The 115343-nt window shown below is 46.9% G+C and carries 114 protein-coding genes (1 of these 114 cut by a window edge); 89 read left to right on the top strand and 25 right to left on the bottom strand.

Annotated elements, in window-relative coordinates; all coding sequences use genetic code 11:
* Positions 1-40: 40 nt before the first annotated feature.
* Complete coding sequence (locus tag PO771_RS00640; protein ID WP_272561391.1) at positions 41-220, bottom strand: hypothetical protein; 180 nt, start codon at positions 218-220, stop codon at positions 41-43.
* A 226-nt stretch (positions 221-446) separates the two neighbouring features.
* On the opposite strand from PO771_RS00640, the gene PO771_RS00645 reads away from it, so the two are divergent.
* The 6 genes from PO771_RS00645 (at position 447) to PO771_RS00670 (ending at position 5126) form a co-directional block, all read left to right on the top strand.
* Positions 447-1241 carry an enoyl-CoA hydratase gene (locus PO771_RS00645; RefSeq protein WP_272561392.1) on the top strand — a complete coding sequence of 265 codons (795 nt, stop codon included), beginning with the start codon at positions 447-449 and terminating at the stop codon, positions 1239-1241.
* 160 nt (positions 1242-1401) lie between these two features.
* Positions 1402-2094 (top strand): 5-bromo-4-chloroindolyl phosphate hydrolysis family protein, encoded by a 693-nt coding sequence (locus tag PO771_RS00650; protein ID WP_272561393.1) that lies wholly within the window; start codon positions 1402-1404, stop codon positions 2092-2094.
* Positions 2091-3053: a toxic anion resistance protein gene (locus PO771_RS00655; RefSeq protein ID WP_272561394.1), complete on the top strand. Its 963-nt coding sequence runs from the start codon at positions 2091-2093 to the stop codon at positions 3051-3053. The genes PO771_RS00650 and PO771_RS00655 overlap by 4 nt, the downstream gene beginning before the upstream one ends.
* A gap of 12 nt (positions 3054-3065) precedes the next feature.
* The gene (locus PO771_RS00660) at positions 3066-3677 is read left to right on the top strand and encodes a DNA-3-methyladenine glycosylase (protein ID WP_272561395.1); all 612 of its coding nucleotides are present in this window, start codon (positions 3066-3068) and stop codon (positions 3675-3677) included.
* A gap of 138 nt (positions 3678-3815) precedes the next feature.
* Complete coding sequence (locus PO771_RS00665) at positions 3816-4730, top strand: ribonuclease Z (protein ID WP_272561396.1); 915 nt, start codon at positions 3816-3818, stop codon at positions 4728-4730.
* 78 nt (positions 4731-4808) lie between these two features.
* Positions 4809-5126, top strand: coding sequence for a cupin domain-containing protein (locus tag PO771_RS00670; protein WP_272561397.1), 318 nt, complete (start codon positions 4809-4811; stop codon positions 5124-5126).
* Positions 5127-5256: 130 nt separating this feature from the next.
* Here the strand turns inward: PO771_RS00670 and PO771_RS00675 are convergent, their stop codons facing one another.
* The 3 genes from PO771_RS00675 to PO771_RS00685 form a co-directional block, all read right to left on the bottom strand.
* Positions 5257-5787: a hypothetical protein gene (locus PO771_RS00675; RefSeq protein ID WP_272561398.1), complete on the bottom strand. Its 531-nt coding sequence runs from the start codon at positions 5785-5787 to the stop codon at positions 5257-5259.
* Positions 5788-6010: 223 nt separating this feature from the next.
* The gene (gene hcp, locus PO771_RS00680) at positions 6011-7309 is read right to left on the bottom strand and encodes a hydroxylamine reductase (RefSeq protein ID WP_272561399.1); all 1299 of its coding nucleotides are present in this window, start codon (positions 7307-7309) and stop codon (positions 6011-6013) included.
* A 130-nt stretch (positions 7310-7439) separates the two neighbouring features.
* A complete protein-coding gene (locus tag PO771_RS00685) occupies positions 7440-8006 on the bottom strand; it encodes a lysophospholipid acyltransferase family protein (RefSeq protein WP_272561400.1) in 567 nt (188 codons plus the stop codon).
* A gap of 110 nt (positions 8007-8116) precedes the next feature.
* Between PO771_RS00685 and PO771_RS00690 the strand changes: the two genes are divergently transcribed.
* On the top strand, positions 8117-8770 hold the full coding sequence (locus PO771_RS00690; RefSeq protein WP_272561401.1) for an HAD family hydrolase: 654 nt from the start codon (positions 8117-8119) through the stop codon (positions 8768-8770).
* Positions 8771-8805: 35 nt separating this feature from the next.
* Here PO771_RS00690 and PO771_RS00695 read toward each other — a convergent pair whose 3' ends face one another.
* The 3 genes from PO771_RS00695 to PO771_RS00705 all read right to left on the bottom strand — a co-directional run bounded on the left by PO771_RS00695 (position 8806) and on the right by PO771_RS00705 (position 10606).
* On the bottom strand, positions 8806-9645 hold the full coding sequence (locus tag PO771_RS00695; RefSeq protein WP_272561402.1) for a hypothetical protein: 840 nt from the start codon (positions 9643-9645) through the stop codon (positions 8806-8808).
* A gap of 85 nt (positions 9646-9730) precedes the next feature.
* Positions 9731-10210 (bottom strand): Cys-tRNA(Pro) deacylase, encoded by a 480-nt coding sequence (gene ybaK, locus PO771_RS00700; RefSeq protein ID WP_272561403.1) that lies wholly within the window; start codon positions 10208-10210, stop codon positions 9731-9733.
* Between the two features lie 54 nt (positions 10211-10264).
* The gene (locus PO771_RS00705) at positions 10265-10606 is read right to left on the bottom strand and encodes a hypothetical protein (RefSeq protein WP_272561404.1); all 342 of its coding nucleotides are present in this window, start codon (positions 10604-10606) and stop codon (positions 10265-10267) included.
* A 263-nt stretch (positions 10607-10869) separates the two neighbouring features.
* On the opposite strand from PO771_RS00705, the gene PO771_RS00710 reads away from it, so the two are divergent.
* The 3 genes from PO771_RS00710 to PO771_RS00720 all read left to right on the top strand — a co-directional run bounded on the left by PO771_RS00710 (position 10870) and on the right by PO771_RS00720 (position 16316).
* Positions 10870-12555, top strand: a complete 1686-nt coding sequence (locus tag PO771_RS00710; RefSeq protein ID WP_272561405.1) for a methyl-accepting chemotaxis protein — start codon at positions 10870-10872, stop codon at positions 12553-12555.
* A 131-nt stretch (positions 12556-12686) separates the two neighbouring features.
* Positions 12687-14096 (top strand): DUF8451 domain-containing protein, encoded by a 1410-nt coding sequence (locus PO771_RS00715; RefSeq protein WP_272561406.1) that lies wholly within the window; start codon positions 12687-12689, stop codon positions 14094-14096.
* A 177-nt stretch (positions 14097-14273) separates the two neighbouring features.
* Complete coding sequence (locus PO771_RS00720) at positions 14274-16316, top strand: bifunctional diguanylate cyclase/phosphodiesterase (protein WP_272561407.1); 2043 nt, start codon at positions 14274-14276, stop codon at positions 16314-16316.
* Positions 16317-16385: 69 nt separating this feature from the next.
* On the opposite strand, the gene PO771_RS00725 is transcribed toward PO771_RS00720, so the two are convergent.
* From PO771_RS00725 to PO771_RS00735, 3 genes are read right to left on the bottom strand one after another with little or no spacing between them, the layout of a single operon-like run.
* Complete coding sequence (locus tag PO771_RS00725; protein WP_272561408.1) at positions 16386-16991, bottom strand: CYTH domain-containing protein; 606 nt, start codon at positions 16989-16991, stop codon at positions 16386-16388.
* Positions 16988-17188 carry a hypothetical protein gene (locus tag PO771_RS00730; RefSeq protein ID WP_272561409.1) on the bottom strand — a complete coding sequence of 67 codons (201 nt, stop codon included), beginning with the start codon at positions 17186-17188 and terminating at the stop codon, positions 16988-16990. Before PO771_RS00730 ends, PO771_RS00725 begins: the two co-directional genes overlap by 4 nt.
* Positions 17151-17963 (bottom strand): ParA family protein, encoded by an 813-nt coding sequence (locus PO771_RS00735; protein WP_272561410.1) that lies wholly within the window; start codon positions 17961-17963, stop codon positions 17151-17153. The genes PO771_RS00730 and PO771_RS00735 overlap by 38 nt, the downstream gene beginning before the upstream one ends.
* 138 nt (positions 17964-18101) lie before the next feature.
* Between PO771_RS00735 and PO771_RS00740 the strand changes: the two genes are divergently transcribed.
* A complete protein-coding gene (locus tag PO771_RS00740; protein WP_272561411.1) occupies positions 18102-18713 on the top strand; it encodes a DUF3298 and DUF4163 domain-containing protein in 612 nt (203 codons plus the stop codon).
* 13 nt (positions 18714-18726) lie between these two features.
* Here PO771_RS00740 and PO771_RS00745 read toward each other — a convergent pair whose 3' ends face one another.
* The 3 genes from PO771_RS00745 to PO771_RS00755 are packed head-to-tail and all read right to left on the bottom strand — an operon-like array spanning position 18727 to position 20826.
* On the bottom strand, positions 18727-19008 hold the full coding sequence (locus PO771_RS00745; RefSeq protein ID WP_272561412.1) for a HesB/YadR/YfhF family protein: 282 nt from the start codon (positions 19006-19008) through the stop codon (positions 18727-18729).
* 12 nt (positions 19009-19020) lie between these two features.
* Positions 19021-19941 (bottom strand): DMT family transporter, encoded by a 921-nt coding sequence (locus PO771_RS00750; protein ID WP_272561413.1) that lies wholly within the window; start codon positions 19939-19941, stop codon positions 19021-19023.
* A 60-nt stretch (positions 19942-20001) separates the two neighbouring features.
* A complete protein-coding gene (locus PO771_RS00755) occupies positions 20002-20826 on the bottom strand; it encodes a polysaccharide deacetylase family protein (RefSeq protein WP_272561414.1) in 825 nt (274 codons plus the stop codon).
* Between the two features lie 211 nt (positions 20827-21037).
* Between PO771_RS00755 and PO771_RS00760 the strand changes: the two genes are divergently transcribed.
* From PO771_RS00760 to PO771_RS00775, 4 genes are all read left to right on the top strand, one after another.
* Complete coding sequence (locus tag PO771_RS00760; RefSeq protein ID WP_272561415.1) at positions 21038-21691, top strand: ABC transporter ATP-binding protein; 654 nt, start codon at positions 21038-21040, stop codon at positions 21689-21691.
* 27 nt (positions 21692-21718) lie between these two features.
* Complete coding sequence (locus tag PO771_RS00765) at positions 21719-23239, top strand: DUF6583 family protein (RefSeq protein ID WP_272561416.1); 1521 nt, start codon at positions 21719-21721, stop codon at positions 23237-23239.
* 97 nt (positions 23240-23336) lie between these two features.
* Entirely contained in the window at positions 23337-24566 is a 1230-nt protein-coding gene (locus PO771_RS00770) for an ABC transporter permease (RefSeq protein ID WP_272561417.1), read from the top strand.
* Positions 24559-25776, top strand: a complete 1218-nt coding sequence (locus tag PO771_RS00775; protein WP_272561418.1) for an ABC transporter permease — start codon at positions 24559-24561, stop codon at positions 25774-25776. The genes PO771_RS00770 and PO771_RS00775 overlap by 8 nt, the downstream gene beginning before the upstream one ends.
* A gap of 41 nt (positions 25777-25817) precedes the next feature.
* Here the strand turns inward: PO771_RS00775 and PO771_RS00780 are convergent, their stop codons facing one another.
* Genes PO771_RS00780 through PO771_RS00790 form a run of 3 tightly spaced genes read right to left on the bottom strand, consistent with a single transcriptional unit; the run spans position 25818 to position 29050 of the window.
* Positions 25818-26696 carry a carbon-nitrogen hydrolase family protein gene (locus PO771_RS00780; protein WP_272561419.1) on the bottom strand — a complete coding sequence of 293 codons (879 nt, stop codon included), beginning with the start codon at positions 26694-26696 and terminating at the stop codon, positions 25818-25820.
* A 35-nt stretch (positions 26697-26731) separates the two neighbouring features.
* Positions 26732-27346 carry a GNAT family N-acetyltransferase gene (locus PO771_RS00785; RefSeq protein WP_272561420.1) on the bottom strand — a complete coding sequence of 205 codons (615 nt, stop codon included), beginning with the start codon at positions 27344-27346 and terminating at the stop codon, positions 26732-26734.
* 18 nt (positions 27347-27364) lie between these two features.
* Positions 27365-29050 (bottom strand): methyl-accepting chemotaxis protein, encoded by a 1686-nt coding sequence (locus tag PO771_RS00790; protein ID WP_272561421.1) that lies wholly within the window; start codon positions 29048-29050, stop codon positions 27365-27367.
* Between the two features lie 252 nt (positions 29051-29302).
* Between PO771_RS00790 and PO771_RS00795 the strand changes: the two genes are divergently transcribed.
* Positions 29303-29683 (top strand): DUF423 domain-containing protein, encoded by a 381-nt coding sequence (locus PO771_RS00795; protein WP_272561422.1) that lies wholly within the window; start codon positions 29303-29305, stop codon positions 29681-29683.
* Between the two features lie 7 nt (positions 29684-29690).
* On the opposite strand, the gene PO771_RS00800 is transcribed toward PO771_RS00795, so the two are convergent.
* The gene (locus PO771_RS00800) at positions 29691-32684 is read right to left on the bottom strand and encodes a heparinase II/III domain-containing protein (RefSeq protein ID WP_272561423.1); all 2994 of its coding nucleotides are present in this window, start codon (positions 32682-32684) and stop codon (positions 29691-29693) included.
* Positions 32685-32852: 168 nt separating this feature from the next.
* On the opposite strand from PO771_RS00800, the gene PO771_RS00805 reads away from it, so the two are divergent.
* Entirely contained in the window at positions 32853-33104 is a 252-nt protein-coding gene (locus PO771_RS00805; protein WP_272561424.1) for a hypothetical protein, read from the top strand.
* Between the two features lie 188 nt (positions 33105-33292).
* On the opposite strand, the gene PO771_RS00810 is transcribed toward PO771_RS00805, so the two are convergent.
* Positions 33293-34126: a YihY/virulence factor BrkB family protein gene (locus tag PO771_RS00810; protein ID WP_272561425.1), complete on the bottom strand. Its 834-nt coding sequence runs from the start codon at positions 34124-34126 to the stop codon at positions 33293-33295.
* A gap of 86 nt (positions 34127-34212) precedes the next feature.
* Here PO771_RS00810 and PO771_RS00815 point away from each other — a divergent pair, with 86 nt between their 5' ends.
* On the top strand, positions 34213-35505 hold the full coding sequence (locus PO771_RS00815; protein WP_272561426.1) for a class I SAM-dependent rRNA methyltransferase: 1293 nt from the start codon (positions 34213-34215) through the stop codon (positions 35503-35505).
* A gap of 49 nt (positions 35506-35554) precedes the next feature.
* On the opposite strand, the gene PO771_RS00820 is transcribed toward PO771_RS00815, so the two are convergent.
* Complete coding sequence (locus PO771_RS00820) at positions 35555-36424, bottom strand: polysaccharide deacetylase family protein (protein ID WP_272561427.1); 870 nt, start codon at positions 36422-36424, stop codon at positions 35555-35557.
* 222 nt (positions 36425-36646) lie between these two features.
* On the opposite strand from PO771_RS00820, the gene PO771_RS00825 reads away from it, so the two are divergent.
* The 6 genes from PO771_RS00825 (at position 36647) to brnQ (ending at position 42514) form a co-directional block, all read left to right on the top strand.
* On the top strand, positions 36647-36931 hold the full coding sequence (locus PO771_RS00825; RefSeq protein ID WP_272561428.1) for a hypothetical protein: 285 nt from the start codon (positions 36647-36649) through the stop codon (positions 36929-36931).
* A gap of 162 nt (positions 36932-37093) precedes the next feature.
* On the top strand, positions 37094-37840 hold the full coding sequence (locus tag PO771_RS00830; protein WP_272561429.1) for an ABC transporter ATP-binding protein: 747 nt from the start codon (positions 37094-37096) through the stop codon (positions 37838-37840).
* Position 37841: 1 nt separating this feature from the next.
* A complete protein-coding gene (locus PO771_RS00835) occupies positions 37842-39056 on the top strand; it encodes an ABC transporter permease (protein WP_272561430.1) in 1215 nt (404 codons plus the stop codon).
* A gap of 153 nt (positions 39057-39209) precedes the next feature.
* Positions 39210-40079 (top strand): cation diffusion facilitator family transporter, encoded by an 870-nt coding sequence (locus PO771_RS00840; protein WP_272561431.1) that lies wholly within the window; start codon positions 39210-39212, stop codon positions 40077-40079.
* 53 nt (positions 40080-40132) lie between these two features.
* On the top strand, positions 40133-40855 hold the full coding sequence (locus PO771_RS00845) for a glycerophosphodiester phosphodiesterase (RefSeq protein WP_272561432.1): 723 nt from the start codon (positions 40133-40135) through the stop codon (positions 40853-40855).
* 321 nt (positions 40856-41176) lie between these two features.
* On the top strand, positions 41177-42514 hold the full coding sequence (gene brnQ / locus PO771_RS00850; RefSeq protein WP_272561433.1) for a branched-chain amino acid transport system II carrier protein: 1338 nt from the start codon (positions 41177-41179) through the stop codon (positions 42512-42514).
* A 69-nt stretch (positions 42515-42583) separates the two neighbouring features.
* Here the strand turns inward: brnQ and asnB are convergent, their stop codons facing one another.
* Positions 42584-44428 carry an asparagine synthase (glutamine-hydrolyzing) gene (asnB, locus tag PO771_RS00855; RefSeq protein ID WP_272561434.1) on the bottom strand — a complete coding sequence of 615 codons (1845 nt, stop codon included), beginning with the start codon at positions 44426-44428 and terminating at the stop codon, positions 42584-42586.
* A 168-nt stretch (positions 44429-44596) separates the two neighbouring features.
* Here asnB and PO771_RS00860 point away from each other — a divergent pair, with 168 nt between their 5' ends.
* Positions 44597-44932: a DUF3905 domain-containing protein gene (locus tag PO771_RS00860; RefSeq protein WP_272561435.1), complete on the top strand. Its 336-nt coding sequence runs from the start codon at positions 44597-44599 to the stop codon at positions 44930-44932.
* 122 nt (positions 44933-45054) lie between these two features.
* Positions 45055-45279 (top strand): YuzB family protein, encoded by a 225-nt coding sequence (locus tag PO771_RS00865; RefSeq protein ID WP_272561436.1) that lies wholly within the window; start codon positions 45055-45057, stop codon positions 45277-45279.
* 50 nt (positions 45280-45329) lie between these two features.
* Here the strand turns inward: PO771_RS00865 and PO771_RS00870 are convergent, their stop codons facing one another.
* Positions 45330-45746: a universal stress protein gene (locus PO771_RS00870; protein WP_272561437.1), complete on the bottom strand. Its 417-nt coding sequence runs from the start codon at positions 45744-45746 to the stop codon at positions 45330-45332.
* 181 nt (positions 45747-45927) lie between these two features.
* Between PO771_RS00870 and PO771_RS00875 the strand changes: the two genes are divergently transcribed.
* Genes PO771_RS00875 through PO771_RS00890 form a run of 4 tightly spaced genes read left to right on the top strand, consistent with a single transcriptional unit; the run spans position 45928 to position 49509 of the window.
* Positions 45928-46701: a sporulation protein gene (locus tag PO771_RS00875; RefSeq protein ID WP_272561438.1), complete on the top strand. Its 774-nt coding sequence runs from the start codon at positions 45928-45930 to the stop codon at positions 46699-46701.
* Between the two features lie 31 nt (positions 46702-46732).
* A complete protein-coding gene (locus PO771_RS00880; RefSeq protein WP_272561439.1) occupies positions 46733-47671 on the top strand; it encodes an RluA family pseudouridine synthase in 939 nt (312 codons plus the stop codon).
* A 16-nt stretch (positions 47672-47687) separates the two neighbouring features.
* On the top strand, positions 47688-48983 hold the full coding sequence (locus PO771_RS00885; protein WP_272561440.1) for an HD domain-containing protein: 1296 nt from the start codon (positions 47688-47690) through the stop codon (positions 48981-48983).
* 28 nt (positions 48984-49011) lie between these two features.
* Positions 49012-49509 carry a YwhD family protein gene (locus PO771_RS00890; protein ID WP_272561441.1) on the top strand — a complete coding sequence of 166 codons (498 nt, stop codon included), beginning with the start codon at positions 49012-49014 and terminating at the stop codon, positions 49507-49509.
* A 59-nt stretch (positions 49510-49568) separates the two neighbouring features.
* Here the strand turns inward: PO771_RS00890 and PO771_RS00895 are convergent, their stop codons facing one another.
* Together PO771_RS00895 and PO771_RS00900 are read right to left on the bottom strand one after the other, a co-directional pair.
* The gene (locus PO771_RS00895) at positions 49569-51593 is read right to left on the bottom strand and encodes a transglycosylase domain-containing protein (protein ID WP_272561442.1); all 2025 of its coding nucleotides are present in this window, start codon (positions 51591-51593) and stop codon (positions 49569-49571) included.
* 159 nt (positions 51594-51752) lie between these two features.
* Positions 51753-52076, bottom strand: a complete 324-nt coding sequence (locus tag PO771_RS00900) for a TM2 domain-containing protein (protein WP_272561443.1) — start codon at positions 52074-52076, stop codon at positions 51753-51755.
* A 221-nt stretch (positions 52077-52297) separates the two neighbouring features.
* Between PO771_RS00900 and speE the strand changes: the two genes are divergently transcribed.
* The 22 genes from speE (at position 52298) to PO771_RS01010 (ending at position 80033) form a co-directional block, all read left to right on the top strand.
* Positions 52298-53128 carry a polyamine aminopropyltransferase gene (gene speE / locus PO771_RS00905; protein ID WP_272561444.1) on the top strand — a complete coding sequence of 277 codons (831 nt, stop codon included), beginning with the start codon at positions 52298-52300 and terminating at the stop codon, positions 53126-53128.
* Between the two features lie 10 nt (positions 53129-53138).
* A complete protein-coding gene (speB, locus tag PO771_RS00910; protein ID WP_272563072.1) occupies positions 53139-54005 on the top strand; it encodes an agmatinase in 867 nt (288 codons plus the stop codon).
* A 127-nt stretch (positions 54006-54132) separates the two neighbouring features.
* On the top strand, positions 54133-54570 hold the full coding sequence (locus tag PO771_RS00915; protein ID WP_272561445.1) for a YwiB family protein: 438 nt from the start codon (positions 54133-54135) through the stop codon (positions 54568-54570).
* Positions 54571-54598: 28 nt separating this feature from the next.
* The gene (gene argS, locus PO771_RS00920) at positions 54599-56269 is read left to right on the top strand and encodes an arginine--tRNA ligase (RefSeq protein ID WP_272561446.1); all 1671 of its coding nucleotides are present in this window, start codon (positions 54599-54601) and stop codon (positions 56267-56269) included.
* Positions 56270-56434: 165 nt separating this feature from the next.
* Positions 56435-58408, top strand: a complete 1974-nt coding sequence (locus PO771_RS00925; protein ID WP_272561447.1) for a methyl-accepting chemotaxis protein — start codon at positions 56435-56437, stop codon at positions 58406-58408.
* A 240-nt stretch (positions 58409-58648) separates the two neighbouring features.
* A complete protein-coding gene (locus PO771_RS00930) occupies positions 58649-60775 on the top strand; it encodes a (Fe-S)-binding protein (RefSeq protein ID WP_272561448.1) in 2127 nt (708 codons plus the stop codon).
* A 161-nt stretch (positions 60776-60936) separates the two neighbouring features.
* Positions 60937-62121 carry an acetyl-CoA C-acetyltransferase gene (locus PO771_RS00935; protein WP_272561449.1) on the top strand — a complete coding sequence of 395 codons (1185 nt, stop codon included), beginning with the start codon at positions 60937-60939 and terminating at the stop codon, positions 62119-62121.
* Positions 62122-62168: 47 nt separating this feature from the next.
* Positions 62169-63020, top strand: coding sequence for a 3-hydroxybutyryl-CoA dehydrogenase (locus tag PO771_RS00940; protein WP_272561450.1), 852 nt, complete (start codon positions 62169-62171; stop codon positions 63018-63020).
* Between the two features lie 71 nt (positions 63021-63091).
* Entirely contained in the window at positions 63092-64234 is a 1143-nt protein-coding gene (locus PO771_RS00945) for an acyl-CoA dehydrogenase (protein ID WP_272561451.1), read from the top strand.
* Positions 64235-64259: 25 nt separating this feature from the next.
* Entirely contained in the window at positions 64260-65402 is a 1143-nt protein-coding gene (locus PO771_RS00950) for an acyl-CoA dehydrogenase (RefSeq protein ID WP_272561452.1), read from the top strand.
* Between the two features lie 12 nt (positions 65403-65414).
* Positions 65415-66359 (top strand): methylmalonyl Co-A mutase-associated GTPase MeaB, encoded by a 945-nt coding sequence (gene meaB / locus PO771_RS00955; protein WP_272561453.1) that lies wholly within the window; start codon positions 65415-65417, stop codon positions 66357-66359.
* Between the two features lie 139 nt (positions 66360-66498).
* Positions 66499-67125 (top strand): TetR/AcrR family transcriptional regulator, encoded by a 627-nt coding sequence (locus PO771_RS00960; RefSeq protein ID WP_272561454.1) that lies wholly within the window; start codon positions 66499-66501, stop codon positions 67123-67125.
* A gap of 96 nt (positions 67126-67221) precedes the next feature.
* Positions 67222-70476 carry a fused isobutyryl-CoA mutase/GTPase IcmF gene (gene icmF, locus PO771_RS00965; RefSeq protein ID WP_272561455.1) on the top strand — a complete coding sequence of 1085 codons (3255 nt, stop codon included), beginning with the start codon at positions 67222-67224 and terminating at the stop codon, positions 70474-70476.
* Positions 70477-71110: 634 nt separating this feature from the next.
* Positions 71111-71629, top strand: coding sequence for a DNA-directed RNA polymerase subunit delta (rpoE, locus tag PO771_RS00970; protein WP_272561456.1), 519 nt, complete (start codon positions 71111-71113; stop codon positions 71627-71629).
* Positions 71630-71819: 190 nt separating this feature from the next.
* Positions 71820-73421: a CTP synthase gene (locus PO771_RS00975; RefSeq protein WP_272561457.1), complete on the top strand. Its 1602-nt coding sequence runs from the start codon at positions 71820-71822 to the stop codon at positions 73419-73421.
* A 153-nt stretch (positions 73422-73574) separates the two neighbouring features.
* Complete coding sequence (locus PO771_RS00980) at positions 73575-73940, top strand: response regulator (RefSeq protein WP_272561458.1); 366 nt, start codon at positions 73575-73577, stop codon at positions 73938-73940.
* 66 nt (positions 73941-74006) lie between these two features.
* On the top strand, positions 74007-74870 hold the full coding sequence (gene fba / locus PO771_RS00985; protein WP_272561459.1) for a class II fructose-1,6-bisphosphate aldolase: 864 nt from the start codon (positions 74007-74009) through the stop codon (positions 74868-74870).
* A gap of 16 nt (positions 74871-74886) precedes the next feature.
* On the top strand, positions 74887-75534 hold the full coding sequence (fsa, locus tag PO771_RS00990; protein WP_272561460.1) for a fructose-6-phosphate aldolase: 648 nt from the start codon (positions 74887-74889) through the stop codon (positions 75532-75534).
* Positions 75535-75608: 74 nt separating this feature from the next.
* On the top strand, positions 75609-76877 hold the full coding sequence (locus PO771_RS00995; protein ID WP_272561461.1) for a UDP-N-acetylglucosamine 1-carboxyvinyltransferase: 1269 nt from the start codon (positions 75609-75611) through the stop codon (positions 76875-76877).
* Positions 76878-76897: 20 nt separating this feature from the next.
* Entirely contained in the window at positions 76898-77866 is a 969-nt protein-coding gene (gene glpX / locus PO771_RS01000; RefSeq protein WP_272561462.1) for a class II fructose-bisphosphatase, read from the top strand.
* Between the two features lie 33 nt (positions 77867-77899).
* Entirely contained in the window at positions 77900-79174 is a 1275-nt protein-coding gene (rho, locus tag PO771_RS01005) for a transcription termination factor Rho (protein WP_272561463.1), read from the top strand.
* A gap of 73 nt (positions 79175-79247) precedes the next feature.
* The gene (locus tag PO771_RS01010) at positions 79248-80033 is read left to right on the top strand and encodes an undecaprenyl-diphosphate phosphatase (protein ID WP_272561464.1); all 786 of its coding nucleotides are present in this window, start codon (positions 79248-79250) and stop codon (positions 80031-80033) included.
* 59 nt (positions 80034-80092) lie between these two features.
* Here PO771_RS01010 and PO771_RS01015 read toward each other — a convergent pair whose 3' ends face one another.
* A complete protein-coding gene (locus PO771_RS01015) occupies positions 80093-81457 on the bottom strand; it encodes a TrkH family potassium uptake protein (protein ID WP_272561465.1) in 1365 nt (454 codons plus the stop codon).
* A 165-nt stretch (positions 81458-81622) separates the two neighbouring features.
* On the opposite strand from PO771_RS01015, the gene PO771_RS01020 reads away from it, so the two are divergent.
* The 27 genes from PO771_RS01020 (at position 81623) to PO771_RS01150 (ending at position 106967) form a co-directional block, all read left to right on the top strand.
* Positions 81623-82915 (top strand): radical SAM family protein, encoded by a 1293-nt coding sequence (locus PO771_RS01020; RefSeq protein WP_272561466.1) that lies wholly within the window; start codon positions 81623-81625, stop codon positions 82913-82915.
* 96 nt (positions 82916-83011) lie between these two features.
* Positions 83012-83212 (top strand): 50S ribosomal protein L31, encoded by a 201-nt coding sequence (gene rpmE, locus PO771_RS01025; protein WP_272561467.1) that lies wholly within the window; start codon positions 83012-83014, stop codon positions 83210-83212.
* A 135-nt stretch (positions 83213-83347) separates the two neighbouring features.
* Positions 83348-84421, top strand: a complete 1074-nt coding sequence (gene prfA, locus PO771_RS01030) for a peptide chain release factor 1 (protein WP_272561468.1) — start codon at positions 83348-83350, stop codon at positions 84419-84421.
* 10 nt (positions 84422-84431) lie between these two features.
* A complete protein-coding gene (prmC, locus tag PO771_RS01035; protein ID WP_272563073.1) occupies positions 84432-85301 on the top strand; it encodes a peptide chain release factor N(5)-glutamine methyltransferase in 870 nt (289 codons plus the stop codon).
* A gap of 70 nt (positions 85302-85371) precedes the next feature.
* Positions 85372-85983 (top strand): stage II sporulation protein R, encoded by a 612-nt coding sequence (gene spoIIR / locus PO771_RS01040; protein WP_272561469.1) that lies wholly within the window; start codon positions 85372-85374, stop codon positions 85981-85983.
* Between the two features lie 222 nt (positions 85984-86205).
* Positions 86206-87252, top strand: a complete 1047-nt coding sequence (locus tag PO771_RS01045; RefSeq protein WP_272563074.1) for an L-threonylcarbamoyladenylate synthase — start codon at positions 86206-86208, stop codon at positions 87250-87252.
* A gap of 50 nt (positions 87253-87302) precedes the next feature.
* The gene (locus PO771_RS01050; RefSeq protein WP_422664970.1) at positions 87303-87884 is read left to right on the top strand and encodes a manganese efflux pump MntP; all 582 of its coding nucleotides are present in this window, start codon (positions 87303-87305) and stop codon (positions 87882-87884) included.
* Between the two features lie 12 nt (positions 87885-87896).
* Positions 87897-88640 carry a ZIP family metal transporter gene (locus PO771_RS01055; RefSeq protein ID WP_272561470.1) on the top strand — a complete coding sequence of 248 codons (744 nt, stop codon included), beginning with the start codon at positions 87897-87899 and terminating at the stop codon, positions 88638-88640.
* A gap of 71 nt (positions 88641-88711) precedes the next feature.
* Entirely contained in the window at positions 88712-89395 is a 684-nt protein-coding gene (locus tag PO771_RS01060; RefSeq protein WP_272561471.1) for a low molecular weight protein arginine phosphatase, read from the top strand.
* An 88-nt stretch (positions 89396-89483) separates the two neighbouring features.
* Complete coding sequence (locus tag PO771_RS01065) at positions 89484-90770, top strand: methyl-accepting chemotaxis protein (protein WP_272561472.1); 1287 nt, start codon at positions 89484-89486, stop codon at positions 90768-90770.
* A gap of 231 nt (positions 90771-91001) precedes the next feature.
* Entirely contained in the window at positions 91002-91445 is a 444-nt protein-coding gene (rpiB, locus tag PO771_RS01070) for a ribose 5-phosphate isomerase B (RefSeq protein ID WP_272561473.1), read from the top strand.
* A gap of 16 nt (positions 91446-91461) precedes the next feature.
* Positions 91462-92031 (top strand): TIGR01440 family protein, encoded by a 570-nt coding sequence (locus PO771_RS01075; RefSeq protein ID WP_272563076.1) that lies wholly within the window; start codon positions 91462-91464, stop codon positions 92029-92031.
* A 25-nt stretch (positions 92032-92056) separates the two neighbouring features.
* Positions 92057-93307: a serine hydroxymethyltransferase gene (locus PO771_RS01080; protein ID WP_272561474.1), complete on the top strand. Its 1251-nt coding sequence runs from the start codon at positions 92057-92059 to the stop codon at positions 93305-93307.
* A gap of 222 nt (positions 93308-93529) precedes the next feature.
* A complete protein-coding gene (gene upp / locus PO771_RS01085; RefSeq protein ID WP_272561475.1) occupies positions 93530-94159 on the top strand; it encodes a uracil phosphoribosyltransferase in 630 nt (209 codons plus the stop codon).
* Positions 94160-94199: 40 nt separating this feature from the next.
* On the top strand, positions 94200-95333 hold the full coding sequence (gene wecB, locus PO771_RS01090) for a non-hydrolyzing UDP-N-acetylglucosamine 2-epimerase (RefSeq protein WP_422664995.1): 1134 nt from the start codon (positions 94200-94202) through the stop codon (positions 95331-95333).
* 154 nt (positions 95334-95487) lie between these two features.
* A complete protein-coding gene (locus PO771_RS01095; RefSeq protein ID WP_272561477.1) occupies positions 95488-98280 on the top strand; it encodes a phosphodiester glycosidase family protein in 2793 nt (930 codons plus the stop codon).
* Between the two features lie 100 nt (positions 98281-98380).
* Entirely contained in the window at positions 98381-99568 is a 1188-nt protein-coding gene (locus tag PO771_RS01100) for an acetyl-CoA C-acetyltransferase (RefSeq protein WP_272561478.1), read from the top strand.
* Between the two features lie 232 nt (positions 99569-99800).
* A complete protein-coding gene (locus tag PO771_RS01105; RefSeq protein ID WP_272561479.1) occupies positions 99801-100019 on the top strand; it encodes an AtpZ/AtpI family protein in 219 nt (72 codons plus the stop codon).
* Position 100020: 1 nt separating this feature from the next.
* A complete protein-coding gene (locus PO771_RS01110) occupies positions 100021-100401 on the top strand; it encodes an ATP synthase subunit I (RefSeq protein ID WP_272561480.1) in 381 nt (126 codons plus the stop codon).
* Positions 100402-100431: 30 nt separating this feature from the next.
* On the top strand, positions 100432-101223 hold the full coding sequence (gene atpB, locus PO771_RS01115) for a F0F1 ATP synthase subunit A (RefSeq protein WP_272561481.1): 792 nt from the start codon (positions 100432-100434) through the stop codon (positions 101221-101223).
* A gap of 72 nt (positions 101224-101295) precedes the next feature.
* Positions 101296-101517, top strand: coding sequence for a F0F1 ATP synthase subunit C (gene atpE, locus PO771_RS01120; protein WP_272561482.1), 222 nt, complete (start codon positions 101296-101298; stop codon positions 101515-101517).
* A gap of 113 nt (positions 101518-101630) precedes the next feature.
* Positions 101631-102116 (top strand): F0F1 ATP synthase subunit B, encoded by a 486-nt coding sequence (gene atpF / locus PO771_RS01125; RefSeq protein WP_272561483.1) that lies wholly within the window; start codon positions 101631-101633, stop codon positions 102114-102116.
* The gene (locus tag PO771_RS01130) at positions 102113-102652 is read left to right on the top strand and encodes a F0F1 ATP synthase subunit delta (protein ID WP_272561484.1); all 540 of its coding nucleotides are present in this window, start codon (positions 102113-102115) and stop codon (positions 102650-102652) included. The genes atpF and PO771_RS01130 overlap by 4 nt, the downstream gene beginning before the upstream one ends.
* Before the next feature lie 21 nt (positions 102653-102673).
* The gene (gene atpA / locus PO771_RS01135) at positions 102674-104185 is read left to right on the top strand and encodes a F0F1 ATP synthase subunit alpha (RefSeq protein ID WP_272561485.1); all 1512 of its coding nucleotides are present in this window, start codon (positions 102674-102676) and stop codon (positions 104183-104185) included.
* A 53-nt stretch (positions 104186-104238) separates the two neighbouring features.
* A complete protein-coding gene (gene atpG, locus PO771_RS01140; protein WP_272561486.1) occupies positions 104239-105099 on the top strand; it encodes an ATP synthase F1 subunit gamma in 861 nt (286 codons plus the stop codon).
* Positions 105100-105127: 28 nt separating this feature from the next.
* Positions 105128-106528: a F0F1 ATP synthase subunit beta gene (gene atpD, locus PO771_RS01145; protein WP_272561487.1), complete on the top strand. Its 1401-nt coding sequence runs from the start codon at positions 105128-105130 to the stop codon at positions 106526-106528.
* A 34-nt stretch (positions 106529-106562) separates the two neighbouring features.
* The gene (locus tag PO771_RS01150) at positions 106563-106967 is read left to right on the top strand and encodes a F0F1 ATP synthase subunit epsilon (protein WP_272561488.1); all 405 of its coding nucleotides are present in this window, start codon (positions 106563-106565) and stop codon (positions 106965-106967) included.
* Positions 106968-107045: 78 nt separating this feature from the next.
* Here PO771_RS01150 and PO771_RS01155 read toward each other — a convergent pair whose 3' ends face one another.
* Positions 107046-107534 carry a low molecular weight protein-tyrosine-phosphatase gene (locus PO771_RS01155; protein ID WP_272561489.1) on the bottom strand — a complete coding sequence of 163 codons (489 nt, stop codon included), beginning with the start codon at positions 107532-107534 and terminating at the stop codon, positions 107046-107048.
* Positions 107535-107700: 166 nt separating this feature from the next.
* Between PO771_RS01155 and PO771_RS01160 the strand changes: the two genes are divergently transcribed.
* The 10 genes in view from PO771_RS01160 to PO771_RS01205 are tightly spaced (at most 38 nt apart) and all read left to right on the top strand, a layout consistent with a single transcriptional unit that may run on beyond the window.
* Positions 107701-108069 (top strand): NADH-quinone oxidoreductase subunit A, encoded by a 369-nt coding sequence (locus tag PO771_RS01160; RefSeq protein WP_272561490.1) that lies wholly within the window; start codon positions 107701-107703, stop codon positions 108067-108069.
* Entirely contained in the window at positions 108060-108578 is a 519-nt protein-coding gene (locus PO771_RS01165) for a NuoB/complex I 20 kDa subunit family protein (RefSeq protein WP_272561491.1), read from the top strand. The genes PO771_RS01160 and PO771_RS01165 overlap by 10 nt, the downstream gene beginning before the upstream one ends.
* Entirely contained in the window at positions 108575-109291 is a 717-nt protein-coding gene (locus tag PO771_RS01170) for an NADH-quinone oxidoreductase subunit C (RefSeq protein ID WP_272561492.1), read from the top strand. Before PO771_RS01165 ends, PO771_RS01170 begins: the two co-directional genes overlap by 4 nt.
* 38 nt (positions 109292-109329) lie before the next feature.
* The gene (locus tag PO771_RS01175; protein ID WP_422664996.1) at positions 109330-110412 is read left to right on the top strand and encodes an NADH-quinone oxidoreductase subunit D; all 1083 of its coding nucleotides are present in this window, start codon (positions 109330-109332) and stop codon (positions 110410-110412) included.
* A complete protein-coding gene (nuoH, locus tag PO771_RS01180; protein ID WP_272561494.1) occupies positions 110412-111413 on the top strand; it encodes an NADH-quinone oxidoreductase subunit NuoH in 1002 nt (333 codons plus the stop codon). Before PO771_RS01175 ends, nuoH begins: the two co-directional genes overlap by 1 nt.
* 13 nt (positions 111414-111426) lie before the next feature.
* Positions 111427-111843, top strand: a complete 417-nt coding sequence (gene nuoI, locus PO771_RS01185) for an NADH-quinone oxidoreductase subunit NuoI (protein ID WP_272561495.1) — start codon at positions 111427-111429, stop codon at positions 111841-111843.
* The gene (locus PO771_RS01190; protein WP_272561496.1) at positions 111844-112350 is read left to right on the top strand and encodes an NADH-quinone oxidoreductase subunit J; all 507 of its coding nucleotides are present in this window, start codon (positions 111844-111846) and stop codon (positions 112348-112350) included.
* Entirely contained in the window at positions 112347-112658 is a 312-nt protein-coding gene (nuoK, locus tag PO771_RS01195; RefSeq protein WP_272561497.1) for an NADH-quinone oxidoreductase subunit NuoK, read from the top strand. Before PO771_RS01190 ends, nuoK begins: the two co-directional genes overlap by 4 nt.
* Positions 112659-112683: 25 nt before the next feature.
* Positions 112684-114591, top strand: coding sequence for an NADH-quinone oxidoreductase subunit L (gene nuoL, locus PO771_RS01200; RefSeq protein WP_272561498.1), 1908 nt, complete (start codon positions 112684-112686; stop codon positions 114589-114591).
* Positions 114564-115343, top strand: partial view of a complex I subunit 4 family protein gene (locus PO771_RS01205; RefSeq protein ID WP_272561499.1) — the 5' portion only. Its footprint extends 753 nt past the window's final position; 780 of the gene's 1533 nt are visible here — the first part of the coding sequence; its start codon is at positions 114564-114566; the stop codon falls past the right edge of the window. Before nuoL ends, PO771_RS01205 begins: the two co-directional genes overlap by 28 nt.

Raw genomic sequence — 115343 nt, forward strand, 5'->3', positions numbered from 1 at the left:
AATAAAACTCGCAGAAGGATAATATTTCTGCGAGTTTTTCTTAATATATAGGTTCTGGCTGTCTATTCAAATCTTTTTTTCTAGAAATTCGTTCTGTGACTAGTGTATGCAATGATTCCTCAAGCTCTTCCCAACTCCAGCCAACTGCTTCAGCAAACATCTCTAATTGCCTTTTTTCACTGCTATTCATCGTAATTCTGACCCTTTTCTTATTGTTCATGTTTTGTCTCCTATATAAAGTAGTGCGTTTTTTACTTTACACAATCAGCAGGTAAAAGTAAATCCTCTTTTCACAGGGAAAAGAAGAGAAGGACGGTAAATGTGACCGTAAAAAATGATAACGCATACATTTTACGTCCCCCCATGATTAACCAGTATGTTACAATGAGGATAGTTTTCCGTATTATCTGAACAATTATGATGAATACATTGAAGGAGGAGATAGAATGGCTAATACAGAAACAGCTGACTACCAGCATGTTCTTTTTGAAACAGAAGGTTCGATTGCCTATGTAACGATGAATCGTCCGACGAAACGTAATGCACTGTCGCTTGAACATATGCAGGAACTAATTAATGTATTTGAAAACATAAGCCACGATCAAAAAATCGCCGCTGTTATTTTAAAAGGAAGCGGTCCTGCTTTTTGTGCCGGGCATGATTTGAGCGAGATGCCGAATCAAAGCCCTGTATTTTATCGCCATCTGTTTGAAGTATGTACTAAACTGATGGAAACCATTCAATCCATTCCCCAGCCTGTTATCGCCCAAGTACATGGCATTGCTACAGCCGCAGGATGTCAGCTAGTAGCAACGTGTGATCTTGCTGTGGCAGAAGAGAATGCGAAATTTGCTACACCAGGCGTGAAAATCGGGCTATTTTGCTCGACTCCAATGGTAGCACTAACAAGAGCGGTTGGACGAAAAAAGGCGATGGAAATGCTTCTGACAGGTGAAGCTCTGAACGCAGAAGAAGCATTGCTTGCCGGGCTGATCAACCACGCAGTACCTGCAGAAGACCTTGAAAATAAAACCAAAGCACTAGCGCAAAAAATTGCCGCAGCCAGCACATTTACTGTGGGAATTGGTAAACAGGCGTTCTATAAACAGATTGAGATGCCCCAGCCACTTGCATACTCGTACGCAAAAGAAGTCATGAGCTTGAATGCCACAGCCGCTGATGCGGAAGAAGGAATTTGTGCGTTTCTTGAGAAGCGCCCACCGAGTTGGAAGGGATGCTAATACAGGAAGAGGAGACAGGGATGCTTTCAACCCTGTCTCCTTTTTCATAAGATGGAGAATGAAATGAAACGGATGCAGGCGTTCATGCGTATGTTTGAGTAAGGAGAAGTAAAATGCTAGGATGTATCATACCGAGCTACCATATCATGGAGGGGAAAGCATGAAATCGTTACTGTCTGTTATGCGCACACTGGCAGGTCTTGTTATTGGTGGAATTAGTCTGCTTGTGCTGCTTCTTGTCTTCCGTGTCCCTTTGTTTTTACTAATACTGTTTACGGCAGGCTCACTCATTGTATGGGCTGCAGCCCGTCCCAGTTTCGGGCGTGTTTCTATTCCAGATGGGGTAGAAATCAGTCGTTCCGACCGCAAATATATCAAACAAAATCTGCGTGACGCACGCCGTAAGCTTAAGCAGATTCGCTACTTCCAGTTCCGTCTTCGTTCGTTTACGATGTGGCAGAAAATATCGCATCTGTATAAGCTGGCTCGTCAGATTATACAAGTTGTTGAACAGCAGCCGCATAAATTCCATCAGGCTCGTAGCTTTTTTTCAGCTTATTTGGACTCTACCTTGCATGTGCTTGATAAATACACGTTTCTGATGAGCCAGCCGATTCGGAATGCAGAGATGAAAGAGACGCTTCACAAGACTGAGCAAATGCTTAATGATATTACAGCTGCGCTGGAACAAGAGCTGCTGCAGGTGCTCTCGGATGATGTGATGAATCTCGATATTGAACTGGAAACCTTACGCAAGTCGATTGGCACAGCCAGAGGTAAGACGATGGACATGCCCTATACGCCTGTGTCTGAACAAGAAAAGGTGTACGAGCATGAGGAGTCAAAACGATGAGAGAAGAACGAGCAAGCAGCCGGTCTGGAGCGCTGAGGCCGGAACAGATAAGACAGGTGCAAGAGTTGGTCACGCGCATTCGGATGGAGAATCCACAAGCGTTGCTTCAGTTCGGAGTCAGTGTACAGGGACAGCTTGCCCGTCTGGCCGATCAGATGCTCGGGTATGTGCGGGAACGTAATACACCTGAACAGATTAGTGTCTTGCTGTATGATCTGGTCAGCCGCCTCGAAGAAGCGAATCCAGATGCTCTGTTGAACGGAGCGCGGGGTTTCTGGTCGCGTCTATTTGGAACTTCACCCAGGAAAGTACTGGAGAAGAAACTGGCTCATTACCAGTGCATCGGTAGTGAGGTGGAGCAGCTTGCCGATATTTTGGAACGGCTGCGGCATCAGATGCTTCGTGATCTGACAATGCTGGATATGATGTATCAAAAATACGAAGTGCAGTACAGCGAAATGGATGTATATATCGCCGCAGTTCGGCAGAAACGAATAGAAGTGGACAAGCAACTGCTTCCGATGCTGGAGCAACGACTTGCCTCCTCAGAAGATGTCATGGACGCACAGGCAGTCACAGATGCTCGTAGCTTCTCGGATCGTTTGGTAGCCAGGGAAAATGATCTTCTTGTAAGTCAGACGATTGCGTTACAGGCGCTTCCGCAAATCCGATTGATTCAGGAGAATCACCGTATTTTAATTGATAAAATTCAGTCGTCGATTTTGCTTGCGATTCCATTGTGGAAAAATCAAATGATGGCGCTTCTGACCTTGTGCCGCCAGCAGACGGCGCAGGAGGCGGCAGGAGAAGCACTGCAACGGGCTGCAGATGCATGTAAGCAGACAAGCGTGGGGTTAACTTCTATCGTGGAAGAAGCCTTGATGCTGGAGAAGGACGGGCGGGAAGCTCGTATCAGAGCAGAGAAGAAACTCGCGGCCGGAGAGGTACATTCATCATAAGGGGGCACATCTTTGAAGCTGGACCGTGATTTTTATAACCGTGATGCTGTAACCGTAGCCAGGGAACTGCTTGGCAAGCGGGTAGTCCATCAAGAGAGTGGCATATGTCGAGCCGGTATTATTGTGGAAACCGAAGCGTATATGGGCGTGGATGACAAAGGAGCGCATTCATACGGCGGCAGACGGACACCGCGCAATGAAGTGATGTACGGGCCACCGGGGTATTCGTATGTCTATATCATCTACGGCATGTATAACTGTCTGAATGCAGTAGTGAATGAAGCGGGGACACCGCAGGGTGTGCTCATTCGAGCACTCGAGCCGATGGAAGGAATTGACGCCATGGCAGAAGCGCGATTTGGGAGAACGGGTCCGCTTACACGCCGGGAGATGTACAATTTGACAAATGGTCCAGGGAAGCTGTGTGTAGCTCTTGGCTTGACACGGGCGCACAACGGCCTTGATTTGCTTGGAGATGAGCTGTTTATTACCGAGCCACTTGTTCCGCTTGCTCCGTTTGAAGTGAATACTGGACCGCGTATTAATATTGATTATGCAGAAGAAGCCGTTCATTATCCGTGGCGGTTCACGATTAAGGACAATCCGTATTTGTCGCGAAAATAGGCACAGTACAGGCCATTCAATTGGTGTGGGAGCCTTTGAGGTACGGGTAACAAAATAGGAAAAAATGCTGTCATCTGTGGTAAGCTAACCATACGTGACAGCATTTTTGATTTTATAAGACTAAGGAAGTGTTTACATATGTTTGATGTAGCTTTGCTCGGATGCGGAGGTACGATGCCGCTGCCGAATAGGTGGCTGACTGCACTGCTTGCATCGTATAACGGCAAAATGGTGCTCATTGACTGCGGAGAGGGCACACAGGTAACGATGAAGATGCTCGGCTGGGGGTTTAAAACGATTGAAGCAATCTGCTTCACGCATTACCATGCGGATCATGTAGCAGGGATCCCGGGTTTGTTGTTTGCGATTGCAAATGCGGGGCGGACAGAGCCGCTCACGCTGATTGGTCCATCGGGACTTGCTCCTGTCATTGCGGGTGTTACCGTAATCGCACCGCACCTTCCATACGAATTGAAGCTGGTTGAGCTTGCGGCAGAAGAAATGAACTCGGTTCATCGAATCGGGGATTTTATTGTGCGTACTGTGCCGGTGCAGCATACTGTGCCGTGTGTAAGCTACAGTCTAGAAGTGGAGCGAGGACGTAAGTTTGATGCCCGCAAAGCATCGGAACTTGATCTGCCGGTCGTCTACTGGGGACGCCTGCAGAAAGGTGAGGATGTAACGGTTGATGGACGCACTTATACGCCAGGCATGGTGCTCGGACCACCGCGCAAAGGGTTAAAAGTGTGTTATAGTACCGATACGCGTCCAGTGCCGCAGCTTTTGGAGTTTATTCAAGGTGCTGATCTGTTTATCGGGGAAGGTATGTATGGAGACGATGAGAGTCTTCCAAAGGCGGAGGAACACGGCCATATGCTGTTCTCGGAAGCCGCTACTCTGGCGCGGGATGGCGGCGTAAAAGAGCTATGGCTGACGCATTACAGTCCATCGTTACATAACCCTAAGGATTATCTTGAGCATGCAGTAGCGATCTTCCCACACACCCAGCTTGGCTATGACAGACTGACAACATCATTACGTTTTGCTCCGTAACTGTTGTGATAATCATCACTGAATGATTTCTGGTCTCCCGGTATGATAGGTGTAAGAGATCAGAAGGGGGATAGCATTATGAAAGTAGCTGTACTGAAACATATGCTGGAGGACAGAGCGGTAGGCCGTGCAAAAGTGCTTGAGTTTGATGGTGGAGTGGTGATGAATCTACAGCTGAAAGCAGGAGAGAAAGTCTCCCGCCATCGTACGCCAAGCGACGCTATCGTGCATGTTGTAGCAGGGCGTGTTCGATTCGGAGTGGGCGAGCAGGATGTAGAGCTTGTACCAGGAATGCTGCTGCATATGGACCCACAGGAAGAGCATGAGCTGGAAGCGCTGGAGGATGCGAGTATACTGGTGATGAAGATCGGCGCTAACACAGTGTGTGGATCGTAATTGCGCTGGCTTTTTATGATGGAAATTAGAGTGAAATGGACAAAGGTGTGAAGGTGCTGTGGCCCTCACACCTTTTGTATTTCAAACTAGTGATGTTATCTAGATGTTAAGAATAACGTTAAAAAATAACTTATAATACTAATTTTAAAAACCTGCTTTGTAGTTCTTCATCTTCATTAATCCAATCGTATTTAATCCATAAAGGTGCTCGGAAAATATCTTCAAGTTTAGATACCTTTTCTTCTAAATCATCTGCTGAAAGAACAGAGGATAGCTCATTTTCACTAATTTGTAATTGTAACTTCTCTATGAGCAACTTTATATTTCCCATTTTAGGCAAAGAGTCCATATAATCTTCAAACCCTGAAATATGGCAGGTTAGTATGGCTCCTTTTTCTACAAGGTAAAGTTCAAATAAATCATCATCAAAATAATGAACGGCAAGAATAGGTGAAGGAATATAACGAGATAATTCGATTGCTTCGTCCCTTACCTCTCCCCATGAATAATCATGAAGAACCGTTACCCAATTTTCTGTTAGATTCCCGATGTAGTATTCATTTCTTGTTTTTTCGCGCTGTGTATAATATTTAATTAAAGCATTTTTAACAATCTCCAAGTTAGTTTCTTGAATTTGGATGTTTGTAAATTTTGTTCCCAAGTAATCTCCTCCTTTTTAAGCTTAAAATTTAGATTCTCTATAATTTCCATCAATCCTTTTTACATAACCCAAGTCTCAGGCTCCCGAAGCGGACAGCACCTTCTTTCTCCCGCTCTCTACTTACACATTTTCGATGCTACAACAAAAAGCTGTCCCGTTGGCCATGTTCTGGCTTTTGGGACAGCTTCCATCTTGAAATTATTTCTGCTCGTTTTCTTCCTTCTTATTGCGTTGAGACAGTAAGCATTGCCTGCATATCTGCCTGTGCGTTTGTAATAAGCTTCAGGCCAAATGCTTCCTGAAGAACATTGAGCACGCCCGGTGTAACAAATTCCGGCGGTTTTGGACCGATGCGAATATCCTGAATGCCGAGACTAAACAGACCAAGTAGAATAGCTACCGCTTTTTGTTCAAACCAGGACAGGACGATGCTGACCGGCAGCTCGTTGACCGTACAGCCGAACGCATCTGCGAGGGCAAGTGCAATTTTGACTGTAGAACCGGAGTTGTTGCACTGACCCAGGTCGATATAACGCGGGATGTTAGTACCCGGTACTGTACCATAATCCACATCATTAAAACGGAACTTGCCACATGATGTCGTCAGGATCACAGTATCCTGCGGCAGTGAGGTTGCCAGCTCCCGGTAGTATTCGCCGCCTTTTCCTGGTGCATCGCAGCCTGCGATGACGAAGAAGCGCTGAATTTTACCTGCTTTTACAGCATCGATAATTTCTGGTGCGATGCCGATGACGGTCTCATGATGGAAGCCAGTTGTCAGCTTTTGCTCGGATTCGATGTTTGCTTCCGGCAGCTCAAGTGCACGCTGGATGAGCGCAGTGAAGTCATCATTTTCTACCTTCGTTACGCCTTCCAGTCCTGCGATGTCATAAGAGAAGAAGCGATCTGCATATGTGCCTTTGATTGGCATGACACAGTTCGTTGTAGCAAGAATCGCACCAGGGAATTCTTCAAACAGACGGCGCTGATCAAACCATGCCTTGCCGATGTTGCCTTTCAGGTGTGGATATTTCTTAAGTTCTGGATAGCCGTGTGCAGGCAACATCTCAGAGTGTGTATAAATGTTAATGCCTTTGCCTTCAGACTGCTTAAGCAGTTCTTCAAGTGCAAACAAATTATGTCCAGTAACGATAATGCATTTGCCTTCAATTTTGTTCTGGGATACTTGTACCGGCTGCGGGATACCGAAGCGGTCTGTGTGAGCACGGTCAAGTACATCCATAATACGAACCGCTGCCTGGCCGACTTTCATGGCCATGTTAATATGTTCTTGTGTATTAAAATTAGAGTTCGTTAGCGTCATGTACAACGCTTCCTGGGTTGTTTCTTCCACGAATGGATCGGTATAACCAAGCTGACGTGCGTGTGTCGCGTATGCTGCGATTCCTTTTAACCCAAAGATCATAATGTCTTGCAAACTAGCAATGTCCTCGTTTTTGCCGCATACCCCGATTACTTTACAGCCGCCGCTTGGCGTTTGTTCACATTGATAACAGAACATCCCTCATATCCCCCTTTACGAGTTCGCTTCTCTTCTAACGTGGAGAAGCACCGTATACGTATACTATAATTGAGGAGGAGGAATACGAATGTGACACATGTCACACGATGGGTCTGTTCACAAAATTGCCCTATTGTGCAGCTGCCAGTTTTTCGATCGCTTCTTTAATGCGAGCGGCTGCCTCTTCGTGTTTGATACCTTCTTCGAGTTGGACTGGTGGACCGAATACAACGCCTGCAGGTTGGAACCAGCCTTGCTTGGTGCCGTGGATGTATACGGGAACGACCGGGGCTTTACTTTTACTAACGATAAAGCCGATACCTTTCTTTGCTTCTTGCATTTCACCGCTCTGGGAGCGAGTGCCTTCGATGAAGATAGAGAACAGGTTGCCGTCTTGAATGAGCTTTAACGTATACTTAAGTGATTTGAGGTCAGCTTGTCCACGCTTTACCGGGAACGCCCCCATCTCAGTGATGAGCCAGGCGAAGAATCGTTTGCGGAACAGTTCCTCCTTGGCCATGATGTACATTTTACGCGGGGTATGCGTGCCGACTAATAATGAATCATAGTTGCTTGTGTGATTCATTGCTAGAATGCAGCCGCCTTCGTGCGGAATATTTTCAATTCCATCAATGCGTACACGGAAGCGGAGATGCAGCCAAAGTTTTACGCAATTGCGGACGATTGTATAAACCATATCTTTTAGCTCCTTACAGTGTTTTTTCTGATTATAGCATGAGATTTTAGTACCTGATACTAACTTGGAGAAATTCTTTCATGAATAATGGATGTGAAAGGAGTGGTACGATGATAGAAAAGCGATACGGTATTATATTTGACATGGATAATACACTGCTGCAGTCCCGCATTGATTTTGGTGGCATGAAGAAAGCTGTGTTTGAGGAGATGGTAGTAAGAGGTCTGTGTGCGGCTGATCTGGCCTGGAGGGATCATACCGCGTCTCAGTTAATCGAATTGGCTCGGGAATCGGGGAAGATGACGCAAGAGGCGGAGACGGTCATCTGGGGGGCGGTGGAGCGGTTTGAACGGGAAGGGATGCATGAGGCTATACTGGAGCCGCATGTTCCGGATATGCTAGCAGACCTGCATGAGCATGGCTATCTTACTGTACTAACGAACAATGCCCGCTCCGCTGCCGTAGAGGCGCTTACGCGGACCGGGATTGCCCATTACTTCGACTATATAGCCGGACGGGAACAGATGACAGCTCTTAAGCCTTCGCCATCCGGGATTTTATATGTGCAGAATCAGTATCCGCATGTGCCAGGAGAGCGATGGATATTCATCGGAGACTCATGGATTGATGGCAAAGCTGCACAGGATGGAGGCATTCGCTTTTTCGCATATCGGGGAGATGTAGAAGAGATGGAACGGCGTGGTGTCCGCCCTCATGTTCATATTCGTCATATGAAGGAGCTTGCTGGGCACGTACGGGATTAGTGACAGTATCAGAAATTCCTTACAGGAAGCTATTCTTACGATTCAAGTGTAAGCGTAAGACGGTTGATTAATTCGTCCTGGGTAAATGGAGTAGTACGCCCGGGTTGGATAATTTGCAGCATAAACGGACGGTGCGGATTTTTCATATGATAGTAGCCTGGAACACGCATCGTACGAGACAAGTTCCATATATTCGGATCGGACTGAAACTTACGGCTTAATGCTTGCTGAATGAGAGGGAATTGTTTTATATCTCCGTTGCGGATTGGCCAGTAGATGTGATAACCGTTGAGTGTTTCTACAATCATTGCATCTGCTAGGTCAGGCATATGCTGCTGTAAGAACTGCTGTTTGAGATGTTGAACATGGGACTCGGTACGAACCCCGGTAAGATAGAATAGGCCACCTGATTCCTTGTAGGATACATGTATGACCGGATCTTCTGTATCATGCTTCCAGGCTTCTGCGATTGCATCTGCTTCTTCGTGGGATAACGCTTGGGCAGTGCGTTTATTAAGATCAACATCAATAAAATGCGCTCGTATCCGCCGGATGTTCTCGTTTTTTGTGCCTCCGCCGTTAATGACCATATGTACGCCATATCCTTTTATGTTGCTTTGATACGGATTGATTAGGATATTCCTTGAGTTTGTGAAACGAACATGTAAAACGGATTTTTCAATATCTTTATACGGGCGGGATAGATTAATCGCTATTTTTTTAGAGAGAGGAGGAGATGGGACGTCATCAATTAGACGAAACCAGAGTGTTTCCCGTTCACTAATACATAGTGCCTGCAGAAAGGCATGGAGGTGTCGGGAGCGTTCCTGAATGAAAGGGGGAACAGGACGCTTCCGCTTATTCTGTGATGCCATACTGTTCTCCCCCTTCCTAGTAGTATTGCTGTATTGTATTCGATTCTCGCAATTCCGGTCATAGAATACGAGAAAAAGGGGCACTCTAGGCATCTTTGGAAATGGAGCCGCATGCAGCGCGGGTGAGGGAGACGAGATGCTGCGGATTCAGGAGAACCTGGCAGCCGCGTACTCCGGCACTAATCGAGATGGTATCAAACGAAAGTGCTGCTTCTTCTAGAAAAAACGGGTATTTTTTCTTTAATCCAAGTGGAGAGACACCGCCACGGATGTAACCGGTAAGAGGCTGAACATCCTTAAGGGGAACGACCTCTACTTTTTTATTGCTGCTAAGTGACGCCAATGCTTTTAGATCAAGCTCTTTATCACCGGGAATACAGGCAAGCAGAACACCGGTTTTATCTCCTCGTGCAACGAGAGTTTTATAAACTTGCGGCAGCGGGAAATTAATTTTAGCAGCCACTGTACTTGCTGAGAGGTCAGATTCATCCACTGTATAGGTACGCAACTCATACGGTATTTTATTTTGATCGAGCTGACGCACCGCATTTGTTTTTTGTGTCATGAGAAGCCTCCTAAAATAGATAAGTATGGCTTTATTGTAGCATCTCGTGAAGTATTATTTCGAAGCTGCTTCAAGAAATTTTTCGAGGAGTCCTCGTAGATAGGCACCATGTGTAGGGGATAGGTGTTCTAAACGATATAGATGGCTCCACAGAGAGTTATATGTAGAACGGTACTGTTGCGGTGGAATATTACCGAACACATGTTGGAGATGTACAAGACGAAAGCGAATATAGTTGCGATGCTCTAGACGATTCGGGAGATCACCCATATCGATTCGAATAATTTGTTCATTTGTTTCATGAAGTAGTGTCTCGATCATCTTTTGCTGGTTCTGGAAGTATTGTCCATCATACAGCAATCCGTTTTGAAGGGGCTTGTCCTTCAATAAATTCATAGTGTAAATCCTTTCTTTTCTCTCTTTATATGAAGTAGAACAATTTGTAATAGTATCCATGCTCAATGGATTATATCATTCTAAAAGAGCTGTAGCGATTATCATGCATGAATTGCACTATGCAAATATTACAATATGATTCATTGTAGAATATATATAGGTTTTTTAAATTGTAACGGTTTATCTTATATTATTATAATATTAAATGTGCTTCAAAGTTTGAAATATTACAGAAAGAAAAAAGTGGGGAGATGGTTTGAGGAATGAAAATTGGTCAAAAGTTACTAGGGGGAGTTGGGGCTGTCTTACTGCTTCTAGTTATATTGGTAGGAGTAAGTTATTATGAGTTCCGCAATGTAGATGCAACATATACAGAATTAATTAATAGAGAAGATCAGAAGATTATACTCATAACCGAAGCAAATTCACTTGTGAATGAACAATCCAAAGCAATTCGCGGGTATTTGCTGTTAGGGGATGAAACTGCTTTACAATCGTATGAAAAAGCCGATAGTCGATACCAGGAAGTTAGCAAAAGCTTAGAAGGATTATTGGTGACAGAGAAAGGGCGAAAGCTGCTCATTGAGATGAATAAACTGAGCGACGACTATGGTGTGATTGCACAACAGTTAATTGCCTATAAAAAACAAAACAAGGTTGCGGAATACCAGCAACTTGTGAAAACACAAGAGCGTGACGCTGCGCGTAAGTTTACAGAAAAAGCGCAGGAGTTAAAAAAGACGGTTGAGGATTATGTCCAAACGGTAAGTAATGAAGCAAGCGCAAGAGTACAGGCTGTTAAGCAGTTCCTGCTTATGGTTGCAGGGGCTTCCATTATTTTAGGAGCTGTGATCGCTTTTATCATGAATAAAATTATTTCTGGGCCGATTGTCGCTATTACAAGAGCGGCTAAAGAGATGGGGGCAGGAGACCTCACGATTGAAGATGTACAGGTTAAAAGCAAGGATGAGATTAGCGAGTTGGCCGCATCATTTAATCAGACGAAAAATCAATTGCGTGATTTGATTAAAAAGATACAATCCAATACGGAACAGGTCGCCGCTTCGTCAGAAGAGCTATTTGCCAGTTCCGAGCAGGCCGTACAAGCGACTACCCATGTCTCCTCTGCGGTTGACGAGGTTGCTAGTGGATCAGAGACACAAACACGTGGCATGGATGAAACAAAACGTGCTGTAGAGGAAAATGCGATCGCCATTCAACGAATTGCTGAATCTACTTCTGCCGTATCCGATTCGGCTATGGAAGTTCTCGCGGAATCCAAGCAAGGAAATGAAATTATTAAGCGTACCATTAAACAAATGGAAGAAATTCGAGCTTCTGTTATAGAATCAGCAGATGTGATTCGTACCCTCGGGGAAAACTCAAAAGAAATTGGCAACATTGTTGAAACGATTAATCAGATTGCAGAGCAAACTAACTTGTTGGCGCTTAATGCGGCCATAGAAGCCGCACGAGCTGGCGAACACGGCAAAGGATTTGCTGTTGTAGCAGATGAAGTTCGAAAGCTGGCTGAACAGTCGAGACAATCTACCGAGCAGATCGCCTCTTTGATCGAAGGAATTCAGCAAAATACGGCACATGCTGTACAGGCTATGGAGAAAGGTACGAAAGAGGTAGAGGCAGGCACGGCAGTAGCTAATGATGCAGGGGAAGCGTTTCAACATATTCTGTCGTCTGTTGAACAGGCTGTTAGCGAGATGCAGGAAGTATCAGCAGCAACAGAAGAAATATCAGCGAGTACCGAGCAGGTTACGGCTTCTGTAGAGCAGATGGCTAGTATTACTTCAGGTATCTCAGAAAGTATGCAGGGGGTAGCAGCTTCTTCGGAAGAACAATTAGCATCAGCCCAGGAAATCACGGCAGCGGCTGAAAGCCTAAGTAACCTGGCACAAGAATTACAGCACGAGGTAAGCCTGTTTAAAGTGTAAAGAGAGAGATAAAAGCCTGACATTCTCTTCCTAATAGGGAGGGGGGTCAGGCTTTTACTTTGCGCCGCAGAATCTTAAACGATGGTAGAATGGAAGGTAACGATATGAACAAGTAAAGAGGGAGATTATTCGTGTACAGAACTGGAGAAACGAATTACCCGGGCGAGCCGCCATTCGGGGTGCAGGACGGGTTAATACTTGAGCATTATGGCGTGAATGAGTTGCATTTTGATTCGGTTAAAAGCTATCGAAGTCGGTTTCTTTCCGCCAGGCCGGATCATCCGTGGAACGGTCTGGAGACGAAAGAATTTCTCTATAAAATCGGGGCGTGGGGCAAACTGCGTGATACCGGTAAAGAGGGGCTGACACTTGCAGGATTGTTAATGTTTAGTGAGGAGCGGATGATCACCGAGGTGCTCCCTCATTATTTTCTGGAATATCGCAGTGAAGACGGATCTGGCTTTGGAGAGGACAGATGGACAGATCGAGTGACTTCCCAGGATGGAACATGGTCAGGTAATTTATACGAATTTTATTTTCTGGTTATGCCGCGTCTGACCGCACACCTTCAGATTCCATTCCGGGTGGACAGTCTTGTGCGTCGGGATGAAACAGATGTACACATCGCATTACGAGAAGCTTTAGTAAATACATTAATTCATACGGATTACTACGGGGAACGTGGGGTTGTAGTCGAGCGTGAGACATCCGGTTTTGTGTTTGCAAATCCGGGTTCATTCCGAATTGCTCAAACGCAGGCATTTGCCGGTGGGATAAGTGATATACGAAATCCAAACTTGAGTAAAATGTTTTTACTGATTGGCCTTGGTGAGAGAGCAGGTTCTGGACTCGTCACCATTCGACAGACGTGGAACACAAATAAGTGGGTAATTCCCGAAATTTCGCACCAAGAAACCCCTGCTCGAACAATTTTGACATTACGAACAATTGTTGCAGAAACAGAAGAAAAAGCGGATGATTTCCGAACAATGCAGAACTCCGTAAATAACAATACTCCTAAAATAACAGAAAAACAAAACTCCTCAAATAAGGGGTGGGAGTCCTTAAATAAGGAGTTTATCTCCTATAATAATGGTGAAACCTCCTATAATAAGCCGCTGAACTCCTTGAATAGAGGTGTGAACACCTTAAATAACGATGAAAACTCCTTAAATAAATCCTCGAACTCCTATAATATCGAAGGTTCAGAGATGGTGACAGGAGAGGAGGAAGAATGGGAGGGTATAGATGCGCCGGAGATTGAGACGCATATAGTTGTTACCTGGGAGCAGATTTGGGAGATGGGACAATTAGCACGGAAGCGAAAGCGACTCAACCCTTCCATTATGGAAGATTTGCTGGTGGAATTGTGTACACAGAAGCCGCTTATGCTCAAAGAGCTTGCACAACTAACGGAACGGACTCCAGATGGCCTGCGAAATAACTATTTATCTAAGCTCGTTAAAGAGAACCGTCTTTATCTTCGCTACCCAGATCAGGTCAATCATCCACGCCAAGCATACATTGCTAGGAAAAAGTAAGAGAAAAGCAGCGTTCTAATGAACGGCTGCTTTTTTCTTGTTTTATCTTATTGGTTATCACTTTATTCATAGGGTAAAAATACATGGCTCTTAGTGCGGTAAAATTGTGGGGGGAATTACATAAAAAGGTCGTGTATAATGAAGCAATAAGAATTGCTAATTAAGGAGCGTGAATGAATGATGCGGACCATCATGGACAGTATCCCGGACTTTGTATGCTTCCGGGACAGAGAGGGAAGATGGCTAGCCGCTAACTCTTTTGCTTTACGCTTTTTTGGACTAGGAACGACGACTTATCAAGGAAAGACGGCAGAGGAGCTTACATCATTCGTTACGTGTAATCTAGATGTATTTATGAACTGTACACAATCAGATAAGGAAGTCTGGGCTACAGGTAAGATGATGCGTATTGAACAAGAACTGCGGCTTCCGAATGGACATCCCGTATTTTTGGATACGGTAAAAGTTCCGGTGTATAAAGAAGATGGACAGCCAAAAGAACTGATTGTAATCGGGCGGGATGTTACGATGCATAAACAGGCTGAGCGCCTGTTGAAAGAAAGCGAACAGCGCTATCGCTCGCTGGTTGAGTACAATGCGGATGCTGTTTTTACGCATGATCTTGCAGGTCGCTTCATGAGTATGAATAAAGCAACAGAAGGAATGACCGGCTATTTTGAGGAGGAACTCCTGTATCATACTCCGTTTCGGATGATTCTACCGGAAGACAGAGTTCGGGCGCAGGCACACTTTGAGCGAGCGAAAGAAGGAAAGGCGCAAAACTATGATGTTACGATTGTGCACAAGTCAGGACGGCATGTGCACGTTAATGTGGCAAATATCCCGATTATTGTGGATGAAGAAGTTGTAGGTGTATATGGCATTGCCAAAGATATTACGGAGCGGAGCATGGCAGAGAAGCGCGTTGCGTATATGGCATACCATGATGAACTAACCGGTTTGATTAACCGACGTTTCTATAAACAGAAGCTTCAGGAAGCACTTTGTGAAGCGGAAGTGAATGAAAGTCGGATGGCGATTTTGTTTATGGATATGGATCGTTTTAAAAATGTGAACGATTCGATGGGACATGCGTTTGGGGATGAACTGCTGCGCATGATTGCGGATCGTCTGCGTTTCTGCTTGGAGGAGCATCATGTGCTTGCGCGTCTTGGTGGGGATGAATTCACGTTATTGTGTCGCGATGTACAGGATGAGCAGGAAGTGAGTGAAATAGCCAATCGTATTGCTATGGTGTTGGATGACCCCTTTAAGTTAAATGGATTCGAGTTTCATATGACGGCAAGTATGGGCATCTCTATGTATCCGAGGGATGGTCAGGATAGTGAAACACTCATGCGTCATGCTGATATCGCCATGTATCATGCTAAAAGTCAAGGTGTGAGTTATCAGTATTATCGTCCCGGTATGAATAGAAAATCACATGACTCCTGGCTGCTTGAACGAGAATTGCGCAAAGGGTTGGAACGTGAGGAGTTCACCGTATATTATCAACCGCAGATGAACATTGCGACGGGTAAAATTATTGGCGCAGAAGCGTTGATTCGCTGGATTCATCCGGAGAAAGGATTCATTTCGCCAGGTGAATTTATTCCACTGGCAGAAGAGATTGGACTCATTGTTCCGCTGGGTAACTGGGTGCTCGACAAAGCATGCAAACAGAATAAGCTATGGCAGGAAGCGGGGCTACCGCCCATTAAGGTGGGAGTGAACCTGTCGTTTCGCCAGTTTGTGCAGCAGGACCTGGCTCGCACGGTAGCCGATACGTTACAAAGCACCGGATTGGATTCCTCTTACTTAGACTTGGAGATCACTGAATCGATGACGATGGAAGTGGAGCGGGCGATGGAAGTGCTTGCGCAGCTACGGTCACTTGGAGTCAGCATTAGCATGGATGACTTTGGTACGGGGTATAGTTCGCTTACGCATCTGACTAAATTTCCGATTGATAAGCTAAAAATTGATCAGTCATTTATCCGTAATATTACAGATGGGGCCAATGATGCAGCGATTGCCGCAACGATTGTGACGATGGCGAAAAATTTAAAGCTGAGAGCGATTGCGGAAGGTGTCGAAACAGATGACCAATTGCAGTTCCTGCAGCAATGCGGTTGCGATGAAATTCAAGGGTATTGGCTTAGTCCGCCAGTGCCAGCAGAGAAATTTGAGCAGATTCTGGCAAGTAATTCGTGTGTATAGCGAAAAGGAGCAATCTCATCTGAATGGGACTGCTCCTTTTTTAATGATGGTGCCTTACGTTAGAAATACTTATAGGAGGCGGGCAGCTGCCTCCTGAAAGCGTTTATACTTGCCTTCTTTATGTAGGGTGAACGTATACCCTTGTGTAAGCAGATGATCCATTACACGGCGGCAAGCTGCTTCATTTTCTACCCCTTCGATTTCCAGCTCATAGGACTCATTATTTCCTGGGAATAGTGTGCGGTCCAGTTCATATGTATACGGCGAATTAGGAAATGGAAGCAGGCACCGTTCATTTTCCAGTGCACCGCGCAGACTGATTTGTTCTGGGGAAACGATGGTATTTATCGCCTCCTGTCCTTCTGCTGGTAGGTGGCTAAGCAGCACAGTTGCACGCTGTTTTCCCTGCTCAAAAACAGCTTCTGGAATCGTCTGTTCGAGTTCGGTGCAGATCAGCGAGCTGCCGGATGCGTCTTGCAGGATTTTGGCGCATAAAATAAACTGCCCGTTTTCTTGTCGTACACGCAGCATGATTTTATTACGACCAAGGTAAAAATCAGGGGTATCAAAATAGTAATTTACTTGTTTAACTGGAGCGGGAGCATTCGGAAAATCTTCGAGCAATTTCTCGTATGTTGTCCGGTCAAGCAGCAGTTTTAATTCCTGTTCTTTCATGATGATTCCTCCTTATTGAGCATCTGGGTGTAGGTAGACCAAAACCGTAGATGCAGAGTGAATGGATGGAAGGTATACCACAGGCTTTCTTGCTGAGGTTGCTTGGATGCCTGGCGACCAGAAATATGAATGGTGCCAAGAATTCGGTCCATCGCCTGTTCAATGGTTTGTTTGCTGTTTTTTCTTCGTGCTGACACGCTGAATCAGCTCCTCGGTGAATGATTGGTAAGCGGTGAGCGCAGGGCTGTGTCGATCATATGTGAGCAAGGTCTCGTTCGCGTATTGTGATTTTTCTACGGATGCGCTTTTCGGGATGTAGGACGTAAATAACAGATCACCGAAGTAAGCGGCTAGCTTCTCACGCGATAAGCGGGACGTCTGGACGCGCATTTCCACTTTTGTGTTTAGAATGCCTGCGATTTCTAACGTTGGGTTATAACTTTCTCGGATTGTATTGTATTTGGCAATCAGGTTACTCATACCGGTCAGGGCATATTTAGAACTGTCACATGGAATGACTACATAATCAGAAGCTGCCAGTGCATTCATTGTCAGAAGGGACAGAGACGGCGGGCAGTCGATTAAAATATAGTCGTAAGACGAACGGAGTGGAGCAAGAATGGTCTGGAGTCGGAATTCCAGGTTTGTACCTTGCGCCGCCTGTTCTGCGAATTGATCGAGAGCAGGGGAGGCAGGAATAACATCGCAGCCAATCACGGGTGAAGGACAGAGAAGAGTCTCTACCTGCCCTAGCGATAATGGGGTTGATCCGCTCGAAGCGAGAAGCAGTTCCAGCAATAATGATGCATCTTCCTCTACTTCTATGCCCGCTGCATCCGAAGCGTTGGCCTGTGGGTCCAGATCAATCAGAAGTACGCGTTCTCCTCGCTGAACGAGGCAGGACGCGGTTGTGATAGCGGTTGTCGTTTTCGCGACGCCACCTTTATTGTTATATAAAGAAATAGTCGTCATACAATCATCCCCCTTCTGTAAAGTATAAGGAAAAAACCAGAAGTGTGAACCGAACGATTTGAATGGACTGCTCACTTTTTTCTGAACCCGGGAATACGCTACACCAGATGAATTCGCGGAATACAAGGAGGAAAGAGTATGAGCGAGAACAAAGATACGGTTCTGGTTGAAGCAAAAGAGCTCATTCAGCCCCGCCTAAAGCTGACATACCTAGATGTGAGTATCACGGGGAACAGGCGAGCGCAGAAGAGCATCAACCGTGACATTCACAACGCACTTACACAGATGCTGCGTACGGATCAATACCCAAACGCGAAAGAGAAGGAGTTCTGGGGCGGGCATGAAGTAAAAGTCAATGAGAATCAGGTGCTAAGTCTAGTGTTTGAACTATGTAACTATGCGACCGGAGCCACTCATGGCATGGTTACGTACAAATCTCGCACCTATGATACACGAGGCGGGCATGCGTATACCTTAGCCGAATTATTCCGTCGGGGAAGCGACTGGAAGAATCGCTTGAATAAAGAGATCAAGCGTCAGTTCAAGAAGCAGGACATCCCACAAACCTCTCCGTTTAAAACCGTAACAGAAGTGACGGATTACTTCGTCACTTCGCAAGATCTTGTCATTTATTTTCAATTGCATGAATATACGCCGTACGCGTATGGTATCCCAGAGTTTGCGATTTCGATTGCTTCTCTACAAGATATTGCTAATCCGACCGGTCCACTGGCACGACTTGGTGTATAAAACGTTCATCTGCTCAAGAGAATTCAATTTCGTCCCGAGAAGAATTGTAGGAAACCCGAAGATTTTGTTCGTTCAAGTACCAGACGTCTTCCTTCTCCATATAGAAGGTAATTTCATCTATCGTAGTAGAGATTCCGATTTCCTTTGGGGCTTCTTTGGCTACTCCAAGTGAGAAGCCGGTTTGGACAGTGCTGCATCCGCCGATACGGACGAAAAAGCGTACGAATTCTCCTTGTTGCACACTCATTTCTGAGCGGAACCAGTCGAGTGCAGTCGGTTCAATCGTGAAAGTCATGAAGCAGGCCTCCTAGTTGTTCATTTGTTTATATTGTACCATGGGACGTGGAAGCTTCGCTGAGATGTAGACGCCGACGATGACAAAAGCGCCGCCGAGAAGCTGGTACCAGGCAATATGTTCACCGAGAAACAGGATGGCGAACACAGACGCAAATACGGGAATTAGATTTAGAAAGACCCCCGCATGCGCCGCGCCAATGCGGGCAACGGCGGTGTTCCACGACAGGAAGGCCGCAATGGAAGCGAGAATCCCGACATATAAAATTGTGGCGAATGAAGAAACAGACCAGACTGCTGCTACCCCAGACCAGAATGTTTCGTATAAAAAGAATGGGAATAACAACATAATCCCAATTAAAATGGTCGCGGCAAACGTCGTGTTGCCCGGCAATTGCCCGGCCGTCTTTTTAACCAGAATCGAATAAATGCTCCAGCAGATGACGGCTGCGATAACAAGCAAATCCCCTTTGTTGAAGGAAAATGTAAGCAAGGCAGCAGCTGAGCCACGGGAGATGATGCAAACAACACCGACCAGGGAGAGCGCTGTTCCGAGTAGCTGATTTCGATTTAATTTTTCTCGCAGCACGAAGAAGGTAATTAAATAAATGATAATTGGTGTTGACGTATTCACGAGTGATGCGTTAATTGACGTTGTGTAGTGCAGCGCAATATACAGGAGCGTATTAAAGCCAGCAACACCTGTCAGGGATAGAAAAAACAGCATCGGCAAGCGCTGACGTAACACAGGCCAATCTGTGCGTAGATGTTTCCAGCAGAACGGCAGAAATACAAGCAGCGCTGTACACCAGCGCACAAATGACAATGTATAAGGCGGCAGTTGCCCGGCAACTGCCCGGCCGATAACGAAATTTCCACCCCATAGAAGTGTTGCAAGTACAAGCAGGACGTGTGGAGGTAGATTGCGTATCATAAGTTTTGTCACCACTTCCCCAATATTTCCTCTAATTATAGCGTATGTTTCCTGCAGTCGTTAGTAGGAAGGGATGATAAAATGATAGGGAAATGAATCATGGGTAAGTGGAGCGAATGTAAACCCCTGTTTACGAAGCCCTTCAATGATCTGGGGTAGTGCTTGTACCGTTGTTATTTTCGCCGGGCTGTCATGCATTAAAATGATTGCTTTTTGTTTGCCACGGGATCCGTTCAGAACGGCCTGTACAATGCGTTCGCGCTTCTGGCGATGCACAGAAGCGTCAGTGGAATCTACATTCCAGTCGAAATACTGATAGCCTTCGTTCAATTTTTGTTTTGTGAGCATCACCATTAGATCTTTTCCGCCATATTTCCAGCTGACATGGTTGTTAGACCCTCCAGGAAAGCGAATAATGTCTGGCTGGTAGCCAATGCTTGCTTGAATCAGCTTGTCCAATTGCACAAAATCGTTCTGAAATGCCTGTGGGGAAGAGTAAATATAGCGGTAGTTGTGCGAGTATGAATGCAGACCAATGGAATGCCCGCCCCGACGAATGAGCCGATAGAGTTCTCGTCCTGATGATGTATTTTTCCCGGTTACAAAAAAGGTGGCCCGTACATTGTAGGCAGCCAGAATACGAAGGATCGAGCGTGTGTTTGCAGAAGGCCCATCGTCGAATGTGAGATAGGCTATTTTCTGTATTTTAGCCTGGGAATGAGAAGAAGGAACGGAGTCGGTCTGCTTCTCATCCGGAGTAAACACGGCATAGAGCAATAGGATCAGTGCAACTATAGTTGCAGCGGTGACGATGACAGAACGAATAATGCTCACTCCGATCAGATAGTATTTTTTACATATGTATGCTCGTCTTTTCTCCTGCATGAACAGCTTTTTTACCGTAAAATAAAAGGGGGAGGACTCTATCTTTTTACACATAATTGTAAATTTCGGAAACTTTTTCTGGCATAAGAACGTAGAGGATTGTAGAATAAATCATCATTGCTTTTTTCTTTGTCTGTGATTATTTTGTGAAAGAACGGATGATTTATGAAAAAACATCGTCTATGGTAGAAACTGTGAAGGATGAGATCAATTGATTTCTATTGTGGGTGTAACCAAAACATATAAGAAAAGGCCCGTCTTGAACGGACTATCAGCTGAGATCGCAGCAGGAGAACTGTTTGGTTTGACCGGGGAAAATGGAGCGGGTAAGTCTACCTTGCTGTCTATTCTCGCCAGTGTGCTTCCGCCGGATGAAGGAGAGATATGGATTGGTGGGCAAAGTGTGCGCCAGCAGGGAAACGAAGTGAAGCGGCTTGTTGGTTATGTTCCACAGGAGATTGCTCTGTATCCTACACTTAGTGGGGAAGCGAATCTGATGTTCTGGGGTCGGATGTACGGCCTGCGTGGCCGTAAGCTTACAGAGCGTGTCGCGGAAGCATTAGCGACTGTTCAGATGGAGGATCGCTGTCATGACAAGATCTCTGCGTATTCCGGTGGCATGAAGCGTCGTATTAATCTGGCAGCTGCACTCTTGCATAATCCGCGTGTGTTAATTCTGGATGAACCGACGGCCGGTGTAGATACGGCTTCGCGCCATCATATTATGGATGTTCTGAAGGAGCGGAGCCGACAGGGAGTGACAATCGTTTACACGAGTCACCATATGGAAGAAATCATGGCCTGTGATCGAATCGGAGTCCTCAAGGACGGGATACTGGCCGTGTCCGGTACTGCCGGAAATTAAAGATACATAATTTGGAGGGGTACATTGATGGAGGCAAAAAAGAAAAAAGCACTTGGAATCGGAGTTGCCGCAGCCGTGCTCGTTGCAGGGGGATCGTACGTTGCGTACGCGAAGTTTGATATGTTTAAAAGTCCGCGCATGATGTATCTGGAAGCGGAAGCGCAAAATATGAGTGAGGTTTCGAAAAAAATCGATAAAGTGAGCAAGGAATATAATGAGGTGGTGGATGCCTCCGTAAAGGGTACTACTTCTCAGGATATTGAAATTTCCAATCTCATTCTTGATATGGCTGCGCCAGACCCACAAGTACAGAAAGTTCTCGATTTGGCCAAAGATAGCAAGATTGTGATTCATTCGGATGCAGACGGAGCCAATGACAAGGGAACGGGAAAAGTTGATTTATTCATCAATAAAAGCAATTTGATTGGTGCAGAATTTTTCTATGATAAAGAGAAGCTTGGATTCGGAGTTCCGGCAATCTACAATAAATACGGCTATTATAATTACAAAGATAAAGCGCTTGTCGAGCAAAAATTTGGGCAGGTGGGGCTCCCTGATCGTATGCCGAGCAACAAAGACTATCTGGACATCCTCCGTATTCCAAATGAAGAGTTGAAGCCGATTCTAGCTGATTACGCCAAGCTGTATGCAGAAAGCATTCAGGATAAGCAGGTAACAGTGAAGAAAGGTGCAACCTTTGAAGCGGATGGCGTGAAGAAGAGCGGCAAAGAGCTGACGGTAACTTTCACCGCAGATGAATACAAACAATTGATGAAAAAACTTGTCGATAAAGTTTCCAAAGATGAAAAGCTCCAGGATCTTTTGTATGTGCGCTACGATAAATTGGTAGAGTTGACGAAACAAAACGCACCGAACGAGAGCATTAAGAAGATGACGAAAGAAGAGTTTAAGCAAAAGTTTGCTGAATTCAAAAAAGAGACAGATCTTGACATTGATAAAGCAGATGTTGGCTCTGGTGTGAAGATGGTTGTGTTCGCAGATTCAGATGATCATATTTTGCGTCGCACCATTACGAAAGAAGGTAAATCCAAGGACGAAAATGTTGTGATTACGATAGATAACTATAAAAATAAAGAAGGACGTGAACATAGTTCCTTTGAATTCGCAGGCAAAGATGAACAAGGCGAAGATGTCAAGATGAATATTGTGAGCTTGACGAAAGAAGAGGGCGGTAAAACAGATCGGGATCTTACGTTCTCGGTAAAAGCAGAAGAGAATGGAAGACCAATCGATATGACACTTTCTGTTAAAGGTGCAACCACGAAAAATGATAAAGATAAGAGCAAAATAGGAGATATGAAAGTGGAGCTGGCGATGGATAAGAATGATCCAACAATGCCGAAAAAGCTTACATTTAACGTGAAATCTACCCAAAAGCTGAGTGGTGAAGTGAAAATCCCGGCATTGAGCGCAGGCAACAGCGTCAATCTGGCAACTGTAACCGATGCTGATCTCATGAAAATTCAGCAGGAAATTCAGCTAGGTGCCCAGCAGTTCATGATCAAAAATATGCAGCTGTTCCAATAGTTCGGCCTGCTACCGTAGAGGAAAATAGATCAATAAGGGACACAGGAAGGAGCCGATTGCTGGTTCCTTCCTTATTTTGTATACAGGCAGGTGTGCTGTGATCATTCGAGCGATCGCTATAAACGATGGGAAAATGTACGGCCGGGACTGGAAGGGGATGGCTTTCTTGCTTGGGTTCTCCCTGCTTTCGATTTGGCTGTTTACACAGGCGTTGTCTTCGCATTTGTTTGCCAGTCGGTTTAGTCAACCATTTGCGATTGCGCTTGTAGACGAGGATCAGACCTTTAATACACGGCTGATTAGCCGTCAGCTTGAAGAAACGGAATATTTGAAAGGGTTTATTACCATTCAGCATGTGACGAAGGCAGAAGCGATACGGAGCATTGAACGGAATGAAATTGCGGGGGCAGTTGTAATTCCGCAGGGCTTCACGGCTAGTTTGTATAGTGGGGATAACTGGCCGATTCAATTCATCGGCAATCCGGCTCAGCAGAAGCGCTCGGTGCAGATGAAGAACGAACTGACGAGTGCTGTACAGTACATTTCAGCCGGGCAAAGTGCCGTGAAAGCGGTCTGGTATGCAGCTCGGGATGGGGGAGCGTCACCTGAACAATTAGATCGATTGATGAAAGAAAGTGTTATGACATTTATGAGTCAGGCGCTAGCACGCGGTGAATTGTATCGGGAGCGGACGCTTACAAGCTTACCAGATGTGAAGTTGCCAGAATACTATACAGCGGCACTTGGTGTGTTGTTTGCCGGTTTTTTCGCAGTGCGTGGTAGTCGGGCGTTTACGGTAGAGAAAGAGTCTGGTGTGCTGCGCCGTCTTTATGCCGCTCCGGTCGCCTGGTGGCAGGTTGGGATCGGTAAATTCATTGCGCTATTTGGTGCGTTGTTTGTGCAGGTAGCTATTTTATTCGGCGCGGCTATTTTTTTGTTTGATGTCTACATTGGTTCGCAGTGGGGGGAGATAGTACTTCTGCTGCTGTCGGCTTCTTTTGTGCTCGGAGCATGGGGGATGTTGCTTGGCGTGATTGGACTGGTTTCGCGAGGAGCAGATGTGCTCGGATACGTGGGTACATTCTTGCTTGCTTTCCTTGGAGGGTGTATCTATCCATTGTTTTCCCTGCCGGAGGTGTTACAGGTACTTGGAGAGTGGACGTTTCAGCATGGGATGATGACGGGATTGCTCATTATCTTTTCAGGGCAGGACGGATTGGCGCTGATGCCTGTATGTGGACGTCTATTTCTTGTAGGCAGTATTCTGCTTGGTTTTGCAGCGCTAATGTTCTCGCGTGTGTGGAAAGGGAGGGGATACGATGCGTAACGTATGGGGACTTCGCCTTCGACTCTGGGCGCGAGATCGCATATTTGTAGCGCTTGTAGTACTGCTTCCTGTTCTGTTCGTGCTTGTTATGGGGGCAGCTGGTAGCTTCGAGGCGCAGCCTGTTATCGCAGTCGCGGTCGCAGATGAGGACCGGACTGACTATTCCAAGCTTGTGATCGATCGATTTTCGAAGAAGGAAGGCATTCGTGTTATTCAAGGCAGCGAGTCTGATGTGAAGATGCTGGCCGAGAATTATAAAGTCGAGGCGGCTTTTGTGATTCGAAAAGGATTTAAGGAAGCCATTCTCCATGAAGACACTCGAGAGCGAATTGATGTATTCAAAAATCCGGGTTCGCTTTCGTACGGGATTCTGGAAGAAATGCTTGGTAGTGAAGTCGCCCGTCTGTCTGCAAATGCAGGAGCGGCTAACATGGCGGTGCGTGTATATCGAGAGTATGGGTTATCTCCTGTGCCGGAATCCACCTTATGGGAGCGGGTACGAGCATATGCGGATGCTCAGTGGGAACCGAAACCACTTCTTACACTGGAAGAGAAGAAGTGGACAGCGGACGGATTGTCAAAAGCAGCGAATGTGGCCCCAATCTCTTCAACTCTGATGGCTGGCATCGGGGTGCTGCTCGTCTTGCTTATGTTACTGGTTCTGTTATCGAGTGCATGGTTAATTGAGGAGCGTGAGGCGGGCATCCTTCGCCGGGCCCGTTCTGTTCCCGGGATGCTCGGCAAGTTGTACATGGGCAGTGTGCTAGCGCAGCTTACGATTGCGATGACAGTTGTGTTGCTTTGTGTAGGAATTGCGTATGTTGGGTTCGGTACCTGGCTTCTGCCGCATCCCCTGCTGTACGGGCTGCTTGCTGTGTACATGGTGGCTGCTTCCGGGATTGGGATGGCCATAGCTGTCCATATGCGGACAGGTGGTCAGCTCGCAAGCATTGCGCCGCTGGCTGCGATGTTGACGGGGTTTATCGGAGGATGTTTTTGGGCGTTTCTCCCTGTGCCGGATGCACTTGCTGCGCTTTCCCTTTGCACGCCGCAGGGCTGGGTACTCTTAGGAACAAAGGAGCTGCTGGCTGGGGGAAATATGGGGGGAATGTTTGGAACAGCGGTAGGAGTTCTGCTGGCAGTAGGAGGGCTGCTTCATCTGTACAGTTTTTGGTACATTGATAGAAAAAAGTGTGGAGATGAAAGATGAGGGGGAGAAAATGCATTCACCTTTCTCCCTCTTGCAGCAGACTATACTCGTTTTACCGTCATGTTGTATTGATTGTATAGTTCAAGGCGGCGGTCGTTAAAAGGAGCGACCTGCCCGTGTGCCCGATTCGCTTCGAGTGCTGTACTGTCAAGGCGAGCCGACACTGTCATAACGTTGTTCGTTTCCCCGAGAGCGAGTATACCGTTCGCTGGAAATGGATGATCGCATGGACTAAAAATGCCTGCCTGAGAATAGCCCGCATCTATTTGTGGAACGTGCGGCAAATAGCCAACAAGTCCGCTCAGAACGACAAACACTTGATTCTCAATTGCCCGTGCCTGTGCACAGTATCGCACACGGTAGTAGCCTTCCGCCCCGTCTGTGTAAGACGGGCAGAGGATAATATCCGCCCCCATTCCAGCTACAATCCGGGATGCTTCCGGAAACTCGATGTCGTAGCACGTCAGGATCGCTACACGTCCAATCTCGGTATCCTGAACAGTAAACCGATCGCCCGGTGTTAGGTTCCACCGGTTGCGCTCTTCCGGTGTGCTGTGGACTTTGGTCTGACGAATGACATCGCCATTTGGCATAAATAAATAAGCCGCATTCAGGAAGGCATCATTTTCTTTTGTAATGTGTGTACCTCCGAGTATGGTGATCCCGGTCTGCTTACTGATCGTAGAAAACGTTGTCATGTATTCGTCTGTGAAGGAAGCCATATAGTCACACGCTTCGGCATGGTTCATGACCGATTCAAGAGCGAGAAGTGTGCCGGTCACGTATTCAGGAAATACGATGAGTCGGCTGCCGTCATCTATGGCTTGCTTCGTGTGCTGCATGACTTGATCCCAGAATTCTTCTTTGTTGGTAAGGGGACCGATTCCGAACTGAACTGCTGATACGGCTGAAACAGTCAACGTCATTCCTCCTGCAAGTTTATTCTCTATTTATTTTACTGGGGATTGCGCCACTCGACCAGTACAGCGTAGTCAAGTGATTCCCCGTCCTCTACATATTCAGGCAAAATCTGAAGTGGAGTAAGCCCCTGCTTGATCATAAATGAAAGTACCATATCATGAATTTGACCATTTGTCACTTGTATCACATATTCTTCTGGTGTCATCTGTGGGGCATGTTGATAATAGCCGGGGATACGGCATCCAGCTAAAAAGCGGGTAAGTCCTTTTTCTATGACAAGATTTTTGCGTGCTGTATAAAGAGCCTGTGCGATTCCTTGTCTACGAAATGAGGGGCGAACACACAAATCGATGCCGTATAGGCTATCTCCCATTGCGTTGTGGGTGTTTTTGATCATACCATTATCGGAGATCTGTGACCATGTATGCGGTGATCCGTCGTAACGGATGATGAGGGATGTAGCAGATCCAACCGGAAAACGATTTGCTTCGACAAGCATAGCTCCTTCAGGAAAGGTCTCAACATGAGCAGCTACTTGTTCCGGACTCCACCATAGCTCTTCAGGGAATGGAGGGGGAAAAGCTTCACGCTGAATATCGAGTAGAGCATCAAAGTCACGCTGTGTATACGGTCGAACGCTTACATGCATACAGATCTCCCCCTGTTTTTAAACGTTGAACCTCATAATTTCATTCTGTAGCTCTTGAGCCAGTTTACTTAAATCATCGGCAGCGGCTGTAACTTCTTCCATGGAAGCCAATTGTTCTTGAGAAGAGGCAGTAGTGCCCTGGGTCCCCATTGATATTTTTTCAGAAATCAGGCTTAGTTGCTCCATCGCTGCTGTCATTTGCTCGGTGCTTGCTGACACTTCTTCAGTGGCCGCTGATACATCCTGAACCTGCTCCGTAATTTGCTGAATCGAATGTAAAATTTGTTGAAAAGCCTGGCCTGCTTTATTAACAATAACGGCTCCAGCTTCAACTTCTTTTGCTCCTCTACCCATTACATCGATGGAGTGAGTTGTATTTTGTTGTATTTCTTTAATTAGCTCTCCAACTTGCTCCGAGGATTGTCTGGATTGTTCAGCCAATTTTCTTACTTCGTCAGCCACAACGGCAAATCCTTTTCCGTGTTCACCTGCCCGTGCCGCTTCGATCGCAGCATTTAAAGCCAATAGGTTGGTTTGACTTGCAATGTCACTAATTACTTCCATAATATGTCCGATTTTTATGGAGCTATCTTCTAAATCTTTCATAACGGTAGATGACTGTTGGACAGACGAACTAATGGTTTCCATTTGTTGTACCGTTTGGTTGATGATTTGATTCCCCTGTTTTGCTTGTTGCAGTACTTGTATGGATGACTCCGCCGCCGTAGAAGCGGACTCTGCAATACGCTGAAGGGCGATTGCCCCTTCTTCCATTGCTTTTTTATTTTCTTCTGTACTTTTCATTTGAATATCTGCACCTGTAGCGATTTCTTGCATAGTAGAAGCTATCTGATTAGCAGTTTGCGCTGCCTGTTCGGAACTGGCATATAGTTCTTCGGAAGAAGCAGCAATTTGCTTAGAGCTTTCGCTAACTTTGTGAATCAGATTGCGTAGATTCCCTTTCATCTGGTTGAATAATGTGGCCAAATCTCCGACTTCATCTTTATTTTTGACAACGACATCTGGTAGAGAGAGAGTTCCTTCCGCCATTTGCTTTGCAGTTTCCGCTATACGAACGATTGGCCTCGACAAAATACGACCGATCAAGTAAGCGATGACACTGCCAACTAAAAAGGCAAGGATCGAAATGAATATGACTACATTTTTAATATGAGCTACTTTCTCCTCGATTTGTGCAATGTTTTTGTTTAGAAGTTCGGTTTGAAAGATTTCTAGTTCATTTGTTTCCTGGATGAATACCTTTCCAATAGGGTTTCCTTTTTCTTTTATTAGACGTACAAACCCTTGCATATTGTTTTGTTTTTTTAAGGTGATGAGCTGTTCCGCGATACCCGCATATTCGGTATTCGTTTTATCAAGTTCTTGCAGGAAGCTTCTTACTTTTTCCTGATCGGTACTATTGCGTAATTCTAGTGATATTTCGGCAAACTTATTTCTGGCCTGTTCATAATCCTGAATCGAAGAATCATCTCCTGTAAGCAGGTATCCCCGAATGGATTTTAGCTGCTCGGTTGATAAATATCGTAGCTTTTCGACCATGATCATTCTTTTTACCCGAGTATCCAATAGGTTAGAGTATGTGGCATTTATAGCAGATAGCTGGTAAACGGCAATGCTTGCGACAATACCTAAAAGCACAAGAATAATGGAAAAGCCACTAAGCAACTTTTTATTAATACTCATCTCATAAACCTCCAGTAATGGTACTAAATACTTAAATACAATCATTGTTTTTAATATTTATATTACCTTGGTATGATTAATAAATCAATTTTTTACTGTAGGTATAGTAATAATCAGGTATGAAATTTCGTTATTATAGGGGATGATTAGACTATGGTATGATGGTTTATCAGATTGGTACTCAGTCTGGTGGGTCTGGTATAATAACGGCGTAAACACTAGCAAATGTATGATGGAAAGGAGAGAGATAAAATGGGACGATTGTTTATTATTCTTGGAAGCTTCAATATGTTCATGTCGGTAGCGCTTGGCGCATTCGGTGCACATGTTCTTCGTAGTCTTGTGACAGCGGACAGGCTTGCGACCTTTAATACAGGCGTACATTATCATATGATTCATGCGCTTGGGTTGATTGCGATTGGGATTTTTATTGGACAGATTGGTGTAAGTAAAATGCTGACATGGGCGGGCTGGCTGCTTCAATTCGGGATTCTCTGCTTCTCGTTCAGTCTGTATTTCCTTGTGATGCTGAATCTTCCATGGCTCGGTGCGATTACGCCGATTGGTGGTGTCGCATTTCTGATCGGCTGGATTCTGCTTGCGGTATCGGCTGCTAAGGCGAACAAAAGATAAGAGCAAGCTAGAGCCATTCCACCTGAAAGTTGGGTTCTATGTCGATGATGTCAAAGGTTTCACCGACGCTAAAGGGACTCGCAGCTTGAATTCGAATGGATTTAGGAGATGGAATAGCGAGAATGATACCCCGGCTCCCCCGGTTGCCGCGTATTGTTTTTCCTGTAAGAGAGGCAGCAAGCGGTAGCGGGTCTGTCGTATGAAGGGTATCGCTGCTATAGGACAGGACAGTACCTTTCGATAATATGAAATCATCGCGCAGAATCAGTACAGCATTGTCTGCCTCAGTTTGAACATGTTCAACCGGGTAGATAGATGCCTGCGTATCTGAAGAACGAGCGATTCGCACATAGCCTGAATTTCCGGAAACGGGGAGGGGTGGCGTGATGCGGATCGCTCGTTTGGTATAGTCAACGTCTATAATGGTGCTCGTTATACGCCGTATCCCTTCATAGCGGATTCCTTGGAATCGCATCTCATCTGCGTACATACAATCTGCACGCATGATTTTTCCCTGAAGGTTGGTGCGCACCATGGCACATCGGCCTATTACCTGCCACTCGCCGAAGCGGGTTTGGACTACCATCGTCTGCCGGATCGGACTGTACACCCAGAAGTCAATAGACCCACTCTCATGTGTTACAGACAGAGCTGTTACTTGTACGCCGCGGGCAGAGAGTCGATGAATTCGGGATAGTTCGGATGGTTGTTTGTTTTTTCGCGTACAGAAAACAGCGGCGTACTGCATGGTCGTACCTGTGCCGCGTACGATGAGCAAGGGATGCTTCTCACGTCCGTCGAGAGTCGGATAGGTTCCAGTCCAAATGCGTTCGTTCCCTGTTAGTAGCCCCTGCCATGTTAGCGTATAGCCTTCTTGGGATACCCAGTTCGCCTGCAGGATGTTGTCTGCGGGCTTTTCGCATGGTTGCAGATCATAAATAAATCCATACCCGTTATTTGGATCTGGTGTCCAGCCTTGAGCGCGTTCTTCCTTGCCTAGCGGATGGAATGTTTCCCCTGTCGTAAGACGTTCTCCGAAGCTTTGGCCAGGTGCATCATAATACAGACGCTTCGATGCATCTACACCGGCTAGCGTCCAAGTCGAATCTGCCGAACGTATCCGAGATACGGCTAGTGATAGTTCCGCTTTCTCATGAAAAGCGCGGAAGGTATAATCGCCTGTTACAGCCCCGCGAATGTAAAATAGATCGAGTACATAAGAAGAAGCACCAAGTGGTACGATGGCGACTGCTCGTTCATATGCCTCGATTCCATACAGGTTTGGAGCGCTTCCTTCGAACATTGTGATGCCGTCTTTTTCATATAGAAAAGAAAGTGTACCCCCGGCACACGGTTTATATAGTTGTCCGCGTTTCATTTTCTGGTCGCTGTTTACAACTACAGTATTATGGGCGATGGAGTGCGTAGTCCAGCCGTAGTGCCCGTTTGTACCATACGAACTGTAGCCGACATCTGCTGAGATTTCCTTACCGTATGCGTAATAAGATAAACCAAGCATATCATCGTGACTATGTGTGTAATTCGGGCCAACTCGCATTAGTATAGTAGTGCCATTGCCATCACGTCCGATAAGAATGCCTGCCTGCCCGGTGAAGATAGAGGAAGTAGGTAGGGTTAGTGCAGCTGCCTGATGTGGCTCTGGATGAGAGAGAAAGAGATCAAGGCCTTTTGTACCGAGTCTTTTTTCAACGAGTGCATATAGACTGTACAGGTGTTTGGCAGCTTGACTGCGTAGGGCATCATCTGGGGAGAAGGTATAGAAATGAAGGGCAGCTCGGTATATATCGGCCATTGTTTTCGGATCGGGTGCAGGATTGCTTGATCGATCTTGTCCCCAGTCGCCGTAACATGGCAGATGCCCCTGGCAAAGCAGGTCCAATGGATTTTCGACAGCGAATTGGAAAAAACGACGGCTTTCAAACGGATGCGAACCTACCTGAGCGGTATCAGCACGCATCGCAAGTAGTCCCATATCAAGCAGCACCGTACTAGTGAACATGGAATAACCGTATGATCCTTCAAAATACATGCCATCTCGCCCGAGTGCGTTAGCGAGAAATACATCTGTCGCCCGAATTCCCCATTTTAGATAATCTGGCTCCTCTAGTACCAACCCAACCGCCAGCATCGCGCGTACACCATCCGCTTCGTGATTGTGCAGTTCAGTCAGATTCCCCTCGGTCAGGTCATACTCGGGTCCACCGGGTTCTGTAAGCAAGTAGTCACGCAGCATTGCCTCAATGTTGTCTCGTACTGTGCCTGGCAGACCAAGCAGTGCCCGTGCCGGGGATGGTTCACCGAGTTCTGGCAGGTAATACAGCCAGTCATAATCGTGGGCAAGCAGCACTTTAACCCGATACACGATACTCGTAAGCAGATGTAGACGTCCCATTTCTTTGGTGCTGCCGAATGGTGTGAAATCACGCGGTCCGATTGTGCCGGGATAAATAGCGGCGAACGCATCGAGAATAACGATTGCTTGTCGTGCGTACCGTTGGTTGTTCGTCAGGATATACAGCCAGACAAGCTTAGTAACCATGCCTTCATGATCTCGGACCCCGCCGAGTAGCTGTCCTGCTATGTAGAAGTTCCACATTCCAATCAGGTAGTACTCAATCCCATCCCGTTTGATCCCAGCGCCTTCGTCTGTATATGTTGCATCGGGTAGCACGGTTTTACAGGAAGGGCAGGTGACTGTCTTAATGGGAAAACGGGAAAACATTGCTCGCTGTGCATCTTCAGAGAACGGAAACGGTTTGCGGCAATGGGGACAGCCCGTAATGCCGTATGCAAAAGTTTGCCCATGCATAGACAGAACGCAGGCATATACGTCTTCCTCAGACCAGTCGATCAGAAATTGCTGGCACTCGGCTTCTAATTGCTTGAAGGTTTGTTTGGCCCATGGGTGAGTAGCTATGTTTTTTCGTGCGGTTGCGAGTTGCTTTGCGTCTACATAAAACCCTCGTTTTGGTTTAAGCATACGATCCCTTCTTTCTTGATGATGGAAGGTTACCGATGGATACGACAGTCTATATCGTACGATATGTTAATTCTCATATGAATATTTTTTGATTGTTACGAAAAAGGAGGATATAGGATTTTTTTGTCGAAATAGGTCTATAAGCCAAAATTCAGGGAGGCGAGGTAAATGGGTTACTTACACAAAGCCAACTGGAGTGCGATACAAAGTCACCGGAACGCAATCTTTATGGTTAATGTCGAAGGTCCGAGTGAATATAAACATGTGACGACTGTTGATAAAAATGATCTTTTGTCCATGAAGTACTATATAACATACGGGTCATGCACAATCGTGCATGAAATTGTTGATAAGGCGATTGATGAGAATGACAATTTGATTTTGTTTGTGAAAGACAATGTTATTGAATGTCTCCGATAAGCTGCTCATTTGAGCGGCTTTTTTCTTTAGTTACATCCTGTATTTGGGAAAATATAGAGAAGAACACGTAAGAGCGATCAGCAGATGCAGTAACAAGCTAAAGGGTAAGAAAAACGGCCTTTCTCGATATTCAGTTGGGAAAAGGCCGTTTATTATGGTCACTTGGGGTTCGATCTCGTAGTCAGATCTTACGACAAATACTTCTGAATCATCGCGTTAATTTGCCCACCAAGAATCAAGATCATCGCAGATAAATAAAACCAGATCATCAGAATAATAACGCCCCCAAGACTGCCGTATGTAATCGTGTAGCTGTTGAAGCTGTTCACATAGAACGAGAAGCCGTACGAGACAACGAGCCAGCCAACTGCCGCAAATACAGCACCGATACAGCCAATGCGCCAGTGTACCTTACAATTTGGGGCAAAGTAATAGATGAATGCAAACAACCCGATCAAGAACACGAAGCTGAACACCCAGCGGATAACTGTCCAGAATTGCAGAACATTTTCTGGAACAATGATATACGATGTAACAAATGTCTCGATTGTCTTGCCAAACACCGGCAAAAGAAGTGTCACAATAATAGCAAGTACCATGCCGATGGTAAATAAAATCGCCATCATTCGTGACATAACATACGAACGCTCCTCTTTTACGTCATACGCCCGATTCAGTGCACTAATAATCGCATGAATCGCACTAGATGAGGTCCATAGCGTTCCAAGGAGACTAAAGACGAGCAGCCAGCCGCGTCGTACGTTTAATATGCTGTGGATATTGCTTTCCAGCAGTTCCGTTACTTTTTGTGGGGCAACCGCATGCAGGAAGTAGAGGGTATGCTCGGCTGAGATAGGCAAGTACCCGATCAAGGTGAAGGCAAAAATGAAAAACGGAAAAATCGACAACATGAAATAGTACGCCAGCTGCGCCGACATACCGGATACATCATTTTCAATAAAGCGTCCCACCAGTTCTTTTCCGTATTGATATAGGCGGCTTTTGGATAGAAATGAAATCATAAGCCCTCTCCATTGACATTTTTGGGTGTTATCGTTATCGTACCAGTATCTTTTATTTTATATGAAAAGTGTCGGAGGACAATAACATGGCAAAAGTATTTCTTGTACGCAATCGCCGCAAGCGATTGGAACAGGGTCATCCCTGGGTATACCAAAGTGAAGTAGAGCGAATCGAAGGCGAATATGAGCCGGGTGACATGGTCGATGTGGTGAATCATCAGGGTCATTTTCTCGCTAAAGGATATATCAATCCACAATCACAAATGATCGTGCGTATTTTATCATACCGCCCGGATGAAGAGATTAATCAAGAGTGGGTGACAGCGCGTGTACGCCAGGCCTGGACATTCCGTCAGCGTTTCTTACCAGGAATACGCTCTTGCCGCGTGCTGTATGGCGAAGCGGATTTCCTGCCGGGTGTAGTGGTAGATAAATATGAGGACGTACTTGTTGTTCAGATTTTATCACTCGGCATGGAAGTGCGCAAAGATTGGCTGCTTCAGGCGCTGCTTGACGTATTTAGCCCGAGAGCTGTCTACTTGCGTAATGATGTGCATGTGCGTGGGCTGGAAGGGCTTGAGCAGGACAAAGGCTTCTGGTATGGCGAATCCGAGACTGAGATCGAAATTGAAGAAAATGGCTTAAAGCTTGTTGTTGATATTGAGAATGGGCAGAAAACAGGCTATTTCTTCGATCAGCGTGAAAACCGTTCAGCAATTGCCCCCATTATGATAGGCTGGGGCGCGGAACATGGCATCAGCTTGCAGCCGGTGGAAGAAGAAGGCGAAACGGTGATGAAGCCGGTGGACAAGCGCGGCAAAGTCATCAAAAATCCGTTCTGGGACGGCGCAGAAGTACTCGACTGCTTCACACATACAGGCTCCTTTACGTTGAATGCCTGCAAACATGGGGCAAAAAAGGTCACAACGCTTGATATTTCGGATCACGCGATTGAGACAGCGAAGCAAAATGTACAGCGGAACGGGTTCTTACACCGTGTGAACTTTGTTGTGGCGAATGCATTCGATTATTTACGGGAAGCGGTAAAAGAAAACAAGCAGTGGGATGTGGTCATCCTTGACCCGCCAGCATTCGCGAAGTCGCGCGGTGCGGTCAAAGGCGCGGTACGTGGCTATAAGGACATTAATCTGAACGGCCTAAAACTTGTGCGTGAGGGCGGCTATCTGGTGACAGCAAGCTGTTCATACCATATGAGCCCGGAACAGTTCCAGGAAACGATTCAGGAAGCAGCGGTTGACGCGAAAAAAATGCTGCGTCTGATTCACTGGAGCGGAGCGGGACTTGATCATCCTAAACTCACGGGAATTGATGAGGGCGACTACTTGAAGTTTGCCATTTATGAAGTAACGTCTCGCTAATATAAGTTAAACAAAAGGAGAGCTTCCGGAAAACCGGGCTCTCCTTTTATTATTTTTGCGCTTGGCTCACTTGCTTCTCATCATATGCTTTCATTTTCTTCAATAGAACTTGTTCCGTAATTTCCGGTGATCCGGCATTGACCCGCTTAATCAGCTCCTGCCCGCGTTCTGCGATCCCCTCTTCCGTGGTAAAAAACAGGGTAACACCAGCTTCTTTTCCAGCTTGTATGGTGAGCGGACTATATGCGCCATACGGGAAGGCTAACAAATTTGGCTGCTTGCCAAGCATAGCCTGAAGTTCCATATCTGCTACCATCAAGTCGGTCCGGATGCGTGTATGCGCTTCTGCCTTTGTCTCATTAAGAAGTGGGCCGAGTAATACCGGTTTTTTCGTACCTTTCTCATCTACGACATCTTTATAGTGTTGATTATACGTATGGGAATAAAATGACATTCCTTGTGTCTGCAATTCTTTTATTTGTTTCCATGACATGTGCGGCAGAGCACCTGGTGGTGAATTCTCGATGTAGCTAACTACAAGGAAGTTCGTAGCTGTATACCCGTATTTATTAAGAATGGGGCAGGCTTTTGTGTAGAAGCTTTCGTATCCGTCATCAAACGTAAGGAGTACGGCGTTTGGTGGGACATCCTGTTCATTTTTCATGTAGCTGATAAAATGCGGCATGGAAATGATGGTATAACCAGCATCCCGCAATGCTTTCATATGAGAGTGAAACCGGATAGGTGTAATGGCTGCGCTAGTTTGAGGATATGCCTCAAGGTGATGATACGTAAGAACAAGCACCTTATCTTTGTAATGAAAGGGAATGGTATATGCGAATGCTGGCTTTATGAGCAGCAGACAGATCATAAAACCCGCAGCAAAAATTAAATGTCTTCTTCCTTTTAACCCCATCATCGTTCCTCCGTTTTTATACGCTTGATCTTTTTATCTTATCAATTTGTACTACAAAAATTGTATTTTTACAACAAAAAAACCATGTGTCTTCGATGTTCCTGCACGATTCTACAAAAATACATATTTTAGTTGCGTGAATTGTCGGACAATTAATGTTTTATTTAGGTTTATACCGTTTTATAATGAGCTTACGAAACCAAATGGAACGAGGAGGAATAAACGATGATACCAATGGAAGATAAGGATATGAATGTGTTTACCTACTATGAGGAAGGTATCACACAGTATATTTGGCTGCAGGATGTAACGGAAGGTCGGGCACGAACCGTCGAGGAAGAAGCTGCTCATTCTTCGCTGGCTGAACTAGTTGAGATGCTGCAGGAAGGAAGTAATAGGCTATGGCCGAATGGATCATTTATCGCTGCTGTAGTGGAAGGGGCGGTTCGGGATGCAGCGGGCTGGTTGATAGACGGGTCACAGGATATTGGGTATTTAGATACAGGTTGAGCTGACAAAAGCAGGCGCCGCTTTTCTCAATTCAACGTAAATGGCTAGCCCCATCCTGAACGCTCCCTCCTTCGACACATATATGAAATTTACTCCCCCACATTGCATGGTTCATGCCCCGATTTGGTATAATGGAAGAAAAACGAACGGAGTTATTCTTACATGAATCCCATTCTGTATGTAGAAAACATGACAGGCGGATACCGAAAAAACCGCCCCATTATTCATGACGTGTCATTCTCTGTATATCCAGAAGAAATGGTCGGACTCATCGGGCTCAATGGAGCTGGAAAGAGTACGACCATTAAGCATATTCTAGGGCTGTTAACTCCGACAGCAGGTACTGTACGCATAAATGGCACAGCGCTTACGGATGACCCAAAGAAATATCGCTCAGCTTATTCATACGTACCGGAGAACCCGCTTGTATATGATGATCTGACGCTGCGAGAGCACCTGGAGTTTACTGCGATGGCGTATGGCATCGATCGAGATACATTCACGGCACGTAGTGAAATGCTAGTAGATGAGTTCCGAATGAAGGATCGTCTTGATACATTTCCGCGCCATATGTCAAAAGGGATGCGTCAGAAGATGATGATTATGAATGCGTTTCTGGTACAGCCATCATTGTATATGATTGATGAGCCGTTCCTTGGACTTGACCCGCTTGGCATTCGTTCTCTATTAGAGCTGATGGTACGGATGAAAAAAACAGGCGCCGGGATTTTGATGAGTTCCCATATTTTGTCGACGGTAGAGAGGTATTGTGATAAATTCGTGGTGCTCCATCAGGGGCGAGTATGCGCATCAGGTACGCTTGCGGACTTGCGTCGGCAGACCGGCCTGATGAACGGTTCGCTGGACGATATTTTCTATGAGCTAACGAAAGAAGAGGACAAAGCTTGATATGGAGATAAAAGCGTTATGGAACAAGCGCATGGGTGCATTTTTGACGGAAGCGCTCGGTTATTTGCGCTACGTGGGCAATAGTGGGGCGATTGGATTTCTTGTGCTTGTCGTCCTAACGGGTGCATACTATTATTCGCGCTTGTTGAAGTATTTGCCGGATACATATCCAGTTGAATGGGGAATCGGGCTTGTGATGGTGTATTTGCTTACGAGAGGACAGGTCCGAACGTTTATCAAAGAAGCGGATCTTGTGTTTTTGCTGCCGCTTGAATCAGACATGAAACCATATTTCCGGTCCGCTGTGTTGTACAGCTTCATCTTTCAGGCAGCTGGGATTGCTGGGATGCTGCTCGTACTGTGGCCGTTGTATCGGCACCGGATGGGGGAAGCAGCACTTTCATTCGGGAGTGTGCTGCTTGTCTTGCTTGTGCTGCGTCTGCTGAATACGGCGGCACGCTGGCAGGAGGAGAGACTGTCGGAATCGAGAGAAGTGATGTGGTATGGACTTGGTCGAACCTGTGTGAATGCAGCGATTGTCCTTGTAGTATTTGTGCGGGGGTTCGTCTTGCTGAGTCTGCTAGGAGCAGTTGTTTTTATTGCAGTGGCGGCCTGGTATTATCGTCATACTCTAGTATCCCGTACCGTGAATTGGGAGCGGCTGCTGCAGACTGAGCAGGCACTTGCATCCCGCTTTTATTCATGGATGAATCAGTTTGTCGATGTGCCATATGAATTTAGTAAAGTCCGGCGCAGGAATTGGGCCGCATCACTCGTTGGGCGGCTTTCGTTTACATCGCACAATGCATATATATATTTGTATGCGAAAACGTTCGTGCGTTCTGAACTGTTCGCCATGGTGCTGCGGCTGACGATTATTGGCTGTGTGATTATTATGGTAATCGACGGTTCGTTGGCGAAGTGGATTACGTATGTACTGGTGCTTGGCGTGACGGCCGTACAGCTATCATCGCTGCGTCGCTATCATCGCTATATGTTTTGGGCGCATATTTATCCCCTTTCACTCGATGGAAGAAGAGAAGCGGTGGAACGGGTAGTTGGGATCGTTCTGCTCATTCAATCGCTGTTTCTGGATATAGCCCTGTTTCTCCCTTTTTCGGCAGGATGGCATCTACTTGCAGGTCCTGTGGCGGGACTGGTGATTACATATGGATATAGTCGAGTTGTGCTCGGACGTCGTTTGCAGTCTTTATAAGTGTCGTGTCAAAGAAGACTATTCTGTATGGTAACAGAATGGTCTTTTTCCTCTGGGCAACTCTGTTGCAATAGGCGCAAAAGGTTTCTCTAGACCCACATGCTTACGGTTTGGTAGCATACTTATACATCAATTTGGAACGGGGTATGCGGCATGGAAGAGCAGTACAATAATCTAAAACAGGGGGAGCGAGGGGCCTGGCTTAGTATTATTGTGTATATTGTGTTATCAGCAGGTAAACTAGCGGTTGGCTACTGGACGAGTTCAGAGGCGCTGCTGGCCGATGGTTTAAATAATACGACAGATATTATGGCGTCCATTGCGGTACTGGTCGGACTTAGACTCTCGCAAAAGCCACCTGATCTGGATCATCCGTACGGGCACTGGCGAGCAGAAACGGTTGCGTCTATGATCGCTTCCTTTATCATGATGACAGTAGGGCTACAGGTACTGTATAAGGCAATCAGATCGCTTGCTAATTTCCAGGAAATTCAGGCGCCAGATATGACCGCGATGTGGGTGGCTCTTGTGTCTGCCGGGGTCATGTATGGCGTGTACCACTACAATCGCCGGCTCGGAGAGCGAATTCAGAGCCAGGCTGTTACAGCGGCAGCCCAGGATAACCTGTCTGACGCGTGGGTTAGCATTGGAGCAGCAGTTGGGATTGCGGGTGCGCAGTTTGGTCTGCCGTGGCTTGATCCGGTGGCGGCCTTTATTGTAGGATTGATGATCTGCCGAACGGCGTGGGGAATTTTTAGCGTGGCGTCACTTAGCCTGACTGATGGCTTTGATGAGGCAGAGCTGGACCGTCTTCGACAGACGATTGAAGAGATGCCGGAAGTGAAGGCACTGACGGATATTAAGGCCCGTGCCCATGGCAATCGTGTACTTGTGGATGTAGTGATCCAGGTCAACCCGCAGCTAACGGTTCTAGAGAGTCATCGGATTACGGAGGACATCGAGGAAAAAATGCACCGAGAGCATAACATTCTCAATGTACATGTTCATGTAGAACCGCTTTGACATAGAAATAGTAGTGTCTAGTTACGATGGTAAGAAAGAAGGGAGCGAGGGAAATGAACGTTTGTATGGCACATCGTGGCTGGTCGGGACGTGCACCGGAAAATACACGCAGTGCAATCCGGCTGGCTTTGGCAGAACCTCGTATTCACTCGATAGAATTTGATGTTCAACTGACGAAGGATGGCGTTCCGGTTGTGATTCATGATTTTGTCCTTGGTCGTACCGCAAACGGGAGCGGTCCGGTGGGCTCTTATACGTATGCGGAACTGCGGAAGTTGGATGCAGGCAGTTGGTTTGGTGCGGAATTCAAAGGCGAGCACATCCCTGCACTGGAAGAAATATTGCAAGAATCGCAGGGAAGAGGGCGGCTGAATATCGAATTGAAAACGGTTGGAAATCTATATCCTGGACTTGAAGAGAAGGTAGTAAAGCTTATTCATCAGTATGGCATGCAGCACGATGTGTATGTGACTTCTTTTGATCATGATGTGATTAAACGAGTACATGCGCTTGATTCGTCCATGAAAACCGGACTTATTTTTGAAGGGAAACCAGCGTTGGTGCGTGAACAGCTCTCGAAAGTCGGTGCATCTGTGCTTTCGATGTCGTACATGCATATGACGAAGGAATTTGTAGTTGAAATGATTGAATCTGGAATTCCGGTGGTCGCTTGGACTGTCGATGACCCGGAGGCTATTCAGCGCCTGATGGGATTTCATCCAGATATCCAGATTTGTACGAATTACCCAGACCGCATGATCGGCTTGATACGCTAATCAGCCGGATATGAATATTCTTATGTTTGTGTATCATGTTTATTTGTAATGTAAATATGATGAAAAAAAGGTGCCCCAAAGTAGGGAGGGCATCTTTTTTTATTGTATAAAATTCCTTTTATGTGGGATTTTAAAGGAGGTAAGCGATTTATTTTCCTGCACTAAAATATTTTGAATAATTGTACTTTATTTAATGGTAAATTTTTTTATTGATAAAAAATAAAATATTTACTATAGTATCTTTCTGTGTTTCCCCATCGTTAGGTAGCATCTATCGAATGCTAATGACTGATAATTCAATTTATACCGGAGGAATTTGTAGTGAAATCAGAAAGGTTACCTTTTTCAACCACTTTAATTGTCGGTTTAACTCTCTTTGCGCTATTTTTTGGAGCAGGAAATCTGATTTTTCCAGCGTCGCTTGGCCAGGTAGCGGGCACAAACTTTTGGCCTGCTGTTTCTGGTTTTTTAATAACAGGAGTAGGATTGCCTTTACTTGGGGTTGTTGCAATGGGGGTTTCCGGGAAAACAGACTTGCTTTCTGTCTCCAGTCGGGTTCATCCGTGGTTTGGTCTTGTTTTTACACTAGCGCTTTATTTAGCGATTGGTCCGCTATTTGCTTTGCCACGAACTGGAAGTGTATCGTATGAAATTGGCGTTACCCCATTTCTTTCAGCAAACGCCGGACATCTTCCGTTATTCATTTTTACGGTGGTATTCTTTTCGATTAGCTGCTTTTTCTCGCTAAACCCTAACCGAATTGTAGACATCGTTGGACGATTTTTGACTCCTTTAAAATTAGGCTTTATCTTGATTTTAGTGTTGGCTGGCTTGATTCATCCAATGGGACCCATACAGCCACCTGCAGATGAGTATGTATCGATCCCGTTTTTCAAGGGATTTCAAGAAGGCTATTTAACAATGGATACATTGGCTTCGTTTGTCTTTGGTATGTTGGTGATTAATTCCATTAAACAAAAAGGAGCAACGACCGCAAAATCTATTGCGGTTGCTTGTCTGAAATCTTCTGTGGTCGCGGCTCTTTTATTAATTTTTATTTACGGGTCTCTTACCTTTTTGGGAGCATCGAGTGTCTCTGTGTTAGGAAGATTGGATAATGGGGGACTAGTATTAGCACAAGCTGCAACTTATTACTTCCAATCATTAGGTGGCATATTACTTGGCCTGATGATTACGGTTGCGTGTTTGACTACGAGCATCGGCTTGACTAGTTCTTGTGCCTCTTTCTTCCATACGCTGCTGCCTGGAATTCCATATAAAGCACTCGCTGTTTTATTAAGCGTGTTTAGTGCTACGATGGCCAATATTGGGCTGACACAATTGATTTCTATTTCTGTTCCGATACTGACGGCGATTTATCCGATGGCAATCACGCTTATTTTTTTGATATTTCTACATCCTTTGTTTAAAGGGCGTTCAGAAGTTTATCAAGGTGCCATGCTTTGCACGGGATTGGTAAGTATTTTTGATGGATTAAAAGTAGCACATATCAACGTATCGGCCATTGATTCTCTCTTCAGCCATATGCTGCCGTTATATAGTCTGGGGCTGGGCTGGTTGTTACCAGGAATTGTTGGGGGGATTGTAGGCTTTGTCATTAGCTTGGTTAATGCATCAAAGCCGATACCGTCTCGATAAGTACACACGACAAACCCGCTGACCATGGTTGTGGATCAGCGGGTTTTTTGTATGCAGACAGATGCATAGTTATTTCACGGTTACGTTATAGTTGCGCATCCATGCATCAATCTGAATGAGATACGCAAAAAACTGCGGGACATTCATGAGCTGTCCGAACCATGGCATATGAACTTTCGTGAGATCTTGTTTAGCAAATTCACGAATTGTTGCCGCATTCACGAACGGGGTGAGTGGAGATGTTGTATCATCGAGAATCGCTAGCACGCGGTCACGTACAGTGGTCAGATAGGATGGGTTGTGTGTTTTTGGATAGGGGCTTTTGAGGCGGTAGAGAACATCATCGGGTAGAATACCTTTCAGTGCCTTTCGTAAAATGCCTTTTTCCCGCTCACCGTCTGTCTTCATCGCCCACGGTACATTCCACATGTATTCCACCAGACGATGGTCGCAGAACGGTACACGCACTTCGAGTCCGACGGCCATGCTCATGCGGTCCTTGCGATCAAGCAGTGTCGGCATCCAGCGTGTCAGGTTAAGATAGAACATTTCACGGATGCGTTTATCTAGCCCTTCCTCTCCGGCTAGGCGCGGCACTTCGTCGAGAGCTTCCTGATAGCGCATTTTTACATAGGCTTCCGGGTTGACCTCGGCAAGCAGGTCGTTAGAGAAGAAGCGGGTTTTGTCCGCGATATTGCGTGCCCACGGGAACACGGTGGCATTTAGTGCTTCTGTGCGGTGGAACCACGGGTAGCCACCGAATACTTCATCCGCACACTCGCCGGACAGTGCGACAGTCGCATGCTTTTTGATCTCCCGACAGAATAAATACAGGGAGCCGTCGATATCGGTCATGCCTGGGAGATCGCGGGCGTGCAGGGCGACATCGAGTGAATCGATTAAGTCCGGTGTGTCGAAATAAATGTTGTGGTGTATGGATTCGATGAATTCAGACACGCGCTTTGCCCATGGTGCGTCTGCATTCGGCTGGAATTCGTTCGGACGGAAGTGAACGTCATTGCCGACATAATCGACAGAGAACGTATGCAGCGCATCTTTTCCTTCTTCTTTGAATGCCTGTGCTGCAATGGCAGAGATCGCACTCGAATCGAGTCCACCTGACAGCAGCGTGCATACGGGTACATCTGCGATAAGTTGGCGGCGAATACTATCGCTAAGGAGTTCACGGATTTTTGTAATGGTTGTCTCCATATCATCTTCATGGGTGTGGCTGTCAAGCGTCCAGTAACGATTAGTCCGCATTCCGTGGCGTGTGTGTAACAAATACGAAGCTGGAAGTAATTCGAATACATTATGGAATACACCGCTACCAGGTGTTCTTGCAGGGCCCAGTGCGAAAATTTCAGACAGGCCCTCCTGGCGAATTTCCGGCTGTACAGCTGGATGTGCGAGAAGTGCCTTTAGTTCCGAGCCAAAAATAAAACTTGTGCCGCACTGTGTATAAAATAGCGGTTTTACACCGATCCGGTCGCGGGCCATAAACACGCTCTCCTCATTGTGCTTCCAGATCGCAAATGCATAAATTCCGTTCAGTTTCTCTACGCACTCAGGTCCCCATTCCATATAGGAGACGAGCAGTACTTCTGTATCTGATGTAGATGCAAAACAATGGCCGCGTGCGAGAAGCGCTCCTCGCAAATCTTCTGTATTGTATAACTCTCCGTTATAAACGATGGTATACGTTTCTTCGCCGTATGACCGGGTCATTGGCTGAACGCCGCCTTCCGGGTCCACTACAACGAGGCGGCGATGGGCAAATGCGGCATGGCGTGTTGTCCAGATGCCCTCGCTATCCGGGCCGCGCGGAATGAGCGATTGAGCCATGTTGCGCATGATTTCCGTTTCTCCGCTAATATCAGTCTGCCAGTCAATCCATCCTGCAATTCCGCACATGTAGTTAATCCCTCCACTCTTGAATCCCTAACTCATTAGCTACACTATGCCTAGCGGCTACTTATCGGTGCATGGCCTAAGAAAATAAGCGGGTAAAAGAGTAAGAACAATCGGTCTGGTCCACACTAGAAAAAGTGAACGAAATCTTACTACAAGGGAGGCAGTGACATGGCGGATAACAAGAACATCAAGCCAGGGCAGGTCGGGGATAAGCTGCCGCATCAGATCGATGCACCAGCGACAGAACAGCCGCGGGCTAAGCCGTTTGTGAACCAGTATGGAGTGGTCATCGGAGACAGTTTTTATGATTCAGCGAACTCACCGCTGAACAACTGGAGCAAAGACGTTGATCCGGCCATTATGGCAGGTGATCAGTGGGTGCATCCGACGAATGATATCGGCTGGAATACAGCGGAAAATCAGGCGTTATTAGAAGAAGGATTCGTACCGCAGAGCGGTATGTTCATGCACGCTACAAAAGATGTAAGCTATCGGAAAGACTAAAAAAGCGCAGCTGTCGGCATCAGCACTTTTTTCGTATTGGCGAGAAAGGCGTCTGTTGTGATATGATAAAGAGCAGAGTTTCAACAGGCCTGTCAGCAATACGGTAAGAAAGGAAGCACAGTATGACGACAGAATTTCGCGTATGCGATGAATGTAAAATGGTGAATGTGAAGACGCTTGTTCCCCGCCTGAAAGAGATCGAGCCGGATTGCACGATGGAGATCGGCTGTCAATCATACTGCGGAATTGGATTTAAGAAGCATTTCGCGGTAGTGAATGGTCGACACATTACAGCACCGACAGAGGATCAATTGGTGGAGAAAGTGAAGAAGCATCTGAAAAAATAGTGCGAACATAACAAACGCTCCCTGCGTATGAATCATGGGAGCGTTTTTTATTATTTTACTACGATGACATCGCAATGTGCATGCTGAGTAACACTCTGGCTGACACCGCCAAGCATGAAGCGGGCGTAATTGGATAGACCGCGTGAGCCAATCACAATAGCGTCTACTTCAAGTTCCTCTGCTGTATCGAGGATCAGATTTTTCGGATCGGCTGCTTTTACGACTTTATGAATGGAAATATTCCGGGATGTGAATACGTCGTCCAATTCATCCGCCTTGGCAACCCAGTATGCTCGCATTTCCTCATCACTAATGTCTTTAGCACCGATGATAAATGATGGAGAAGTTGGATACGCTGTTACAATGGTAACATGGGCCCCGAATGCAGAAGCTAATTCAGCAGCACGCTCGGCTGCCTTTTTTGCATGATCAGATCCGTCATAGGAAAGTAAAATATGGTGGTACATGGTCATTCCTCCAGTTGATGGGTTCTGTCTCTATTGTACCGATAAGTTCTGTAGCCGTCAAAACTGGCGGGAAAGGTTTTCTGACGATTAACGCCGAATGTTGTTAAGGATGCAGCGATATACAAAAGCAGTACAAATATATAGCAAAGAAGATATAGGATTATAGGAGGGGATGACGAACATGCTGGACAAAATTCTTGCAAGCATTGGAATTGGCGCAGCGCGGGTCGATGCACGCATCACGAGCGCAGGTGTACGTCAGGGAGACGAGTTAGTGGGAGAAGTACATGTTATTGGTGGTAGTGTAGAGCAGTCGATCTCGCAAATTTATATGTATTTATATACAGAATACAGCCGGGAAGTGGGAGGAACACAGTCCAGGCAAAAAGAAGTACTAGCCTCTTATCGCATTTCGGATTCGCTTGTAATACGTCCGAATGAGACTAGAATCATTCCGTTCCAGCTGCGTGTACCGCATCATGCACCTATTTCTTTCCGCACACAACAGGTGTATTTGAGTACAGGACTTGATATTGAGATGGCAATCGATCCAAAAGATAAAGACCTGATTACTGTACTGCCGGACCCGCTAATTGAGCAGATATTTGCTCAAGCGGAGGATCTGGGATTCCGTCATACATCTGAGAGCGGCTATTGCGAATATAAGAAACACATCCATCGCATGGTTCCGTTTGTGCAGGAATTTGAGCTTAGGCCGACTGATCGTTTTCGGGATGAGCTGGATGAGATTGAGTTGATATTTGATGTGTACTCGGAAGGTGTGGATGTCCTGCTGGAAGTGGACCGCAAAGCCAAAAACGCCCGTGGGCTGTTGCAAGATATGTTAGGGCTAGATGAACGGTATGTTCGGTTTACGATCAGCCGTACAAAGGGATTAGCGTCAGAGGAGTTAGCGAGGATGATCCAGCGCGGGCTTGATATGATCCCAAAATGATTTTTAAACTATAGTAAAGCAGGTGACGTAATTGACAGCATGGAAAATGGACAAACGGTGGCTGGAATACGAAGTAGAGAGGGAGATAGCAGGTTGGACGCTAGAGCGTGTTCTAAAGGAGAAGCTTGGCATATCAGGCCGGATGATTCAGCGCCTTACCCGGCAGAAGGGTGTTCACTTAAACCGCAAGCAGCCGTATTTGCAAAAAAAGGTGAAGAAGGGCGACGAGGTTAAAGTTCGAATTGCGGATGCGTTTGAGCCGACTCTTCCACCTGTGGCGATGGATATTCATGTGCTGTACGAAGATGACGCACTGCTCGTGGTGAATAAGCCTGCGGGCCTGGCGGTGCATCCGGTGAACGAGAAGCAGACACGCACACTCGCCCATGGTATCTCGCATTACTGGACAGAGAAGGGCCAGCCGCGAGCCGTGCGTCCTGTCCATCGGTTAGACAAGGAAACGAGCGGTGCGATTTTGATTGCGAAGAATGGATTCATCCAGCAGCTTCTTGATAAACAACTGCGTGAACATGCGATTCGTCGCACGTATCTTGCGCTGGTAAGCGGGCATCCGGCACAAGTGGGCGAGAGTGGTACATTCTCAGATCCAATTGCCAGGGACCCACATCATCCAACCCGTCGTTGTGTATCTACGAAGGGGGATGACGCCATTACCCATTATACCGTGCGGGAATTGTATGAACCGAAGCCTGATGTGCTGCCAGAAGGGGCCGCGCTGGTGGAGATAGAGCTTGAAACGGGGCGTACGCATCAAATTCGGGTGCATTTTAGCCATCACGGGTTTCCGATTCTTGGGGATACGCTCTATGGCGGTCCGGTTGTAGATGGATTTCGTCGTCAGGCGCTGCATGCGGTGAGCCTTACGTTTTCGCACCCATTAAGCGGTGAAGTGATTGAATGCATGGCACCTGCGCCGGATGATTTTGTGAAACTGCGCGACCAACTTTAATAAGGAGGGGTTGTGAATGATGGGACGATTACAGGAAGAGAAAGTTTTTAAAGATCCGGTCCACCGTTACGTGCATGTGCGGGATACACTGATCTGGGACTTAATTAATGCACGCGAATTTCAGCGCTTGCGCCGGATTCGTCAGCTTGGTACTTCGTATGTAACGTTCCATGGAGCGGAGCACAGCCGCTTCAACCACAGCCTTGGCGTATATGAGATTATGCGGCGCATTCTGTCTAACTTTAGCCGCCGCAGTAATTTTATGATAACAGAGGAAGAACGGTTGTTATGCCTCAGTGCAGCGCTTTTGCATGACATTGGGCATGGACCGTTCTCCCATTCATTTGAGAAAGTATTCCATACTGATCATGAAGAATGGACACAGCGTATTCTGACAGGGGATACACAGGTAAATACAGTGCTTCGGCAGGTGTCCGATGATTTTCCGGCGAAAGTGGCACAGATGATCGGCAAGACGTATCCGAATAAGCTGTTAGTGAGTTTGATTTCGAGCCAGATTGATGCAGATCGGATGGATTATTTGCTGCGAGACGCTTATTATACGGGCACAAGTTATGGTTCGTTTGATTTGGAGCGTATCTTGCGGGTGCTTAAGCCGTATGAAGATAAAGTTGTCATTAAGCATACGGGGATGCATGCAGTAGAAGACTATATCGCGGCACGGTATCAGATGTATTGGCAGGTGTATTTTCACCGGGTAACGCGCAGTGCAGAAGTCATTTTGCGTAATATTTTCGCCCGTGTACGGCACTTGCATGAGAGTGAGTATTCGTTCGTACATAATCCGAAGCGGTTCATGCCGCTGTTTAACGATACGATGACACTTGAGGAATACATCACGCTTGATGAAGCGACTGTGATGTACTACATGAGTGAGTGGAGTGAGGAGTCAGACGAAGTATTGCGCGATTTGTGCCGCCGATTTATGGAGCGGCGCTTGTTCAAATACGTGGAGCACGATGAGAATGCGGATAATCCGCAGGAGATGCAAGAATTAAAGGATTTGTTTGCGGAGATTGGAATTGATCCTGATTACTACCTGGGAGTGGATTCCCCGTCTGATTTACCGTATGATGTTTATCGAAGCGGGGAAGAGGGGGAGCGGATGCCAATCTATCTTTTGATGCCGGATGGCCATTTGGAAGAATTGTCCCGCTGTTCAGTCATTGTGGAGGCGATTTCCGGTAAGCGGAGATACGACCACAAATTGTACTTTCCGCTTGATTTTCTGGAAGACGGGACGCGTAATCCAGCTGTTGTGCAGGAGATTAAGCGTCGTCTACGTATATAAGCGCTAGTAGAGAAAGGGGTACGGAAGTATGGATATGTTCAAGAAAAACCAGGGTGGCTTTAATATTATTAGCAACAAAAATCAGGTTCACGGCGGCTATGGCGCGGGCATGATCGACTTAAGTAGTGTATCTTCGATTATTTTGAGTGAAGAGGAAGCGGTTATTGACGTAGGCGCACTGCACGCGAAAAGTGCAGTGGAAAAAGGCGTTAAGTTTTCCATGAATAAAGAAGATGTTCCGAATGGTAAGAAGTACTGGCTCGTATGGGTGGCAGTAGATACTGGAGAAGCAGGCTCTTACTATGCGGGTGTTACGGCATGCGAAATGCTGATTGACCGTGAAGCACGTCGAGGTTGGAAAATCCTCGCTGACCACGTAAACAAGATGGATTATGCGATGAAGCGCCGCTACATTCTTGATGGTCTGAGCGAGAAAGAAAAAGAAAATCTACGTACTTTGCTGTCGACTCACAATCCAGACATGTGGGAACGTTCGCCGCAAGAACTGAAAGATATGCTTGTGTGATTTCATAAAAAAGATCCGCCCTGTTTCATACAGAGGCGGATTTTTTACTTACTGTAACACTACCAGAACTTCCATTTCTCCCAGAACGATTTCTTTTCTTCCTCAGGAAATGGCTTCACAGGCACAGGCTCTGGTGCATATTCGGTTGGGGCTGTTCCTGGCACGAAGTACATCAACTCTTGCGTTTTGGAGTTAGGCCCGGCGAGCTTGCCGCTGATAGGGTCGATGTAGGCAGGCACCACTCCTTCCGGAACCGGGAAAGTAGCCGGCGGCGTAGAGGTGAGTGCACTTTCCATAAAAGCGGCCCAGATGGGCGCAGCGAGACGTGCATCTGCGACTTCATCCAGCTTGCGGTTGTCGTCATAGCCGACCCAGACAGCCGTCGCCAACTGTGGCGTAAATCCAGCAAGCCAGGCATCGTAATCAGTCGTTCCGGTTTTACCCGCCACTGGTCGGTGAAGCTGCCCGCTTACCCGGTTTGCCGTTCCGCCTGGTGCGAACACTTTTTCCATCAGATGGGTCAGAATAAAGGCGTTTTCTTTGCTGACAACTTGCTGTGCTTGCGGCTCAGTCTCGACTAACACGTTGCCTGCCCGATCTTCAATACGTGTGATCGCAAGCGGCTCTGTTTTTTGCCCTTGATCAGCGATGGTAGCGAATGCGCGTGTCAGCTCAAGCGGCATGACCGGTGCGCTGCCGAGCGCAAGAGACGGAATAGGCCTAAATGGAGAGTCAATGCCGAGACGCTTGGCGGTACTAACCATTTTGTCTGGCCCGATCGTCAAATGAGTCTGCACGGCATAGATGTTATCCGAGCGGGCAATTGCTTGTCCCATGTTAATGTAGTTGTTTGCATATTGATCACCAAAATTATGTGGCGTGTACGTTTCATTATGATTTCCAAATGTAAAGACAGTTGGTTCGCTCTTAATCTGGGTGAGTGGTGTATAGCCGTTTTCAAGGGCCGCCATGTATAGTACTGGCTTGATGGATGAACCTGGCTGGCGGAGTGCAAGCGCTCGGTTATACTGACTCTTCGTATAATCACGTCCGCCAACCATCGTCCGAATGTAGCCGGTTTGTGGTTCAATGGCGACCAGCGCAGTCTGGAGCGGGCGGTCTTTCGGCATGTATTTTTTAACTGCTTCCTCCGCTTTTTGCTGCATGTGCGGATCGAGGGTGGTGTAGATTTTCAAGCCGCCATGCTCTACAAGGTCTTCTTCGATACCATACTTTTCTTTGGCTAGCTTGATGACATAATCACGAAAATACGGTGCGATGGTTTGGTTTTTGGCAGCGGCAGGGCTAGCGAACGTAAGCTTCTCTGCGTATGCGGCATCAGCCTGAGTGCGTGTCAGGTAGCCTTCTGCTACCATGGCATTTAACACGATGCGTTGACGGTTTTTGGCAGCTTGCTCGTCGCGGAATGGTGAGAAAAATTTTGGCCCTTTTGGCAGTCCGGCGAGCATGCTGGCTTCTGCAAGATCAAGGTCGGCTGCATTTTTGCCGAAGTATGTTTTTGCTGCTGCCTGAATGCCATATGCGGCATGTCCATAATAGATTTGATTCAAATATAATTCCAGTAGCTGTGGTTTCGTGTAATTCAATTCAAGCTGAATGGTTAGCAGTGCTTCCTTGTATTTGCGTGACCATGTTTTATCGTGGCTCAAGTACAGATTACGGGCGAGCTGCATGGTGATCGTGCTCGCTCCTTCCGCTTTGGACAACGTTCGGATGTCGTTGAAGGCAGCGCCTGCAATACGCGTCATATCAAAGCCAGGATGTTCGTAAAACTTCCGGTCTTCAATTGCAATCGAAGCATTTTGCACATGCTTCGGAATTTTGTCCAGTGGTAGAAAGACGCGATTTTCCCCTTTATAAAGTGTGGCAATCACAGAGCTGTCAGCCCCATAAATGGTAGTGGTCTCGTTCAGATCGGTCTGCGGCAGCGGCTGCGAGCGCAAATACAGCAGGAACAATCCGGCACATATCGCAAACAGGACGGATGCAATCGCTAAGTAGCGAATGGTTCGTCCGGCAATACGAAGCCAGCGAACGAGCGGATCTTCCCGTTTGATTTCCATGAATAGGGACCTCCTGTAGTCATTGATACTTCTAGTATGGGGGAATCTAGTAAATTCTATACTTTTCGCGTAGGTTCGCAAGATTAATATGCTCGGTGATGAAAAAAGGAGCAAGCCCATCGTTTAGGGCTGCTCCTTTGCGAATAAAACTGTGAAACGTTACCTCGTGGCCCGTACTTTTTCGATAATACGTGCCTCGATCTGTGTGTTTAATTCATCCACACGCTTCCCGATTAAAAATACGTCCACAATGACCCAGATGCCAATGGGAATCATGAATAAAAATAAACTAACAATCCACACAACAATCATTCCGATACCAAGTCCGGTATCTCCTGTGTAGAAGCGATGCGCACCCCAGCAGCCGACAAACAACCATAATAAGTACACAATCGTTTTTGATTTTTTCTGTTTATCGAACTCACTGCTAATCAGAAGCTGTTCTTCTGTGGTGAGACCCTGGCGTGCAGAGAAATTATCCATCTTCGCTCCCCCTTTAGATAAATGCCCTGTGTACTAAGTAATGTATGAGCAGTGCAGCTTGTCCCATGAATCTTTATCAAAAATTTACGGAGAAAAATAGTCATTGAGGGTAAGATAATGAAAGAGTGCTTGATTTTTGGTACAGGTCCTATATAATGTAGCTTGTTTTACTATTGGGCATCCTTCATCTAAAGGAGGACACGAAAGGAGACGGATAAAGAATGGCTGGTTTGTGGTTTACGGAGAAACAAACAGAAAATTTCGGGATTACAATTAAGGTTAATAAAACTTTACATACAGAACAGACAGAATTCCAGAAGCTCGATATGGTCGAGACAGAGGAATTCGGCAACATGCTGCTTCTCGATGGTATGGTTATGACATCACAGGTGGATGAATTCGTCTATCATGAGATGGTAGCGCATCCAGCTCTTAATACGCATCCGAACCCAGAGCATGTACTGGTAGTTGGCGGTGGCGATGGCGGCGTAATCCGCGAAATCATGAAGCATGAAAAAGTAAAAAAAGCAACGCTTGTTGAAATCGATGGCAAAGTAATCGAATACTCTAAGCAGTATCTGCCGAGCATTGCAGGCGAGCTGGATAATCCACGTGTGGAAGTAATCGTGGGCGATGGCTTCATGCACATTGTAAAAAGCAAAAATCAGTACGATGTGATCATGGTTGACTCTACTGAACCAGTAGGACCAGCTGCTCCGCTGTTCGAGCGTGGTTTCTATCAAGGCATCTATGAAGCGCTGAAAGAAGATGGCATGTTCGTGGCACAAACAGACAACCCGTGGTTTAAGTCTGACTTGATCCGCAAAGTAAGCAAAGACATTAAAGAAATCTTCCCGATCACACGTGCATACGTGGCGAACATCCCAACGTATCCAAGCGGCATGTGGATGTTCCAAATGGGTTCGAAAAAATACGATCCGCTTGAAGTGGATGCAGCAAGCATTCCAGAACGCGAAACAAAATACTACACACCACGCCTGCACGGTGCAGCGTTTGTTCTTCCGAAATTCGTGGAAGACATGGTGAAATAGGAGGGCTATGATGCATTTCTTTAACCCTTCTTACAGTGGTCATGCGTTCATTGAAGCACAAAGCACATACGAAGATGCGAAGGCTGTCATTTATGGCATGCCGATGGACTGGACAACAAGCTTCCGTCCGGGAACTCGTTTTGGTCCAACACGCATTCGCGAAGTGTCTATTAACCTGGAAACATACAGCCCATACGCAGATCGTGAGCTTGAAGAAGTTGCATTCTTTGATGCGGGTGATATTCCGCTTCCGTTTGGCAGCGCTCAGCGCAGCCTAGATGCGATTGAAGAGTATGTGCGTAAAGTTGTGGCAGATGGTAAATTCCCGATTGGTCTTGGCGGCGAGCACCTGGTTAGTCTTGCCCCGATTAAGGTGATGGCAGAGAAGTACCCGGATCTCGTGATCGTACACATCGATGCTCATACAGACCTGCGTCATGAGATGGAAGGGGAAGAATTGTCCCACTCGGCTGTTATTCGCCGTGCGCTGGACTATGTAAAGCCGGAAAATGTGTACCAGTTTGGTATTCGCTCTGGTCTAAAGGAAGAATTCCAGTTCGCGCAAGAAAACATGCACCTGAACAAGTTCAAAGTGATCGAGCCGCTGAAAGCGTGTCTTGACGAGCTGAAAGGACGTCCGGTTTATGTCACATACGACATTGATGCGGTTGATCCGGCATACGCTCCAGGCACAGGTACAGCGGAGCCGGGCGGTATCTCGGCAGCAGATGCAATCGAATCGATCTATCTGTTGTCTGAGCTGAACGTGGTTGGCTTTGACCTGGTAGAAGTATCTCCGGTGCTGGATCAGTCTGAGCGCACACAAATTCTTGCGTCCAAAATGATCCGTGAAGTGCTTCTCACAATGGTGAAATAAAATAGATTGTTACAAAGCCCGCTTCGGCGGGTTTTGTTTGTAGAGGGGAAAAGTATGTGCTATGTTAGAGGGATAGCATATACTTTTTTCCTTATGTAAATAACTGAAAGACAGTAGGGGGATACATATGGGCAGACCTCCCATACAGCAGGTAGCCATCACAATTGAAAGCCAGTTTGTACTGGAAGGCGGTCGTCGGGATAAGCATGAATACCGCTATGCGGGCGAGCTTCACCTGATGAACGGTACATGGTACATCAAGTATGTGGAGCAGGATGAAGCAGGTGAAACAAAGGCAACCGTGAAAGTACGACCTGACGAAGTTGTTGTCATTCGCAACGGACTTGTATCGATGCGGCAATCATTTCGTCTAGGTGTTACAACAAGCGGAGTGTTTGAAAGCCTGGCAGGTCCGATGCAGATGGACACGGAGACAACTGACGTTCGCGTGAAATACGATGAAGAAGGTTATTTATGCGAAGCAGTCTGGAATTATACCCTGTTTTTAAATGAGCAGGAAGCGGGGCACTACATGGTAACGTGCAGCTTGCAGCGCAAACGATAAGGAATAGAGAATAAAGGAGGCATCTCTTGTGAGTATTGTAGAGAAAATGAAAAGTACAATTGTAGAACAAATCAAGCAGGCGGTGATCAAGGCTGGCATCGTCGAAGCAGAACAAATCCCGGATTTTGTCCTGGAGTTACCAAAGGATAAGCAGCACGGCGACTATGCTACAAATATCGCGATGCAGTTAACTCGTATTGCACGCAAAAACCCACGTCAGATCGCAGAGCAAATCGTTGATGCGATTGATAAGGAAGCGGCAAGCATTGCAAAAATTGAAATTGCTGGGCCTGGTTTTATTAACTTCTACATGGATAACAGCTATTTGACTAATGTAGTTGGACAAGTTATCGAAGCAGGGAATACATATGGCCGTACAGATGCAGGGAAAGGAAAAAAAGTACAGGTGGAATTCGTCAGTGCGAATCCGACTGGAAGCTTGCATTTAGGTCATGCACGAGGAGCCGCGTTTGGTGATGCGCTGTGCAATGTGCTTGATATTGCGGGCTATGCTGTATCTCGCGAATATTACATCAATGATGCCGGGAACCAGATTGTCAACCTTGCTCGTTCCATAGAAGCTCGCTATTTCCAGGCACTCGGTGAAGAACGTGATATGCCGGAAGATGGCTACTACGGACAAGATATTATCGAATTCGGGAAAGAGCTGGCAGCGAAAGACGGTGACAAGTACGCGAAGATGAGCGAGGAAGAGCGTTTTATATTCTTCCGCAACTGGGGCCGTGATAAAGAACTGGAGAAAATCAAAACTGACCTGGCTGATTTCCGTGTGAAATTCGACGAATGGTTTAGTGAGACATCCCTGTATGAAACAAACGAAGTTGAGCGTATCGTCGGTGTACTGCGTGAAAAAGGCTACGTGTATGATGAAGACGGTGCGACATGGCTTCGCTCGACTGACTTTGGTGACGACAAAAACCGTGTGTTGATCAAGCAGGATGGCTCATACACGTACCTGACGCCGGATATCGCGTATCACCAGAACAAATTCAACCGTGGCTTTGACCAGTTGATTAACATCTGGGGAGCGGACCATCATGGCTACATTCCACGTATGAAAGCTGCGATGCAGTGCTTGGGCTACGATGCGGACCAGCTTGTTGTTTTGATCAATCAGATGGTTAGCTTGTATCAAGGCGGCGAGAAAGTAAAAATGTCCAAACGTACAGGTAAAGCAGTAACGATGCGTGACCTCATGGAAGAGGTTGGAACTGATGCGACGCGCTACTTCTTTACTATGCGCAGTCAGGATGCACACCTTGATTTTGATATGGATCTTGCCGTATCCAAGTCAAATGAAAACCCGGTATTTTATGTGCAATACGCTCATGCACGTATTTGCAGTATCTTCCGCCAGGCGGCTGAGCAAAGCATTGAAATCGATCTTTCCAAAGCAGATTTCAGCGGTATGACAAGCGAGAAAGAAATCGACCTGCTCAAGCATATCGGTGAATTCCCGCAGGAAGTGGCGGGTGCTGCGGAAGCACTAGCACCGCACCGTATTGTTCGCTATGTACATGAGCTGGCAGCGCTACTGCACAGCTTCTACAACGCGGAGCGCGTTATTACAGAAGATGCTGGTTTGACACAGGCGCGTCTTGCACTAATGAAAGCCGTTCAGACTACGATTGCAAACGCTCTGCGTCTAATCGGTGTATCAGCACCGGAACGCATGTAAGAATATAAAATGTAGGACTAACCCGATTTCTTTTATGGAAATCGGGTTTTGTTTTGTGAAAAAATGAAATTTTGCATCCGATAATAGTATGTATGTAGTAAGAGGTATAGATATTTGCTATTTATGCTGCATAACTTTGTTGTTAGATAAGGGGCTATTACGACGATGTATAAACAAAAAAAGAAAAGCATTCGTAGTAAATTGATTTGGGCATTTGCTGTTATTTTACTTGTACCAAGTCTTTTGATAGGGGTTACATCCTATATGACAGCAAAAGAAAAAGTAGAAGACCAGCTCATCCAGAGCGCTAAGCAGAATGTTGTACTGCTGGATCGTTTGCTTACGAGCACAATCGAACCGGAGTTAAGAGATGTAAAGCATCTGGCCTCTCTTGTGCATGGTACAACATTTCAGGGAGAAGAGCGGAATGCCATTCAGAAAAGTTTAGAAGGACTTCAGGCGCTTCATCCAGAGCTGATACACACATTTGTAGGGGCGACAAACGGTCAGATGCTGCTGGCACCGTATGAAAAGCTTGCGGACGATTATGATCCGCGCACACGTCTCTGGTACAAGCAGGCAGTTGAGCATCCAGGTCAAATTATTATTACAGAGCCGTATGTAGACGCTGCATCCAAAGATGAAGTTGTCACCATTGCTGTTCAGTCTGATGACCGAAAAAGTGTGGTAGGAATTGACCTGAATCTGAAAGCGTTGGCAGAAAGTGTGAAGCAGGTGAAGGTCGGAAATGAAGGATATGCGTTTCTGATTGATGGCTCCCGCAAATACATCGTACACCCGACACAAAAACCGGGAACCGAAGCATCCGGGTCGCCAACTGAGAAAATGTTTGCATCGACGTCGGGGGAGTTCGAATATGAATGGGAAGGCCATGAGCGCCGGATGTTTTTTGCAACGAATAAGCTGACCGGATGGAAAGTGGCCGGCACAATGTATGTGGATGAAGCAAAGAAAGAGGCGAATCCGATCTTTGTGACATTATTTGTGGTGCTGGCTGTATCATTTTTGTATGGGGGGATTCGCAGCTTTTTTGTGATTCGTTCCATTGTTGGCCCGCTGCGAGTATTGAATGAAGCGGCACATCGGGTCAGTGAAGGGAAGCTGACAGAGAGAATTGATACACATTCCAATGACGAATTTGGTGAATTGGCAGAGAGTTTTAATCATATGAGTGATTCCTTGCAGATGGTACTGCGAGAGGTACAGGAACAATCTGATCATCTTGCATCCTCCTCTTACCAGCTTACAGAAGGAGCGAATCAGACGAGCCATGCTACTGAGCAAATTACCGGAGTTATTCAGGAGGTGGCAGCAGACTCGGATAAGCAGGTAGAACGCATCGAAAGAGCATCCGGGACGGTTGTGGACATGTCGAACCGGGCGTTATCCATTGCAGAACAGGCGCGGAGCGTAACGGCATCGGCATCGCAGGCAGTCGATATGGCAGAAGAAGGAAATCTGGTTCTGCAACAAGCGGTGAATCAGATGCACGCAGTAAATGGAACGATGCAGGATTTAGAACATGTGATTAAAAACCTGGGCAAACGCTCAGATGAAATTGGCAAAATCATTGAAGTCATTACGACCATTTCCAGTCAGACGAATTTGCTTGCACTTAATGCGGCGATTGAGGCAGCTCGTGCTGGGGAACATGGGCGTGGTTTTGCGGTGGTAGCAGACGAAGTACGTGTGCTGGCTGAGCAGTCTGCGCAGTCTGCCGCACAGATCGCGGCACTGATCGGTACGATTCAACAGGAGACAGAAATGGCTGTCCAATCGATGGTGACAAGCTCACGGGAAGTGGCAGCCGGCATGGATGTAGTGGATACAGCGGGACAACTATTTGGAACGATTCGCGGTTCTGTGGCGGGCGCAGCCAGCCAGTTCCGGGAGGTAGCTGTAGCTGTTGAACAGATGGCGGCGCATACAGGGGAGATTGTTCGCGTATTTGAAGGGATGGAACAGCTAACTTCCGAGACAGCATCGGGCATGCAGACGGTATATGCCTCAACGGAAGAACAGCTTGCTTTTATGCAGGAGATTAGTGCATCTGCAGCTTCGCTTTCCCAAATGTCTGCGGAGCTTCAGGGGCTATTGCGTAAATTCGAAATTTCATAACGAGACGAAAACGGGTGCCTCGATGTTACTGTTGAGGCACCTGTTTTATCGTTTTGGTTATCGATGTTCTTTTGGGATAAAATTATAATTATTTTAGCTAGATTAAATCATAAAAAAGATATAGAATATTCTCATACCTAGGAGTGGATTTTTTGTGGAGCTTATCTGACTGAATGGTCATTCATATTTACGGATGACGATCCCTCGAAAGCTTCAACACCGAGAAGGAGATGAGAAACGATGAATACTGCTTTATCGCTGCTTAATTTGCTTGCATTCTTTGCGGTAACGGGCTATGCGGTGTATTTGTTCGCCCAGCTTGTATACAGCCGAGTCACATACATCAAGCTCGGCCGTGCAGGCGATTTGCGCGAAGACGCCTCCCAGAAAGTAAATCAGTTTCTGGTTAACGTTTTTGGACAGAGAAAACTATTAAAAGATTCCAAAAGCGGCGTGATGCATCTTGTACTTTTTTATGGATTCTTGCTAGTTCAATTTGGAGCGATTGATTTGATCTGGAAGGGACTTAAGCCAGGTTCCCATCTTCCATTTGGGGCAGCTTATCCGTACTTTTTATTGTTCCAGGAAATTGTGGTCGTTGCGATCTTACTTTCAATTTTCTACGCATGGTATCGTCGTAATGTTGAAAAATTAAAGCGCTTAAAACGTGGCTGGAAAGCCAATCTTGTTGTTTGGCTGATTACAACGTTAATGATCAGTACGCTATTTGCAGAAGCAACAGAAATGATCTGGTTGCACCCGGATCAAGTGGCGTACCATTCGACACAGCCGATTGCATCAAGCATTGCGGTTCTGTTGAGCGGAATCGGTTCGACAGCAGCAGGGGCTGTATTCTACGTATTCTGGTGGATTCACTTGCTGACGCTTTTGACTTTCCTTGTATACATTCCGCAGGGCAAGCACGCACACTTGCTGTTTGCACCGTATAACTGGCTGATGAAAGATAAGACCCGCCCACCGAGTAAATTGACAGCGCTTGACTTCGAGAAACTGGAAGAAGAAGGCGCGGAAGAGTTTGGGGTTGGCCGCATTGAGAATTTCACACAAAATCAGCTCATCGATCTGTATGCGTGTGTAGAGTGCGGTCGATGCACAAGTATGTGCCCGGCGGCGGGTACAGGTAAAACGTTGTCTCCGATGGATCTCATCGTGAAAATGCGTGATCATCTGACAGACAAAGGAGCGGCGATCACAGGACGTACACCATGGTTGCCAGCGGGTATCTTTAAAGACATGAAGGGCAACGAACTGGCGATGCAGGCAGCTACCGCAAACGTAGCAGGCGGTGAAGTAGCGGTTGCGACAGATGGTTCATCTGCGCTCAAAATCGATTACGATGTGAACTTGATTGGTGATGTCATTACCGAAGAAGAATTGTGGGCTTGTACGACATGCCGTAACTGTGAAGATCAGTGTCCGGTAGCGAATGAACACGTTGAGAAAATTGTCGACATGCGCCGCTATCTTGTTATGACAGAAGGGCAGATGCCAGCGGATGCGCAGCGTGCATTGAGCAACATCGAGCGTCAGAGCAACCCATGGGGCATTAACCGTAAGAACCGCATCAATTGGCGCGAAGGTATGGAAGATCTGGTGCCAACAGCAAAAGAAGCGGGCGAGTTCGATTACTTGTTCTTTGTTGGTTCTATGGGATCATTTGATAACCGTTCGATCAAGATTACTCAGTCGTTTATCCATGTTATGCACAAGGCTGGTATCAAGTTTGCGATTCTCGGCAATGAGGAGAAAAACTCGGGTGATACACCACGCCGTCTTGGTAACGAGATGCTGTATCAAGAGTTGGCGATGGAAAATATCGCAAACTTTGAAAAGTACGGCGTGAAGAAGATCATCACGATGGACCCGCATGCCTACAATACAATTAAAAATGAATATCCGGATTTCGGTCTTGAGGGTGTGGAAGTATATCATCACACAGAAGTATTGGCACAGTGGCTGAAAGAAGGCCGACTCAATCCGGTGAATGAAGTGAACGAACGTGTAACGTACCATGACTCTTGCTACCTGGGTCGTTACAACGAAGTGTACAATCCGCCGCGTGACATTCTGTCTGCGATTCCGGGTGTACAGATCGTGGAGATGGAACGTTCCGGCTGTGATAGCATGTGCTGCGGTGCAGGTGGCGGTATGATGTGGCAGGAAGAGCATCAAGGTACACGTGTAAACATCGCACGTACGGAACAGGCTCTGGCTGTGAATCCGACCACAATCGGAAGCGCATGCCCATACTGTCTGACGATGCTGTCTGACGGTACAAAAGCAAAAGAAATGGAAGAGAAAGTTCAGACGCTTGACCTTGTAGAAATTTTAGAAAAAGCTTTATAATTTAATCTTTTTTATTTAGTTGAATATTGATAAAATAAAAACAAATAGGGATACCCGGCGGTTACTAAGTCGCCGGGCTTCTCTTAAAGCTTATACTGACCGAGCAATCGCTCATTTTGATAATCCTTAGTTTGAGTTACAAAACGAGAGGGGCAATAAGTATGAAAAAGTCTGTAATCGTCAGCGCAGCCCGCACACCATTCGGCAAGTTCGGAGGTAGCCTTAGTTCTTTGCAAGCAGTTGATTTAGGTGGAATTGTCATCAAGGAAGCAGTTGAACGTGCAGGTATTCAGCCGGAGCAAGTGGATGAATTAATTATGGGTATGGTTTTACAAGGCGGGGCCAAGCAGATTCCATCCCGTCAGGCTGCTCGCAAGGCAGGATTGCCATGGGAAGTACAAACAGAAACGATTAACAAAGTATGTGCTTCCGGTTTGCGCAGCGTAACACTTGCGGACCAGATCATTCGTGCAGGAGACGCGGACGTTATTGTGGCAGGTGGTATGGAAAGCATGAGCAATGCGCCGTACATTTTGCCGAATGCACGCTGGGGCATGCGTATGGGTGACGGCAAGGCAGTTGACTTGATGCTTAATGACGGTCTTACAGACGCATACGACGGCAAACATATGGCTGTACATGGCAGCAATGTAGCAGCTGAATTCGAGATTGCTCGCGAGGCACAGGATGAGTGGGCACTTCGCAGCCAGCAGCGTGCAGCGGAAGCGATGAAAGCAGGCAAGTTTGCTGATGAGATCGTGCCGGTTCCAGTACCGCAGCGCAAAGGTGAGCCAGTAATTGTTGATACAGACGAATCACCGCGTGAAACGAGCATGGAACAATTAGCAAAATTACCTCCTGTCTTTACAAAAGACGGTTCCATCACAGCAGGTAACGCACCAGGTGTAAACGATGGCGCAGGTGCACTCGTTGTCATGTCCGAAGAGAAAGCAGAAGAGCTTGGTGCAAAACCACTCGCGACCATTCTCGGTCATGCGGCTGTTGGACAAGAAGCACCGTATATTGCGACTACACCAGGACTTGCGATTAATAAACTTCTTAAGAAAACAGGCTACACCATTGATCAAATTGATCTGTTTGAAGTAAATGAAGCATTTGCAGCCGTTGTCCTCACAAGCGGAAAAATCGTAGGCTGGGACCCGGAAAAAGTGAATGTCAACGGTGGAGCGATCGCATTCGGTCATCCGATTGGTGCAAGCGGCGCCCGTATCTTGATGACGCTCATCCATGAACTGCGTCGTCGCGGCGGCGGTCTGGGCATCGCAGCAATTTGCTCCGGTGCGGCACAGGGCGATGCGATTCTAGTAGAAGTTCCAAAGGCGTAAGCGGGAAATTTTATTTCCTTACGATATATAAAAGGAGTGGAGAATCCATGGAAGTAAAAACATTTATGGTTGTAGGCGCAGGTCAAATGGGAAGCGGCATTGCACAAGTAGCAGCGCAGGCAGGCTTGAACGTCATTCTTCATGACGTAAAAGATGAGTTTGTAAACCGTGGCCTTGGCGTAATTACAAAGAATCTGACACGCGATGTGGAAAAAGGACGCAAGACAGAAGAAGAGAAACAAGCGATCCTTGGCCGCATCAAGCCGTCTACAGACATCAATAACGCAAAAGATGTAGATTTCGTTGTCGAAGCGATCATCGAAAACATGGAGATCAAAACACAGCTCTTCAAACAGCTTGATGAGCTTGCGCCGGCTCATGCGATTCTCGCAAGTAACACATCTTCTCTTCCGATCACTGAAATTGCAGCGGTAACGAAACGTCCAGAGCAAGTGATCGGCATGCACTTTATGAATCCAGTTCCGGTTATGAAGCTGATCGAAGTAATCCGCGGTCTGGCTACCTCAGATGAGACATACAAAATCGTAGCGGAATTATCCGAGAAAATGAACAAAACAGCAGTAGAAGTAAATGACTTCCCTGGGTTTGTATCCAACCGCGTTCTGCTTCCGATGATCAATGAAGCAATCTACTGTGTATACGAAGGTGTAGCAACGCCGGAAGCGATTGATGATGTAATGAAAATGGGCATGAACCATCCGATGGGTCCACTGACACTCGCTGACTTTATTGGACTTGACACGTGCCTCTATATCATGGAAGTGCTGCATGAAGGCCTGGGTGATTCCAAATACCGTCCATGTCCGCTTCTGCGCAAATATGTGAAAGCAGGCTGGCTCGGACGTAAATCAGGCCGTGGCTTCTACGTGTACGAATAGATATATCTAATAGGCACATGGCAGGTGCTGTTTCAGCTAGAGCAGACAGATCGATCCAAGGAGGATAAACCATGCATTTACAATTGACAGAAGAGCAGGATATGATGCGCAAAATGGTGCGCGACTTTGCACGTGAAGAGATTGCACCGCAGATCGAAAAAATGGAAGAGACTGATGAATTCCCATATGAGATCATTCGTAAAATGGGAGAATACGGTCTGATGGGGATTCCGATTCCAGAAGCATATGGCGGTTCAGAAGCGGATTTCATCTCGTATATCATTGCCATCAATGAAATTTCTAAAGTAAGCCCGACAGTAGGGGTAATTCTCTCTGTGCACACTTCAGTTGGAACGAACCCGATTTTGTACTTCGGGAATGAAGAGCAGAAGAAGAAGTATGTACCGAAGCTTGCAACAGGGGAATATATCGGTGCGTTTGCGTTAACAGAGCCGAGTGCAGGTTCTGATGCGGCAAGTATGCGTACAACAGCTGTGAAGCAGGGCGATAAATATATTTTGAACGGCTCCAAGATTTTCATCACGAATGGTGGCGCGGCAAGTACGTATATCGTATTTGCGGTTACAGATTCATCCAAAGGACCAAAAGGGATTTCAGCTTTCATTGTAGAAAAAGATACACCAGGGTTTACTGTAGGCAAAAAGGAAAAGAAAATGGGTCTGCACGGTTCAAGTACAACCGAACTCATTTTCGATAATGCGGAAGTGCCAGCAGCAAATCTACTCGGCGAAGAGGGCATGGGCTTTACCATCGCGATGGCGAACCTTGATGTTGGTCGAATCGGGATTGCGGCGCAGGGTCTTGGGATTGCGGAAGGTGCGCTTGAGCATGCGATTGCGTATGCGAAAGAGCGTGTTCAGTTCGGCAAACCGATTGCAGCACAGCAGGGAATTGGCTTCAAGCTTGCAGATATGGCAACACAGACAGAAGCGGCTCGTATGCTTGTATACCGTGCGGCAGCGCTGCGTAATGCAGGCGTGAAATGTGGGTTAGAAGCATCAATGGCGAAGAAATTCGCAACTGACACGGCTATGAAAGTAACCACAGAAGCGATTCAGGTATTCGGCGGATATGGGTATACGCGTGAGTATCCGGTAGAGCGTCTGTTCCGAGATGCCAAAGTTACACAGATTTACGAAGGAACCAACCAGATTCAGCGTCTTGTAATTTCAAAGCACTTACTAAACAAATAATTTGAAGAAATAGGAGTGGAGAGAAATGGACTTTCAACTGTCTGAAGAACACAAAATGCTGCGTCAAATGGTACGTGATTTCGCTGAGAATGAACTAGCTGAAAAAGCGGGCGAACGTGATGAAGAAGAACATTTTGATATGGAAGTATTCCACAAGATGGCAGAACTCGGCCTGACAGGTATTCCGTGGCCGGAAGAGTACGGCGGTGCAGGCTTCGATTATCTGAGCTATGTGATCGCAGTAGAAGAGTTATCTCGTGTAGATTCCTCTGTAGGGGTTACCCTGTCTGCTCATACGTCATTAGCAGGCTGGCCGATCTATAAGTTCGGTAACGAAGAGCAGAAGCAGAAATATCTTCGTGCGCTCGCAGAAGGCCGTAGCATGGGTGCATACTGCCTGACAGAGCCAGGTTCTGGTTCCGATGCAGCTGGCATGAAAACCATTGCGAAACGTGATGGCGATGACTACATCCTGAACGGCTCCAAAATTTTTATCACAAACGGTGGACTTGCTGACATCTATGTTGTATTTGCAGCGACAACTCCAGAGTTGAAACATAAAGGACAAACCGCTTTCATCGTAACAAGCGATATGCCGGGCTTTAAAGTCGGCAAAAAAGAGAAAAAGCTCGGTATTCGTTCTTCTGCAACAACTGAAATCATCTTCGAAGATTGCCGTGTACCAGCTGAGAACGTTCTCGGCAAAGAAGGCGAAGGATTTAAAATCGCAATGATGACGCTTGATGGCGGACGTAATGGTATCGCTGCACAGGCGGTAGGTATTGCAGACGGCGCTCTGACACATGCTACTGCATATGCGAAAGAGCGTGTACAGTTTGGCAAGCCGATTGCAGCGCAACAAGGTATTGCATTCAAGCTGGCTGATATGGCGACAAAAGTAGAAGCAGCACGTCTTCTAACATACCAGGCAGCTGTACTGGAAGATCAGAAACTCCCATATGGTAAGGCGTCTGCGATGGCGAAGCTGTTCGCAGGTGATATTGCAATGGAAGTAACAACTGATGCAGTACAAGTATTCGGCGGTTACGGCTATACACGTGAATATCCGGTTGAACGCTTTATGCGCGATGCCAAAATTACACAGATTTACGAAGGAACAAACGAAATCCAGCGTCTCGTCATTTCAAATTACCTGCTTAAAGACTAGGAAGTGACCGTTGTGCATGAGTTAGTAGAACGCATCTTGCATGGAGATCGCCGGGCGGCTGCCCGGGCGATCTCGTATGTAGAAAGTAATCATCCAGATAAAACGCAGGTGTTGCAGGAACTTTTCCCCCACACCGGAAATGCATTTCTTGTCGGCATCACTGGCTCACCGGGAGCGGGTAAAAGCTCATTCGTTGACAAGTTGATTGGCTATCTTCGTAAAAAAGGTCTGACAGTCGGCATTGTTGCTGTGGACCCGACTAGCCCTTTTACTGGGGGTGCGATTCTCGGCGACCGAATTCGCATGCAGGATCACTTCCTCGACGAGGGCGTATTCATCCGCAGTATGGGAACACGAGGCAGCCTAGGTGGCCTTGCTCGTTCTACCAAAGAAGCGGTACGCATTCTTGATGCGTACGGCAAAGATGTGATTATTATTGAGACAGTTGGCGTTGGCCAATCTGAGCTTGATATTATGAACATTGCCGATACGACAGCCGTCGTGCTCAATCCAGGCGGTGGCGATACCATTCAGGCATTCAAAGCTGGAATTATGGAAATCGCCGACCTATTTATTCTGAATAAAGCTGATCTTGCGGGAACGGATAAGCTCATGCGCGAGGTGGAGCAGATGTTAGATCTCGTCAAACACGATGCGCCATGGCGTCCGCCGATTGTCAAGACGATCTCGCTTCAGAATAAGGGGATTGATGAGGCATGGCAGGCATTCATCGATCATCAGGAATATTCTAAGCAAAGTGGAGAGTGGCAGACACGCCGAGCTTCTCATTTGCGTGAGGAAGTTATGGAGATCGTAGAATATGACATGCATCAGATCGTTATGCAACAGCTGCGTAGTGATGCATATGCTGAAAGTATGGCGAAAGTTTCGAATCGAGAAGTCGATCCATACGAAGTGGCAGGGAAGTTATTTCAATCACTCGTTCGCGAAAAGTAATGAGCTGAATTTTGTTGCGGAGGACTTTCTTGCCTGCGTATAATAAAAAGAAAAGAAGAGGCCGGTGAGCCTTTTCTTTTTCCTCGCACTCTGAGCATACGCTCAGTCGAGGGTGAAGAGAAGGGGCGATGAGTTGAGAATGGAGAGGAAAAAAGCAATTCCCTCAATGGTTAAAGACCCAAAGTTAATAGAGAAGCGCCGGGAACAAATCGTGGAGGCAGCTGTTGAACTATTTATCTCGAAAGGGTTTCATAAGACAACAACGAGAGAAATCTCACGGGCATCCGGATTCAGTATCGGAACATTATATGAGTACATCGAATCGAAAGAGGATGTATTGTATCTTGTGTGTGATGCGATTCATCAGAACATGGAGCGTGGCTTAAAAGAAGTGCTGGTGAATGGTGTGAGCGGAGCTGTGATGCTGAAGGCAGCCATTGAAGGGTTCTTACGTGTAATGGATGAGATGCAGGATCGCGTTTTACTAATTTATCAAGAGATCAAATCACTTCCGAGAGATACGATGAAATACGTCATGGAGAAGGAAGAAGAAATTACGAGCTTTTTTGAAGAGATTCTACACCGTGGGCGTAAGGATGGATCATTGAATATTGAGGAAACACTGATCAAGCTGATGGCGCACAATATCGTCGTGCTTGGTGAGATGTGGACCTTCCGTCGCTGGAGTCTACGGAAGAATTATACACTTGAGCAATATACAGAAATTCAGACATCATTGATTTTGCGTGACTTGACAGGGAAGTAGGAGTCTCTTGTATGAAAGGATAGAGGAAATAGACGATCGTTTTCTCCTCTATCTGCTTTTTCTGATCATTTTCCGAAAATGGGGAGGAACTTGAATATGGAAACGACCATTTACCGTCCGAAACACAACGTTCGTTTTGTAACCGCTGCCAGCTTGTTTGATGGACACGATGCTTCAATTAATATCATGCGTCGCATTCTGCAGGCAGGCGGTGTGGAAGTCATTCATCTTGGTCACAACCGTTCTGTAGAGGAGATTGTAAACGCTGCAATTCAAGAAGATGCGCAGGGGATTGCGATTAGCTCCTATCAGGGTGGTCACGTCGAGTACTTTAAGTACATTGTTGATTTGTTGAAGGAAAAGAATGCTTCTCATATTAAAGTGTTCGGTGGCGGTGGTGGCGTTATCGTTCCTGCCGAAATTCGTGAATTACATGAATATGGCGTTGCACGCATTTTCTCACCGGATGATGGGCGTACATTGGGGCTTCAAGGGATGATCAACTCTATGATTGAGCAGACGGATTATCCGACGCCTAAAGAAGTTGAAAAAGAGATCGAAAATTTAAAAAACAAAAGTTGGAACGCGATCGGCCGCCTGATCACATTGGCAGAAGAAAATGTAGAGCAGAAGGATAAAGAGGTAGCAGCTACGCTTGAGAAAGTACAAGAGATGACGGCAACTGTACCGGTTCTCGGCATTACAGGTACAGGTGGTGCGGGTAAGAGCTCGCTTACAGATGAACTTGTTCGCCGTTATATTGAGCAGTTCCCGGATAAGACAATCGCGATTCTTTCAGTTGATCCATCTAAACAAAAAACGGGTGGAGCACTGCTCGGCGACCGGATTCGCATGAATGCAATTAACTCACCACGTGTATACATGCGTTCTCTTGCGACTCGTAATTCGCACAGCGAGCTGAGCCAGGCAATTGATGATGCGATTAACATCGTAAAAGCGGCAGGCTATGATTTTATTATCGTAGAAACGTCCGGTATCGGTCAGGGCGATGCTAATATCACAAAAGTTTGCGACCTGGCGATGTATGTAATGACAAGCGAATTCGGTGCACCGACTCAGCTTGAGAAAATTGACATGATTGATTATGCCAATGTTATTGCCATTAACAAGTTTGAGCGACGCGGTTCAGAAGATGCACTGCGCGATGTGAAAAAGCAGTGGAAACGCAGCCGTAATCTGTTTGAGATGAGCGACGCTGATGTACCGGTATATGGCACAATTGCAAGCCAGTTCAACGATCCGGGTACCAATGTACTGTTTGTGAATCTGATGCGAATTGTAGGCGAGAAAACGGCAACAGAATGGCCGACAACGATCGATATTTCTGGTGATCAAAAATCGAAGAAGAACTATATCATTCCGTCTGACCGCATTCATTATTTGGCGGAAATCGCAAATACAACGCGTGATTATAAAAAATTTACCGAACAACAGGTGCAGATTGCTCGCAAGCTGTATCAGTTGAAAGGGACAAAAGAAGAGTTTGCGAAGCAGACAGGTGAGATGGCAGGCGAACTGTTGAAGCAGCTTGATGCGTGCATTGCACACTATGAAGAGAAAATCCATCCAGAAACGAAAAAAATTCTGGAGAACTGGAATAGCATTAAAGAAGCGTATCAGCAAGATGAGTTAGTTACAAAAGTTCGGGATAAAGAAATCCGTACACAGCTGTACACCACATCGTTGTCTGGCACACGTATCTCGAAAGTGGCACTGCCGAAGTTTGAAGACTGGGGTGAAATCGTTCGTTGGGTCATGAGCGAGAATCTGCCAGGCTACTTCCCGTACACAGCGGGTGTATTCCCGTTCAAGCGTGATGGGGAAGATCCGAAGCGTCAGTTCGCAGGCGAAGGTACGCCAGAGCGTACGAACCGTCGCTTCCACTACCTGTCCAAAGACGACACTGCGAAGCGCCTCAGTACGGCATTCGACAGCGTAACGTTGTACGGGGAAGACCCGGATTATCGTCCAGACATCTACGGTAAAATTGGTACGAGCGGCGTAAGCATCTGTACGCTCGATGATATGAAAAAGCTGTATGACGGCTTCGATCTCTGCCATCCATCTACTTCCGTATCTATGACGATTAATGGACCGGCTCCAATCATTCTAGCGATGTATATGAACACCGCGATCGAGCAGCAAGTAAAGCTGTTCGTAGAAGCGAATGGTCACGAGCCAAATGCGGATGAAATGGCGAAAATTAAAGCAGATACGCTGCGTAACGTACGCGGTACGGTACAGGCTGATATTTTGAAAGAAGATCAGGGCCAGAATACGTGCATCTTCTCAACGGAATTCGCGTTGAAGATGATGGGGGATATTCAGGAATACTTTATTAAAAATTATGTTCGTAATTACTACTCGGTTAGTATTTCCGGCTATCATATTGCTGAAGCAGGTGCGAACCCGATTTCCCAGCTGGCATTCACGCTGGCAAATGGATTTACGTATGTCGAATATTACTTGAGCCGTGGCATGAACATCGATGACTTTGCGCCGAACCTGTCATTCTTCTTTAGCAACGGTCTTGATCCAGAGTACTCGGTGCTCGGTCGTGTGGCGCGTCGCATCTGGTCAACGGTGATTAAGAATAAATACAGCGGCAATGAGCGAAGCCAGAAGCTAAAATATCATATCCAGACGTCCGGACGTTCCCTGCACGCACAGGAAATGGACTTCAATGACATTCGTACGACATTACAAGCACTCATGGCAATCTATGATAACTGCAACTCGCTTCATACGAATGCGTATGACGAGGCGATTACAACACCAACGGAGAACTCGGTGCGTCGTGCGATGGCAATTCAAATGATTATCACGAAAGAACTTGGTCTGGCGAAGAATGAAAACTCGCTGCAGGGCTCGTTCATTCTGGAAGAGTTGACCGATCTCGTAGAGGAAGCCGTTCTGACTGAATTCCAGCGTATTAGCGACCGTGGTGGCGTACTTGGTGCGATGGAAACACAATATCAGCGCAGCAAGATTCAAGAGGAGTCTCTTTACTATGAGACACTCAAGCACAACGGTGACCTGCCAATTATCGGTGTGAATACGTTCCTCAATCCGAATTCAACAGAAGAAGATTACGAGATTGAGCTGGCGCGTTCCACAGAGGAAGAGAAGCAACAGCAAATCACCAATCTGCGTGCCTTCCAGGAGAGACATAAAGATGCGGCTTCAACTGCACTTGCTCGCTTGAAGGAAGTGGCGTACAGCAACGGCAATATTTTTGCCGAGCTGATGGAGACGGTGAAGGTAGCGAGTCTGGGACAGATTACAGGTGCGCTTTACGAAGTAGGCGGCCAATACCGTCGCAACATGTGATTGATGTGGTGAGTGGAAAAGCTGTGCATGTCTTTTCTGGCAGGGAAGAATCAACTGTCCGCTCCGTTGACAGCTGCGCTGGTCTGTCAAACATCTGGGTAGCGCAATGATGGAGACAATGACAGCCCTGTTGGCGCATCTGCCAACTCCGCTGGGCGACGAAAAGAAAGGCACGAGCTTTTCCACTCCCACATCCCGATAGTTTTGGAAGGCTAAGCTCACGCAGCAACTGCGTGAGCTTGGCTTTGTTGTTTTAAGGTTTTCATCATTTTAAAAAGTATGGCGAGGAAGAGAGTTTGTACAAGGAGGAATATTTGTTTGAACGAAGGTTTGTCTTTCCTAACTCAGCGGAGCAAGACTGACGGGCGTAAAAGCCTGCAATTGTCTCCCTCATTGAGCTACCCAGATGTTTTGCAAGGCAGCCCGACAGTCTTGTGGAGCGGACAGTTTACGCTTCATTGAGAGAAAGACAACACGCAGTGAAAACAAATATTCCTCACTTTGCAACAAGCTCTGTCTCGTCCACTTGCTTTTTAGGGTCTAAATTGTATAAAATAAGGAATGCTGAATACTAGGGATACTATGCGTGCATGTCACAGACAGCCGCTGTTCGAAATATATGCCAAGAAGGGAAGTGCTCCGGGTGAGTAATGCGTTAAACCTTGAAGCAGAACAATTAAAAGAAATAGCGATGGTCGACCTTGCCTATCGTCTTCTTACACAAACGAAAAAACCAACAAATTATCGCGAACTGTTTAATGAACTTGTTGAGATGAAAGGTATGTCTCAAGAAGAGGCTATGGATATCATTGCGCAGGTGTACACAGAAATCAATCTGGATGGACGCTTCATTTGTCTCGGCGAAAACATGTGGGGTCTGAAGCGCTGGTACCTCGTTGAAACGCAAGAAGAGTCAGCAGAAGGTGGCTTCCGTGGGAAGTATCTGCTGGATGACTTCGACGACGATGATGAAGACCTGGATGAAGAGTATGATGAGGTTGAGGAAGACGACCTCATAACAAATGTCAGTGATGATGATGAAGATCTGGACGCTGATTTCGATGACGAAGATGAGTCAGACGAAGAGTTCAGCGATGAAGATGACGATGAAGCAGATACTGATGACGATGACGACGAAGATCTTGACATGTAAGATTGGGAAAGATAAAATACTTTTTGGGCTTTAAAAGTTGACGAATACGTTAGTCACGAAAAACAAAAGTGCCCTTCCGACGTGCTCGGCTGGGGAGTGCTTTTGTTTTTTTGTTTTTGTAGATGTTTTTCATACTAGAGGTAGTTTTGTGGAAAAGTATTGAATGGGCAAAGAAAGAGGGGTTACTTGTATGGCAAAGTATATATTCGTAACAGGTGGAGTTGTATCTTCGCTTGGCAAAGGGATTACAGCGGCATCACTCGGTCGCCTTTTGAAAAACCGTGGACTTCAGGTGACAATTCAGAAGTTTGACCCGTATATCAACGTGGACCCAGGTACAATGAGTCCGTATCAGCACGGTGAAGTATTCGTAACAGAAGACGGAGCGGAAACAGACCTTGACCTTGGACACTATGAGCGTTTTATTGACATTAACTTGAATTCCAACAGTAACGTGACAACAGGTAAAATCTATTCTTCCGTTATCACAAAAGAGCGCCGTGGTGATTACCTCGGTGGTACCGTTCAAGTTATTCCGCATATCACAAACGAAATCAAAGAGCGTGTTTTCCGTGCGGGACGTGAAGCGAATGTGGACGTGGTCATTACAGAGATTGGCGGTACAGTAGGCGATATCGAAAGCTTGCCGTTCCTAGAAGCCATTCGCCAGATTAAAAGCGATGTAGGCCGTGATAATGTGATGTACATTCACTGTACACTCATGCCATATCTGAAAGCAGCAGGCGAGCTGAAAACAAAGCCGACTCAGCATAGCGTAAAAGAACTGCGCAGCTTAGGTATTCAGCCAAACGTAATTGTCTGTCGTACTGAGCAGTCAATCTCGCAGGATATGAAAGATAAGCTTGCGTTATTCTGTGATATTGATCCAAAAGCGGTTGTGGAATGTATCGATGCAGATTCTCTGTATGAAGTTCCGCTTATGCTGAAGGATCAAGGTCTTGACGATTATGTATGTAATCACCTCAATCTCACATGTCCAGAAGCGGACATGACAGACTGGATGAAGCTTCTGAATAAAGTTAAAAACCTGTCTCATACTACAACGATCGCGATGGTTGGTAAATATGTAGCGCTGCATGACGCGTACATCAGTATCGCAGAAGCGCTGTACCATGCAGGTTATGAGAACGATACAGACATTAAAATCGAATGGGTTGACGCCGAAGAAGTGTATGAGCATAATGTTGCGGACATGCTGGGCCATGTAGATGGAATTCTCATCCCAGGTGGCTTCGGTGACCGTGGTGTAGAAGGTAAAATTATTGCAACCAAATATGCGCGTGAGAACAAGATTCCGTTCTTCGGCATTTGCCTGGGCATGCAGGTAGCGGTGATTGAGTTTGCACGTCATGTGGCAGGCTTGCAAGATGCGAATAGCTCGGAGATCAATCCAGCTACACCGCATCCAGTTATCGACATTCTGCCGGATCAGAAAGATATCGAGAATCTCGGTGGTACAATGCGTCTGGGCTTATATCCGTGCAAAGTTGAGAAAGACAGTGCTGCACATGCTGCGTACGGTGAAGATCTCGTATATGAACGCCATCGCCATCGCTATGAGTTTAACAACGAGTACAGAGAACAGCTTCAGAAGGCAGGTCTGCGCGTGAGTGGTACATCCCCAGACGGTCGATTGGTTGAAATCGTGGAAATTCCGGATCATCCGTGGTTCGTAGCCGGTCAGTTCCACCCGGAATTTGCTTCCCGTCCGAATCGTCCACAGCCGCTGTTCCGTGACTTTGTTGGTGCGGCTTTGCAATTGAAAAAGTAATGGTTATTAGAGGAGGGACAGGCTTATATGCCTGTCCCTTTTCTTTGCTTACAAAAAAAAGGATTTTGTAGGGAAGTATCGAATGTATAAGGTCAAACATGTGCTGGATGTGTAGGGTTGTCTAGATCTGGCAAGAATGAAGGGGGAGATAGCGTGGAAGATAAAAAAGTGCTGATTGTTGATGATCAGTATGGAATTCGCGTGCTGCTGTTTGAGGTGTTTGGCAAAGAGGGTTATCAAACATTTCAGGCCGCGAACGGGAAGCAAGCGCTGGAGATCGTTGTAGATGAAGCACCGGACCTGGTCATTCTTGATATGAAAATACCGGGCATGGATGGTCTGGAAATTCTAAAAGAAATTAAAAAAATCGCCCCGGATACAAAAGTCATCATGATGACAGCGTATGGCGAGTTAGATATGATTAAAGAGGCCACTCAATTGGGTGCGCTTACACACTTTACGAAGCCGTTTGACATTGACGAGTTGCGAACAGCGGTAAATAACCAACTCGCATGCTAAACCGGCATTGTGCTATAATAACAATGTTTGCAAGGAATGTGCGATAAAACAAGGAGGACTTTACATATGCCATTAGTTTCGATGACAGATATGTTAAAGAAGGCCGTACTCGGAAAATATGCGGTCGGTCAATTTAACCTGAATAACCTGGAGTTTACACAGGCAATTTTGCAGGCTGCACAGGAAGAGAATGCACCTGTCATCCTTGGAGTAAGTGAAGGAGCAGCGCGCTATATGGGCGGCTTCAAGCTGGTTGTTGTGATGGTGGAAGCACTAATGGAAGAGTACAACATTACTGTTCCGGTTGCTATTCATCTTGACCATGGTTCTTCTTTCGAAAAATGTATGGAAGCGATCCATGCCGGATTTACATCCGTTATGATTGATGGATCACATTATCCGCTTGAAGAGAACATCGCACTCACGAAGCGTGTAGTTGATGTAGCTCATGCACTTGGGGTTTCCGTAGAAGCGGAACTGGGCCGTATTGGTGGACAGGAGGATGACCTGGTAGTGGATGATGCAGAAGCGATGTATGCTGTGCCGTCTGAGTGTGATCAACTCGTACGTGAGACAGGTGTAGATTGCTTTGCGCCAGCACTCGGTTCTGTACATGGTCCATATAAAGGCAAGCCGAACCTCGGTTTTGGACGTATGGAAGAGGTTATGAATCTGACAGGTATTCCGCTCGTTCTGCACGGTGGTACAGGAATTCCAACGGATGATATCAAGCGTGCGATTTCGCTTGGTACAGCCAAAATTAACGTAAATACAGAAAATCAGATCGCAGCTTCTGCGACTGTGCGCAAAGTTCTGGAAGAAAAACCAGATCTATACGATCCGCGTAAATATCTCGCACCAGCACGCGATACGATTAAGGAAACAGTAAAAGCAAAGATTCGCGAATTCGGCAGCAGTAACCAGGCCTAAAAGAAGGAGCGTACTTATGAGATTTTTTATCGATACGGCAAACGTAAATGAGATTCGTGAAGTAAACGAGTGGGGCGTACTGGCAGGTGTGACGACAAATCCGTCACTGGTTGCCAAGGAAGGCCGTGACTTCGAGGAAACACTGAAAGAGATCATTGATATTATTGATGGACCGATCAGTGCGGAAGTCATTAGTCTTGAAGCGGACGGGATGATTGAAGAGGGTGAGAAACTTTCCTCGCTCTCCAAAAATATCGTCATTAAAGTTCCGATGACAGTGGAAGGCTTAAAAGCCGTTAAATATTTCACAAAGAAAAAAATCAAAACGAATGTGACGCTTGTTTTCTCGGCGACACAGGCGCTTCTTGCGGCACGTGCGGGCGCGACATACGTTTCTCCGTTCCTTGGCCGCCTCGATGATATTTCACATGATGGTTTGCAATTGATCTCTGACATCTCTGATATTTTTACCGTTCATGATATTGATACAGAGATCATCGCAGCAAGCGTTCGCCATCCGATTCATGTTGTGGAATGCGCGAAGCTTGGGGCTGATATTGCAACCATTCCGTACGCAACCTTCAAACAAATGGTGAAACACCCGTTAACAGACCACGGAATTGAACGTTTTCTTGCAGACTGGGAAAAAGCGCAGCAAAAATAATACAGGAAAAAAGCACCTTTTTGATTTTTTATCACGAAAGGTGCTTTTTCCCATTGAGTAAGGAGAATCAACCTGTGGAAAAGCTGTTCATTCGAGGCGGGCACAAGCTTCGAGGGCGTGTGCAGATTAGCGGAGCGAAAAACAGTGCGGTTGCGCTCATTCCCGCTGCTATTCTCGCCGGTGCCGAAGTTGTGCTAGATAATGTGCCAGACATTAGTGACGTACAGATTTATACGGAGATTTTGGAAGATTTAGGGGCGACAGTAGTCCGTGATAACGATATGCTGCGCATTGATTCTTCCAAAATGGTGGCGAAACCGATGCCGAATGGTAAGATTAAAGAGCTGCGAGCTTCCTACTATTTGATGGGTGCGCTGCTTGGCCGATTTGGCGAGGCAACAATCGGAATGCCTGGCGGATGTAACCTTGGTCCTCGTCCAATTGATCAACATATCAAAGGGTTTGAAGCACTCGGAACCGTATTGTCTCACGAGCGCGGGTCCCTACACCTTGAAGGAAAGAACATGGTTGGTACACGTGTCTATCTAGACGTTGTCAGTGTAGGGGCTACGATCAATATTATGCTAGCTGCCTGCCGGGCAAAAGGGCGTACCGTCATTGAGAATGCAGCGAAAGAACCAGAAATTATCGATGTGGCAACACTGCTGAATGCCATGGGAGCAAGCATCAAAGGTGCTGGCACAGATGTAATTCGGATTGATGGGTGTCAGGAGCTGCACGGTTGCAGGCATTCGATTATCCCGGATCGGATTGAAGCGGGCACATACATGATTGCGGCGGCTGCGACGAGAGGGGATGTCGTAATCGACAATATTATTCCTCGCCATCTTGAATCTCTTACAGCCAAATTAAGGGAGATGAAAGTGGAGATCGAAGAAGAGGGCGATGCGATTCGCGTGCGGGGTGGCGGTGATTATATAGGGGTTGATATCAAAACCCTTCCGTATCCAGGATTTCCAACCGATCTTCAGCAGCCAATTACAGCCTTGCTCACAGCAGCCCAAGGGGCAAGCATTGTGACCGATAATATTTATCAAGCCCGCTTTAAGCATGTCGATCATCTACTTAACATGGGAGCTAAAATTAAAGTAGAAGGGCGCTCGGCTGTTATTGAGGGGCCAACTCCTCTGTATGGGGCGCGTGTAACGGCAACCGATTTACGTGCTGGTGCGGCTCTTGTAATTGCAGGGTTGATGGCGGAAGATGTAACGGAAATTAGCGGTCTGACCCATATTGATCGTGGGTATTCTAATCTGGAAGAGAAATTAAGAAGTCTCGGAGCCGAGATGTGGCGCGAACAACATATACAAAGTGCGCAATAAGAAACAGGAGATGACATACAATGGAACGCAGTTTGACAATGGAATTAGTACGGGTAACAGAAGCGGCGGCGCTTGCGTCAGCCCGCTGGATGGGACGCGGTCAGAAAGATGAAGCGGATGGCGCAGCTACAAGTGCGATGCGTGCGGTCTTTGATACGGTTCCAATGCAAGGAACGGTTGTAATCGGGGAAGGCGAAATGGATGAAGCTCCGATGCTCTACATCGGGGAGAAGCTTGGTCAGGGCGGCGGTCCAGAAGTAGACATTGCTGTTGACCCACTTGAAGGCACGAATATTGTGGCCAAAGGTACGTGGAACGCGATGACAGTATTGGCGGTAGCAGACCGTGGTAATTTGTTACATGCTCCGGATATGTACATGGACAAAATCGCAGTAGGTCCAGAAGCAGCAGGGAAAATTGATATTGACGCTCCGATCATCGACAATCTGCGTGCAGTAGCCAGAGCAAAAGGGAAAGATATTAGCGACCTGGTAGCATGCGTAATGGATCGGGAACGTCATGCAAAAATCATTCATGAAATTCGGGAAGCTGGCGCTCGTATTAAGCTGATCTCAGACGGAGATGTAGCGGGGGCGATTAACACAGCGTTTGAACATACAGGCGTGGACATTCTGTTCGGTATCGGTGGCGCTCCAGAAGGCGTAATCGCTGCGGTTGCGCTTAAATGTATGGGAGGAGACTTCCAGGGACGTCTTGTGCCAGGCAATGAAGAAGAGCTTGCACGCTGCAAGAAGATGGGACTTGCAGACCCACGCCAGGTACTTCTACTCGAAGACCTCGTAAAAGGGGACGACTGCATTTTTGCAGCAACGGGTGTAACGGATGGAGAATTAATTAAGGGCGTTCGCTTTAGCGGAACGAAAGCGACGACACAATCGCTCGTTATGCGTGCGAAATCAGGTACGGTGCGCTTCATCGAAGGTCAGCATCGCCTTGAGAGAAAACCTGAGTTTGTGATGAAAGACTAATTTCAAAAGAAAAGCGTGGTGTTTGTGCACGATATGGAAATGAATTTAGCGCAACTGGAAGAAAAGAAACTGACCGACTTGTATAAGCTTGCAAAAGAGTTTCAGATTCCGTATTACGGAACGATGAAAAAACGCGAGTTGATCTTTGCTATCCTGCATGCGCAGGCAGAGCGTCAGGGACACATGTTTATGGAAGGGGTACTAGAGACGCATTCGGACGGATTTGGATTTCTCCGTCCGGTGAATTATCTTCCAAGTGCGGAAGATATCTATATCTCAGCCTCCCAGATTCGCCGCTTTGACCTTCGTACGGGAGATAAAGTATCCGGTAAGGTACGTCCACCGAAAGAAAATGAACGTTACTTTGGCTTGCTGCATGTAGAGGCCGTCAACGGTGAACCGCCGGAAACATCGCCGGAGCGCCCGCATTTTCCGGCGTTGACGGCGCTGTATCCACAGCGGAATATGGTGCTTGAAACGTCGCCAGAACGTGTGTCGACCCGTGTGATTGATTTGATCGCGCCTGTTGGTTTTGGACAGCGTGGGCTGATTGTAGCCCCGCCAAAAGCAGGGAAAACAATGCTGCTAAAAGAGATTGCGAATAGCATTGCTACGAATCATCCTCATGTTGAGTTGATTGTGTTGTTAATTGATGAGCGCCCGGAGGAAGTAACGGATATGCAGCGCTCTGTTAAAGGAGAAGTCGTCAGCTCTACTTTCGATGAGCTGCCGGAAAATCATATTAAAGTAGCCGAACTCGTACTAGAACGTGCGATGCGTCTTGTTGAGCATAAAAAGGATGTTGTGATTCTGCTTGACAGTATTACACGCCTGGCACGTGCATACAATGTGACGGTGCCTGCAAGCGGTCGTACGCTCTCCGGCGGTATTGACCCGGCTGCGTTCCATCGCCCGAAACGTTTTTTCGGTGCTGCTCGTAATGTGGAAGAAGGCGGCAGTCTGACCATTCTAGCGACAGCGTTGATTGAAACGGGCTCACGGATGGATGACGTGATTTATGAGGAATTCAAAGGAACTGGAAACATGGAGCTTCATCTTGATCGCAAGTTAGCGGAACGCCGCGTGTATCCCGCTATCGATATTCGCCGTTCCGGTACGCGCCGGGAAGAACTTCTGTTCACGAAAGACGATCTGGCGAAAGTCTGGGCGCTGCGTAAATCAATTCATGATAACAATGAATTCACGGAAGCATTCATTAAACGCTTAAACGAAAGCAAGACGAATCAGGAATTCCTCGATTCAATTGAGCTAGAAGCAACGAAAAAGACCGTAACACGAACGCGGTAATCGGATAACCTTCCCTTTAGACGACTATTCTAGCCTGTCCGGGCATAGGATGGTCTAAAAAGGGGAGAAGGACATGAATGACTGGCAGGCCATTCTTCTCGGTATCATTCAGGGGATTACGGAGTTTCTGCCGATCAGCAGCACCGGACATCTGTATCTGGGACGGCATTTGTTCGGACTAGATGAAGCGGGGCTGTTTCTTGATACGATGCTGCATATCGGCACACTGTTTGCGGTACTGGCTGTATATGGAGACGATGTGCTGGAGATTGTGCGGCGGCCCTTTTCGAGGATAACGGGACTGCTTTTGGTCGGGACGATTCCGGCAGCCGGAATTGGTTTTTTGCTGGCTGATTTTTTTGAGGAAATCTCCCGCACGGGTGTAACGGTTGGATATGAATTCCTGCTGACTGGATTCATATTGTGGATAGCTGACCGCTGGAGGGATCAGGGGCGACGGAAATTGCTTGATTTAACATATGGCGATGCCCTTTTTATTGGTTGTTTTCAAGCGGCGGCGATTATGCCAGCCTTATCACGCTCTGGCTTGACGATTGCGGCTTCCTTTTTTCGGGGGCTGAATCGAGATACAGCAGCGCGGTTTTCTTTTCTTCTATCGATTCCGGCGATTGGTGGCGGTGTAGTGCTGCAAGGTGCTAAGCTTTTTACGGGCGAGGTGCGGGAATCGATTGGTCTTATGCCGCTTTTATTGGGGGCAATTTTTTCCGGGCTGGCTGGTTATGTGGCCGTCAGGTGGATGATTGGCCTGTTAAAGCGTGGTTCTTTAAAGTGGTTTGCCATTTATGTATGGATACTTGGCCTGTTCATTATCGGGGCGCAGGCGAGTGGGGTTTTTTAAAAAATGAACGGATATGAAAAAGCTGACTGTCTTTTTATGGGACAGTCAGCTTTTTTCGATTAGCCGATAATAATTTTGCCTTCGGAATAACGGAAATGTTTTTTCTTGCGATCCCAGTTTAAGGCGAATGCAACCGTAAGTGGACCAACACGTCCTGCAAACATCATGAAGGAAATCAAGATTTTACCGAATTCGGTCAAGTGCGGGGTTAATCCTGCTGATAGCCCGACTGTACCAAATGCCGATGTAGTCTCGAATAGAATCACCAGGAAGTTCGCTTTTTCTGTAATACAAAGAATCATTGTAACGAGTATGACCAGTGTGAGTGCAGCAAAAGCGATGGTAAGGGCTTTGTATACTTTGCTCTCATGAACGCGCTGTTTGAAGAATACGATATCTCCCTGGCTGCGGACCATTGCCCAGACAGCGGCAAGCAGAGTAGCAAATGTAGTCGTCTTGATCCCGCCCCCGGTTGAACCAGGGGATGCCCCGATGAACATGAGAATGACCATAAGAAAGAGGCTGGACTGATGCATGTCTCCAATCGAAAGCGTATTTGCGCCATCTGTCCGTGTACAGACTGATTGGAAGAGTGCCCCCCAGAACTTCCCTGACCAATCGAGTGGGGCGAGTGTTTTTGGATTGGTAAATTCGAAAGCGAAGATAAGAATGGCACCAAACACAGTGAGAAAGGCACTCATTGATAGGACAACTTTTGTATGCATGGAAAGCTTGCGTCGGGTGCGGTAGTCGATCAGCTCAGCAATGACAACAAACCCGATCCCGCCTACAAGAATTAAGGTAATAATAACAAAGTTTACAATCGGATCGCTTACATACGGAGTTAAGCTTCGAAAACCACCGACCACATCAAATCCAGCATTATTGAAGTTGGATACGGAATGGAAGATGCCGAAATAAATCGCCTGCGACCAGCCCATCTCACCTGCCCAGTGAAGAGTCAGAATAAGTGCCCCAGCTGATTCGAACACAAGGGTGAAAAGCAAAACCTTTCGTACGAGTTTGACGACACCTTCTACTGAAAGCTGGTTAAGTGATTCTTGGATCAGAAGGCGCTGACGGAATGAAATTTTACGCCCAAGAATGAGTGTAAATAAGGTAGCGACAGTCATAAACCCGAGGCCGCCGATCTGAATCATCCCCAGAATGGTCAGTTGACCAAACGTGGTAAAGGTCGTGCCTGTATCAACAACAACCAGCCCGGTTACGCATGTCGCAGATGTCGCCGTAAATAGCGCATCAATAAATGGAAGTCCTTGTCCATTTACAGTAGCGGCAGGCAGTGTAAGTAAGAATGCTCCGAATAAAATAATGGCGCCAAAGCCTGCGACAAATAATTGTGCTGGGCTAATAGCCGATAAGGAAAACAGCGGTTTTTTCGGTCGTGATAGTTGTTCTTCCATAGATTTGCACCTCCTTTTACCAAATAAAATAAAAACATCCTCCAAGCTATTATAGAACAACGGAAAAAGAGTACAATCTTTGACTTTTAGGAGTGCGGTAGCGTATAATGTTTCGGACATTTATCCTGTACGTTTAGCGAATGAAATGCGAAGGAGCTTATGATTATGTACCTTGTATATGCGGACAAGCGAGGGCAAGTATATGACCACTCAGAATTAATCGGGCTTGGGCGGAGCGGCGATTCTCTGATGGAAATACTAGAAGAGGAACTGATTCCGCTTCCAGAAGGAGCTACGCTTGTTAGTCTGCCGAATTGTCATCCCGTTGGCATGGACCCGAATACAGGCGAAATGGTGCGTCTCACGGAGTATCAGGCGGTCGGAGCACTCATGCCACAAGGCTATACTCGCCTTATGTTCCCCGGTTATGTGAAAGAAAATAAGGAAGATAAGCTTCCTCTCTTTGGGTATACAGCGGTTGTCTGGCGGGACGGTGTTTTTTTTGTCGCGGCGGAAGCAAGTGATGAGCCATATCGCTGGAACCCAGATAACTTTCCGCGCTGTGATCTGGAAAAACTGGTGAAAGATACGGTAAATCAGTATCCGGAAAATCGAATTTTTACCCATCTCAGCAACTGTACGCTTGGCTATGGCTGTCTGACAGCATCGAATACATTCTTTAACCGCTGGGAAGCAGGGCTGCCGGTGTCATACTCGTGCAATGCGGGGTGCTACGGCTGTATTTCGGAGCAGCCTGATGATAGTGGTTTCGTCTCACCGCAGACACGAATGAATTTTAAGCCGACCGAGGATGAACTTGTAGAGGTTATGATGCATCATCTGAAGACACCAGAGTCGATTATTAGCTTTGGTCAGGGCTGTGAAGGAGAGCCGTCTACGCAAGCGGCGATTATTACGAAAGCGATGCGTCGTGTGCGTGAGCAGACAGACATGGGCTTTATTAATATCAACACGAACGCAGGCTTGACCGATCATATTCGGGCTATTGTCGATGCCGGGCTTGACTTGATGCGGGTCAGCACAATTAGTGCGCTTGACGAACATTACAACGCATATTATCGCCCGCGTGGCTACACACTAGCCAATGTAGAGCAATCTGCCACGTATGCGAGCAGTCAAGGGGTATATACCTCGATTAACTATCTTGTATTTCCAGGCGTATTCGACCGGGAAGAAGAGATGGAGGCGATGATTGAGTTCATCCGCCGCTCTGGTATTCGCTTGATTCAGATGCGCAACTTGAATATTGACCCGGACAGCTACTTAGCGATGATTCCGCAGGCGAAGGGCGAAGTGTTTGGCATGAAGCAGGCGCTGGAGATTTATCGGGCGGAGCTGCCGGATGTGATTATTGGTTCGTATACGCATGTGCCGCCGGCTGCTTATCAGGAACGCCGCCGCCAGACGCTAGCACAGCTTAAAAATAAAACCCAATAACTGTTTGCATTGATAGTATAGCCATGCTATAATGCTCTCATATGTGTTTGATAACTCTGTTTCGTACAAGATTCAGGGCAGAAAGAGGTGAATGAAATGAGACCGGGAATCCATCCTGATTACAAGTTAACGAAGGTTACTTGCGCTTGCGGTAACGAATTCGAGACCGGCTCAGTGAAAGAGAACCTGCGCGTGGAGATTTGCTCCGAGTGCCATCCGTTCTACACTGGCAAACAAAAATTTGTTGACGCCGGCGGTCGTGTTGATCGTTTCAAAAAGAAATACAATATCAAGTAATATTCAAACAGACAGGCCGTGTGCCTGTCTGTTTTTATATCGGGCTGTGATATATTGCACTCCTCATCCACTTGCCTTATAATTGTAATGTTACCCAAATGCACGATTATTTTTAAAGATCGAGGTGAAGCAACCGTGCTGCAACGTTTAGAATCAGTAATAGAGCGTTATGATCGTTTAACGCATTTGCTTTGTGATCCGAACGTGATGAATGATCCGAAGAAACTTCGGGAGTATTCCAAGGAGCAATCTGACATTGAACCAACGGTACAGGCATACCGTGAATATAAAGAAGTAAGTGAACAGCTGCAAGACGCGAAAGACATGCTAGAAGAGAAGCTTGATGATGAAATGCGCGAAATGGTCAAAATGGAAGTTGGTGAGTTGACCGAGCGTAAAGAGAAGCTAGAAGAAGAAATTCATATTCTTCTGCTGCCGAAAGACCCGAATGACGATAAAAACGTAATTATCGAGATTCGTGGTGCGGCAGGCGGTGATGAAGCGGCGCTGTTCGCCGGTGATCTGTATAATATGTACACTCGTTATGCAGCAAAACATCGCTTCAAAGTCGAATTGCTAGAAGCAAACTATACAGACATTGGTGGTTTTAAAGAAGTTATCTTCTCTGTGAATGGTGTAGGTGCTTACAGCCGTCTTAAGTTTGAAAGCGGCGCTCACCGTGTGCAGCGCATTCCGACAACAGAGTCGGGTGGGCGGATTCATACGTCAACTGCAACGGTAGCGGTGCTGCCGGAAGCAGAGGAAGTAGAAGTAGAAGTAAACGACAACGATATTCGTGTTGACCTGTTCTGCTCCAGCGGCGCGGGCGGCCAGAGTGTTAATACAACCAAATCAGCCGTGCGCTTAACACACGTTCCGACTGGAATCGTGGTAACGTGTCAGGATGAGAAATCCCAGCATAAGAACAAAGACAAGGCGATGCGAGTTCTGCGTGCTCGTCTGTATGATAAAATGCAGCAGGAGGCATTCGCAGAATATGCGGATGCACGTAAATCTGCTGTTGGTACGGGTGATCGTAGTGAGCGCATCCGCACGTACAACTTCCCACAGAGCCGTGTAACGGACCATCGCATCGGCTTAACGCTGCATAAGCTTGATCAAGTTCTGAACGGTGAAATGGATGAAATTGTCGACGCACTTGTGTTGCATGAGCAGGCAGAACTCATGCGTAATGCCGAAGGTGCATAACGTGAATACGATGACGACGCGAGAAGCTTTGCAAAAAGCTTCTCGTTTTTTGCAGGCAGAAAACATTGAAGACGCACTGTTCCTAGCCGAATATGCGCTGCGTCACGCACTCGGCTGGGATCGGACAACTTTGTTTTCTCGCATGAATGAGCCACTCCCTGCGGACATGTGGGCACGTGTAGAAGCGATTATCCGTCGCCGTGCTGCCGGGGAACCGATGCAGTACATTATCGGAGAGCAGGAGTTCTATGGACTCACCTTCGAGGTGAATCCAGATGTACTTATTCCTAGACCGGAAACGGAATTACTTGTCGAAGAAGTGCTAAAGCAGGCGCATCAGATGTGGCCTGCTACAAACAACCTTCACATAGCGGATATCGGCACAGGAAGTGGTGCAATTGTAGTAACGCTTGCGGTCGAAGGGGAAGAGAACTGGGCGTATACGGCTGTCGACATTGCTCAGGCTTCGCTCGATACAGCCCGTCGCAATGCCGAACGCCATGGTGTGGAAAGTCGCATTCGCTTTGTGCAGGGCGACTTACTCACCCCTCTTCTTGAGAGCGGTCAGCGGGTAGATATTCTCGTCTCGAATCCTCCGTATATTCCATCGTTTGATGTGACACAGCTGGACACGCAAGTGAAAGATCACGAACCGTTGCGTGCACTTGATGGTGGAGAAGATGGATTTGATTTTTATCGTAGAATGGTGCACGAATTGCCAAATGTACTGGCGGAACGTGCGATTGTCGGCTGGGAAGTGGGCATTCACCAGGCAGAGACGGTACGAGCCTGGCTTGTGGATACCGGGCTGTTTGCTCGTGTGTATATCGTTGATGATCTGGCGGGGATTGGACGACATGTAATTGGAATAAAATTATGACAATTTTTGTTTAGTCCTGCTTTTTTCTGTTCATACTGGTGAACAGGGAGAGGAAAGGGGACGGAAACAAATGAAAAAAGTCGTTACGAAAAAATTTCTTTATATCGCATTCGCACTTATTGTCATAATCATGAATTGGGAAGGTCAGAAAGAAGCATTTGCGCTTGTTGCGAAGCAAGCTGTTCCAGAACAATCGATTCGTCTGCGGATTCTGGCGAACAGTGATACACCAGAAGACCAGCAGCTCAAGCGTCATGTGCGCGACCGGGTCATTGAATCGGTGAAGCAGTGGTCATCCGAAGCGAAGAATGCAGACGATGCGCGTGTTATTATCCACAAGCATTTGCCAGAGCTGCAGGGGGTTGTGAACCGTACCATTCAAGAGGAAGGATATACGTATCCGGCTTCTGTTGAATTGCGTGCGACGGATTTTCCGACGAAGATGTATGGTACGCAAGTATTCCCTGCTGGACAGTATGAGGCAGTGCGCATCGCAATCGGCAATGCCGAGGGGCAGAACTGGTGGTGTGTACTGTTCCCGCCACTCTGTTTTACCGATATATCGAACGGGGATACAGCATCTTCTGACAAAGCTGCCGCTAATAAGGTGGATGCTAAGGATAAACAGCAGGTGGAAGTCCGATTCTTCCTGATTGACTGGCTGACTCGTTTATTTGCCTAATTTTGTACTGGGAACTCTGCCTGTGTGGTGGAGTTTCTTTTTTTGATACAAAAGGGATATGATAAGGGGAGGATAAAAACATAGTGCATACGTGGCTTATCAACTAAAGTTATCAACAGGTTATGCACATGTTGTGGATATTTTTTGGTTTGTCAGGGGATAAGTTGGATTAGATAATGAAAAGATTCATATTTTATAAGAGTTGAGAGGGACAATATGAATATACAGACAAAATATTGGCATGTGGATAATTTTGTGGATGACCTGATAGATTGTCCACAAGTACGCGAGGCTGCGTTGCTCCTGCGTGAAAATGAACTGATTGCCTTTCCGACTGAGACGGTATATGGTCTCGGTGGGAATGGGCTTGTAGATGAAACAGTAGAAAAGATTTATACCGCGAAAGGTCGACCGAGTGATAATCCGCTTATTCTACATATTGCAGACCGTGAACAACTTGTGGATATCGTGGAGCATGTACCCCCGCTTGCAGACGCGCTTATGGAAGCATTCTGGCCGGGCCCGCTTACCCTTGTTTTGCCCAAGAAGCCAGGTGTGGCGATGCGTGCATCTGCCGGGCTGGATACGGTCGCGGTACGGATGCCAGATCACCCGGTAGCTGATGCTCTGATTCGAGCGGCAGGAGTTCCTGTAGCAGCTCCAAGTGCGAATGTATCGGGTCGACCAAGTCCGACGACGGGGCGGCATGTGCAGGAAGATCTGGATGGTCGAATTGCAGGAATTCTTGATGGTGGCCCGACCGGGATTGGCGTAGAGTCAACAGTAGTAGATGTAACGGGTGATGTGCCGCTTATTTTGCGGCCGGGCGGCATTACCGCTGAACAGATCGCGGAGATTATCGGAGAGGTCGCAGTGGACCCGGGTCTGCTTGGAGATGGTCCGGCAGCGCCGCGCTCACCGGGAATGAAATATCGCCATTATGCTCCAGAGGGAGAGATGTGGCTAGTAGAAGAGCCGGATATGTGCATGCGCATCGTAAAGGCTGTAGAGCAGGCGAAGCAGGAAGGAATGCGAGTAGGCGTGCTGGCAACAGAGGAATCAGCTTCCGCTTATCCAGGCGCAGATGTTGTACTAGCCTGTGGACAGCGAGCAGACCTGATCTCGGTAGCGCGCCATCTGTATGATGTGCTGCGCCGCTTTGATCAGGAGCAGGTGGATGTAATTTTTAGTGAAACATTCCCGTATACGGGCGTAGGAGCTGCGGTTATGAATCGTCTTATGAAAGCAGCTGGCGGAAAATATCGATAAGCACAGCATCTCTTCTATCATTCTTCCCTCCCGCATATCCTGTCTATGTAATGCCTGTACGAAAGCGGGGGATAAGAGTGGAAAGTTTGCAATGGGGAGAACTGATTACCATTTTGATGATCGGGATTGCGCTTGGGATGGATGCGTTTTCGCTCGGAATCGGGATGGGGATGGGCGGCATTCGCTTACTTACGATTGCGAAGGTTAGTTTGACGATTGGGTTGTTTCATATTGTGATGCCGCTGATTGGCATTGCATTAGGTGTTTTTCTTACGTCTTATATGGGAAATATGGCGGCCTATATCGGCGGATTTATTCTGATTGTTTTAGGTCTGCATATGCTGTGGAACGGCTTTTTCGGTGAGGAAAGAAATCCGCTTATGAAGACAACCTTCTGGGGGACTATCTTGTTTAGTTTAAGCGTCAGTATCGATGCGCTTTCCGTTGGGTTTTCGTTTGGATTGTTCCGGGTGAACGTTTTTATTGCTGTGCTGATTTTTGGTGCGTTGGGAGCTGTGCTGGCAGCAGGCGGGCTTCTGCTTGGTCGGCGCGTTGGAAGCTGGCTTGGGGAGTACAGCGAGATTTTTGGTGCGCTGATTCTAGTAGCTTTCGGGCTCAAATTTTTATTGTAGCGGTGGCCGTCTATGATAGAGCTTCTAGTTATTAGTACTGTGACTGGACTAACGACGGTGGCCGGTGCGCTTACGACGCTACTTGCGGGTAAGCCGGGAACGAAGCTTATGGCGTTTTATCTTGGGTTATCGGCTGGGATTATGGCGCTTGTAATTGTGGCGGACTTGCTTCCGGCAGCGCTGTCTGGCGGAGAAACGTATGGGATTTTGCTTGGGCTTCTGGTAGGGGTGGTCATGCTGCGCACGCTCCATTATGGTATGGACAGGATGGCGGGAGAGGCACTTGCATCAGCCCGTACTGAACCGACACCTGCTCACTGGCGGCAGGCAGGCTGGATGATGGGGATTGCTCTGGCGCTGCACCACATTCCAGAGGGGATCGCGATTGGCGCAGGCTTTGAGGCTCATCGTCATATCGGTGTTTTGCTGGCGTTATCGATGGCGTTGCATAACATTCCAGAAGGCATTGGACTTGCGGCTCCGCTCCTGCTCGGAAAACTTCGCCCGCGGCTGATCTTGCTGTTTTCGTTTCTTGTCAGTTTGTGCATTCCGTTTGGGGCATGGCTTGGAGGAATATATTTTACGGCAAGTCCGCAGGCGGTAGCGTTTGGCATGGCTTTTGCGGCCGGAGCTATGAGCTATCTCGTCTTGTGGGAGCTTGGACCTTCTGGAATTCGCCTGCATCGACTGAGTGCGCAGTTTGGCATGCTTATTAGTTTGGTTGCCATGCTAATTTTGCATGCATTACCGGGTTGATTACTGAAGGGAAAAATCGGACAATATGAATAACGAATGAATCAGGTAAGACAGAAAGGGGAGAACATCCTATGCGTATTTTATTCGTATGTACAGGAAATACATGTCGCAGCCCGATGGCAGAGAAGTTGCTTCGCAAAATGGCGAAGGATCAAGGGTTGGATATCGAGGTGAAATCAGCGGGAGTATTCGCGTCGTCAGGTTCCACTGCTTCTGTAAATGCTACCAGAGTGTTAGAAGGTCGAGGAATTACAGAAGAACATCGCTCTCAGTCTGTGTCTTCCGTCCTTATGGATTGGGCTGACCTGATTATTACGATGACAGAGGCACACAAGCAATCGCTGTTCCAGGAGTATCCTGATTGTGCAGAAAAAATGTACACATTAAAAGAATATACGGATACTTCGGAAGGAACAACGAAGCGTCTTGAAGAATTAGATGAATTGTATGACCGATTAGAAGAGAAGCAGGAAGCATTCATGCGGGAACACCGTGATGAGATTCGTCAGCTTGAGGACCGATATCAGGAACTTTATAGCCAGCTTGAACTGGTGCGAGAACAGCTGGACGACTGGCGGGACCGTATTATGCAGGCAACCGTAGTGGAGCGCAACCAGATCTCAATTCTGGAGCAGCAGACACCTGATTATGACATTAGCGATCCATTCGGTGGTACAGTGGAGACGTACGAAAACTGTGCCAAAGAAATCGAGTCGTCGCTTGTGCGACTGCTCGAACTTATGAAAAAATCATAAACGATTGTGAATTTTACTGCTTTTGTCTGAAGGTAAATATATAATGGTAAGATATAGGCATAAGGCATGCAAGGGGGGTTACATCATAGTGAAACAGAACGGTTCTCGTTTCGGATTGGAGAAAAAGCTTGTCATGGGCATCGCTCTCCTTTCCCTTGTTACATATAGCACGAGCGCGCTGTTTATTTTCTTTCTGCAGGACTATGTAGTTCACTATATACCAAGCTGGTTATTTACAGCACTAACGCTATTGCTTGGTGTTTTCTGGTCAGGCGTGTTCGGCTGGGGTGTAGCTCGCTGGATTACGAAGCCGATTGTCAAGCTGGAGCAGGCGGCTTCTTGTGCAGCAGAAGGGGATTTACGTGTGGAGATTCGTGTGCCAAATAGTGATGATGAGATTGCGACTCTTACACGCTCTTTTGCTAAAATGATTGTCAATCTACGTAGTATGATGACAGATATCAATCAGTCAGCTGAGCACGCAACTGCCGGAGTACAAGAATTGACAGAGGCATCTGAGCAGGCGGCCGTTCAGATCGAGCAAATTAGCGTGACCATGGATGAGATCGCGCAAGGAGCGGACAAGCAGGTAGCGTATACGAATACGATGGTGCAGTCTGTAAGTCAGACGGAGCGTCTCAGTCAGGAAGCGAGCCAGTATGCTGAACAATCACGTGACTTGTCACGCCGCATGCTAGCTACGCTTGGGACAAGCAGTCAAATTGTTTCTTCCCTTGTTAATGGGATGCATCGGTTGGCCGAAGAAAATCAGAGTTCTATTGCTACTGTTCGTAGGCTTGAAGAAAATGCGGCGCAAATCGGCGCGATTACGCAGGTTGTCAGTGATCTGGCAGGGCAGACGAATCTACTTGCGCTCAATGCTAGCATCGAAGCGGCGCGTGCCGGGGAGCACGGGAAAGGCTTTGCGGTAGTAGCGGATGAAGTTCGGAATCTGGCAGATGAAAGTGGTCGGGCTGCTTCGAATATTAATGAGTTGATTGAATTGATGCAGAAAGAAGTAGGCCGTGTGGTCAGTCAGATCCATGAGCAAGTTGCAATTGCGGATGCAGAATCGCAGCGCGGCGCAGAGACGACTCAGGCACTGCATGAGATTGAGCATTCTGTGCAAGAAGTTGTGGCGGCTGTTGAGCATATTACCGAGCTGATTGTGCAGCAGAATGCTGGCATGCAGGTTATTATGCGAAATGCGGGGGATGTAGCGCGTGTAGCGCACGAAGCATCAGACGGGGCAGAAGTTATTGCGCATGCTGCACAGGAGCAGACTGCTTTTATGGAAGAGGTGGCAGCAGCCGGCCAGGTGCTGCGTGAGCAGTCTGAACAGCTTAAACAATATGTAGCTCGTTTTCATATTTAATGAACGTATCAAAACGTAGGATCCTGTATCCTGCGTTTTTCTTTATATAAATTTAAAGGAAAATTTAATTTACTATGAAAAACTGTTTATTTCCGAACGATATTTAGTATATAATCAGGAATGTACAGTTTTTCAACAGTTTTAAGCAAGTGCAAGGTGCTCTGTCAAATCGGCGAGAATCGGGTATAATACAGAAGAATGAACTATCGTGAAAAACGGAGGATATGTACTATGAAGGTTGCACTTGCTGCCGATCACGGCGGATACGGTCTGAAAGAAGAAATTAAGCAGTATCTTGATTCAGTTGGAATTTCGTACGAGGACTTCGGTTGTACGTGCGAGCAATCTGTTGATTATCCGGATTATGCACTTCCAGTTGCCGAGAAGGTAGCAGAAGGCCAGTTTGACCGTGGAATTCTTGTGTGTGGGACCGGAATTGGGATGTCGATTGCGGCGAATAAAGTAAAAGGCATTCGCTGTGCGCTTGTACACGACTGTTTCACCGCAAAAGCGACACGTGAGCACAATGACTCGAACGTGCTGGCGATGGGTGCACGCGTGATTGGACCTGGACTAGCACTTGAGATTGTGAAGCTCTGGCTTGGAACAGAGTTCGAAGGTGGACGCCATATGCGCCGTGTTGAGAAAATTGCAGAAATCGAAAACAAGCAGTAAAGACGGACGGCTAATGATGAGTGTGGAAACCATTCGCGAAGAAGTAGCGACAATTGCCTTTGAACTGCTGCAGGCGAAGCCGCTTGGTGTTGGATGTGTGCTGGTGATTGGCACGAGTACGAGTGAAATCATCGGACGAAGAATCGGCTCAGCAGGTAGCCAGGAAGTAGCCGTGGCATTGTATGAAGCGCTAGAAGCAGTCCGGGTTAAGCATGGCTTTGCGCTCGCGTTTCAATGCTGTGAGCATTTGAACCGCGCGCTTGTAATAGAAAGAGAAACCGCAGAACGGTTCGGCTGGCCTGAAGTAACCGTCATTCCTGTGCCGACAGCAGGCGGGGCAATGGCGGCGCACGCGTTCCGTGCGATGCAGGATGCAGTAGTTGTAGAATCGATTCAGGCGGATGCGGGCATTGATATTGGCGATACGTTTATTGGCATGCATTTGAAGCCAGTAGCCGTTCCCGTACGCCCGAGCGTTAAGCAGGTAGGGGAAGCGCATGTCACAATGGCAGTTACACGTCCGAAGCTAATCGGAGGTGTCCGCGCTGTATATGATCGTGGACCTTTGAATGATAGCTGCCGATAATTACAAGTGAAGGAGACGAAGATAAATGCTAGAACATGTAAAAAAACAAGATCCACAAGTAGCAGAAGCCATTAAGCTGGAGCTTGACCGCCAGCGCACAAAAATCGAGCTGATCGCATCCGAGAACTTTGTAAGTGAAGCTGTTATGGAAACGATGGGTACGGTTCTGACGAATAAATATGCGGAAGGCTATCCGGGCAAACGCTACTATGGCGGTTGCGAATGTGTAGACATTGCAGAAGATCTGGCACGTGACCGTGCGAAACAACTGTTTGGCGCTGAACATGCTAATGTGCAGCCTCATTCTGGTGCACAGGCAAACATGGCTGTTTATTTTGCATTCCTTAAGCCGGGAGACACTGTGCTTGGTATGAATCTGTCACACGGTGGACACCTTACACACGGAAGTTCGGTTAACTTCTCCGGTACGCTTTACAACTTTGTTGAGTACGGCGTAAGCGAAGACAAGCAAGTTCTTGATTATGACGATATCCGTCAAAAAGCGGAAGAACATAAACCAAAAATGATCGTAGCAGGTGCAAGTGCGTACCCGCGTCAAATCGATTTCGCTAAATTAAGCGAGATTGCGAAAAGTGTCGGCGCATACCTGATGGTAGACATGGCACACATCGCAGGTCTTGTGGCAACTGGACACCATCCAAATCCGGTTCCGCATGCGGATTTCGTAACTACTACAACACACAAAACATTGCGCGGTCCTCGTGGCGGTATGATCCTTTGCCGCGAAGAATATGCAAAAGCAATCGACAAAGCTGTATTCCCTGGCATTCAGGGTGGCCCACTTATGCACGTAATCGCAGCAAAAGCGGTAGCATTTGGTGAAGCACTCAAACCTGAATTCAAAGAGTATGCTGCAAATATCGTAGCAAATGCAAAACAACTTGCAGAATCGCTTACAGAAGAAGGATTCACGCTTATCTCTGGTGGTACAGACAATCATCTTATCTTGATTGACGTTCGCAACATGAACCTGACAGGGAAAGAAGCAGAACACATTCTCGATGAAGTGGGGATCACATGTAACAAAAATACGATCCCGTACGATCCGGCTAGCCCGTTCGTAACAAGTGGTATTCGTATCGGTACAGCAGCGGTTACAAGCCGTGGCTTCGATGCAGAAGCAATGAAAGAAATCGCAGCGATCATGGCTGTAGCACTCAAGAACCCGCAGGATGAAGCGAAACAGGCAGAAGCAAGCGAGCGAGTGGCTGCTCTGTGCGCAAAATTCCCGATGTATCCGAATCTGAGTCTCTAATCAGTACGTAATAAAGGCAAAAGACCTCTTGTTGGCTGCTAGGCCAGGAAGAGGTCTTTTCTATATCGAATCTTTGGTTGTTTAAAATGTCGGTTGGAATGCATACTAAGTTCTGCATGTTTTGCATTTTGTTTTTGATATGCTTTTGCTATAATATAACGCAGTGTAAAAATTAGCGCCCGCTATGGGAGCATTTTTCAAGCAGACAGGAGGCAAAACCTAGTGGGAAAAGTATACGTATTCGACCATCCACTTATTCAACATAAAGTATCATACATCCGTGATAAAAATACGGGAACGAAGGAATTTCGTGAACTTGTTGACGAAGTTGCGATGCTGATGGCATATGAAATTACGCGAGATATGCCGCTTAAAGAAATCGAGATCGAAACACCAGTTACGACATGTAAAACGAACGTAATCGCTGGTAAAAAAGTAGGCCTGGTGCCAATTCTGCGTGCCGGACTTGGCATGGTAGACGGAATGATGAAGATCATTCCGGCAGCAAAAGTTGGACATGTAGGGTTGTACCGCAACCCAGAAACACTGGAGCCGGTAGAATACTATGTGAAGCTGCCAAGTGATGTGAATGAACGTGAACTGATCGTTATCGATCCAATGCTTGCTACAGGCGGTTCTGCGGCAGCTGCGATTACAGCCTTGAAAAATCGCGGTGCAAAACATTTGAAACTGATGTGCCTAATTGCAGCACCAGAGGGCATCGAGAAGCTGCATGAGATTCATCCGGACATTGATATTTATGTAGCAGCAGTGGATGAGCGATTGAACGATCATGGCTATATTGTGCCGGGCTTAGGAGACGCGGGAGACCGTCTGTACGGCACGAAGTAACAATTCGGGATGGGGTGAGATCGTGGCGAAGAAAAAAATTATGACGGTGTTTGGTACGCGACCAGAAGCGATCAAAATGGCGCCGCTTGTACATGAGCTGCGTCAATATGAGGAACTAGAGCCGTTCGTATGTGTAACGGCCCAGCATCGTCAAATGCTTGATCAAGTATTGGAGATTTTTGCGATTGAAGCGGATGCCGATCTGAATGTCATGAAGGAACGTCAGACGCTGACACAGGTGACAACCCGTGTGCTTGAAGGTCTTGATGAAGTCATGAAAACAGAAAAGCCGGATATGGTGCTTGTTCATGGAGATACGACAACTACATTTGCGGCGAGTTTAGCAGCGATGTACAATCAGATTCCAGTTGGGCATGTGGAAGCAGGTCTGCGCACATGGAATAAGTATTCGCCGTTCCCGGAAGAGATGAATCGGCAGTTAACGGGTGTCATGTCTGACCTTCATTTTGCCCCGACTGCCCAGGCAGCCGACAACTTGAAGCGAGAAGATAAGCCGGTAGAAGCGATTCATATTACGGGCAATACGGTCATTGATGCGCTTAAAACGACAGTGCGTAATGATTATAGCCACCCGGTACTTAAAGAATTTGCGGATAAAAAGCTCGTCTTGATGACAGCTCACCGCCGCGAAAACCTCGGGGAACCGATGGCGCGTATGTTCCGAGCGATTCGTCGTCTGGTGGACAAGCATGAGGACATCGCGGTTGTATATCCGGTGCACTTAAATCCAGTCGTACAGGAAGCAGCAGCGAAATATCTTGGTGAGCATCCGCGCATTCAACTGATCGCGCCACTTGATGCGGTTGATTTCCATAACTTTATGTCACGTGCTCATCTTATTCTGACGGACTCTGGGGGCATACAAGAAGAGGCTCCGGCATTTGGTGTGCCAGTGCTTGTGTTGCGTGATACAACAGAGCGTCCAGAAGGGATTAAGGCGGGCACATTGAAGCTTGCCGGTACAGACGAAGAGACGATCTTCGGCCTTGCAGACGAATTGTTAAGCAGTCAGGAAGCGTATGAGAAAATGGCGAAAGCTGCTAACCCGTATGGGGATGGAGAAGCGTCTCGCCGCATCTGTGAGGCGATCCTCTACTACTTTGGCCTTCGCACGGAAAAGCCGGAGCTGTTTGAGCCAGGAGTCACAAAATAGTGTAGTAATAATCATGATGTTATGGCCGATGCAATATGCGTCGGCTTTTTATATTGCAAGTTTTACACATCGAAAAAGAAACAAATGGAAGCTGTTATGCGTCTAACTCAGATGGAGAACGTATAGATCAATACATAACGAGAGGAGAAAGATGATGGGAAACCGCATAAGCAGGGTTATGGTGCTCACGTTTGCACTGACGATGATCATGGCCCTGCAGCTGCCGTCTGTCGGACAGGCTGCCAGTATGTCGTTACAGAAGCTGTCAGAGTCAATCATTGGGGAAGGGACAGTTCTGCAAAAGTATAAGCTGGTCAGCGGGGGAAGAAGCTCGACTGTTTATGTGACACGAGCAGACCTGAACAATCAATATGTGAAGGTAGGTCCGGTTTACGGTACGAATGGACAGGTGACAGTGAAACAGAATGTCAAGAAGATGGCCGATGAAAAAGGAGCCATTGCTGCAATTAATGCCGATTTTTTCCGAATGGATCGCAAAGGTGCGCCGTTTGGTATTGTACTTGATGAGGGAAAACTTGTATCATCCATGGGAAAAATCAATAGCTGGTATTCATTCGGACTTTTGAGTGATCGAACTGCCATTATGTCGCATTTGGGCTTTACGGGAACCGTGCAGGCTCAGGATGGGACAACTGGAGTCATTCAGGGTGTGAATAAGGAAGAATACAATCCGACGAATGACAAAAGTCATCTAGGTAAGATCAACTTGTATACACGTGATTTCGGTCCAACAAGTCTTGGTGCCATTAAGGGCTATGATGACGCTGTTGAAATGCTGGTTGTTGATGATACGGTTAAAGATATACGCGTGGGTAATCCAACCGGTTACACGATCCCAACAGGTGGCTACGTGCTGTGGGGACACGGAGCGGGCAAGCAGTATTTAATGCAGCATTTCCAAGTGGGGGATCCAGTAACGGTAACGCTTCAGACGACGACAGATATTCCGCTTGACGGCCGGACACTAACCAGTGCAGTAGGCGGGCATGTCATACTGGTAAAGAACGGTCAGGCTCTTACGAACATTCCATCTGATTACATTGGTGGCTATCAGCCGCGCAGTGCGTTTGGTATCTCGCAGGATGGCAAGACCGTGTATATAGTAGCGGTAGAGGGATCATCTGCTAGTAAAGGCGTAACGCTTGATGAGATGGCCCAGGTATTAAAGCAGCTTGGTGCGTACAATGCAGCGAACTTTGATGGTGGTGGTTCGACTACCATGGTGGCACGCCAGTTAGGGGATACACAGGCATCACTGCTGAATACGCCAAAGGGTGGAAGTATGCGTGCCGTGCCAACTGGACTCGCTATTTTTAATACGGCACCGGCTGGTGAGTTTTCGAACTTTTTCTTTACGAATGACACAAAAACCGTGATGGGTAAAGCAACACCGATTACGGTAAAAGCATATGATACACATTATCAGCCGTTTAAACTTGATCCATCGCTAATGACATGGACTGCTAATCCGGCAGATGGTACGTTTACGAAAAATGTGTTTACACCGAAGCGAAGTGGTTCCATTGTGATTACCGGACAGTATGGTAATGTAAAGAAAAATCTCACGCTTACAGTAGCATCGCTTGATGTAACAGATATGACAATATCCCCGGGTTCTCTTGGATTGCGTCCGAATGATCAAGCGAATGTAACCGTAACATTGAAGGCGAAGAACGGGCAGACATTTACAGCTTCTCCAGACATGGTGAAGGTATCTCTGACTCCTGGTCTTGGATCTGTAAATGGACTGACGGTTACAGCAGGAAGTGAAAACAAATCCGGGGAACTCGTTGTAACCTATAAAAATATCGTACGTAAAATTCCGGTAACGGTCGGTACAACGTGGTCGCTCTGGAGCCATCTTGATACAACAACAGGATTGACGTATACGGCAATTCCAGCTGCTGTTAGTGCAGATGGTTCGTTCCGCCTCTCAGGAGACGGAGAGCCAGCACAGTCAGGTAAATCGTTGCGTCTCGATTACAATCTAACAAATTCTTCAAACATTGATATGCGATTTGCATACGGGCGTTTTGCTCCAGCTATGGCGCTGCCAGGTAAACCACTTGGAATGAAACTCTGGGTAAAAGGCGACGACAGCAATCACTGGCTTCGTGCGGAAGTACAAGATGCGAACGGCAAGATTTACTATGTAGATCTGGCGAAGCAAGTAAACTGGAGTGACTGGAAAGAGGTAGAAGGTCGCTTCCCGACAGGTATGGCGTATCCAGTTTCCCTGCGTAGTCTGTACATTGTAGATGAAGAAGATTCTACGCTTGAACCAAAAGGCACACTGTACTTCGATGATCTCTCGCTGGAACAGCCAGGGAGTGGTTTGGCAGGTGTGACACCACCGCCACCACCACCGCCTTCTTCGGTAGGTGGTTTTACAGACATTGGGGGACACTGGGCACAGGATACATTGCTTGCGATGTATAACAAAGGCATTGTAAGTGGTGTGACACCGACAACGATAGGCCCTGAGCTTCCGGTGACACGCGGGCAGTTCGTAACATTCATGGATCGTGCGTTTGGCTGGTCCAAAGCGGGAGAGGTACAAGCTGCATCGTTTACTGATGAGATTCCTGCTTATGCTAGGGCAGCCGTCAATGCTGCGGCAGCGAAAAAAATCGTAACAGGACTCCCTGATGGCACATTCCAGGCTGATAAACCAATTAGCCGTGCCGATATGGCGGTTATGATGCACAACGCGCTGAAGCAAGGATATGGCAAGTTAGATGGTGCAACCGTAGAAAAAGCAGCGTATAAAGATGAAGATGCAATCCCTCCGTATGCGACAGAAAGTATACGTATCTTGTCTGAGCTGGGTTATTTGAGTGGAGAAGATGGAAACTTCGAGCCTGCCCGCACCGCAACGCGGGCAGAAGCGCTTGTCGTGATCAAACGTTTGCTTGACAGTATGTAATTATCATTAAATTCTGGAAGTTAAGCAGGAATTAAGTCTGTCAATCTCGAATATAGTACACCGTATTTTCTACTATAAAGAAGAGAGAGGGAACCATAACATGAATAATCGTGATGTTGTCATTGTGAGTGCAGTGCGTACGCCGATTGGGAACTTTATGGGATCATTGAGCAGCATTCCAGCAGCGGAATTAGGAGCAATTGCAATTAAAGAAGCGTTGAAACGTGCAGGCGTGTCAGGCGATCAAGTAGATGAAGTAATTATGGGGAATATTCTACAGGCAGGTACAGGTCAGGGGCCAGCCCGCCAGGCAGCGATTAAGGCAGGCTTGCCGCAAGAAGTACCATCGATGGCGATTAACAAATTGTGTGGTTCCGGTCTTAAAGCTGTTCATCTGGCTGCACAGGCGATTTCTAATGGAGATGCGGAAATCGTCGTAGCGGGCGGGATGGAGAACATGAGCCTGGCACCGTATTTGATGCCAAAAGCTCGTACTGGCTATCGGATGGGTGATCAGAAAGTTCTTGATAGCATGCTGACAGATGGACTGATTTGTGCGTTCAATGAATATCATATGGGGATTACAGCTGAAAATATTGCCGAGCAGTACGGATTAACACGTGCTGAGCAGGATGAATTCGCTGCATGGAGTCAGCAAAAAGTAGAAGCGGCCACTCAGGCGAACCGATTCAGTGAAGAGATTGTTTCGGTGGAAATTCCACAGCGCAAGGGAGATCCAATTGTAGTAGATAAGGATGAGTTCCCGCGTGCGGGTATTACAGCGGAGCAGCTCGGTAAGCTGAAGCCTGCATTTAAGAAAGACGGAACGGTAACAGCGGGCAATGCGTCTGGGATTAATGATGGAGCAGCAGCACTCGTGCTGATGAGTCGTGAGCGTGCGGAGCAGCTTGGCATTAAGCCATTGGCCGTGATTCGTGCAAATGCTAGTGCAGGGGTGGACCCGGCTATCATGGGTATTGGTCCGGTTCCGGCTACGAAGAAAGCGTTGGAGAAAGCAGGCCTGTCTATCGAAGACATGGATCTGGTCGAAGCGAACGAAGCATTTGCCGCGCAATCGCTTGCAGTAGGTCGTGACCTGAACATTCCACGTGAGAAGCTGAATGTAAATGGAGGCGCGATTTCACTCGGTCACCCGATCGGTGCAAGTGGTGCACGGATTTTGGTTACGCTGCTGCATGAGATGAAGCGTCGCGAAGTTCGTTACGGTCTGGCTACGCTTTGTATTGGTGGCGGGCAAGGTGTGTCGACGATTGTTGAAATGGAATAATAAACCTAATTACAAACTGTAAAGTGCATGGTTTTGTCGAAAAAGTGACAAACAGGTTGCAACTTGTTGACAAACGTAGATAGCTTAAGTACTATGGTTAGGGACAACGTATATGGTATACACAAGAGCGTTGTTTCTAACCACTTTTTTTGAAGAAATTCGACAGTTTGTGTCAAATTTTTTTTGGAAAAAATGGGTGTGTGAAAGCAAAAAGGATGGGAGGGACCTTGTTTTGAAACAGGATCAGAACCGACCGTTACGGGCTTTTGCATTAGTAGGTACGATAGGGGTAGAAATGGCTACCTCTGTTATTTTTGGTTTTTGGGCTGGAAGTGCGATCGATAAGTGGTTAAAAACCGAACCGTGGTTCATGTTGATTGGATTATTGTTCGGATTGGCACTTGGTGTTTACGGTCTGTATCTTCTGGTTAGACAGTTCTTTGGAGAATGATATGGAACAATTTTCTTTGTCAATGCGCACCATAGCGAGGTACATATTTCTTTTGTTCTCCATGGTTGTGGTTTGCTGGTTGTTTATGCCGCAACGTGTATTTTTCCAGGGCCTGTTGCTCGGGATATTTGTCAGCATGTGTAACGGCTTTATTCTGTATGTAAAGACCGTGCAGGCAGGTGAGATGGCCCTGAATCCGGGGCGTCGTATGCGAAGTTTGGGCATGCTGCCAAGATTTTTGCTGGCTGGATTTGCTGTGTATGTTTCGTTCAAGATGCCTCATATCTTTTCTTTCTACGGTGTGGTAGCGGGTCTCCCTACCGTTCCGGTCCTGACATTGCTTGTCACGATTTACTATCATATATCTACTAAAAAAAAATAACGTGTATGCGAAAGGGGTGAATGAGAAAAGATGGAACATTATTCTCCGACGTTTAAGGCATTAGGAATGACATTTGACATTCCCGTTATGCTCATGTCTGTTTTAGCTTCTGCCCTTGTACTTATCCTTGTTACAATTAGTACAAGAAACATGACTGCGGGTGTACCGCGTGGCATGCAAAACTTCTTTGAATGGGTTATCGACTTCGTTCGCGGAATCGCTGGCCAATTCATGGATATGAAAACCGGGTCAAAATTCGTTACACTTGGAATCACACTGTTCCTGTACATCTTTATTAGTAACCAGCTGGGCGTTCTGGCGAACTTCAACGTTACGTATACAGAACCGAATCCTGCTTTTGGCATTACCCAGGAAGTGATCAATCAGCATGGTCACCAAGTTACACATGATGGACATACAGTGAAAGAAGTAACAGTTGCCTGGTTTAAATCACCGACAGCATCTCCAAGTGTTACATTTGGTCTTGCGTTGATGGTGCTGTTGTACGCACACTACCTTGGTATCAAGAAAAGCCCAGGTAAATACCTCAAACACTGGTTTGAACCAAATCCAGCTATGTTTATTCTACATGCGATGGAAGAGTTTATCATCAAACCATTAACACTTCCACTTCGTCTATTCGGTAACATTTTTGCCGGTGAGGTTCTGATTGCCTTCCTGCTGGCAGGTTCTGCTGTTGCTGTAAGCATTCCGCTTGCGATCTGGCTTGGTTACTCTTTGTTTGTCGGCTCGATCCAGGCGTATATTTTCACAACATTAACACTGGTTTACATCTCGCAAAAAGTTGTGGATGACCACTAAAGTGTAGCTTTTCGCGTTGTAAAATAGCTTTATCAATCACTTATTCATACTTTGTTGAGGAGGGAAATCATAATGGATTTCGCAATTGCATTAGGTTTAATCTTTGGTCTTGCAGCTGTTGGTGCAGGTATCGGTAACGGTCTTGTTGTTTCTCGTACAATTGAAGGGGTTGCTCGTCAACCAGAAGCACGTGGCGGTCTTATGGGTCTTATGTTCCTTGGTCTCGGTCTGGTAGAGGCGGTTCCGATCATCGCTGTTGCTATCGGTTTCATGCTGATGGGTCGTCTAGGCTAATAGTCAGGTATAACGTTTTAAAACACATGATTTTATTAGGCGGGGGCCGTTATCCTTCGCCTTCCTTTTGTACTTAAAGTAATTCTCCTGCTACAGGAAAGGAGTGACGGACTGTGAGTATCGAACTCGGTACATTGCTATTTCAAGTAGTAATGTTTCTGATTCTGTTGGCGCTTGTTTCTAAGTTTGCAATGAAACCGGCTATGTCGATTTTGCAAAAGCGCCAGGATCATATTGAAGGACAAATCGCAGCTGCTGAGAAGGCGAATGTGGAAGCAGCGTCTTTACTTGAGCAGCAACGCGCTGAACTGAAGAAAGTACGTGAAGATGCACAAAGCATTCTTGATCGTGCGAAGAAACAATCCGATGTGGAAGCTCAAGAGATCGTGGCAGCTGCACAAGAACGTGCAGAGCGCCTGGTTGAAGAAGCGAAGCTCGAAATCAACCGTGAAAAAGAGAAGGCCATTGCATCTGTTCGTGATCAGGTAGCTGGACTGTCTGTATTGCTTGCTTCTAAGATTATTGAGAAAGAAATGTCTCAATCGGAACAGCAGGATACAATTGAGCAGTTCATGAGACAGGTGGGCGGTCAAGTATGAGTGCTGTTGCGAAGCGCTATGCCCGTGCTCTGTTTGAAGTAGCGAGTGAAAATCAAACGATTGACACGACGGAAACGGAACTGAACCAAATCACGGATATCATCGCTCAGGATGCAGAGTTCAGAGCCATTCTGACACATCCAAAAATCACGGCAGCGGAAAAAACCGACATGCTCAACACACTGTTTGCAGGCAAAGTATCTGAGACTACACTTGTATTCTTAGGCCTGGTAATCAATCGTGGGCGTGAAGAAAGCTTCAGTGATATTGCACAGAATTTTACGGAACTTGCCAACGAAGTGCGCGGCTATGCTGACGCTATCGTAACAACGGCAAAATCGTTAACAGAAGAAGAGGCGCAAGCAATTGCTGCGCAGTTCGGCGCCAAGCTGAACAAAAAGTTGCGTGTAACGACCAAAGTTGATCCTTCTATTATTGGAGGCATGATGGTTCGTATCGGTGACCGTATGTATGATGGTAGCATCAAAGGCAAACTGTCCCGTTTTACACAGCAGATTAAGCAAGCCCAAGTATGATAGATAGGGGTGAACCATAAGGTGAGCGCAATCAGACCAGATGAAATTAGTTCTCTGATTAAACAGCAGATTGAAAAATACAAATCTGACATCCAGGTTGTGGATGTAGGTACAGTTATCCAGGTTGGTGACGGTATCGCCCGTGTTCATGGTTTACAAAACGTTATGGCCGGTGAGCTTCTTGAGTTCACAAATGGCATAATGGGTTTGGCTCAAAACCTTGAAGAAGATAACGTGGGTGCCGTAATTCTTGGACCTTACACAGACATTCGTGAAGGCGATGAAGTAAAACGTACAGGCCGTATCATGCAGGTTCCAGTAGGCGAAGCAATGCTTGGTCGCGTTGTAAACCCGCTGGGTCAGCCGCTTGACGGCATGGGTCCGATCGAAACGACAGAATTCCGTCCGATCGAAAGCCCGGCACCGGGTGTAATGGCTCGTAAATCCGTTCATGAGCCACTGCAAACAGGTATTAAAGCAATCGATGCGATGGTTCCGATCGGCCGCGGCCAACGTGAGCTTATCATCGGTGACCGTCAAACAGGTAAAACAGCTATCGCACTTGATACAATCATCAACCAAAAAGGCAAGAACATGGTATGTATCTATGTTGCGATCGGTCAAAAACAATCCACTGTAGCAGGCGTAGTTGAAACACTCCGTCAGCACGGTGCTCTTGAGTACACAATCATTGTATCCGCTACAGCATCTGATCCAGCTCCACTGCTGTATCTCGCTCCGTACGCAGGTGTATCGATGGGTGAGTACTTCATGTACAAAGGTGGTCACGTTCTTTGCGTATACGATGACCTTTCTAAACAAGCAGCAGCATACCGCGAACTTTCCCTGCTTCTTAAACGCCCACCGGGTCGTGAAGCATATCCAGGGGACGTATTCTACCTGCACAGCCGCCTGTTAGAGCGTGCTGCGAAGTTGAGCGATGATCTGGGTGGCGGTTCTTTAACAGCTCTTCCATTCATCGAAACACAAGGTAGTGACGTATCTGCGTACATCCCGACGAACGTAATTTCGATCACAGATGGCCAGATCTTCCTTGAATCCAACCTGTTCCACTCCGGTCAGCGTCCTGCGGTTAACGTAGGTATCTCTGTATCCCGTGTAGGTGGTTCCGCTCAGATTAAAGCGATGAAAAAAGTTGCAGGTTCCCTGAAACTTGACCTCGCACAATACCGTGAGCTGCAGGCATTTGCTCAGTTCGGTTCCGATCTGGACAAATCAACACAAGCGCGTTTGAACCGTGGGGAGCGCACAACTGAAATTCTGAAGCAAGGTCAGTTCGAGCCGATGGGCGTTGAGAAGCAAGTTGTTTCAATTTATGCAGCAACAAAAGGCTTCCTTGATGATATCCCGGTTAGCGATGTTAAACGCTTTGAGAAAGAACTGCACTCTTATATCGAACATAACAAAAAAGAGATCTTCGACACAATTGTTAACACGAAAGAGTTACCATCGGAAGACCAATTGAACGCAGCTATTAATGAGTTCAAGAAGGGCTTCGCTGTATCCGAGTAATCGTTGCGTGTCATACGAGTTTGATCAGATACAAAAAAAGGTGGTGAACATAAGTGGCCGGAGGACTTCGTGAAATAAAAGGGCGTATCAAAAGCGTCCAAAATACACGTCAAATCACGAAAGCGATGAAGATGGTTTCAGCTTCGAAACTGCGTCGTGCGCAGGAGCGCGCTGAGGCATCTCGTCCGTACGCAGAAAAAATGCGTGAGGTCGTTATGAGCATCGCTGCCGGCACATCGGGCGCGAAGCACCCGATGCTGCAAAGCCGTCCTGTCAAAAAGACAGGTTATGTCGTGATTACGTCTGACCGCGGTCTCGCGGGCGGATACAACGGAAACGTGCTCCGCATGGTTTCCCGGACGATTGATGAGCGTCATAAGAGCAAGGACGAATATACAATTATTGTACTGGGTCGCAAAGGGCGTGACTTCTTTAAGAAGCGTAATTACCCGGTGATGGAAGAGGTCGTGAACCTGTCCGATTCGCCAACATTCGCTGACATTAAGAATGTCACTCGCAAAGCAGTACAGCTGTTTGCGGACGAGCAGATTGATCAATTGTATCTTGTATACAACAAATTCATCAGTGCGATCCAGCAAGAGCCGACTGAAGTGCAACTTCTTCCACTTACTGGTGTCGAAAAAGTAGAAGGAACACCAACGTACGATTTCGAACCATCTGCGGATGAAGTACTTGCCGACCTGTTGCCGAAATATGCAGAAACGCTTATTTTCAGTGCGCTGCTTGATGCGAAAGCAAGTGAGCAGGGTGCCCGGATGACAGCGATGGGCAGTGCAACGGATAATGCGTCAGATATGATTGACCGCCTGACACTGTTCTACAACCGTGCCCGCCAGGCAGCGATTACGCAGGAAATTGCAGAGATCGTCGGCGGAGCCAACGCGCTCGAATAGGTCGAAGCGTTAGATAGGAGGGAAACAGATGAGCAAGGGACGTATCCTTCAGGTAATGGGTCCGGTTGTTGACGTTCAGTTCGAACGCGGACATCTGCCTGAGATTTATAATGCAATTAAAGTAAATGGAACACTTGAAAACGGTAAGGAAGTTAACCTTACACTCGAAGCGGCTCTTCACTTAGGTGACAATGTTGTTCGTGCCGTTGCGATGTCATCCACAGATGGTCTCGTACGTGGCATGGAAGTTACGGATACAGGTAAGCCGATTTCTGTACCGGTTGGGGAGAAAACACTTGGTCGTGTATTCAACGTACTTGGTGAGCCGATCGATTTGAAAGACGCTCCGACTGATGTTGAATACCATCCAATTCACCGCCAGGCTCCTGCTTTCGAAGAGCAGTCTACAGCGGATGAAATTCTTGAGACAGGTATTAAAGTCGTTGACCTTCTTGCACCGTATGCAAAAGGTGGTAAAATCGGTCTGTTCGGTGGTGCCGGTGTAGGTAAAACCGTACTGATCCAGGAGCTTATCAACAACATCGCACAAGAGCACGGTGGATATTCCATCTTCGCTGGCGTAGGTGAGCGTACTCGTGAAGGGAATGACCTGTATCACGAGATGGTAGACTCTGGCGTTATTAGTAAAACATCCATGGTATTCGGTCAGATGAATGAGCCGCCGGGTGCGCGTCTGCGTATTGCCCTGACTGGTCTGACAATGGCTGAATATTTCCGTGATGTGGAAGGTCGTGACGTACTTCTGTTCGTCGACAACATCTTCCGCTTTACACAAGCAGGTTCTGAGGTATCGGCTCTTCTCGGTCGTATGCCATCTGCCGTAGGTTACCAGCCAACACTGGCAACTGAAATGGGTCAGTTGCAAGAGCGTATCACATCCACGAAGAAAGGTTCTGTAACGTCTATTCAGGCGATCTACGTACCTGCGGATGACTACACTGACCCGGCTCCGGCAACAACATTTGCTCACTTGGATGCTACGACTAACCTTGACCGTGGTATCTCTGAGCTTGGTATTTATCCTGCGGTAGATCCGCTCGCATCTACATCCCGTATTCTGTCTCCAGCCGTTGTAGGTCAGGAACACTACGATGTAGCTCGCGGTGTACAGTCTATTCTGCAGCGTTATAAAGAACTTCAAGATATCATCGCCATCCTCGGTATGGATGAGTTGTCTGATGAAGATAAACAGACAGTAAACCGTGCGCGTAAAATCCAGCGTTTTATGTCTCAGCCGTTCCACGTTGCTGAGCAGTTTACTGGCTTCCCGGGCAAATACGTTCCGGTTAAAGAAACAGTTCGCAGCTTCAAGGAAATCCTTGAAGGTAAGCATGACAATCTTCCGGAAGCAGCGTTCCTGTATGTAGGAGCGATTGAAGAAGCGGTTGAAAAAGCTAAGAAGATGTAGTAGTTCAACCCTGATGAAGGGGAGGGTTTCGTAGATGAATACAATTGCAGTCGAAATCGTTACTCCAGAACGGGTTGTCTACCGCGGAGATGCACGCATCGTCGTAGCCAGAGGTATGGAAGGGGATCTAGGTGTTTTGCCTAATCACATTCCGACGGTTACACCGTTGAAGATTGCTCCGGTTCTGGTGAAAAAGCATGAAGGTGCAGACGATATTATTGCTGTAAGCGGTGGAATGATGGAAGTTCGTAAAGATAAAATTACGATTCTTGCTGAATCTGCTGAACTAGCGGATGAAATTGACGTAAATCGTGCAACAGCTGCGAAAGAGCGGGCGGAACGCCGTCTTGCTGAAAGTGGCCGTGATGATGTTGATTTTAAACGCGCTCAGTCATCGCTTCAACGTGCAATGAACCGTCTGAACATTGCCGGTAAATAAGTAAAAAAGCCCCGTTGTGAGTAAAACACAACGGGGCTTTTTTTGATGAATTATTTTCCTACTTGTCTAAAAGATTGACTAATCTGTGATATAATGGACACGAATAATATGGTCCAGTAAGCCTACACAGGAGCGATGAACAATGGCGTATGTTTCCAAAAATGCATCGTCCCCTTTGGCCCATGGATCAGGCACATCTCCGGGTTCTTCCGGATCAAATTCACGTAGCAAATGAATGTTTCCGCTTGTAGTGCCTAATTTGCAGATATTGCGATGATTAGAGCTATCCATGGCGATGATATAATCCCATTGGGTCAAATCCTCTTTTGTAAACTGTCTGGCGTATTGTCCATCTAGTGAGACACCATGCTTTGCTGCTGCCCGAATGGAACCTGGATCCGGTTTTTCGCCAGTATGATAGTTTGCTGTACCTGCTGAATCAATATAAAAGTGTTCAGACAGTCCTCTTTCTTCTACGAGATGTCGAAATATACCTTCTCCAAGAGGGGACCGGCATATGTTTCCAAGACAAACAAAAATGACACGAATTTTTTTAGCTTTTGACATGAAGATACGCCCTTTCTGATAGGAAAATTACTATACAAATGTACCATATGATCATGAAATCCCTCTATTAGACGGTAAAAGATATATTTGGTATAATTGTATGGGATTTTCATATACAAATTTTTGTAACTTGATTTTCTATTAATTTTAGGGTAGGGGGAAGGTCATGGCAACGTTGTATTCAAACAACTATCTGATTGTTGTCATTTTTCTCTTCTTAGGCATTATTCTGCCCGTGGTAGCGATTACATTGGCGCGGCTTTTAGCGCCAAGTAACCCCACTGAGGAGAAAAGAAAGACGTACGAAAGCGGGGTCGATACGATCGGTTCCAGCTGGGTTCAATTTAACGTCAAATACTACATTTTTGCTTTGCTTTTTGTTGTGTTTGACGTAGAGACTGTCTTCTTGTATCCATGGGCAGTAGCTTTTGACAGTCTTGGACTTTTTGCACTTGTTGAAATGATGATCTTTATTTTCCTGCTTGTCATTGGTTTACTCTATGCCTGGAAAAAGAAGGTGTTGGAATGGAACTAAATTTAGAAGGAATCACCTTAGAAGAACGAAAAGAGTTAGAGCGCAGTGTTGTACTTAGTACATTTGAACAGCTCAAAGCATGGGCACGAAGCAACTCAATTTGGCCGCTTACATTCGGTCTTGCTTGTTGTGCGATCGAGATGATGGGAACGGGTGGTGCGAACTGGGATACGGACCGATTTGGTGTATTCTATCGTGCTTCGCCGCGTCAGTCCGATTGCATGATTGTATCGGGAACGGTAACAAAGAAAATGGCTCCGCTTGTCCGTCGTTTATACGATCAGATGGCAGAGCCGAAGTGGGTAATTGCGATGGGCTCTTGTGCAACAGCTGGCGGACCGTATGTTAATTCATACGCAGTTGTTAAAGGAGTGGATCAGATTATTCCGGTTGATGTATATATTCCGGGATGTCCACCAAGCCCTCCTGCTTTAATTTATGGAATTAACAAGCTACAAGAGAAAATTCGCTATGAAGCGAAAACCGGGAGGAAGGTGACCGGTGAATGAGTGAAGAGAAAAAGAGACCAACACCAGAAGAGAAAGCTGCTGCTGCCGCAAAAGCAAAGGCTGCTGCCGCTGAGGCTGCCAAGGCTAAAGCTGCTGATACTACGGAAGAAGATGCAGATGCGGTTGCTAAGGCGAAAGCTGCCGCTGCCGCAAAAGCGAAAGCTGCCGCTGCCAAAGCGAAGGCCGCAGGTGCTACTGGAGAAGGAGAAGCCCCTGCTGAACCGAAAAAACCTTCGCCAAAACAGCCCGTACTGGATCAAATTGTGAAAGTTATAACACAGAAGCTAGGTCAAGATGTATTGGAGAATTCATACATTAACGAACTGAGCGAACATATTCCGACTCTTGTTGTAAAGAGAGAGAGCCTTTTGGAAACTGCTCGCCTACTTCGTGAACATGAAGAGCTTGCATTTGATTATCTTTCACTTAGTTTAGGCGTCGATTATGAAACACATATGGAATCGATTATTTACTTGTACTCCTATAAAAAAGGAGAGAACGTGTGCGTTAAAGTAAAAGTAGATCGCGAGCATCCACATGTTGCATCCGTTATGCCAATCTGGCCAGGTGCTGACTGGTTTGAACGGGAAACGTATGATCTTCTTGGAATTGTGTATGAAGGACATGCAAACTTGAAACGCATCATGCTTCCAGATACATGGGTTGGCCACCCGCTGCGCAAAGACTATGTACAGTACGACGGGGAGGTGTGAGAGCAGTGAGCCAGAGCACAGGAATTAGAACAGAAGAAATGCTGCTGAATGTCGGGCCTCAGCACCCGAGTACGCACGGTGTATTCCGGATGATTGTCAAGATTGACGGGGAAACCATAACCGAATGTACACCGGTTATCGGGTATTTGCACCGTGGTACGGAGAAGCTGGCCGAGAATCTGAACTATACACAGATTATCCCGTATACGGACCGCATGGACTATATCGCAGCGATGTCGAACAACTACATGATGGTGCATACGGTTGAGACGATGATGGGGCTTGAAATCCCGGAACGTGCAGAATACTTGCGCGTTATCGTGCTTGAGCTGCAGCGTGTAGCTAGTCATTTGCTATGGTTTGGTACATATCTACTGGATCTTGGGGCATTGAGCCCGCTTTTATATGCATTTGTTGATCGGGAGAAAATCTTGAGCTTCTTTACTGAAATCTCGGGTGCCCGCCTCACGTACAATTACATGCGGGTTGGTGGGGTAAAATGGGATGCTCCAGAAGGCTGGCTTGAGAAGGTGCGCGAGTTCGTCCCGTATATGCGCAAGCAGCTGCAGGATTATCATGGGCTTGTGACGGGAAATGAAGTATTTGAAAAGCGTGTAAAAGGGGTCGGAGTTATTACAAGAGAAGACGCGATTGCACATTCGATGAGTGGTGTGCAGCTTCGTGCATCAGGTGTGAAGTGGGATTTACGTAAAGATCAGCCGTATTCCATTTATGATCGGTTTGATTTTGAAGTCCCGACAGAGGAAGCAGGAGATTGTTTTGCCCGCTATATGATCCGTTTCCACGAGATGGTAGAATCTCTCAATATTATTGAACAAGCTTTACAACAAATGCCGGATAGCGGTGAGATCATGGCGAAAGTGCCGCGTATCATCAAAGCCCCACAGGGTGAGGCATTTACAAGAATTGAGGCACCACGCGGAGAGATCGGCTGCTATATTGCAAGCAACGGGAAAGACAAACCGTATCGCATTAAATTCCGCCGTCCATCCTTTGCCAACCTTCAAATTCTTCCGAAGCTGATGTATGGGCAGAACATTGCGAACATGGTAGCCATCCTCGGAAGTATTGATATTGTACTTGGGGAGGTTGACGGTTAATGGATGCATATTTGCAACAAACACTCGGCATACAAAATGGCCTTGTCTTTATTCTGTCAGCGGCTGCATTGCTTGGTATCGTACTTGGATTCGTAACGTATTCGATCTACTTTCAACGTAAAATTCTCGGTTGGATGCAGCTGCGAGTAGGTCCGAACCGGGTAGGGCCATTCGGTCTCCTGCAGACAGTGGCAGACGTATTGAAGCTATTATTGAAAGAGGATATTATCCCGAAGGCTGTTGACAAGCCGCTCTTTATTCTGGCGCCCGTTATCGCTTTTACACCGGCGTTTGCCGTGCTTGCGGTTATGCCGTTTACGGAAAATCTGCATTTTGCAGATATTGGAGTAGGGTTGCTGTATTACATTGCGATATCTGGGATTACTGTGCTTGGAGTCATAATGGGTGGATGGGCGTCGAACAATAAATGGGCTCTTATCGGTGCTATGCGTTCGGCTGCGCAGATGATCAGTTACGAAATTCCGCTTGTTATGTCAGTTGTCGGTGTTGTATTGATGACAGGCAGCTTGAATCTGATTGATATCGTAGAGAAACAGCGTGATATGGGAATGTGGTTCTTTATTCCGCAGTTTCTTGGCTTTGTTGTATTCATCATTGCTCAGCTTGCCGAGTTAAGCCGGACACCATTTGACCTAACAGAAGCAGAATCCGAGCTCATCTCTGGCTATCATGTCGAGTACAGCGGTTTCCGCTGGGCGTTCTTTATGTTAACGGAGTATGTGTACATTTTTGCGATGGCATCACTGACGACTGTGTTGTTCCTTGGAGGCTGGCTGCCACCATTTGAATTCCTGGCATTCATTCCAGGTATTGTCTGGTTTGGACTTAAGTTTGCCTTCGTTGTATTCTTTATTTTCTGGCTGCAGGCAACGTTCCCGCGGATGCGTGTCGACCAGTTGATGCAGATGGGCTGGAAAGTTCTGCTGCCAGTAGCGCTGCTGAATATCCTGATCACTGCAGTGTTGAAAACGGTACTGTAGAAGGGGTGATAGCGTGTTAAGATTTGCCAAAGGACTAGCGTATACATTTAAGAAGATGGCAGAGAAAAAAGCAACGCACATGTATCCAGATCAGGAGATGGTCTGGCCGGAGCGATTCCGCGGCATCCAGCATTTTTCACCAGAAAAATGCATCGTATGTAATCAATGTGCTCGCATCTGTCCGACTGGTTGTATCAATCTGATCGGGAAGAAGAGTGAAGACCCGAACAAAAAAGGAAAAGTGATCGACACGTATGACATTAACTTCGAGTTATGCATTTTGTGTGATCTATGTACGGAAGTATGCCCGACTGAGGCGATCGTGATGACTACAAACTTTGAACTGGCGGCATATAGTCGCGATGAGCTATTCAAAAACTTGCGCTGGCTTGATGATAACAATACCAATGTACGGGGAGGGAAAGCCTAAATGAGCGGACAGGTAATCGCATTTTTCGTGCTTGCCCTGCTGACCATCGGGGGTGCTGTGTTTATGATTAGCAGCACGCGCGTGGTGCACATGGTAGTATCGCTGGCCTTTACATTTCTCGGAATTGCTGGCCTGTACATTTTACTTGAGGCGGAATTTGTCGGCATGACACAAGTCCTTGTGTATTCCGGAGCCATCTCCATTCTGATGCTGTTTGGAATTATGCTGACGCGTCATGATGCAATGGATGTTATGGTTCGAGCAGGATGGACGAAGCAGTTACTTCGTCTGGCGATCGTTGTGTTTTTTATCATTGTTGGTTTTACACTGTATCGTGCGCCGTGGGACGGAGCACCAGTCGCATTTTCGGAGCAGAACAATGTAAAAGAAATCGGGATTCAAATGTTTACGCATTACATGATTCCATTTGAACTCGTATCTGTCCTTCTTCTCGTTGCGCTTGTAGGTTCGATTATTCTAGCGAAGAAGGAGGCGGACGACGAATGAGCGTACCGATTATCTCATATTTACTGATTGGCTTGATTCTGTTCTGTATCGGTTTATACGGATGTTTAACCAAGCGTAATGCCGTTGTGGTGCTTCTCTGCATTGAGTTAATGCTGAATGCAGCAAACATCAATCTAGTTGCCTTTGCTAAATTTGGGTTTTTTGCCAATATCGCTGGACAGATATTTTCCTTGTTTACGATTACGGTGGCGGCAGCCGAGGCAGCCGTGGGGATTGCCATCCTGATTGCCCTGTACCGCAACCGCAACACGGTTCAGGTTGACGAGATGGATTTACTGAAGCGATAGAATGGAAGGGGAATGGTGATCTGATATGATAGCAAATGCATGGCTCATCCCGCTCTTTCCGCTCCTGGCTTTCGTGCTGCTTGTTGCATTCGGTCGGCAGCTTAAGGAAGCATCTGCCTATGTGGGAATTCTCGCAACGGCTGCTTCGTTTATTGTGGCGCTGCTCGTCTTTTTTGAGCGGTTTGCCGGAGGAGCGGAGGATTATCTAAATAACAGCTTCAACTGGCTAACGTACGCCGGACAGAAAATTACTATGGGCTATGAAGTAACCCAGTTGAATGCTATGATGCTTGTCATTGTTACACTGGTCAGTCTCTTAGTTAATATTTATTCCAAAGGGTACATGCATGGAGATGAGCGCTTTTCGGTATTTTACCAGTATCTTGCTCTTTTTACGTTTTCCATGCTTGGCGTTGTCTTATCGCCAAACATTTTACAGCTGTACATATTTTGGGAGCTTGTAGGGGTATGTTCCTTCCTGCTTGTTGGCTTCTACTACTTCAAGCCAGAAGCGCGTGCGGCTGCCAAAAAAGCCTTTATCGTAACCCGGATTGGGGACGTAGGGCTTTTCATTGGTCTTGCTCTGACCTTCTGGTGGGTAGGCAGCTTTGATTATCATGATATTTTTGCTAAAGTGCATGCCGGTGGCATCGAAGAGTGGAAGATTACACTGATTGGGATCCTCGTCTTCGTTGGTGCCATGGGTAAGTCCGGTCAGTTCCCACTTCATACATGGCTTCCGGATGCGATGGAAGGCCCGACCCCAGTCAGTGCCCTTATCCACGCAGCTACGATGGTTGCAGCCGGTGTATACCTTGTCGCACGCATGTATGATTTGTATCTCGCATCGCCGGTAGCGACGGAAGTGATTGCGTATATCGGTGGCTTTACCGCCATTTTTGCCGCTTCCATTGGTTTGACGCAGCGCGATATTAAACGCGTGCTCGCGTATTCAACGGTCAGCCAGCTCGGTTACATGATGCTTGCACTTGGTGCAGCAAGTGCGGCAGGTTATGTAGCGGGTACGTTCCACCTGATGACACACGCCTTTTTCAAAGCCCTTCTGTTCCTTGGGGCAGGTAGTGTCATTCATGCTGTGCATACACAGGACATCTTTGAGATGGGTGGCCTGTGGAAGAAGATGCGAATTACGGGTGCAGTTTTCCTAATTGGATGTTTGGCAATTGCGGGGATTCCACCGTTTGCAGGCTTCTGGTCAAAAGAGGAAATTTTGAATGCGACGCTTGCATCAGGACGGTATGACCTGTTTATTATGGCCGTGATTGCAGCTTCATTTACAGCATTCTATATGTTCCGCCTGTTCTTCCTTACCTTCACTGGTACACCACGCACAGATAACAGCCATGCGCATGAATCACCGTCTGTCATGACGATGCCGATGCTGGTGTTAGCGATGCTTGCTGTATTGGCAGGTTTGATTAACACGCCGTGGAATCAAGTGCTGGGTAACTGGATGACGAATGGGTTTACCTTGTATACGAATGGCCATGGCGGCGAACATCACGGTCCGATGTGGGTGACGGCTCTTGCGGTTGCTGTATCGGTAGCAGGTATTGCGCTAGCCTGGATGATGTATGGCAAGGGGCAGATTCCTTCTGGTAAGGGAGGGATGTTGTATCGTCTGTCCTTCCATAAATACTATGTGGATGAGATTTACGATATTGTATTTGTTGAGCCGCTGCGTGCACTTGGCAAGGCGATGAACTGGATTGATCACACAATTGTGGACGGTCTGGTACGTCTGGTTGCGCAGGCTGCACAAGGGATTGGAAGTATAGGAGCACGAATGCAGGATGGTAAGGTGCAGACATACGGAACGATTGCCTTTATCGGTCTGGTACTGCTTCTAGCCGGCTTGACAATAGCAGGGGGGTACGTAGAGCAATGGCGAACTATTTTCTTACAATCCTAACGTTTTCACCGCTGCTGGGTGTGCTGCTGCTCGCGTTCGTTCCGAAAAACCTGCCCGGCACGATTAAAGCAATTGGGATTCTTGCGACACTTGTTCCGCTTGTATTAGCGTTGATGCTGTACACGGGGTTTGATTCGGCGGCACCGGGACTACAGTTGGTTCAGCAGATGAACTGGATTAACATCCCGCTTGGCCCCGAACAGTCGCTGCCGATCCGTTTTGAGATGGGCATCGATGGGTTATCTATGCCGCTTGTGTTACTGACAACCATCATTAGTACAATGGCGGCGATTGTCGGTCTGACTATTGATAAACGCTGGAAAGCCTTCTATGTGTTGTTCTTGATCGTAGAGATGGGCATGCTCGGTGTATTCACAGCAGCGAACTTGTTCCAACTGTTTATCTTCTTTGAATTTACGATTATTCCGATGTTCTTCATGTTGGGCATCTGGGGTTATGTCGATCGCGAAAAAGCGGCGTTCAAATTCTTGTTATATAACGGAATTGGTTCTGCCATTATGCTGATCGTGTTTGTTATTTTGTTTGTTCTGACAGGAACGTTAAACATTGCAAAAATTGCCGAGCTGTTCACCAGTCCGATGTCGCCATTTAATGTTCCGGATGTGCAGGGCTATCTTTCGAATAGTGTACGTCTGGGGCTGTTTGTAGCTCTGCTGCTCGCATTTGCCATCAAGATTCCGATCGTACCATTCCATACGTGGATGCTGAAAACATATCAGGAAGGTCATCCG

Origin of the sequence: Aneurinibacillus uraniidurans, from assembly GCF_028471905.1 — a bacterium.
GTDB classification, from domain to species: domain Bacteria; phylum Bacillota; class Bacilli; order Aneurinibacillales; family Aneurinibacillaceae; genus Aneurinibacillus; species Aneurinibacillus uraniidurans.

Excerpts from the sequence above, each read along its gene's own strand:
- PO771_RS00725 (WP_272561408.1), bottom strand. The coding sequence starts at position 16,991 with ATGAAAGAACAGGAATTAAAACTGCTGCTTGACCGGACAACATACGAG.
- PO771_RS01155 (WP_272561489.1), bottom strand. The coding sequence starts at position 107,534 with ATGTCAAAAGCTAAAAAAATTCGTGTCATTTTTGTTTGTCTTGGAAAC.
- PO771_RS00950 (WP_272561452.1), top strand. The coding sequence starts at position 64,260 with ATGGACTTTCAACTGTCTGAAGAACACAAAATGCTGCGTCAAATGGTA.
- PO771_RS00640 (WP_272561391.1), bottom strand. The coding sequence starts at position 220 with ATGAACAATAAGAAAAGGGTCAGAATTACGATGAATAGCAGTGAAAAA.
- ybaK (WP_272561403.1), bottom strand. The coding sequence starts at position 10,210 with ATGACACAAAAAACAAATGCGGTGCGTCAGCTCGATCAAAATAAAATA.
- PO771_RS00755 (WP_272561414.1), bottom strand. The coding sequence starts at position 20,826 with ATGCAGGAGAAAAGACGAGCATACATATGTAAAAAATACTATCTGATC.
- PO771_RS00720 (WP_272561407.1), top strand. The coding sequence starts at position 14,274 with ATGATGCGGACCATCATGGACAGTATCCCGGACTTTGTATGCTTCCGG.
- PO771_RS01160 (WP_272561490.1), top strand. The coding sequence starts at position 107,701 with ATGGCAACGTTGTATTCAAACAACTATCTGATTGTTGTCATTTTTCTC.
- PO771_RS01010 (WP_272561464.1), top strand. The coding sequence starts at position 79,248 with ATGAATGACTGGCAGGCCATTCTTCTCGGTATCATTCAGGGGATTACG.
- PO771_RS01175 (WP_422664996.1), top strand. The coding sequence starts at position 109,330 with ATGCTGCTGAATGTCGGGCCTCAGCACCCGAGTACGCACGGTGTATTC.
- PO771_RS00875 (WP_272561438.1), top strand. The coding sequence starts at position 45,928 with ATGCTGGACAAAATTCTTGCAAGCATTGGAATTGGCGCAGCGCGGGTC.
- PO771_RS00745 (WP_272561412.1), bottom strand. The coding sequence starts at position 19,008 with ATGACTTTCACGATTGAACCGACTGCACTCGACTGGTTCCGCTCAGAA.
- PO771_RS00925 (WP_272561447.1), top strand. The coding sequence starts at position 56,435 with ATGTATAAACAAAAAAAGAAAAGCATTCGTAGTAAATTGATTTGGGCA.
- PO771_RS00740 (WP_272561411.1), top strand. The coding sequence starts at position 18,102 with ATGAGCGAGAACAAAGATACGGTTCTGGTTGAAGCAAAAGAGCTCATT.
- PO771_RS00665 (WP_272561396.1), top strand. The coding sequence starts at position 3,816 with ATGTTTGATGTAGCTTTGCTCGGATGCGGAGGTACGATGCCGCTGCCG.
- PO771_RS01190 (WP_272561496.1), top strand. The coding sequence starts at position 111,844 with ATGAGCGGACAGGTAATCGCATTTTTCGTGCTTGCCCTGCTGACCATC.
- PO771_RS00795 (WP_272561422.1), top strand. The coding sequence starts at position 29,303 with ATGGGACGATTGTTTATTATTCTTGGAAGCTTCAATATGTTCATGTCG.
- PO771_RS00890 (WP_272561441.1), top strand. The coding sequence starts at position 49,012 with ATGGATATGTTCAAGAAAAACCAGGGTGGCTTTAATATTATTAGCAAC.
- PO771_RS00650 (WP_272561393.1), top strand. The coding sequence starts at position 1,402 with ATGAAATCGTTACTGTCTGTTATGCGCACACTGGCAGGTCTTGTTATT.
- PO771_RS00845 (WP_272561432.1), top strand. The coding sequence starts at position 40,133 with ATGAACGTTTGTATGGCACATCGTGGCTGGTCGGGACGTGCACCGGAA.
- PO771_RS00710 (WP_272561405.1), top strand. The coding sequence starts at position 10,870 with ATGAAAATTGGTCAAAAGTTACTAGGGGGAGTTGGGGCTGTCTTACTG.
- PO771_RS00810 (WP_272561425.1), bottom strand. The coding sequence starts at position 34,126 with ATGATTTCATTTCTATCCAAAAGCCGCCTATATCAATACGGAAAAGAA.
- fba (WP_272561459.1), top strand. The coding sequence starts at position 74,007 with ATGCCATTAGTTTCGATGACAGATATGTTAAAGAAGGCCGTACTCGGA.
- PO771_RS00915 (WP_272561445.1), top strand. The coding sequence starts at position 54,133 with ATGGGCAGACCTCCCATACAGCAGGTAGCCATCACAATTGAAAGCCAG.
- PO771_RS01110 (WP_272561480.1), top strand. The coding sequence starts at position 100,021 with ATGGAACAATTTTCTTTGTCAATGCGCACCATAGCGAGGTACATATTT.
- PO771_RS00940 (WP_272561450.1), top strand. The coding sequence starts at position 62,169 with ATGGAAGTAAAAACATTTATGGTTGTAGGCGCAGGTCAAATGGGAAGC.
- nuoL (WP_272561498.1), top strand. The coding sequence starts at position 112,684 with ATGATAGCAAATGCATGGCTCATCCCGCTCTTTCCGCTCCTGGCTTTC.
- PO771_RS00805 (WP_272561424.1), top strand. The coding sequence starts at position 32,853 with ATGGGTTACTTACACAAAGCCAACTGGAGTGCGATACAAAGTCACCGG.
- PO771_RS00900 (WP_272561443.1), bottom strand. The coding sequence starts at position 52,076 with ATGGATAATTTCTCTGCACGCCAGGGTCTCACCACAGAAGAACAGCTT.
- PO771_RS01080 (WP_272561474.1), top strand. The coding sequence starts at position 92,057 with ATGCTAGAACATGTAAAAAAACAAGATCCACAAGTAGCAGAAGCCATT.
- PO771_RS00840 (WP_272561431.1), top strand. The coding sequence starts at position 39,210 with ATGGAAGAGCAGTACAATAATCTAAAACAGGGGGAGCGAGGGGCCTGG.
- prmC (WP_272563073.1), top strand. The coding sequence starts at position 84,432 with ATGACGACGCGAGAAGCTTTGCAAAAAGCTTCTCGTTTTTTGCAGGCA.
- speE (WP_272561444.1), top strand. The coding sequence starts at position 52,298 with ATGGCTGGTTTGTGGTTTACGGAGAAACAAACAGAAAATTTCGGGATT.
- PO771_RS01015 (WP_272561465.1), bottom strand. The coding sequence starts at position 81,457 with ATGGAAGAACAACTATCACGACCGAAAAAACCGCTGTTTTCCTTATCG.
- nuoK (WP_272561497.1), top strand. The coding sequence starts at position 112,347 with ATGAGCGTACCGATTATCTCATATTTACTGATTGGCTTGATTCTGTTC.
- PO771_RS00930 (WP_272561448.1), top strand. The coding sequence starts at position 58,649 with ATGAATACTGCTTTATCGCTGCTTAATTTGCTTGCATTCTTTGCGGTA.
- PO771_RS00775 (WP_272561418.1), top strand. The coding sequence starts at position 24,559 with ATGCGTAACGTATGGGGACTTCGCCTTCGACTCTGGGCGCGAGATCGC.
- rpiB (WP_272561473.1), top strand. The coding sequence starts at position 91,002 with ATGAAGGTTGCACTTGCTGCCGATCACGGCGGATACGGTCTGAAAGAA.
- PO771_RS00945 (WP_272561451.1), top strand. The coding sequence starts at position 63,092 with ATGCATTTACAATTGACAGAAGAGCAGGATATGATGCGCAAAATGGTG.
- PO771_RS00765 (WP_272561416.1), top strand. The coding sequence starts at position 21,719 with ATGGAGGCAAAAAAGAAAAAAGCACTTGGAATCGGAGTTGCCGCAGCC.
- fsa (WP_272561460.1), top strand. The coding sequence starts at position 74,887 with ATGAGATTTTTTATCGATACGGCAAACGTAAATGAGATTCGTGAAGTA.
- PO771_RS01100 (WP_272561478.1), top strand. The coding sequence starts at position 98,381 with ATGAATAATCGTGATGTTGTCATTGTGAGTGCAGTGCGTACGCCGATT.
- glpX (WP_272561462.1), top strand. The coding sequence starts at position 76,898 with ATGGAACGCAGTTTGACAATGGAATTAGTACGGGTAACAGAAGCGGCG.
- PO771_RS00705 (WP_272561404.1), bottom strand. The coding sequence starts at position 10,606 with ATGAATTTATTGAAGGACAAGCCCCTTCAAAACGGATTGCTGTATGAT.
- PO771_RS01170 (WP_272561492.1), top strand. The coding sequence starts at position 108,575 with ATGAGTGAAGAGAAAAAGAGACCAACACCAGAAGAGAAAGCTGCTGCT.
- rpmE (WP_272561467.1), top strand. The coding sequence starts at position 83,012 with ATGAGACCGGGAATCCATCCTGATTACAAGTTAACGAAGGTTACTTGC.
- PO771_RS01055 (WP_272561470.1), top strand. The coding sequence starts at position 87,897 with ATGATAGAGCTTCTAGTTATTAGTACTGTGACTGGACTAACGACGGTG.
- PO771_RS00860 (WP_272561435.1), top strand. The coding sequence starts at position 44,597 with ATGGCGGATAACAAGAACATCAAGCCAGGGCAGGTCGGGGATAAGCTG.
- asnB (WP_272561434.1), bottom strand. The coding sequence starts at position 44,428 with ATGTGCGGAATTGCAGGATGGATTGACTGGCAGACTGATATTAGCGGA.
- PO771_RS00685 (WP_272561400.1), bottom strand. The coding sequence starts at position 8,006 with ATGGTTTATACAATCGTCCGCAATTGCGTAAAACTTTGGCTGCATCTC.
- PO771_RS00935 (WP_272561449.1), top strand. The coding sequence starts at position 60,937 with ATGAAAAAGTCTGTAATCGTCAGCGCAGCCCGCACACCATTCGGCAAG.
- PO771_RS00690 (WP_272561401.1), top strand. The coding sequence starts at position 8,117 with ATGATAGAAAAGCGATACGGTATTATATTTGACATGGATAATACACTG.
- PO771_RS00895 (WP_272561442.1), bottom strand. The coding sequence starts at position 51,593 with ATGGAAATCAAACGGGAAGATCCGCTCGTTCGCTGGCTTCGTATTGCC.
- PO771_RS00785 (WP_272561420.1), bottom strand. The coding sequence starts at position 27,346 with ATGCATGTAAGCGTTCGACCGTATACACAGCGTGACTTTGATGCTCTA.
- PO771_RS00870 (WP_272561437.1), bottom strand. The coding sequence starts at position 45,746 with ATGTACCACCATATTTTACTTTCCTATGACGGATCTGATCATGCAAAA.
- PO771_RS00975 (WP_272561457.1), top strand. The coding sequence starts at position 71,820 with ATGGCAAAGTATATATTCGTAACAGGTGGAGTTGTATCTTCGCTTGGC.
- PO771_RS00735 (WP_272561410.1), bottom strand. The coding sequence starts at position 17,963 with ATGACGACTATTTCTTTATATAACAATAAAGGTGGCGTCGCGAAAACG.
- PO771_RS01165 (WP_272561491.1), top strand. The coding sequence starts at position 108,060 with ATGGAACTAAATTTAGAAGGAATCACCTTAGAAGAACGAAAAGAGTTA.
- wecB (WP_422664995.1), top strand. The coding sequence starts at position 94,200 with ATGACGGTGTTTGGTACGCGACCAGAAGCGATCAAAATGGCGCCGCTT.
- PO771_RS00790 (WP_272561421.1), bottom strand. The coding sequence starts at position 29,050 with ATGAGTATTAATAAAAAGTTGCTTAGTGGCTTTTCCATTATTCTTGTG.
- PO771_RS00670 (WP_272561397.1), top strand. The coding sequence starts at position 4,809 with ATGAAAGTAGCTGTACTGAAACATATGCTGGAGGACAGAGCGGTAGGC.
- rho (WP_272561463.1), top strand. The coding sequence starts at position 77,900 with ATGGAAATGAATTTAGCGCAACTGGAAGAAAAGAAACTGACCGACTTG.
- atpD (WP_272561487.1), top strand. The coding sequence starts at position 105,128 with ATGAGCAAGGGACGTATCCTTCAGGTAATGGGTCCGGTTGTTGACGTT.
- atpE (WP_272561482.1), top strand. The coding sequence starts at position 101,296 with ATGGATTTCGCAATTGCATTAGGTTTAATCTTTGGTCTTGCAGCTGTT.
- PO771_RS00885 (WP_272561440.1), top strand. The coding sequence starts at position 47,688 with ATGATGGGACGATTACAGGAAGAGAAAGTTTTTAAAGATCCGGTCCAC.
- PO771_RS01060 (WP_272561471.1), top strand. The coding sequence starts at position 88,712 with ATGCGTATTTTATTCGTATGTACAGGAAATACATGTCGCAGCCCGATG.
- PO771_RS00835 (WP_272561430.1), top strand. The coding sequence starts at position 37,842 with ATGGAGATAAAAGCGTTATGGAACAAGCGCATGGGTGCATTTTTGACG.
- speB (WP_272563072.1), top strand. The coding sequence starts at position 53,139 with ATGCATTTCTTTAACCCTTCTTACAGTGGTCATGCGTTCATTGAAGCA.
- icmF (WP_272561455.1), top strand. The coding sequence starts at position 67,222 with ATGGAAACGACCATTTACCGTCCGAAACACAACGTTCGTTTTGTAACC.
- PO771_RS01020 (WP_272561466.1), top strand. The coding sequence starts at position 81,623 with ATGTACCTTGTATATGCGGACAAGCGAGGGCAAGTATATGACCACTCA.
- PO771_RS00825 (WP_272561428.1), top strand. The coding sequence starts at position 36,647 with ATGATACCAATGGAAGATAAGGATATGAATGTGTTTACCTACTATGAG.
- PO771_RS01075 (WP_272563076.1), top strand. The coding sequence starts at position 91,462 with ATGAGTGTGGAAACCATTCGCGAAGAAGTAGCGACAATTGCCTTTGAA.
- PO771_RS00645 (WP_272561392.1), top strand. The coding sequence starts at position 447 with ATGGCTAATACAGAAACAGCTGACTACCAGCATGTTCTTTTTGAAACA.
- atpB (WP_272561481.1), top strand. The coding sequence starts at position 100,432 with ATGGAACATTATTCTCCGACGTTTAAGGCATTAGGAATGACATTTGAC.
- PO771_RS01150 (WP_272561488.1), top strand. The coding sequence starts at position 106,563 with ATGAATACAATTGCAGTCGAAATCGTTACTCCAGAACGGGTTGTCTAC.
- PO771_RS01050 (WP_422664970.1), top strand. The coding sequence starts at position 87,303 with ATGCCTGTACGAAAGCGGGGGATAAGAGTGGAAAGTTTGCAATGGGGA.
- PO771_RS00800 (WP_272561423.1), bottom strand. The coding sequence starts at position 32,684 with ATGCTTAAACCAAAACGAGGGTTTTATGTAGACGCAAAGCAACTCGCA.
- spoIIR (WP_272561469.1), top strand. The coding sequence starts at position 85,372 with ATGAAAAAAGTCGTTACGAAAAAATTTCTTTATATCGCATTCGCACTT.
- PO771_RS01130 (WP_272561484.1), top strand. The coding sequence starts at position 102,113 with ATGAGTGCTGTTGCGAAGCGCTATGCCCGTGCTCTGTTTGAAGTAGCG.
- PO771_RS00815 (WP_272561426.1), top strand. The coding sequence starts at position 34,213 with ATGGCAAAAGTATTTCTTGTACGCAATCGCCGCAAGCGATTGGAACAG.
- PO771_RS00865 (WP_272561436.1), top strand. The coding sequence starts at position 45,055 with ATGACGACAGAATTTCGCGTATGCGATGAATGTAAAATGGTGAATGTG.
- PO771_RS00960 (WP_272561454.1), top strand. The coding sequence starts at position 66,499 with ATGGAGAGGAAAAAAGCAATTCCCTCAATGGTTAAAGACCCAAAGTTA.
- PO771_RS00655 (WP_272561394.1), top strand. The coding sequence starts at position 2,091 with ATGAGAGAAGAACGAGCAAGCAGCCGGTCTGGAGCGCTGAGGCCGGAA.
- PO771_RS00830 (WP_272561429.1), top strand. The coding sequence starts at position 37,094 with ATGAATCCCATTCTGTATGTAGAAAACATGACAGGCGGATACCGAAAA.
- PO771_RS00820 (WP_272561427.1), bottom strand. The coding sequence starts at position 36,424 with ATGATGGGGTTAAAAGGAAGAAGACATTTAATTTTTGCTGCGGGTTTT.
- PO771_RS01095 (WP_272561477.1), top strand. The coding sequence starts at position 95,488 with ATGGGAAACCGCATAAGCAGGGTTATGGTGCTCACGTTTGCACTGACG.
- PO771_RS00750 (WP_272561413.1), bottom strand. The coding sequence starts at position 19,941 with ATGATACGCAATCTACCTCCACACGTCCTGCTTGTACTTGCAACACTT.
- nuoH (WP_272561494.1), top strand. The coding sequence starts at position 110,412 with ATGGATGCATATTTGCAACAAACACTCGGCATACAAAATGGCCTTGTC.
- PO771_RS00695 (WP_272561402.1), bottom strand. The coding sequence starts at position 9,645 with ATGGCATCACAGAATAAGCGGAAGCGTCCTGTTCCCCCTTTCATTCAG.
- hcp (WP_272561399.1), bottom strand. The coding sequence starts at position 7,309 with ATGTTCTGTTATCAATGTGAACAAACGCCAAGCGGCGGCTGTAAAGTA.